Consider the following 115,343-nt stretch of genomic DNA (forward strand, 5'->3'; position numbering starts at 1 on the left):
CCACCCGGCGACGGTGGCGAGGGTCGAACGCCTGCTCAACCGTAGACCTAGAAAATCACTCGGATTTAAAACGCCCAACGAGGTCTTTCAGGCTCTGGTCAGACGCGGCTGAATGTTATGCACTGGGGAGTTGAATCTGCGATACGAATACCGCATCTCCAACCGACCACAAATAGTTCCTATCCAAACTAAGTGGAGTTTGGACAGAATGATAGCTAGCGGCCAAAGCTCATCAGTAGGAACATAGAACGCTTTGTTGGTTGGAACTACACTGTCACCCACAAGCCCAGCGGGAAAATACTCGCGGCTCTCGGAGCTAACTATTGGCACAAAGATTTTCCGAGCCTCGTCGCCCTTGAACTCACGAAATTGATGAGGCCTCGCCGCAAGTTTCTGAACAGCCTTATCTTCCGTTGCGAGGCGATCACGCTCGACGGCTTTAATTCTTGAGGAAATCTGTGGATACGAAATTGCGTCCGTCAAATTATCATCAGATATCCAAAGGCAATAACGAACTTCTCCGTTGATGAATTCATGAGAGCCAATGAACTCTCGTAGATACTTGTCCGGAACGCTGGCTGATCGGAGATCTCTTGCCTCGATGGCTGAGACCAGCAAGCCAGCCGATTTCGAGTAATAGACACCATACTCTAGGGCAACCTGAGAGAATGCAGGACTCCTAAGTGCCTTGATGATGTCCACCCGATGTGCGGTGAGGTATGGATTAATGTGTTCCACGACTGCCTTTGCGTCATCGTAATAAATAATGCGTGTTCCACTCTTGCGACCATCAACGCCCACGATAACTACCGTGACACCAGCTTTGTTGTTGGCAAGATTGCTCCACTTAAATGGAGTGACCGCGAATCTGATCCCAAATCCCATCGACAGGAGCAGGGCCCACGTGATGGGAACCTGCTGTCCCTGGCACATGCTATTCGTTGCCACGAATGCAAACGGTGCATCGCTATGAGAGTTGTATTGAGCAGCCTTAAGGAACCATGCTCCAACGTAATCTACGTTTTTCCACTGCTTAGTCAGGCCGGAAAACACATCCTTTAGATCATTCTTTTGTGCGACAGTTTGCTTTCGTGTTCCCGTGAAAGGAGGGTTGCCGCATATGTACGTCTCTCCGCCTTCGTTCTCGAAATCGATCTGTGCTTGATCGAGTGGTGTGCTGAATAAGTCGTCACCGAGTAGCTTCACTCCCGTGCCTGTGGGCGGGCAGATGCTCAGCCAATTCAATCGCAAAGCGTTGCCGCACGTAATCCAGTTTTCTTTTTCCAGCGGCAGAAACTCAGCGAGAGCGAGCTTTTTACCACGATAGAGTACGTCGCATTGATACTCGGCAATGATGAGGGCGAGACGCGCGATTTCGGCGGGAAAGTCACGCAACTCGATTCCACGGAAGTTTGTAAGCGGGATTTCGGAGCGGCTGTCGCCCTCGCCGCGACGCTTGTTAATCTCGGCCTCAATCGCCCGCATTTCCTTGTAGGCGATGACGAGGAAGTTGCCGCTGCCGCAAGCCGGGTCGAAGACCCTGATCCGCGACATGCGCTTGCGAAGGTTGAGCAACGTGCGCGGATTGTCCCCGGCTTCTTCGAGCCGCGCCCGGAGGTCGTTCAAGAAAAGCGGATTGAGCACCTTCAGGATGTTCGGGACACTGGTGTAATGCATTCCGAGCGCGCCGCGTTCCTTGTCCTCGGCGACGGCCTGAATCATCGAGCCGAAGATGTCCGGGTTGATCCTTGTCCAGTCGAGATTGCCGATGTGCAGGAGGTAGGAACGCGCAATCTTGCTGAATCGCGGCACGTTCAAACTGCCCGAGAACAAGCCGCCATTCACGTAAGGAAAGTCATCGGCCCACCGTGGGACGGAAGAACCCTTGCGGTCCTCCTGTTTGAGGTTCAGAGCCAGGAAGATCGTCTGGATCACCTCATGCGTGTTAGACGAGTCCCGAGCGCTCATGTGTTCGATGGTCGATGTAAACAGGCGGCCGCCGGCGAAGATGTCCGTGTCCTCGGCGAAGAAACAGAAGATCAGCCGCGCCATGAAGTGGTTCATATCCGGCCGACGCTTTTCCGTGCCCCATTCCGGGTTATCCTTTAGCAGCTCGACATAGAGCCGGTTCATGCGGCTGGTCGCGCGGATGTCGAACGAGCTTTCACGCACCTGCTGGACGGTTGTGATACCGGCCAGCGGGAGAAAGAAGCCAAAATGATCAGGGAAGTCGCGGTAGGCGCAGGCGACTGTCTCGCCGCTCGACAGGTCTTCGGCCTCGAAGGTCTCCCCATCCGTTGCCAACACGAATTTAGCCTTGGCGCGCGCGGTCGCCGTACTTTCCTTCAACGCGGCTAAGGTCTTTGTGATCTCGCCCGGCGGAGCGACAGCAATATGGATATTGTTGCTCTGAAGGACTCCGCCAAGGTCAGATTTATTGGACTCGCCCTTACGGAGGCGCTTGAGGGTCGTTTCCTTGTTGCCGAAGGCTTGCAGGAAGGCGAACGGGAACTCCTGGGGGTCGAATGTCTGCTCGGCCAGGGCCGAAATTGCTTCTTCAATCTCAACAGCGTTCATTCTTCCCCATCCCGTTACGCACGATAAGAAATGCCTGCTTTCCGTTCACGGATCAACGGACAATTATTGATGGGACAACTAGGGCTAGGCTGAGATTCTCCCAGTGAGGTGATTAGAATAACAAATACGGGAACAGAATAGGTGTCAGGAACATCTCTCCAACTCACGAAATCGCCGCCGAAGGATACGCTTTCCTCCTCAATAAATCACGCCCCCCAAAGGGATGCCTCATCGGAAGTGCTGAGTGAAGAAGGCGAGATGAGCGGGAAAGGCGCGAAATGCGCGACGGGGGGCTGGTCTATCTGGTTGGCCGGATCGGGAAGCCTCACCAGAGACCGGATAGACCAGACGAACAGGGAGCCCAGGCGTAGGCTTATCGTGATCGCGACTTCCAGTATCCTGGCTCTCGCCGCAAGTGCATGATCGCGAGGATCTCAATCGCGTCTAACTTGGTCCGATAGATAATCCCATAGGGGAAGCGGGGGAGCTTGCACTTACGAACCTCGTCCACAACCTTCGGATATAGCTGGGGGCGACGACGAATTCTGTGGAGGGCATCGTCGAGAATGTCGAGGAACCGCTGCTCAAGACCTGGCTGTCTTTCCCTCTAAAATCTTGCCGCGTCGGCTGCCTCCAATCGAGCTTCCGGATGCCACCGGATGTGCATCAGGCCTGTTTCTTCCGTAGCTCGGCCATGACAGTATCGGAATCAATCAGTGTGGCATTTCCACGATCGATGTCATCGCAGCGGCGCTGAATCTCTGCCCGCCATGATTGGGAGACGTCGAAGTCTTGCTCAAAGTCGAGTCCTTCCAGGAGCGCCGCGGCGATAAACGCTCGGGTTGCGGGCTCCAACAGCATGGCCTCGTCCAGGATCTTCTTCGCGTCAGCTTTCATGGCTGCCCTCCTTCAGGCCAGACATCGGCACGGCATTCCAGACCTCGTCGTCCTCGTTGTCCCATACGTGGCGCATGACCGGTTCCTGCGCCTGCTTTAGTTCTTCAGTGAGACGATCTCTCAGTCCATGTTTGATTTCAATGTATTCGATGAAATCCAACACTTCCTGCGCGAGTGTGTCCGGGAGCTTTTGCGCTTCCTTGAAGATTCGTTCGGCTGTCGACATATCGCCCATCCTCTCTTTGGCCGCCAAGGCCATGCTCATCTTTTTATTATGGTCCGAGGGCCCTTCGGAAACAACCGATGCCCGTTGCCTCGCTCACGCTCTCGCGCAAACGGCGCATACTCGACGGACGATCCTAAGCCGAGATTCGTGAGGGATATGAGGCTCTCTGGCCGTTTGAGTATGAGTACATCTGCGATACCCATTCCACACTCCCCTCAACAGCCACTCGCCTTTGAAGGATACCGATTTGCCCACATCCTGACAAGCTGTACTCGCGAAGTGCTGAGCAAGGAGGGCGGGACGAGGGCGGGTTCATCTGGTTTGTCTGGTCTATCTGGTTGGTCGGACAGGGGGATGGTCGGTCTGGTCTATCGCGCCTGCGGGACGGGCACGACTAGCGGGAAAGACGAGACGTGAGGCGTGAAAGGTGAAACGCAAGGGGTGTCCGGAAGTGCTGCGTGCTGAGCGCGAAGCGCGGCATGGGAAGAGCCGTGCTGGTTGGCCGGATCGGAAATTCAACCAGAAGAACCAGATAGACCAGAGGAACAAGAAAGACCGGACAGCCTGCTAGGCGGCCGCATAGGTCCTGACGTCGACTTGGACTCCCGCGCGGACGGCTTCTTCGGCAGTCTTAAGCAGGTGAGCGGTGACGCTTTCTTCCACGTACTCTTCTCCGCAATTCGTACAGACCCGCGCCGGAACTCCTTTGATGACGACCGTTGCGCCCTCGCGCTCGAGCGTGACCGTCGCTGTGCCCTGGTGAGTTTCCCCGGTTTTGCAAATGACGCACATCATCGACGCTTCCTCCTCTTGAATCCCGACTCCCACTCTTCGATATCCGGCTGATAGACGGTCACGATGATCGTTTCCTGGGCCGACCCATTATCGGCTGCCACCACATGGAGGGGACGCAAGCCACTCCACCCCAGTATCAGCCGACTTGGAAAGGGCTTATCCGTCGGATAGGTTTCGATGGTCTCCCCCGTTGCGACGACCAGCCTGACGTCCTCTTTGCTGACTCTCCGTTGGAACATCCGCTGGATAGCATGAACCCGAAAGACCAGGAGAAATTGGCTCATTCTGTCGTGATCCCCACCCCACTTCTTACCCAGCGTCGTTGAAAGGAAGTCTAGCGCAGTCTCACTCGAAAGTCATCCGACCGACGACGATGCGCGGACTGGTGTACCCTAGGCTGCGGGGCGGTCCTTCCTCGAATGGCGTTGGCAAGATCGATGAAACTGGCCCCAAGGAGCAAAAGGGCACTGACCAAGAGGTCCATCGACACTGACGGATCGCCGGCGAGGCAGGGCTGAATCAGGTGAGTTTGTACTGGCCTGATTTCTGAGTGCCGCTTCGCTGGACCAGCCCTGCTTCCAGGAGCGGATTCAACAGATCCATAGCTCCCTGTTTAGAGACCCGCAGGCTCTCGCGAATCTCTTTGGGCGTCATCGACCGGCGGTCCTTGAGCAGCCGCAGTCACTGCGTAACTAATAGGTCAAGTATGAGTCAAGTTATGAGTCAACCACACACCAGTCCAAACATCTTTGTTCATGAAGGTGACCGATTGCCCCACGTCCGGACAAGCTGTGCGCGCAATGCTGGAGGCTCGGTGCTGAGTCCTGGGTGCTGAGCGAGGCGCGGGGATGGTCTATCTGGTCTATAGAGCCTGCGAGATGCGCGGGACTGGTGCGCCTGGCTGAGGCGTATGGCCGATAGCGGCGGAACAACTCGCCGCCCCCTAGCCTAGACCCATTCGGTTCTTCTCTCTCGTTGAATTAGCCATCAATCGCCGCTGTCATGGCCTGACGACAAGATGGCCTCGCCGGTTCTGCTGATAACAGGTCTCGGAGCGGTCTCGACAAAACGGGCGTTCTTTGCCGTAGGACACGACGATGAAGCGCTCAGGCTTAATCCCGAGTTCCATCAAATAATTGCGGACTGACTTGGCCCGCTTCTCCGCCAGCACGAAATTATAGGTGGTGCTGCCCCGGTCATCGCAGTGCCCTTCCACTTTCAGCTGGACGGCCGGATGCGTGCGCAGCCACTCGGCATCCCGGCTGAGCGCCTGTCGCCCCTCATCATCGATGTTCCAGCTATCGTAGCCAAAAAAGACATCACGCAGGCCGGCTGTCGCCGTCGCGGTTTGTTCTGCTCGCATTTGGTCCATCTGCCGTTTCGCGGTAGCCGGGTCCACCTTGGTGATGGCCATGCCAGGGCCGGGCCGTTCTGTGCCGGGAAGATCGGTCATGGACGTGCTGGGCATACTGTCGATCGGTGCGGGATAGGCGGTGCTCCCGTCCGATCGGCCAGCTTTGCTTGAGCAGCCCGCGCTCCACAGCACCAGACAACTGATGGCCAGTAGGCTGATCATCCGAACATCACGATTCATGCGAACCTCCTTGGTGAATACACAATAAGGTTCCGCTCTTCTGCTCGTCGGAATTTTGCTTCTCCTGGCAGGTAGTGTAACTGGGTGACCGGACCAGGGCAATACGCAAGGGTGAGGAGGGCTATGCTGTCGTGCTATCGAACGAGAAGCGCGCGACGAGGGGGAATGGCTGGAATGGCGAGACGTGGGGGGGCGAAGACGGTTTATCTGGTCTATCTAGCCTGTCTCGTTTGTCTGGTTGGCCGGATCGAGAAATCAACCAGAAGAACCCAAAAGACCAAACAAACCTAAGAGGTCGAACCGCTAGCGGCGACTCCTCTATGCGGCGCGAGGGCCTGCTTTCTTTTCTCCGCCCTTAATGGCGTTGGCAAGATCGGTGGAACTGGCCCCAAGGAGTAAGAGGGCACTGACCAAGAGATCCATCGACACTGACGGATCGCCGGCTTCCATTTTCGCCACTCGGGATTGACTGGATTGGAGGCGCTCAGCGAGCTGGACTTGCGAGAGGCCCTGTTTATTCCGTCGCTCCCGAAGACTCCGACTGAGCGCCAGCTTCACTTCGATGAGCACCGCCTCCGCTTCTGACAGCCCGAGAAACTCCTTCACGGACCCGACCACCCATCCGGCAGCTTCCAGTTTTGCGCGTTTCGTTTTCTTCATGGTCATGCTCCTCTTAAGCATTCAGTTGGTCATACTCTCGGAGTCGGCGTCTGCAGGTCTGAATAATCGATTGAGGCGTCTGTTGAGTCTTCTTCTTCAACACGTCGAGAATGACCACTGCGTCAGTATCTGCCCGGTATATGATGCGAAACGTGCAGGACTCATCATTGATCCGCAACTCATGGCATCGAGGCCCAATGGCTGGCATGGGCCGTGAGTGCGGCAGTCCAAGCGATTCGCCCTGCTGCAACAACCTGAGCGCATATCCCGCTTCGAGGCGCGCAGCCTGAGAGAACGGCGGTGTCTTGACCCCGCCACGAAGCCAGACAAGTGGTTTGTCTATCTCGCCCATCGTCACACAAGGATCCGTTGACTACACAAGATCATATGTCATATCGGACATACCGTCAATCCCCCAATCCCCGCCTCTCTCCTTTTTCCTCCGACGAATCACCCTCTACAGGGAGGCCTTTGGCTTTCGCGGACGTGACCGGAGGAGCGAGGTATCCGCTGGGTTGAGACGGGAGGAAAAGCTGGAACTGACCGACGCTTCACGGTGGGCACCACCGTGACGGAGGGAATTCCAGAAGGCTTCCACCCGGCGATGCCCGAGCGGATCGCTCCGGGAGGTGCGGGAGCGAAGCCCGAAGGCATCACTCCCCCTATACTTTTGGAATACGCAGCGTTTTACTGATCATCAAGGTCCCGGAGAGGACAAACAGGAGGGATAGGGGGTGGAGGTCGCAGGGCCCGAAGGTCCAGGATCCCCAATAGAGGTGTGCGCCCAACCGGTCCTGCCAGGCGGCCCAGACGAGGACGCCGATCAATAGTACCGTGGTGGGAATGGGAGTGCCTTCGAAGTAGGCGACCTTGTCCGCTCCCTCGGAGAGGCGCTCGGCGGTGACGTTGTACCGGGCCAGGCGGCTGACCCCGCAGCAGACGAAATAGGTGAGCATGACCCAGTCCCACCCTCCCCGCAGGCCCGCGGCGAATCCGATGGCCGCCGGCGCGACCCCGAACGAGATGATGTCCGCTAGTGAGTCCAACTCGCGTCCCAGCGCCGAATGCATGTGCCGCCAGCGGGCGACCCGGCCATCGAGCCAGTCGAAGAGGAGGGCTGCCGGCGCCATGGCCACGGCGGCGAAGAAGTCGGTCAGGGCCTGGCTGCCCATGTAGCGCATGCTGAAGAACACCGCGGCGAGTCCACAAGCGGCGTTAGCCAGGGTGAGAAAGTCGGCTAAGTGAAACTCGCGGATCATCGAGAAATGTTTGGAAGGAGCCATTGCCACGGCGGAAATCTACGCTGGATCCCTACGAATGTCCAGACGGCGCGTCTCGGTGCGTGGTCTGCCGTGAAATGTGAGGGCGGAGATGGTTGGTCTGGTTGGTGGGGCGCCGCGCGAGACGAATGTGCGATTGGATGTCAGCCCGTTGCGTAGCCGCTGGGAAAGGAGTATTTTTTTCGTACATTGGCAATCAGAAAGGAGGCTCCCATGACACCGTTGCGGCTCCTCTCCTTGACCTGTGTGCTGCTTCTCTCCACCACGTCTCTGGCGTCGGCGGAAATTCTTGCCCTCCTCAACTATGAGAGTAAGCCGGGCCAGCCGGTGAGACGCGAAGCGATCGCGATCATGGACATCGATCCCGAGTCTGCGGACTTCGGGAAGATCTTGATGGAGGTTCCCCTTCCCTCCGATCTCGTAGCGCACCACATCTTTTTCAACCGTGATCGGACGAAGGCCTACATTACGGCGCTGGGCAAACCCCTGCTGCACGTCGTCGATCTCACCCGCTTCCCCTATCGCCTGCGCGCGATTGCCGTGCCGGACTGCCAGGTCGGCGAGGATCTCGTCGTCTCGGAGGATAACCGAACCTGGTATCTCACCTGTATGGGCTCCAGCAACGTGATCATGGGTGATGCGGTGAGAGATGTGCCCATCAAAACGGTGAGTGCGGCTGAACCGGCAGCCGCCTTTATCCTGTATCCGCACGGGATTGCGATTCACAACGGCATCGATCGGGTTCTCGTCACCAGCTCCGTCAAGCCGGATATGTCCGACGTGGGTGAGTCGGTCACGGTGCTGGAAGCCAGTACCGGGAACGTGCTCTCGACGCACAAAATCTCGATGAAACCTTCTCCTGCCAAATCCGCTCCCGTCGAAATCATGTTCAGCCCCCATGCGAATCCCCCCGTGGTGCACATCACCACTATGATGGAAGGGACGCTGTGGGCCGGAATCTGGGATCCGAAAGCCCAGTCGTTTTCCTTCTATCAGGTCGATGATTTCGGACCACGGCAACAAGGGATGCCATTGGAAATGCTCTACAACAAAAAGGGGGACCGCTTGTACGTCACCACGGCCAAGCCGGGGTTTGTCAATCTGTATGACAATACCGATCCACGGCAGCCGAAGTTCCTCCAGGCCATTCCCGCCGCTCCGGGCGCCCATCATGCGGTCCTGTCGCCCGATGAACGCTACCTGTTCGTCCAAAATAGCCTGCTCAATCTGGAAGGCATCAGCGACGGGTCCGTCACGGTGATCGACTTGTCGAAGGGTGGGAAAGTGCTGGGGAGCATCGACACGTTGAAAGCGCAAGGCTTCAACCCGAACTGCATCATGCTGCTGCCGAATCATTTTCAGCTTCAGCACAGCACCTTGCGTGTGAGCCGATGAGGACGGGACAACGGGACTGAGGGCGACTGAGAAAACCTACGGGGGGCCGGGCTGGGAGCCCGCCCTCTCAGGTCTTGAAGCCGATGCGGCGGGATTTGGGTCCGGCTCCGCCATGAGTTCACGAATGGCTTCGAAAACAATCCGAAACTGGCCATCGTACTTCTTTCCCAGATCGGTAAGGCGTCGGGCAAGGGCTTTGTTCGAACCGATCATTTCTCGAAGCTGAACACACGCTCGCATGATGGCAATGTTCACTTGGATCGCCCTCTTGCTTCGCAACACGCTGGACAACATTGCCACTCCCTGCTCGGAAAAGGCATAGGGCGCATGCCTTCTCCCACCCCACTTCGAACTTGATATCGCAACTTGCGATTTCAAGTCATCAAACTCCAGTACCTCGCTTTAGGGATGGGGGCTGATTGAACTTCCACTGCGCGCGTCCAACGAGGGTCGTCCGCGACCGCGCGTTGCGCGAGCACAGAAGTTCATCAGCCACCATCCCGTCTCCCTCTGTTTGCGGTTCAAAAAGAGACTTGTTATAGTCCGCGCAGGTGGAGGGCCGTATGGGAATGGAACCGAGTTATATCTTGATCGACGGGCAGACGTTCAGCAAGGCGAAGCTGTCGCTCGACAACCATGTCTACAAGAACTGCGCGATCGATGACTGCGACATCTATTTCAGCGGTGGACAATACGAGTTGCTCGATACCCACATCACCAATTCCCGCCTTATCCTCAACCACCCGGCCAAGGGCATGTATAACGCCGTGCAGATCTTTAAGATGAAGTCGCCGGGGTCACAAGTTATTTTCGAGTGACCCGCTGGCCAGAGGCGAGAGGGAAGCACAGGCCTCCGACCTTCGGCCTCTTGCCCCAAGCCTCTCGCCTATTTAATTGAGATATTCTCTGCGAACTTGACGATCTCGATCGCCTGAAAGACGGGGTCTTGCGAGCCTTTTGAGGATTCGGCTTCGACTCGCAGCAGGAATGGGGCAGGGCCTGTGATCGGCGCGTAGTTGAGGATTACTTCAACATCGAACGTCTTGGTGTCTTTCGGCGTGGGGAAGGTAAAGATCTCGACGCGCAGTTCTTCCGGCTTCAAGACGGTATCTTCCAGGACTTTGACCGCCTCGAAATCGAAGCTCGTCTTCTGACCCTTGGCATCCTGATAGACTCGCCCATAGACCCGCTTGTCGGTATAGACGGTCTTGAGATTCTTCCCTTTGATATCCAGATCCAGCACCACCGTCGCCCAGGCCGGATGGGTGGTCGGCAGACTGTGCGGCACGAGACTCTGCACCTTCACCGTGACAATGGTCTTGTCGCCTTCAATCTTGGTCTGCACGTCCAGCTTGGCTGCTTCCTGGCGGAGCTTGCCGATGCGTCCGGGGAAGGTATGGTTCGCCGTTTTGCGCTTCTTCTCCCCGTTCGCCGACTCGCCGACCTGCTCCGGCATGTGACAGGTCTGGCATTCTTTGCCGGACTTCACGGCCTTGCTTTGATCCCAGCTTCCGAGCAGATCGTTGCTCTTCCCTAAGTTGGCCGCCGAGGGGACCGACTGATGGCAATTGAGACAGAGATCTGATTTCTGAAAGAGCCCGAGCTCCATCGACTGGTGCGCGAGGTTCTGGACGAAGTCCTTATAGGGCCCATAGAGCGTTTTGCTGCCGAGTTCGTACTTGGGCTCCGGCGGTTGTTTGGTCCGATCGACCTGCTTGATCAAGTGACATTGTGCGCAAGCCACGCCGTCCAACGAGGGGTCGCCGGACTTGGCTTGATCGACGAAGAGTTGTGCCTGCTCGGGAAATTCGCGCACGTGTGGCGCATGACAGCGGAAACAGAGCCCTTTGTCCTTGCCGGCTGGAGACTGGAGAAAGGCGTCGAGCGAGGCGCGAAATGCCGGCGAATGAATGGACTTCGATAGCGGCGAGGTTTCCCATTCTTCAAACACACGCTCGTGGCAACGCTTACACTTGCTGGAGCTGGGAAAGGCCTTCTCAAGGGTGGGCTTGGAGGCATCCTGCGCATAGAGGCCTTGGTCGAGCCCATGCGAAAGCACGAAGGCCGCTACGAGCACTATGCCGATTCCTAGCTTCGCACCGATCGACTGTCGCACCATCATCATGCCCCTCGATTGGACGACTCAGAGATTTTTCGCCCGGTACGTTAAAAGACGGGGCTGCGTATATTCTTCAAAAATCTTCTTCGCACTCTCCCGCTCTTTGTCGGTCGCCAAGGTAGCCAGATACTTTTCTTTCAGGCTCGGCTCTGGCGTCGGGATCAACGCATAGTTCAGCACCGCTTCAATCGATGCGGCGGTCGTGCCGGTGGGAATCGCCAGGGAGAAGGGGACTTTTCTCGTATGGCCCCCCTTGATGAAGGGATCGGGAATCTGGCCACGAAGAATTTTGTCGTAAGGCAAGCCGAATTGCTTCGTCTCTTCTTGCAGTACCTTGCCCTGCGCATCCTTGGCGGTCAGGACCAGATAGAACTGCTTGAGCACCGGGTCGCCGTCTGGGAAGCTATGCGGGAGGCTGCCGATCTTCACCAGCGCCGTACCCTCCACGGCGGAGGCCGACTTGGTGGCCTCAAGATCCACGCGAGGCATCCATTCGGCCTGTAGATTGCGATTTCTGAGGAGGGTGCCTGGGACAACCACACCACGGAACCAGTGCCGACCGATGGCGCGAGTCATGGAGCCGCGCCGCGAGGTAGAGCTGCCGGTCGAGGGCTCCATGTGACAGTCCTGGCACACCGTGCCCTGCAAGATCTCTCCGGCCAGGTCCTTCTGCGTCTCATCCTTGACCTTGTCGAAATGGCAGGAGGCGCAGTAGTTCGCACCACGGAACAGGTCGGATTGCGTCGCCGGATGGACGAGGTTTTCCTCCGGATTGGGATAGGGGCCGTAGATCATCTTGCCCGGCTCGATCTTGAACGACGGCGGGGAGTTCGGTGTGTGCTCCACGCTCTTGATCAGGTGGCAGGAGGCGCAGCCGATCCCTTCCACTTGCGGCTTGCCGGACAACACTTGCGCCACAATCTTCTCGACATGTTGCGGGAACACCGTCGTCGACGGCGCATGGCAGGCGAGACAGCGGCGGCGCTCGTCGGCCGTTGGATTGGTCTGCAGCCAGACACCCAACACCGTGCGGAACACCGGCGACTCCAGCGACGTGCCATGTAACAGCGCGGCATCGACCCGGCCGAATGTCTTCAGATCCGGCGTCTGTTCGCGCACGCCTTTCCATTCTTCATAATGCCGATCGTGGCATTGCTTGCAGTCTTCCGATCGAATGAAAATCTTTTCAATCTCCGCCACCCAGTCGGCGTGAGCCGGAGCCTCTGCCTTCTGCGCCATAGCACGGCCATGCGACAGCGCGATGAGACCCACGATGATCAGGAGGAATAGTCCGAAGGCGATTCGTTGTGCGTACTTGCGTCGTCCCATGCTCAATCCCGTTTGCATCCGACGAAATGAAAATTCACACCCCACCCGACCGGATCGCCTGGATCGGCCGGCTCATAGGTGCCGACGGTGAAGTTGCATTCCTTCATCCCGCGCTTGATCGCTTTCCCGAAATCGAGCATGTTTCTGATCTCGGTCTTGTCGATCTCTTTGATGACGGACCGGACCTTGATGCCGGCATAGTCGGCGCGCGAGTTCCCGATCACTTCAAACACCGCGACGCCCTGCGCCCGTTCGAGTTTCAATTCTTTTTTGATGTCTTCGTCCACGTCGCCAACGATCACGCCGAATTCTTCACCTAATTTCGCCGCTTCATCCACGGTCATCGGCTCCGGCTCCGCCGCATGTACCGATGGCTGCCCAACGCCGCTAAGGATTGCCAGGCACAGGCCGACACACAAAAAAAAGGCCCTTCCGCTCCGAAGGGCCTTTGTGTGAGCAGTGACGGCACCGATTCGAGCAACCTCCAACGTTCGCGCCTTTCATCCGCACAGGTAGCGTTATCTTAACAAAACACCTGGCAGGCTGCAGAAGACCAATCCCGCAGGCTGCTCAAACAGTTCGTCAGCGAGGCCGCAGGCGAACTATCCTTCACTAAGGGGTGGCTGGGATGATCCCTACTGCGCGCGTCCAACGAGGGCTTTCTCAAGCCGCGCGTTGCGCGAGCACGGGGATCGTCTCAGCTACCCCGTCTCCCTTTTCAGCAGCCTGCTAGAGCTTCACAATAGGGTCGATCACCAACTGAAACCACGGCGCGACGGCCTTTTGCCCGTTCCGCTCTTTGTTCTCCCCGTTCCATACAGCAAACGACACGGTTTGCACTCGTCCAGGAATCAGCTTGGCTTCGTTCTCTTGCTCTTCACTCACCAAAGGCCTGCGCATGACCACGTGCCAGACCCCATCTTTCCAGGCAGCCTTCCCTTGAACCCGCCCCTGCTTTTCTTTGGTCGTCAGCGTGCTAAAGCCTCCGCCGATGAGGTCCTCGACCGAAGAGACCCTGCGCGGAATGACTTCAAAGGTCCGCACGCCGTCTTTGGATTTTTCAGACGTCTTGGCAGCCCGGCGATCGATATCGCTCTGCCAATCGGCCTTCCAATGCCAGATGTTGATGTAGTGATCGAGTTGGCCCATGCAGAAAAATGCGGGCGCATCGCCGAGGGGCAGCCCGATCGCGACACCGTCGCGAAAGGTCCCCGGCGTCAAGCGGTCATTTTTTGTGTTGTCCTGCCATTCCAGCAGAAAGGCGATTTCGGTGCCGTTGTGGAGCGATCGCACCGTGAGGGCCCGTGCGGTCGGTTCAGGCCAGACCGGCCTGGTAATGACCTGACCGCTCAAGGGAAGAGTCATCGGCGCGACCTTGGCCCATGCCGTATCCTCGGGGCCCGTCGGCAGCTCCCCCTCAACGAGGCGCGCACGAATCATCATGCCCTCGGAACTGACGAGGGGCACGTCGAAGCCCACTAAGAGGCCAGCGGTCACCAGGATGAAGAGGAACAGCAGCAGTAACGGGCGGGAAGCCATCTTCGTCGTCGTACGCACCATGCAAGGTCCTCGGGTGACTGGCGCGAGCCACATTCTTACGGGTTCAGAATACCACAACCCCCAGGCGAGGCCAAACCGGCGGCCTCGTGATTTCTACCAGAGTTTCACGCGGCGAATTTTATTTTCGCCCCGTTCGCAAATGTAGAGATAGCCCTGGGAGTCCAGCGACAGTCCGACGGGAGAGTTAACGACGGCCTCGATTCCGAGGAGCCCGTCTCCATGTTTCACGGTCCCGGACGATTCTTTCGCCACGAAACGCGCCGCGCCGCAGCCACCCATATTCTTGTCTTCGTAGCCGCTGTCTCCGTTGCCCGCAACCGTGGTAATCACGCCGGTCGCAACGTCGACCTTCCGCACGCGATGATTCATCGTATCGGAGATGTAGAGATTGTCTTGATGGTCCACCACCACAGCTTCCGGCGCATGGAGCATCGCTCTGACGGCCGGCTTGTCGTCACCGTCGTAGCCATACCGGCAGACACCGGCCACGGTCGAGATAATCCCGGTCTTGTGATCGATGCTGCGGACGCGGTTGCTGCCCTTGTCGACGAAAATGATATCGCCTTTCCCGTTCACCGTCAGCCCAACGACGTCGTAGATGCGGGCCTCGAGCGCGGGCTTGCCGTCGTCGAGGTACATGGACATGTCCAGTCCGTCCGAACAGACCGGCATGAGCCAGCCATGGTCGTCGCTGAAATCGATGCCGATCGCATCGCCGGACAGCACAACAAGATTCCGCGCCACGAGCGGCTGCTCGCGTGCTTCGTCCTCGGCTGTCCAGGCCCCGGCGACGGTCGTGACCATGCCGGTCTTGGAATCATAGCGGCGGATGCGGTGCGCCTGGGTATCGGCGATATACATCACATCGTCGGGATCGAAGGCGATGGCGGCGGGCCAGGTGAGATTGGTCTCAAGGGCCGGACCATCTCCGTTGAACCCATGCTGCCCGGTGCCGATGATCGTGGTGATGATGCCGGTCTCGCGGTCGACTTTGCGAATACGGTTGCTGCCGGAGTCGCAAATATAGAGGTCGTTGTGGGAATCGAATGCGACGTCGAGCGGCAAGTAGAGCCCGGCTTCCCCGCAGAGACCTTCGTCGCCGCTGTAGCAGGTTTCGCCGATCCCGGCAAAATTATGCAGCGTGCCTTCCTTGAGACTGACCCGTCTGATGCGATCGGATCCGGACTCGGCAAAATAGAACCAAGTCTCGTCCTTGTCCAATGCCGCGTGGTGAGGCAATGGAATCCCCGATTTGACCGCCCGCTTCCCATCGCCGGTGCTTCGGGCCTTGCCGTTGCCTGCGAAGGTTTCGATATAACCGGTCGCGAGCTGCAGTTCGGTTTCCATAGACCTGTGACCTTAATCCCGGCTGATTAGCCGCGTGAAACTGATTGAACCGTTTCGGCTTGCTGTACCACTGGCGCTGCGGCTTGCACCGGAGGCGCGGAAATCGCTGGCTGCGGAGCCGCAGCCGTCTGCTGCTGCGCGGCTTGTGCCGCTTGCGCTTCGGCTTCGATGAGGTCCGCCTCATGCACGGACTTCTTGAAACCCTTGATTGCCTTGCCGATCCCTTCTCCCAGCTGCGGCAATTTGCCCGCGCCGAAGATGATCAGCACGATGAAGAGGATCAGGATCAACTCTGTAAAACCAAGACTCCCAAACATGGTGTGTTCCTCCGTACGAATGGGTAAATCAGGATGCGCTGGTCTCTTTGGCCCGCTTGGAAAACCGCTCCTTCAACCGATTCCGCGCCTGTTCGGCCTGCTCGAACATCTTGGCCTTGTCGTAGACGCTGATCAAGTTGTAGTAGGCCAGCGGCTCCTCTGGATTCTGCTCGACGGCATCTTCCATCACCTTGATGGCGAGATCGGTCTTCTTGTGATTCATCGCCAGCTCCATCAGCTTGAAACTGCCCTCCAGGTGCTTCGGGTCCAGTTCGAGCGTACGGATATAACATTGGATAGCCATGTCGATGGTGTTGTAATCCGACACCTGGGGATTATCGAGTTCGACATAGACTCCGGCAAGATTGTACCAAGCCATGGGATCGTCCGGCGTGATTTCGACCAGACGCTCGTAGAAATCCTTGGCTTCCATGAACTTCTTTTTGTCCGCATAGACCCGCCCGAGATTGAAGAGCGCCAGCACATCGTGAGGGAACACGTCGAGCGCATGTTTGAATTCGACTTCGGCTTCGTCCGTCATGGCCTTCGTCGCGTAGATCGTGCCCAAATTCGAATAGTACATCGCGAGCGATCGATTCATTTCGGCGCGGAGACCCTCCGCCATCTCAATCGATTTCTTGACCTCGACGAGCGCATCGTCCATCCGGCCTTTGCTGAAATAGAGCTCGCCCAATCGGCAGCGGGCCTGAAAATCGTCCGGCTCGGTTGCCAAGAGCTTTTCGATCTCGAGAATTTCTTCGTCGGGATTCAATGGCTGATCGCCCGGATCGACAACGGCTTGACTTGGCTCAGAAACAGAAGAGGTTGGTTCGTTCATACGATTCCCTATAGTAAAAAGGTTCGTTAGATATGTCCGCCTGCCAATGAGTCCGGCGTGCTGATCATGGGAGCGTTCGTCGCCGGCGCCGAATCCGTTGCGTCACGCCGATACCGGTCCATCGTCAACAGCATCACACCGAGCACCACCATGAGCGTCAAATTCGAATAGAGGAGCGCATACCCGGCAATAAACATCAGCCCGATCCCGTAGCCGGCGAGTCGCCCCATGGTCAGCAACTTGATGACCGTATAGGACCAGCAGAGCAAGCCGGTCATATAGAGCGCAAAGGGGAGGAAAAACGTGTAGCCCATGCCGAACTGGAAAATCCACCCGATGCCGTCTGCCGCCTTCCGAATGTTGCCGGCCATCGCCGGGTCATATCGATTGAGCAGATAATCCAAGAACAGCATGAGGGTGAAAATGGACACGGCCGTCGCCCAAAACCAGATCGCGCGGCGGCGTTGCCGTTGATTGCGCGTCCGAAAGGAGACGCCCCGCCCATAGGCCCAAAACACAAGGATACTGGAGAGGACCATCAAGGCCTCGCCTGCGCGATGGGCCTCGTACACGAACGGCGGAGCCGCGACGGTCCCGATGAAACTATAGGTCGTGGACACGATCTGGTAATACAGCCAGCCCCCGATTCCTAACAGATAGGTCACGCCCATCGCGCGATGCGACCATTCGGTGTGGGTGGAGAGGTATTCCACCATAAGGCAGATCAAGGCGATCAAGGCGACGGAATTATAGATGGCCGATCCCAGGAAGGCGGGAGGCACCAACAAGAAGCCCACCGTGAGAAGCAGCAGCAGTACCACGCAGGGAATGACGATCCTATTCGATCCGACAAACCCGCGGCCGGCCATTCGATTGATCACCCCTACCGCCAAGGCGAGAAACAGCAGAATGGCCACAACATTGAGCAACCACTGCCCGACCTCCGTCAATGCCGTGAAGGTCGGAATAATCCACTCATGTGTCTGCGCCAACTTGCTGAGATGCATCCCCAACCGGGACACAAGCCGATAGAGGATCAATTCCGAGAAGGACACAATCAGGACAAGCTTGATCGTGTACTGGAATAACAGGGATTGATCGCCGATCTTCCCGGTTATTCGATCGATGGTAGAATTTGTAGCCGTCACGCTGTACACCCTTGAGGAAAGGACAAATTATACCGATCGAGAAAAGCCAGGGTCAACGCCGCACAGAACACGGTTACTCCGACCCTGTCGGCTGTGGCACGCACACTTCCTGGGCCTTGGCCCTGGCGATATACAGCAATCCATCGGCCATCGAGTAGTTGAAGGGCAACTCACAGACCACTTCGCTGACCTTTTCGTAGACATGCTGGTAGAGCCGTTCCGACTCATCCGGCGTCATGCCTTCCGACACTTCATAGAAAAATCCAAGACTGAGGTCTTCTGCCGACGGACGCATGATGCGCCGGATTCCATAACTGCCCGGATCGCTCATGATCGGGGCCTCTTTTTCCAAATCGAAGAGGCAGGGCTGGCAGGAGAATCCGTACGATTCGTTGAGCCGTTTGTTCTCGACGATGAAATTCATCGTCTCACGGGCTTCCTCTTCCTTCTCGGTCGGGAACCCCACGATGATGTAACAATGCACTGCGATCCCCAAGTCGACACAATCGTCGGCGATGCGCCGCACCCATTCCTGTTTGATCCCTTTCTTCATGAAATCCATCACCCGCTGGTTGAAAGACTCCAATCCGAAAACGATCTTTAAACAGCCTGCGTCCCGCATCGACGCCAGGAGCTCACATGTGAGATGCTTTTCGAAACGCATCTCACAGGTCCATTTAATGTCCAGCTTCTTGTCGATGATCTGCTGGCACAGGCGTTTGGTCGGCGAGAGGGCGAAACACTCGTCGGTAAAGAAGAACCGTTGCGCACCATAGCGCTGCTTCAGCCATTCCAATTCCTCAACGGTTCGTCCCGGTTCCTTCTGCCGGAAGTTCTGGTGATCCAGCGTGAGGGCGCAGAACGCACAATCCTTATAGTAGCAGCCCCGTGAAAACTGGACCGGCAACACCGGCTCCGGCGACAGGTACAGTCCCAGAGGAAAGCCGTCATAATTCGGCGCCGGCAACTGGTTGATATTTTCCGAGTAGAACGGCTGGTTGACTGTGATCTTCCCGTTCTGCCGATAAATCAGGTTGGGAACCTTGCTGAAATCTTTCTTCCCGTCCAACTGATTGACGAGTTCAAGCAACGCCGTTTCGCCCTCGAATACGATAATATCGTCGGTCAGATCGAAGAGGCTCGGACAGCGCCGTAAGTTATCGACCAATCTGGTGAAGATGCTGCCGCCAATGGTCAGATGGATATTGGGAGCCGCCTCCTTGATCAAACGACAAAGTGTCAGACCAGGAATAATCTGCGAGGTCGCCGTAATCGAGACACCGATTAAGTCAGGCTGATCACGGATAATCGACTGAAGGAATCGTTCACGGAACAGCTTGATATAGGGATTCTGCGTCTCATCCCTGATGATCTTCATCAGGTCTTTGGACGAATAGATGGAACAGTTACCGAACTGATTATCCACGACTGTCAGCCTGGTCGGGAAGTAGACCGTGGAAATTACTTCCAGCCATTTGTCGATCAGAAAGAGGCTCTCTTTGTAGGATTCAATATCGTAAAAACCTTCCCCGCGAAGGGTCTCTTTGGCCGGTTCAATCCGATCAATGAGATAGGGGAAGCGGTCCAGCGACTCCACGACTCTCGCCAAATGCTCGGCACTTCCCGGTCCAGTTTCACCGGTTCGATTCTGTTCAAGCGCTCGCCGTTTATCGAGCAACTCTTGATACAGCTCCACTCCGTAGGCGTGCGTCACCACTCCGTCTAAGAGTTCAATCCCAAGATCGCGTTGAGAGACGTTCGAGACGCCACCCTGAACGAGAAATCCCGTCAATGAAGGAAGGCTGAGATAGGGCTGTGAGGGATGCCACGTTGGAGGAAAGAGCAGTGAAACCTTCATGCTAAATCACCACCAACTTGAGTGAAAAATAAGACGTTTTCTCAATAAAATCGGACAATGTTTTATACACTCCGGTATCGGCCAAATGCAACCCTCGGAGGTCCTGCTCATCGCATAGAGAGCGGTCGCAACGACTTGCCGCTGGCTCTGTCCAGCCTGCCAGTAAAAAAGAGAAACCCCAGTCCAGCTTCACGCCGGACTGGGGCTTTCTTGTTGGCTCTGACTCCTACCCTAGCGGTAAGAGATGGTCTCTCCAGAGACCGGTTTCCCTACTGAAGCTTCAGGGTAAACCAGGTGGAGAGCGCCTTCATGCCGTTACGCTCGACGTTGTTGCCGTCCCACACCGCGAAGGCGATGGGCACAGACATTCCCGCCTTGAACTGGGTATCGTTGGCGTCACCGGTTTCCAACGAGCGCTTCACCACTACGCGCCAGGTTGGACCAGAGTATCCACCGCCCTTGACGGAACCTGATGGCTCCCACACGCCGTTGCCGATGACATCCTGATGCGCTTGTGTGGTCAGGGTGCTGAAGCCATTGGCGTTCAGATCCTCGACCGAGCTCACGCGCAACGTCGGATCGGACATGATGTTGCCCGACCAGATACCAGGATTGAAGGGCCCGAGGCTGCGACCGATCCGGTCAGGATAGGTCACGCCGCCAGCCGGCTCTTCAAAATAGTAGTCCCAGAAAATGCCCGGGTATTGATCGTCCACGTCCCACATACCCGCGCTATCCTTACCGAGATCCTTCTGCCATTCTGCGTTCCACCGCCAGATGTTGGTGGTGCCGCCCGACTGGCCCATACATTGGAACGGTGGTGCTCCAGCCGTGTTGACCGGGAACATAAGCGCCACCTGGTCCCGAAAGTCCTGGGGACCAATCGTCGTATCGTTCTTGGTCTGGTCATTCCACTCCAAACGCATACCGACTTCTTTACCGTTGGTCATGGCCTTCACAAACACCGACTTCACCGAAATGTTCGGGTGCATCGGTGTGGTGATCAGCTGTCCGCTCAACGGAACGATCACGCCTGGCACACTCTCCCAAACCGGGTTGGCGCCATCCATGGGAATCGCTCCCTTGATGGCCTTCGCCGGAATCGTGACCGGTTGGCTGACAGCCAACGGCACCTGCCCGATCGTCAGCATCACGCCGACGATCAACGCAGAGAGAAGAATGCCAAACACCACACGCTTACTGTGTGTCTGCACTACTCTCATAGGACTACTCCTCCTCTCGATTAAAAGATTAAGAACGGTGGCCCAAGATAACTGCCGACAAACAAAAAATAGAGACCCTCATAAATACAGACAATGGTTAGGCGGTTCCACTTGGCCCCCCCTCCTCCTTGTCTTTGCCCTGATCCTTTTTATCCAAGAACGACTCGGCGCCCACTTCGTTCAGCAACAGGCTCAGCTCGTTTCCCTGATCTTGCGCGCCGCACTCGTACGTCTGGCCTTCCGGCGCATTAAACGTTGCCGGACGATAATCGGTTTCCGAATAGGGCTGCGGAATGACCCCCAGGAACGCTGCTTCAAAATCCATCCACTCCGCCATTAAGTCTGCTACGTGTTTATACAAACCTGAATCCGCCTTCTTCCCCAACATCAGGCAAAACAGCGGGACCCACCGGCCGATATGATTCTTGACGAATTTTTTCTGCGCATCCAGAACGATCTGCGTCTTGTCTGCTCCATCGTGGCAGCGGGAGTAGGATTCTTTGTAGGCGAGAAAATGCATGAACTCAAACTCGACGCTCAAATGATCAAGTCGCTCATGAATATCTTTGGACAGCTCCACCCCGAACGCACGATAGAATCCTGCGATATCCCCCATAACCTGAGATTGCGCAAACACGTGGTCGTTTCCGAAGAGCGTTTCGTAGGGAGGACAATCAAGGGTGATGACATTACTGAAGACTCGACGATGCTCGGCCTGCAGATCGATGAGTTGCCAGTTCGCACATTCTGACGCGACAACTTTCCCGATCTGATCGAACTGCTTGCGCAACAGCACCAGCTTTTGCTTGGCTCGCTCCCCGCCAATACCGTCGAGCGCTGCGTCTAAGGCATCGATCGCCGCGCGACCATCCTCGACAAACTCACCACATTGTACGTAATCAAGAAACTCATCGTCTTCGGGGTAGAGCAAACTCCAGGACACGAGCAGATAGAGTTTGCTGCGATTGAGGGCGCGTTCGACCGCAGGCGAGTCTTTAATGGCCGGCGTAGTCGGAATGACCGCGGCTGCGACTGGAGAATTCATTTGCACCGGCTGTTTACTCGTCATGAGAATCAGCTCCTCGGTTGACCCTGTTGCCCACATCAATTTTCCGGGCACTTGAGGTCAAACCTTTGGCACAGGCTCGCGTATGATAGGTAAAGGCCCAGGGGTTGTCAAGCGCGATCTCACCCTGTGCAAGGGATAATCTAAGCCGATGATTTCTCAAATTATTCTCCCGCGTAATACATTCATTTTTGCTTCAATTTTCCTGCTTGCATTCAGACACATTTCTGTGGACTACGAACTCGCCTGCGCCAACAATCTATACGGCGTGATTCGAATGGCCACATGATCATTCACCGTTCGACAGACTTGCTCACACAATCCACATCCGACGCACCGCTCAGCCGTCACCACAAGCCGCTGCATGTCAAAATCCATTGATAAGGCATCCGTAGGACACTTCGACGCACAGGCATGACAGCCCTGCCCCGCCGTGCAGACTCGATGCGATACCACAGCACGGCCCATTCGTATCTGCTCGCGTCCTTCGACCGGGAGCAGCGCGTCAGTCGCACAGGCCGAAATGCAGGGCACATCCTCGCAAAGATAGCAGGGCACCTGATCCGCAAAAATCACCGGCGTCCCGTTCTGCGGATGGAATGTGATCGATCCGTACGGGCAGATCTTGGCGCAATCGCCGCACTGCGTGCATCGCTCTAGAAACAATGTCTCGTCCACGGCACCGGGAGGGCGCAACCAATCCGTCCGTACCGGTGGTGGAGCTGGCTGCTCCGGCACCGCCGCTTGATGCTTGGCAAACTCCTGTGCCGCCTTGGCGACGGACACGACGGAATCCTTGAGAAAGTCGCGACGTCCGTATGATGAATCGGTAGCCACAGCGGTTCACACCGTTACATGACACCGTCGGCGCGCAGCTTGTAGACCTCGACGCAACGATCGCACGCCCCGAATTCAATGTCCCAGCCCGGGTGATTCTCGCGGATAAAATCGAGCACATAGGGCTCGATCTTGTTGCCCATATCCTCGACCCACGAATAGGTCGGAAACCGGCAGAGGGGGCAGGGAAACCCCGGCATCAACATGACTTTATTTTCGGTTTCCGGAACCTCTCCCCCCTCGACATCCACGGCACGGTCCATCACCCGCAAGGTATCCGAGGCCATTTCGATCAATTCCGAGTGGGTGAAGAAACTGGTCTGCCACAACCCCTCGAATACGGATTTCAATTGTGGTGCGGGAATTTTACGATACCAGGACCGAAACTCTTTGAACCGGTCTTCCTTCCTGAGCATCGGCTCTTTGCCGGCGACCGTCAGTCGGCTGTCCACGGTGAGACTCCACAAGATGCGATAGCGATGGAGGATGAGGGTTTCTTCACCGGGATTTTGCCCAACCTTGGTATCAGGATCGTACCCAAAAACAGGATCCAGCATGTCCGAGATATGCAACAATTCGTGGCGGCAATACCGCGTGAGTGCAGGATCGTAGAATCGGCGCGGAATCAGCTTAATCCCGACGCCCTTCAATCCCTTCTCTTCGAACTCCCGAGCCATCTCATGTTCGACGGATCCCCACTTCCGAAGAATGTCGACACCTTCCTGATCTTCCTTGAGCACCCCTTTGACGAGCACGATCCCGACGCGCTCTTTCAGAAGAGGATACTCGTTGAAGGCATCGCGGATGATGTCGGAGAATCCCCAGGTCCCGAACATATACTGGTAGAGCTTCTTGAACTCACTCTCACGATCATCGAGCGTAAACTTCTCATAGATCGGATCGGCGAGTTCGTGAAACTCCTTATAATAGGTGGGGTCGCCTTCCCGTTCCGTCTTTTCAACGAACGAGTCGATCACCTCTTGCAACAATGCAGGCTGAAAACGAAGTTCCATAGATAGTCCTTGGTCGTCCACATCCGGACTGGGTTCGACGGCACACCCCGTTGAGGGATGCGAGCCGGCTCTCATCACGGCTTGACTTGATAGCGGAGCTTCTCTTACGATCACCTCAAGCCGACGCGAATTATACGGGCCCGAATCGCCGATTTGCAATCAAGCCGGTCGTCGTGGGCCGCTCCATCTTGTTCCGACCGTAAGGATTATGAAACATGGCTGATCAGATTGCGCCCCCACTTGCTCCCTCGCCATCCCCGCTCACCCCATCGTCACGAGCAGGCGCCGCGCCAGTCGACTTCCTCGAGTACTGGAAAACAGGGGCACGGGAGCTCACGACGTATCGCGGCCATTCGCATGGCGTGTGGTCGGTCGCCTTCTCGCCGGACGGATTGACCCTTGCCAGCGGAGGGGTCGACCGGCTCGTCCGCATTTGGGATATTGAAACCGGGCGCCTCCTGCGCTCGCTCAGGGGACATACCGCGGACATCCGATCCGTCGTGTTTACGCCAGACGGCCAGACGTTGGCCACTGCCAGCGAGGACCGGACCATTCGCCTCTGGAACCCGCACACCGGTGAGTCCAAGAAGCTGCTCTTTACGCGCTACGACCATAACGTCGTCAGTCTCTCTCTCTCACCGGACGGTCTCATGCTCGCGCGCGGCAGCCACAATAAAGACATCAAGATCTGGGAAGTCACCACCGGCACCGAGCTCATGACGCTCCTCGGCAAGGACCAGTACGACCACCATTGGTCGGTCTGCGTCGCCTTTTCACCGGATGGGATGCACCTCGCCAGTGGAACGGACATCGGCAAGATCAAACTGTGGGAAGTGCTGCCGAGCGGAGAAGAAAAGATCCTGCATAACGGGCATTGGAAACAGGACGACGACGATACCAGTGAAACGCGCGGATACTTCGTCGAAGACGACGGGGGATTTCAAAAGCCGATGGATTATTGGATCGGCGCCATGACCTTTACCCCCGATGCCAAACTCCTGATTACCGGGAGCCGCGATCAGACGATCAAATTATTCGACATGCCCAAGGTGGCGGAACAGCGGACGCTGAAAGGCCATACCGGCTGGGTACGTGCGCTCGCCGTGACCCCGGACAGCAAAGTACTCATCAGCGCCGGCGATGACGCCACGATTCGCTTCTGGGACCTCTCGAACGGCCGCTGCTTCAGAACGCTCAAGGCCCATACTGCAGGCATCCGCGGGATTACCCTCTCTCCAGATGGCATGACATTGGCCAGTGCGTCATGGGATCGCACGGTGAAAATCTGGGTGGGGGGAACGGAACCGGCAGAGTAACACAGGGCACCAGCAGGGCTGAGCGGAGAGCGGACCCCTGCCGCCTCAGCCCTGACTCCATTCTCAAGAATCCAGCGGCCTGTTCAGCATCGTGCTATACCTCCTCCGGTTCGTCTTTGGCCGAAGGAATGCCGTAGCGCTTGCACTTTTCCCAGAGGGCTTTCCGCGAAAGGCCGAGAATCTTCGCACCGGTCGTGCGGCTGCCCTCCACCCGCGCCAACACCGACACAATATATTCCTTCTCAAACTGTTCACGCGCCGTCGCCAGCGAAGTCAGCGGACGTTCCTCACGCTTCTGCCCCGTCAGCCCTTCGCTACAAAATCCACAGGACTCTTGCGGCACCCCGCCCGTATAGGGGCAGGACTGAAACCCGCACAGATCCGACGGTTGAATCGGTTCACGCTCCCGCCCCAACGCCACCGCACGCTCGACCATGTTCTCCAACTCCCGCACATTCCCGGGAAATGAATACCGCAAGAAGAGCTCACGCGCGGCGGAAGAAAACCCCTTCACCGTCTTATTCATCTTGGCAGAGCAAACCTTCAACACATGCTCCCCGATGACCATGATGTCTTCCTGCCGTTGGCGTAACGGCGGAATCACGATAGGCACGACATTGAGCCGGTAAAACAAGTCTTCTCGAAACCGCCCCTGAGCGACTTCTTTCCGAAGATCCCTCTGGGTCGCGCAAACCAAACGCACGTCGACGTCGATCGTGTCGTTCCCTCCCACACGCTCGAACTGCCTTTCTTGTAGGACCCGCAGCAATTTCACTTGGATGACCGGCGAGATTTCACCGATTTCGTCGAGGAACAACGTGCCTCGATGCGCCAGTTCAAATCGCCCACGCCGCTGCTTCATCGCTCCGGTGAAGGCCCCCTTCTCATGACCGAATAGTTCCGCTTCCAACAGGGTTTCCGGTAACGCCGCACAGCTGACCTTGATCAACGGGTGCTGGCTTCTGGCGCTGTTTTGGTGAATGGCATTGGCGACCAACTCCTTGCCCGTGCCGCTCTCTCCCAGAATCAAGGTCGTCGAATCCGTCCCTGCGACCAGTTTGATTTTCTCAAGTACCGCTCGCATTTGATTGTTGGTGCCGAGGATGCCCCCGAAGCTGAACTTGTGTTCCAATGCCTCCTTGAGATCCTGATTCTCTCGCCGCAACGCCACCACACGGCCTGCACGCTCGACGATCAACAGCAATTCGTCCATCTGAAACGGTTTGGTGATGTAGTCGAACGCACCGAGTTTCATGGCGCCGACCGCTGTCTCCACCGATCCATGGGCCGTAATCACCACGACCTCCGTCTGGGCCGATTGCTCTTTCGTCGCAGCCAGCACCGTCAATCCATCTGCGCCGGGCAGCCGGAGATCGGTGATCACCAGATCGAAAGGCCGCTGACGAACGGCGTCGATCCCCTCCGTCCCGGATGCCGCCGCCAAGACGTCATGGCCAACCGCTTCCAACGCATCGACCATCGAAAGCCGCATCAGCGGCTCATCATCAACGAGCAGAATCTTCAGCCCCTTCATGACACCCTCTCCAACAACGAACGTTCTCTCGAAACAGGAAGATAGAGGGTAAAGGTCGTCCCCTTCCCGACCTCACTATCCACCACGATCTTTCCTCCGTGGCGCTCGACGATGCCGAGGCTGACCGACAGGCCGAGACCGGTCCCTTCGCCTTCGCTCTTTGTCGTAAAGAAGGGATCGAAAATCCTCGGCAGAACCGCCGGCGGAATGCCCGACCCCGTATCGCGCACTTCGACCAGACAGACTCCTTCGACCACAGAGGTTCGAATCGTCAGCGTCCCACCATCCTTCATCGCATGCACCGCATTCAAGACCAAGTTCATCAGCACCTGCTCGATCATGTGCTGGTCGATCATCACATTCGGCAGCCCCTGTCCGAGTACCGTATCCAACCGGATTCGATTCGGAGCAAAGAGGTGCGTCGTCAAGACCAACACCCGATCGACGACGTGATTGATATCCGTCAGCGCAAACTCCGGCTCATGCTGCTGGGAAAAATCGAGGAGCTGCCGAACAATCTTTTGCACACGCCGCACGCCATCCTCCATCGACACCCGATATTCTTCTTGCCGGCCTGGCGACAGCGTCCCTTTTCTCAAGTTGTAGAGACAGTTGAGGATGCCGCCAAGGGGATTGTTGATTTCGTGGGCCACCCCTGCGGCGAGCCTGCCGACCGAGGCCAGTTTCTCGGAATTCCTGATCTGTTGCTCCAGCTTCTTGGTCTCGGTCATATCTCGCGCAATGCCCAATACACCAAGTATTGCACCCTCGACATCGTGCAGGGGGGAGACACTCACCATGACCGCCCTCGGCTCCCCCGTGCGCGTCACCACTTCAACTTCATACACCTGCTTCGCACCGATATCCAGGGTGCTCTTGAGGCGCTTCCCTCGATGTCGCTTGGAGAGCAACGCAAGGTACGGGCGTCCGAGCAGATCGTCTTTCCGATAGCCCCAGGCTTCGATCTTGCTGTTCACGTAGGTAAACCGTTGCTCGGTATCGAGGGTATAGATGACATCGTTCGCGTTCTCGAGCAGATTCTCAAGATACTGCTTGGTCTCTTCAATCTCCCGCGTGCGTTCTCGGACCTTATCTTCCAACTCCTCTCGGTACGTCTCCAACTGCCGTTCGAGCGCCTTCCGATCGGTGATGTCCCGTAACTGCACCATCACCAACAGTTTGTCCGCCACTCCGACTCGAATCAAATCCATTTCAGCCGGAGTTTCCAGCCCGTCGGCATGGCGCACCATGATCTCCTGGGTCGGCACTTTCCGCTGCCCCGTAATGATGTCGCTCAACCATCCGCGTAACGAATCGTGATAACCAGCGAGCACCACTTCGAGCAGACTGCGGCCGACCACGTTCGCCTCTGCATACCCCAGCGCTTGCTCCTCACGTTTATTGACAGCCACGATCATTCCGCTCGGATCCACCATAAAGACCGAGTCGGCCACCAAGTCGAACAGCGCCTTATAGCGCGCCTGCGAGGCCACGAGCTGCTGGGTCCGCTCCGACACCGCCGTCTCCAGCTTCGTCGTATATTCCTGCAACTGCTGCTCAAGCCGGCGCCGTTCGGTCACGTCGCGCACAAAAGCGCGTGAGTGCACCAGCCCGCCTCGTTCTTGATCGATCAATGCTGTGGCATGAATTTCCACATCGATCGGGTGACCGTCTTTTGCCACAAACACCGTCTCGATCGAACTGCGGCCCTGGGCAACCAACCGTTCCAGATATTGCAGGACGAGTGGCTCCTGACCTCGCGGCACCAAATCCCACAGCCGCATCGACAGCATTTCCTCGAGGGTATATTTCAACTTCTCGAGCCCCGTCTTGTTCACATGGACGAAGCGGCCACTCCGATTCAATTGATAGATCATCTCCGGAGAATGTTCGATCAAATCGCGGTACTTTTCCTCCAGGCGATGCACATCCACCACCCGCTGCTCGATCTGCGCAAACGATCGTTGGAGATTCGTCGCCATCTGGTTGAATGCATCGGCGAGCCCTTCAATTTCATCTCCGGTCTTCAGCTCCAGTCGCCGGTCCAACCGTCCACTTCCGATTTCACGCACCCCGTCGTGTAACAACTGAATGGGGCGGGCAATCCGCCGGGCAACTACCACGCCAGTTCCCCAGAGCACAGCCAGGACAAGCAACCCGTACAGCAGCACTTTGGCCACGAGTTCAGCAAGCGGCGCATAGGTCTCCTGGGGATCCTGCCGCACCACGGTGATCCATTGTTTTCCGCCGAGGCTCCCAGGGACCAAGCTCTCGCCGAATCGGACCGGCGCGAACCCGATCAAAGCGTTCCGGCTTCCATGCGAATCGTCCGCCACAACGGACCAGCCGGCTTTCAGCCCTCGAAGGGCACCAACGAACTCGGGCTTGATCGAATGCTCTTCCGGAGCCAGAACCGGACAAATCACAGGAGCCCCATCGGAACTGAATAACATCGCGTGACCGGTCGTCCCGATGGTGACTTCGGCAATGGCACGGAAAATAGTGTCGCGACGCAACAAAATCGTGACGGTTCCGAGCACAGCCCCCTTCGTATCGTCCAGAATGGGGACTGCAACCACGACCACATGAGTTCCGAAACTTGGGTCAAACGCGATCTCGCCCACATATCCACTGGGACCGGGGCTTTTCATCACCGCTTGCCACCAAGGCGTCTTCCCGTAGAAATACTCTACTTGCGGGATCGAACTGACCACCAGCGCCCCCTGCTGGTCGGTGACCAAAATCCCGACATAGTCCGATTTACGGATGTCGTGCCACCGGATGAGGTAGTTGGTGACAATACGATTGATGAAGAGCGGAAACTCGCTACGCTTATCCCGCTGGCGCCATCGCTGCTGCCAATCCTTGATCATGCCCTGGATGTTTTGGGCATCCTTTCCTTCGTACGTACGGTTGGCTTCGGTGACGGCGGTGCGAAGAAAAGGGGTGGCGGCAAGCTGCTGGGCCTCGTTCATCCCACGGCTGACCTGCATTTCGATGCGGCGAGCGGCTTCCACGGCGACTTCTTTGAAGTTGGCGCCGGTCATTTCGCGAAGTGCGCGACGCTCCTCAATGTAGGTGAGCGCCAGCAGAAGAGTCAGTGGCAAGAGTCCGACCATCACGATGGCCGTGATGATCTTATGCTGGAGACTATGAGAGCGACTCCAGAACGTCATGGATGTGCCCAGAGGAGAATGCGACAATCCGCGCGAAGCTCGCGAGGCAGGCTGAAGGCTGAAGCTGGGAAGGCCGAAGGTTGAGGTTCAAAGTTTTGAACACTTTAGCCTTCGGCCTTCTCCTCGGCCTTCGGACTGCGATCGACGAGCGCTTATGTCACCTTCCGGCTAACTCCGTTTCAACAGCCGCCCGGAGGCTCCCGGCCAGAGCAACAGCAACGGACTGGCGACGAAGATCGACGAATAGGTCCCGAATATCACGCCCCAGAGCAAGGCGAGCGAGAAGTCGTGCAAGACCTCTCCGCCGGCCAACGTCAGAGGAATCAGTACCAATACGACGGTCAAACTGGTGACGATCGTGCGGCTCAACACTTGATTGACCGCATTGTTGATAATCGTCTCCTCGCTGTCCCGCCGCCGCATCCTGAGGTTTTCTCTGATCCGATCGAAGACGACGACCGTATCCGTCATGGAATAGCCGGCCAACGTCAGCAACGCCGTCACCACCAACAGGGTGATTTCCTTATCCAGAATGTAAAATGCGCCCAGGACCGCCAAGACGTCATGGAACGTCGCCATGGCCGCCGCGATGCCGAATCGAAGCTCAAATCGCCCCGCCACATAGAGGATGATCCCGGCAAAGGAGATGAGGACCGCGATGAGAGCGTCCTCTTGCAGCTTATGCCCGATAGCCGGCCCGATTTCCGTACTGGAATCGACCACGAAATGGTTCGACGGGAATTCCTTCGTGAACACCGCCACGACCCGTTCGGCAACCTTCTCCTCAAGAGTCGTCGATGTTTTCAGGCGGATCAGGAGTTTGTTCTCCTGACCGAACTCTTGCAGTTCGGCATTGGCCAAGCCGTTCTCCTCCAATATTTTTCGGGCTTCGTCGATCCGGATCGCTTGGTCGAACTTCAGCTGGACCGCGGTGCCGCCCACGAAATCGATGCCGAGGTTGGCTGCCCCTCGGCTAATCTGAATGACCGCCACAAGCCCCAGCACCACCATGATGCCGGAAAACAGAAAGGAAAAGCGGCGCTTTCCCATGAAATCAAAATTGGTTTTTCCAAGAATCTCTAACATGCCGGCTCCTTCGAACTAGATGCTTAACTGTTCGACTTTGTGTCGTTGATTCATAAGGTCGAAGATGACCTTCGTGCCCACCAGGGCGGTAAACAGATTGATCCCGATGCCGAGACAGAGGGTCACGGCGAACCCTTTGATCGGTCCCGTACCGAAGAGAAACAGCGCTACTCCCGTGATCAGCGTGGTCACGTGAGAGTCGATGATCGTCAACATCGCCTTGTCATATCCACCATCCACCGCGAGCCTGACCGCTTTTCCGAGTCGCAGTTCTTCGCGGATACGCTCGAAAATCAGGACATTCGAGTCGACGCCCATCCCGATCGTGAGCACAATTCCGGCAATTCCCGGCAAGGTCAAGGTGGCGTTTAGCGCAGAAAGGGCCCCCATTAAACAGAGCAAATTCAGCGCCAGCGCAAAGTCCGCAATCACCCCGGACGTCCGGTAATAGACCATCATGAACAAGACCACCAGAGCACCGGCAAACAGCGTGGCCTGCACGCCTTTCTCGATCGAGTCCTTCCCTAGCGACGGTCCGACGGTGAGATCTTGAATAATCTTGAGCGGAGCCGGCAGGGCGCCGGCCCGGAGGACAATGGCCAGGTCGCTCGCCTCTTGCATCGAGAACGTCCCGGTAATTTGCGCGCGCCCCCCGGTAATACGTTCTTGAATCACCGGAGCCGAGTAGATTGTGTTGTCGAGTACTACGGCCATGCGCTTCTTGACGTTGTCACCCGTAATCCGCTCGAACTCCCGACCACCCTTGGCGTCAAAACTGATCGAGACGTAGGGATCGTTGAATTGACCGATCGACACCCGCGCATCGCTCAACACATCGCCGGTCAACATAACCCGTTTTTTCACGAGATAGGGAATCCGGTACTCGCGGCCGGTGTCTTTGTCGACCGCCCGTTCGAAAAGAATTTGATCGCCGACAGGCAACTTCGCCTCGGCCTGTTTCAGGACCTCCGCCTCTTTTTCTTTGGGAATGCGAGCCGGCAGATCGAGCTTCAGCTGATTGTCCTCGTCGAGCATTTTAAACTCGAGCAAGGCCGTCTCTTTGATCAAATCCTTAGCGCGCTTGGGTTCTTTCACGCCGGGCAACTGCACGACGATCTGCTTCAACCCCTGCCGCTGCACCATCGGTTCGGCCACGCCGAACTGGTCGATGCGGTTCCGAATCGTTTCCAAGGCCTGGTTGATCGCGGAATCCTTAATCCGCTTAACCTCTATTTCTCGCAACTCCCACACCAGCTTATTCGCCGACCCCGCAGACTCCGTCTCGGTGAAGGTCGGATACTCATCGAGCATCTTCTGAATCTGCGCCTTGAGTTCGGCGTTTTGGAATTGGATCGTGACCTGAGTCGGTCCCGTCCTGTTCACAGACTCGACGGGAATTTTCTTATCGACCAACAGGTCTTGTAGCGACACGACCGATCGATCGACGGCAATTTCGACCGCGCGATCTTCGTCCACTTCCATGACGAGATGAATCCCGCCTTGAAGATCCAGCCCCAAGGTAATCCCTTTGTTCGGCATCACGTTCTTCAGCCAGCCAGGCAGGGCTTGATAGAACGGCTGATAGGACGGGATGAAAAAGATCACCGATACGACGACCACCAACGCCAGCAATGTTAACCGCCCACTCACTTTTTTCATATGATCTGTAACCCCTTTGTCGCTCGCGGTCTACGAGTCCTTATCCTTGTCTTCATCGTCGGCGCGCAATCGAGCGATGTGCTCCCGTTGTATCCGGACCTTGGCACTATCGGCGATCTGCAACGTCACCGTCTCTTTCCCGAGATTCGTCACGGTCCCCCAGATGCCCGACCCCGTGATCACCTTGTCGCCCTTCTTCAGGGCCTCCAGCAATGCCTTCTGCTGTTTCGCGCGTTTTTGCTGCGGCAAAATGAGCAGGAAGTAAAAAATCACGAAGATCAGCGCAAACGGAATGAGAGACAAGAGCGTCCCGGAACTCGAACTCGCCCCTCCACCACCGATTCCTTGAGCCCATGCGACCGATTGCATTACCATGCGAACAGAGTCCTCCTCGACAGGGTTAGTCCAACCTGGCATGCCGGTGAATATCAGCCTCAGCCACGTCGATCGCGGAAACGTCCGATGCCGCCCTGGATCGATAAAAATCATCCCGGAACGACCGCAACGTCCCCTGTGCGATCGCTGACCGTACCTGGCCCATCAGCTCGGCAAAATACCAGAGATTGTGGATCGTATTCAGTCTCGACGACAACATTTCTTTCACCTGGAAAAGGTGATGCAGATAGGCCCGCGAATAGCGCGCGCAGACCGGACAGCCACAAGCCGGATCGATCGGCTGTTCATCACGGATATACCGCGCTTGCTTGATCACCACTCGCCCAAAACTGGTAAACAGCGAGCCGGTCCGCCCATGGCGCGACGGCACGACACAATCGAAGAGATCGATCCCCCGAGCGACGCCTTCGATCAAGTCCTCCGGCATCCCGACACCCATCAAATAGCGAGGTTTCGAAGTCGGCAACTCCGGCACCGTCACATCCAACATGGCATGCATCTCAGCCTTCGACTCTCCCACCGAGAGTCCTCCGACAGCATAACCCTCGAAGCCAAGCCCGACGAGATCGCGCGCGGAAGTGACGCGGAGCTCTGCGTCCAACCCGCCTTGTACAATTCCGAAGAGGGCTTGATCCGTGCGACGCCGGCTGTCCTGACAGCGTTTCGCCCAGAGGGTGGTCCGTCGCACCGCATCCCGCACCACCTCTTTTTCAGCCGGCAAGGCCACGCAATGATCGAACGCCATCATGATATCGGCCCCCAGCGCTTCCTCGATCTCGATGGCCGTCTCCGGTGTGATGAAATGCGTGGACCCATCGAGATGCGACTGAAAACTCACGCCTTCATCCGTGACCTTGCACAATTTGGCAAGACTGAAAATCTGGAATCCACCGCTATCCGTCAAGATCGCTCCGGGCCACCCGGTGAAACGATGCAATCCACCCATCTCAGCCACGACCTTATGCCCAGGCCGCAGATAGAGGTGGTAGGCGTTGTTCAGCATCAGACCAAAGCCGAGCTGCTCGAGATCGGCGGGATCGATCCCTTTCACCGGCCCCAACGTGCCAACCGGCATGAAGGCCGGCGTGTCGATAGCACCATGGGCGGTGCTGAGTCTCCCCAACCGCGCACTGGTCTCACGATCTTCCTGCAGCACTGAAAAATTCATAGTCCCTTTTGCACGCTACATCTGATCCGGTGCGGAAACCCCGAGTACGCCGAGTCCATTTTTCAAGACTTGCTGGATGCCTCGCATCAGCGCCAATCTTGCCGCAGTCCGTTCAGGGACTAGCACTTCTTTCGGCACTCCCTCGACAGGGACCAATCCCTCCGGCGTAACCGCCAGCAGATCTCGATCCGCAGCGGGAGGCAGAATCCGGTGCTTGTTGTAAAACGTATGGAGCAACCCGGCTAACTGCTGAAGATAATAGGTCATCCGGTGAGGCTCATAGGCCAGGGCACTGCCCTGTAGGACTGACGGATACGCCGAGAGCTTGCGAAGCAACCCCAATTCATCCGGATCCGTCAATACCGATAGATCCGCCTCGCTTGGCAGAGGACAGGCGATGCCGCGCGCAGCCGCGACGCGCCAGAGGCTGGCGATCCTGGCATGGGCATACTGCACATAATAGACGGGATTATCGGATGACCGCTGCTTCGCCAACTCCAAATCGAAGTCGAGATGTGAATTCGAATCGCGCATCAAGAAAAAGAACTTGGCCGCGTCGGCCCCGACTTCATCGATGACCTCCCGCATCGTAATGAACTCGCCGGCCCGCTTCGACATTTCAACTTTTTTCCCGCCGCGCAACAGATTCACCATCTGAACCAGCACGACCTGAAGGCGATCTTTCGGATGCCCATAGGCCTGCACGACCGCTTGCATGCGGGGAATGTAGCCATGGTGATCCGCGCCCCAGACGTCGATCAAGAGATCGTATCCGCGCCGCAACTTATCCTGATGGTAGGCGATATCGGACGCCAGGTAGGTGTACTCACCGTCCTGCTTCCGGACAACACGGTCTTTCTCATCACCGAATGCGGAGGATCGGAACCACCAGGCCCCTTCCTCCTCAAACAGGAACTGCTGCGCTTTCAATTCATCCAACACCCGCTGCACCGCACCAGAATCTACAAGGGAGGCCTCGCTGAACCAGGACTCGAACTCGATCCCGAAATACTTCAGATCCTCGCGAATCAGCCCCAGCAACTCCTCATAGGCAAACGTGCGACAGCGCTCCTCTACCTCTGCAGCCGTTCGTCCGGTCAGCTCAGATTCGAGCTGTTGCTTCACATGCTCGGCCACAGCCGTGATGTAAGCCCCGTGATAACCTTCTGTCGGAAACTCTACCGGTCGATTGGACAATGCTTCGTACCTGGCATAGACAGAGGTTCCCAGCAGTTTCATCTGCCGGCCGGCATCGTTGATATAGTACTCACTCACGACGTCATACCCGACAGCCTTGAGCATATTCGCAACCGCCTGCCCGACCGCCGCGCCGCGCCCATGGCCCACATGCAATGGGCCAGTCGGATTGGCACTCACATATTCCACCAACACGCGGCGACTCTCACCCAATTCAGCTCGCCCGTAGGTTGATCCTTGCGTCTCGATTTCCCTGAGCACTTCCTGCCAGATGGAAGGCTTGAGCGTGAGGTTCAGGAACCCGGGTCTGGCAATTTCGACACGGTCAAAGAGTTGTTCGCGCTGAGAGAGGTTGTCGATGATAATTTGGGCAATGTCATGGGGCGCTCGTTGCTCGGAGGCCGCGAGAGACATCGCAACCGTTGAGGCTAAGTCTCCCCATTCAGGCCGTTTGGGAGCATCCAGACTCAGTTCAGGCCAGGCTTCCGTCTTCAGTTGGCCCTTCTGTTTGGCTCCATTGAGCGCTCCGAGGAGTGCACTGGTGACCTTTTCCTGAACGACCCCGCTGGACAAGATAAACTCCTAAGTCATTAGCAATGAAAGGAAAAACGAACTGGCCACTGTAGCATACGGGATGGTTAGTGACAAGGCAGCCGGATGGGATTCTCTGTCAGACTACAGCTTCTTTGAGCTGTGCCAGACAGAGTGACACAAGATCATCCTGCGATATCTTGAGGCAGGGTTGCTCCTCGCAGCGGCTAACATCGTCCCACGACCGGCAGAGACAAGGCTGCCCCTGCACGATGGTGACATGGGCGCCACGGGGAGCCCACCGCAACGGCTCAGTCGGCCCAAACAACGCCACCGTACGCACCCCTATTAACCCCGCCATATGTGTCACGCCTGAATCCTGCCCGAGATAGAGCCGAGCTTGAGCCAGCACCCCGGCAACGGTGAGAACATCCAGGCCCTTCAAGACAACCGGCGGTTGTAGACATGCCTGAAAAATCCGTTCGACTGGCTCCCGGTCTGCTGGCCCCTCGAGAATCACTGGGATCGTTCCGGAATGCTGAAGCGCGGCAACGACGGATGCGAGTATCTCTGGGCCCACACACTTATGGGCACTCCCACTCCCAGGGTGAATGACGGCAAAAGGCTGGCCGTTCGAAAGACCCGCCGTTTCAAGACAGGCTTGTCCGAGAGAGAAGAGCGGTTCCGTCACCGCCAACTCTGCATGCCCCTCACCGGCATACGGTGCCTCATTGATCGCCTCAAGAAATCGATCGCGTTGGTGTGTCGCATGGATCGTGAGTGAGAATGGAGACCTCACGATCACCTCGCGGACGCCAGCTGCCTTGAGTGCCCCGCTCAACCTGCCATCGGCATCCTCCATCCAGCCAATGGCAAGATCACAATCCTTCAGCCATGTCTGTAGCTGACCCGTAACCGAACCGGCGAACAAGTCCGCACAAGCACGTCCCTGCAGAGAGGTCCAGTCATCGATATTTCTGCATGCAAGCAGCAGCGTTGCGACTTGGCCTCCGGCACAGAGCAGGAGCCGATGGCTGGTAAAGCGGTTGCGCAATCGTGTCATAGCAGGCACAGCCAAGAATACATCGCCAAGGCCACCCGGATGGATCATGACGATCGTTCTTGCCACGATGTACCTTACTGTCCAGAGGGAGGTAACTGTGCCAGCAGGGATCGCGCGACTTCAAGATCTGCCGGTGTATTCACATTTTGGAAAGAACGGCAGGAGGGGTCGATCCCAACCAGATCCCCCTCAGTCACATATTGAACCCGGAGGGACTCGCACGACACAATCTCTTGAATCTTGAGCTGTCGTGCCAAAACCATCTGTTCAATGACAGGCAGGCACCGGTTGCTATACAAGGCGTGCATTGGATGTAACCGGCCCGCGAGTTTCGCCATAACAATGTCTGCAGACCTTCTTCGACTTGTGAACTGGGAAATAACCGCCTGATCAAGAAACGGCATATCGCAGGCAACTACGAATATGTAGGGTGTCGTGGCCTCTGTAAGCCCGGTATACAACCCTCCAAGACTGCCGCAATCCGGCACCAGGTCTCGAACAGTTCTCGCGTCGACATCGAGTGCCGGACTGTCCTGCGCAATGACGATCAACACCTCCTGAAAGATTGAGCGAAGCACGGCGAGTCCTCGTTCAAGGAGGGTCTGTTCCCCCACAACGAGATACCGTTTATCTTCGCCCATTCTCCGGCTTTTTCCCCCGGCAAGCAGGACGCCGGTTACGTCACTCTCCATCATGTCCTCAAAGTCGACGGCCAAAAAGAAAGAGGGGGTGGGTTACCCCCACCCCCTCATACTTTTCCAGACTCTCTCGCGCAGATGAACGTTAGAGGGTCTTTCCCTTCCGCTTGTTCGATCGTCTCGTGAGGACCCACCCTTCCAGGAGGACCACACCAAAGGCAATCACAACCGGATAGATATAGGCTTCGCGAGGCGTCGGCGGCTCCAGGAAGGTGTAGTAGAAGGCCGAAACGGCCATCTTCCGTCCTGCGTCGCCGTTGTGGCCGTCCCAAGCAAAGAACACCGTGGGAATGTATTGTCCCATTTCGAAGAAGGTATCTTCGTCGTAATCCTGATCCTTCTTGTTTCCCAAAGGACGCTGAATGATGACCGTCCAACGTCCATTCTTCCACTCTGAGTGAAGAATCTTGATATTCTCCTCGTAGGTATCGCGCTGTGTGAAGTCCTTGTCCCATCCGGTACCTTCAAAGGCACGGAGTGAGCCATCAGCTTCCCACTTCACAATATCAACAGGGAACTGCTCATTGCTGCCGAACAGATACCGTGGCTTAATCGGCGCCGGAAGTTCTTTCCACTTCACGGCCGTTTGCATCGCGACCGCATCGTTGTACACCGTGTAGTTATTCTGATGCGAGGCAATCGAACCCTCTTCGCCAGTCTTCGGATCTTGTTCCTTGACATCGACATTCACTGACGTCGGCGCCCAAGGCAACTTCCCTTCGGCCACACTCTTCGTCCGGTCGTCCCACTGGAACATGAATACGACATGCTTGTCGTTATAGAGGGACTTCACCCAAATATCGTCGATCCGATTCACGAAGTTTCTTGGCTTGTGAGTGATCTGACCACCCATCGCGATATACCGTCTAGCCCGATTCTTCCACAACTCATGCTCTGGATCTGCCGGGATTTCCCCTTCGACCACCCCTGAGGACACCACAAAGTTGATCTTCGGCTTGTCCGCCTGCGGATCGATCGCTAGGGGTTTCCCGTCAGCCTCTCGCTCACACAGCGAGTTCACGAAGTTGGCAATGTGCCACCGTTCTTCAACCGTGCTGTTGTCAGCGAACGAGGGCATCGGCGTACCGTTGACTCCGGTCGAAAACGTCCGGAAAATGTTTTTGACATTATAGGGATCTTGGCGGCTGCCCCTGAAGTTCCAGCACTTGTGCCAGTCGGCCGGCTGAATTGAAAAACCCCAGTCATCTTTCAGATTGAACGCATTGCCGTCGCCACGGCCTTCAGCGCCGTGACATTCCACACACTTCTTCTCGACGATGAGCTCTGCGCCCTTCTTTAAACTCTCTTCTGACGCGGCAATCGGCTTCAGCTCATCAAGCTGTAGAACGGTCTGACTTTCAGATGCCTTATCGGTGAACTTTCTATCCTTCACCAGCTGTGTCGTGACAAAAGACAAGACTTGGAGCCGCTGCTCTTCAGTCAGAATACCTTCCCAGGATGGCATGGCTGAACCTGGCAGACCATGTGTGACGGTCTCAAACAGATCGTTCTGACCAGGAATGGGCTTCTTGGCATCGAACAACGGCAACTCACCGCTCGCCGTGCGACGAATCTTGAACGTGCCCTGGTTGAAGTTACGGGGGCGAGGCCAGAGACGATCTGCGCCAGGTCCATCACCCGCACCATCGACGCCGTGGCACCAGACACACTTGGTAAAGTACACGCGCTTGCCTGCCTCAATCATGTCGGCAGCAGGTTCAGGCGACAATTCAGCCTTCTTGAAACCCTCAGGAAGGGCATCTGCGGCAAAAGCTACGCCCCCGGTGCTCCCGGAGACCAGGATAATTCCGAAGGCAGTCGCGAGGAGCGCCCCCGCCTTCAGACTAAACGAATTCTTCATGGTTTCCCTCATGTCGTAAATCCAGGTTGGCTAGAAATTCCCGTGAACGATTAGTCCCAGGTTCGGGGGTAATACCCCGTGTGCCAATATTCGAACAAGATGACTTTCCAGATTTCGTCCACAGTCAGATGCTGCTCCCACGGTGGCATCACAGAGGCCCAGGGGAACCCTTCGTTCGGCAACCCGATTCCACCCTTGGCCACACGCCAGAAAATGAACGTTTCCTGTAATTGTGCAATCGTTCCCGGATCAGTAAAGTTCGCAGGAATTGGATTGAAAGCAAATGCATGGAGGCCGCGACCGTTCAGGTTATCGCCGTGGCAGAAGTGGCAGTTTTGGAAGAAGATCTCTCCCCCCTCACGCACATACTTCAGGTAGCCCTGAGCATCTTTATCCCAGGGATTGGCATTCGGCTTCATCAACCGACCCATACCCTGCTCCACAATATTCGCGTTGCTATATTCCTGATCGAACTTCCCTTCGAGGTTGACACGATAGGGGTTCTGCGATGTTTGAAGTGTATACGTCTTTCCATGCACCTTGGTGCTGGCCGGTGGCGCCGGATGCACCGTGCGCAACTCGATGGGCTCCTCTGACTTCGGCACCATCGCGTTATAGGAGAACCCGCCGATCAAAATCGGCAACAGGACCAGATAGGCGTACCGCAACAATTTGTTTGCCCCGGTTTGGGCATCCAAAATGTTCATGATCGGCTGCTTGAACTTCTTCCAATCTTCCTCGTTCGCTGAGACCCACATAAACACAGCTATGAGCGAGACGGTCCCGTACATAGCGCGAACGCTGAACGGAATCGGCGGATACACACGATACTTCAAATACAGAAGAATGAACGACCAAAAGAAAATCCCCTGCCAGAAGCGAGGGAGCGCCATTCCCATGGAAGCCGACATATAGCTTAGCCCTGTAAAACCCGCGACAAATAGCGCGAGCTCAAAGAGCACTTGCATAGGCATGTAACCTTCGACCAGGCGCACGGTATTTGACGGAATGATATCCACAATCATTCCGGCAAGCAGGAGTATCCCAACAGCTCCTATGAGTGCCGCGACTGACATTAATGCTTTCATCGGCAAACTCCCTTTACTCAACAAAAGAGGTAGACAGACAAGACTATGAAATCTTCGGTGGCGGCGATCCCGCCTTCACCTGCGACAAATAATCGACGATCTTCTTCAGCGCCCCGGCGCTGAGCTTCTGTCCGAACACTTTCGGCATCGTATTGTCCGGGAATGGCTTCACCACATAGGCACTTGGTGAGACAATCGACTCCATAATGTAATCCGGAACAGTTTTTGCCGTCCCTTTGTAGTCCTTATCCTTTATGCGAAGAGGAGCATTTGTGCCTTCTTCGAGCTTAGGACCAATCGTACCAACTGCCCCAGGAATGCCAGGGATAGTGTGGCAGGACACGCACTGAGCCTTTGCTAAAATCTGATCCACCGGCTCCGTTCCATCTGCCAGCAAGGCGCTGGGCGGTCCGGCTGCCTTGTCATCTTGCTGCTTTGGACGATCGGCTTCCGGAATAAACTTCTCATAGGACTTGACGATCTCGTCATATGTCGGAGCGTCTCGCCCTTCGCGGATATAGAGCCACGTATCAACAGCCGCCAACTCTGCGAGACTCAGCGAGATCGGTGGCTTGTGGATGGCAGGCATTGGGCTTTCTTTATCGTTCGTACCCTTCACACCAAAGCCGGCAACAACGTAACAGCTCGGGCAGGAGTGGGACTCAGCGATATACTCTTGGCCATTTTCTGCAGTGCCCGCTCCAGGAAATGCTTCCTTCTGAGCATAGTCTCTACCTGCAGGCTTTCCCTTGCTGTACTTAGGATCTTCCAGCCGCTCTTTACCTGCACGCTCAGGAATACCGTCAAGGTTTGGTGCACGCTCTCCCAGCATTCCTTTGTGGAACGCATGACAAAGTGGACATTGCCCTTTCCCAATCGCGCCCTGAACCTTATTTTGCCCGATGCCCCCGAAAATGATCTTTTCGCCTTCATCGGCCAACTGCTGCGCGGTCATCGCCTCATACTGAAGCTTCTCTTCTTTCGGAGGAAATCCACCTTCGACCTGCGGCAACCAATTGCCATAGCCTGATAAGCCAGCAGCAACAAGGAACATGAAGCCGCCGATCTTGAGCAATGCGGCTTGATTGGGAAAGTAGATCCCCATCATAAAACACATTGCAGTGATGAGAACTAAGGAGACAGGCAACATCCGGTTCGCACCATAGAAACTGGTCTCATAGTGCGCAATTGCCAGCAACAGCATGAACGCAGCGATCGTGCCAATAAAGAGCTTGAACGTTGCGCGCTTCTTTGCAGTTGGATCACTAATCGATATCAGAGAGTACACGAGAAGCCCCGCGAGAAGCGCGAGCAGTGGCCACCCTATTGAAATAGCTTCGTTTATCAGATCGCCCACGATTGTAACCTCCTGAGGTTTTGGTAAGAGCGGAGGCACGTACCACGCGCCTCCACTCCCCCAAGCAAGATCCTAAAGATGATCAGTGGCTCCCAGCTGGCTGCGCAGCGCCGCCTGGAACCCCTGCCTTTACTTCAACTGGCGCCTTCTTTATCCCGAGGCTACCAAGCCAGAAGACAAAGAGAATGCTGATCCAGAAGAACAACACATTGAATGAAATCATATTTGCGGCAAATCCCACTGTATGGGTATAGGCCCAAGGTGAGTTATCCCGCATGATCTCATTCACGTGCCAGAACAATCGGACTGAGGAGCGAATGTACCCCATCAACCCCATCATCCAAGTAAAGGCTGTCGCAAGCATGATCAAAGCATACTGCGACCGAGCTGAGATCTTTCCCCACTCGATAGGCCCCATCTGCTTGGCGCCCTTCATCATGAAGCTATTGAGTGCAAACATGAAAAAGAGGCAGGACAGCGTCGTAGCGACTTGAGGCACCGACAGACCGACTCGCACGTTTGCCGGGATATAATATCCCAGGACCGCGAGCCCAATAATATTGACGTAGGCACAACCAAAGAACATACCCATGAAGATATTGCCGAACTTCGACCAGGACACCGTCGAGACCTTGTTGCCTCGCATGTACCAGACGAAACTAAGAATGGTGGTGGTAATGATGACGTTGATTCCACCGTTCTTGGCCGACATGACGCCATAGTTCCCCAACACCGGGTGCTGCTGACCACCCATCGCCTTGAGCTCAGCGGGAGTCATGACAATCGTGTGAGGAGTAATGAACACCAGGTAGCCGCAACAGAGGACGAACACGAGATACTTGATGTAGCGTTGATATTTCTCGGCACCACGCATCCGGCCTAGAGCCTGCCAGAGATAGTAGTTAGTGCTGAGAAAGAGAATGCCGATCATCGTAGCTTGAATGATGAAGAGCCAAGCCAGAAGACCGCCCATGAGGGTAATGCCCATCTGCTGACGGTAGGCATACACTTCGCGCATCAGCCAATAACCGGCGAATGGCAAGGGGATCAAGAACGCCACGCCGAGCGCCATGGCGATATAGCCCATCCAATCATAATGCGCACGATCTTCGTCGGTCTTGGAGGCCAAAAACTTGTACGCCGCGTAGGCCGCCACGACACCACCACCGAACGCCATGTTACCCAAAATGCGATGCAGGTTCAGCGGATTCCAAAGTGCGGTATGGATGACGTGCCAGATGTTCCCAAGATAGCGCCCCTGCTCATCGACTCCGGCCGGCGACATCATGAACCCGATCCAGGAATTCGCCAAGAACATGAGCAACGTTCCGATCACGTTCAAAATGACGGACAGGCTCAAGTGAATCCACTTCAGAAACCCTTCCCTCATCTTGTCCCAGCCGTAGTAATAGATGTAGAGGGTTCCGCTCTCCGCCACAAACATCAATGCATAAATATGCATGACCGGACGGAAGATACTGGATAAGTAACCGAAGAACGCCGGATACAGAGTCAGGAAGGTGAAGATCAAGATACCACCGAGAATGGCGGTCAACGAATAGGCCGTCAGACTGATCTTGATGAAGTCGTAGGCGAGCTGATCATACCGCTTCGCCATCGCTTTATCCTTCGTCACCACTCCCATGAACTCGATGACCATGCAGAAAATCGGAACCGCGAGCACAAAACTTCCGTAATAGAGGTGCTGCTGATTTGCGAACCAGAGCAACACGCGACTCTCGAAGTTGTATCGCGGATAATCCCGAGGACCATCGACGGTCTTCGGAGCAGGGGCACCGACAACGATACCCTCCGTCTTATAATAGACGTCTCTCCCCTTCTCGACCTTCGCCTCACCATCCTTCTTCACCGCATCAGGCGCATCCGCGCCCAAAGCTAGCGTTGGAAGCGATACGGCGATGGGGAGCAGGAGAAGGCCAATCATCGCGCAAAGCGCCATGATTGAGAACAACTTCTTCCCAGCCACTAAACCCATGGGATACCTCCTTAATGCATTCCGAAAAAGACTCACCATAATTCCCTGCAAACTCAACTCAGCACAGAATAGACCCAGGACCTACTTCCTGAACAAATACCAGAAGTCCAGTCCCTGCGAATCCATCAAAAAGTGATCGACTCCCACGAAATAGGCAACACAAATTACTAGCGACACAAGCACATAAACGATTGTCTGACCCATTAGACTCCCTCCCTCACAGCTTGCAGACATTCAAAAACCCCAGAAATAGAGCGGCCCTCACTTAGCAGGGGCACTGAATTCCTGCGAACCAATAAAAAAACCAGATTCCAGCCGCACAGGTGATGTAGAAAATCATCTTGCCGATGTTAACCTTCATCTCGCTATCTGCTACCACTGTTGCCATTGTGTCTCCTTCTTCTGATGGAAATAATACGCGCCTAGTTCAGCTCAGCGAATTTCTTGACACACAGATTTTCATATGTTATTCAAAATTCTTTGCCGCACACGAAATATCAGGGGAAAATCGATGATTGCAAACTCAAAAGTGTTCGACATTATAGTTTTGGCCGGTATGGTTGTCAATATAATTTTGGCCGTGTTCCTCATTCTCTACCACTTTGATTTGTTGTAGATTTTTCATGGTTTCAGGCTCAAGTTCTACTCTTATTTCATGCCTGAAACCGCACAGCGAAATCCGATCGTTTCATCGCGAAAGTCGGAAACCATTTTACTCCGACTGGTGATACGAATATCAGCCCCCGTGGTCGCGTATCCTCCCCCTCGAAGCACCCGAAAGGTGCCAAACTCAGGGCCTTGAGGGTTTCGTTCGGGAGTCTCCTTAAAATAGCTTTCCGCGTACCAGTCGGCCACCCACTCCATCACATTTCCTGCTCCATCCATGACACCGTACGGGCTCTTATCGGTCAGAACGGCACCGACAGGCGCGGCGACATCATGACCATCCTGCACCCTGGCCCAATTCGCTCCGTTGGGCTGCTCCACATTACCCCAGGGCCAGAGACGGCCATCCGTTCCTCTCATCGCCTTCTCCCACTCCGCCTCAGTGGGAAGCCGCTTCCCCTTCCAATGACAATAGGCTTCCGCATCCTCCCATGACACGTACACCACGGGCTGATTGATGCCACGCATCCTGCTCATGTTCTTGGCGTAGCGGGAAGGAGGACCAGACTTGCGGTGGCCGGTCGCATCGACAAATTGCTGGTAATAAAAGTTGGCCACTTCGTACCGATCAATGGCAAAGGCATCCAGCACCAGCGTGCGCTGCGGCCGTTCGTCAAATCCGTCATGATCGGTCCCGCGGATGAAGGGCCCTGCCGGAATTGAGACCATCTCTTCCCGGACCGGCTCTTCACGAGTAACCTGAGAGGAATCGAGCGGCTCTGACGGGGTTGCATCCGTGGAATTGCTTGGAGGATCCTCAAATGGAGTCAGCGTGGTGCCACGGATGATTGCCAGGATGGGAAGCGCAGCAAACACGAGGACGGTAAGAAGAAACGCGATCTTAAATTTACTTTCAAGCATGTCTGTTATGACGCCGAGGGGCTGTCGCCAATCTCCATATCGCTCGCACATCGAAACCCGATCGTAATATCCGTCCGCCAATGCTTCGCCGCAAATCGTTTGGATAGCCGGGCGTTATGCTCAGTCTCTCGCCACGACCCCCCACGCACCACCTTCAAATCGACATCGTCCGGCCCTTTCGGGTCACGGTAGGGCGCTTTCTGGTAGTAATGCTCATCGTACGAATCCGCGACCCATTCCGCGACGTTCCCCGTCATGTCATAGATTCCATAGGGACTTCTCCCGGACTCGAACGACCCGGGAGGCGCGAGATACCGATAGCCATCTTCACTCCCATCCACATTGGCATTGGCGCGGCCATTCATGAAGGTGTCGCCCCACGCGTACTTCCGCTTCCCCTCGCCACGGCCGGCCTTTTCCCATTCCGCTTCCGTGGGAAGCCGCTTGCCTGCCCATTTGCAATAGGCCCCCGCCTCGTCCCACGACATGCTCATCGCCGCAAACTCCGGCTTCAGCAGCTTGGATTGATCGTCTTCAAACACCTCGATCTTCGGCAAGGGCCGCTTGGTCATTTTAGCGAACCGGGCATATTCCTCTTGCGACACCTCTTTCTTGTCGAGAAAGAACCCCTTGAGAAACACTTGACGCTCCGGCACTTCGTCTGGATCACCATCTTTGCTGCCCATGATGAACGGACCTTCGGGGATCTGCACCATTTCGCGGCCCTCATCGCCCATCTTTGTTTTATACATGGAGTAATCCAGCGAAGGGGCACTGCTCGGCGCAGGACGAGACTCAGTCTTGATCGACAGAACCAGCTCTTTCATCTTCTTCGCCTTGTACGATTCATAGACCAGCAAGCTGATGATCAGGAAGAACGACGCAAAGACAAAAATGATCGAACCGATGAGTACTCCCCTATTTTCCATCGCGTCTCATGCTCCTTCGATTGTGCGTGACACGGAGGGATCGACCGGCTCAGATGCGGCTTTCTTGGCCGCATACATATCCAGCAACATCGAGATCTGCACACCCAGAAATCCACCCATGGCGGCGCCGGCCCCCGCGCCAACGGATATTCTCTCCGGCCCGGCAATGAACCAGGCCAACGCCCCGCCCAACAGCGTTCCTACCAAAATACTCACCAGGAAGCGCCGTCCCCCCATAAACCCGATGACTCCGCCAAGTACCAGCCCCGCCCCACTCGCAAGCGGCAATATACCGCCACCCATAATGACCCCGATGAGCGTTCCGACTGTTCCCATGACGGCCACGCCAAACAGGATATCGAGCATCGCACGGGGTGCAACTTGTTCCGTACCAGACTCGGTCATGCTAATGACAACTCATTTCTTTAACGGCCTGCGCTCGCAACCATCGATCCAAAGTCGATTTCCACCCCAGGCCCGGCAATGATCGAAATACCCCAGGCTTTCGCCGCCGGCTCATGCTGGTGAATCCGCTTGAAATCTTCGTAGACGTTCACGCGCTCTTCAAACCACTGACCGACATCCTTGGTGCCGCTTTGCACCACGATCTCCGAGCCGCTGAACATGCCCCCTTCGGTCACCGTCCCCTCAGGCTTCGAGGCACTCCAGATATACTTCGTGAACACCGGGATGAACATGAGATCCGTATCCAGGGAGGCGTAAATCGCTGCAATCGGTTCCGTTCCTGCCGTAGCGGATTTATGCAGGCGCCAGCGCCAGGTCAAGACCGGAAACGCCTTCGGGTCCCAATCGATCTTCTTCTTCTTGATTCTCTGTCCTGCATCCTTCGCCGCCAGAAAACTCACACCGTTCTCAGTCTGAACCTTATAGGCATCCCGCCCCTTGGACTGACTTCGCTGATTTTCATGATCCCAATTCGATGGGAACCCGTCCGTTTCCTTTGCCTGAAAATCCTCCAGAACCAAAGATGGGTTTTGGGCCGAGATCGCACCCTGCATCACGAAGCTTCCACAGATAACCAGCCCGACTGCGAGATATCGTCGAATTATCGCCCCTCGCCTCATACGCGCAACCCTTTCGCTGTTCATGCCTCTTGCGACGACGACGGCGCCAGAACCGTCGCATTTCCTTCGACCAAGTCTTCTCCCATCACGGGCAACTGATCACGCTGGCACATCCAGAAGAGCGCGAACACCGCTCCCCAGAACACCACCATGTTGAGCGTCACCATCTTCGCCGCAAACGCCAGATCCGGTGTAAAGGCCCAGGGAGAAACATCGGCCATCACCTCACTCACATGCCAAGCCAACCGCCCGGACGAACGAATATACCCCATGAGACCCATGACCCATGAGAAGGCAGCCGCCAATCCGAATAGGCCCACCATGCCTCTGACCGATATCTTCCCCCATTGGACCGGCCCACGAATAAGCGCCCCCTTGAGCATCATGCGATTGATCACCAGCGCGCCCACCAGAACCGTGAACGTCGTCACCGCCTGCGGCGACGACAACCCGACGCGAAGCTTCGCCGGCAGATAGAACCCATAGACCGAGAGGCAGATAATGTTGAGTGCACCGACCAGAAACAGCGCGCCGATCAGAAAGTTTCCTTTCTTCACCCAGGAGACAACCATCGTTCGATTTGCGCGCCGATAGTAGATGAAGCTCAGTGTGGTCACGAGAATCAAGATATTGACTGCGCCGTTCTTCGCCGACATCACGCCATAGTTGCCGACTACGGGATGCGACGAACCGCCCATCGCCTTCACCTCACTGCCCGACATCATGACGGTATGCGGCGTCAGCCAAATAAACAGGGCTAAGATCAAGACCCCGAGCAGCGACTGGTAATACGGCTGATACCGTTCACCGCCACGAAGGCGCGCCATGCTCTGCCATAGGTAATAATTCACGCCAAGAAACAACGCGCCGATCAAGAGCGCCTGCACCACGAAGAGCCAGGTGAGTAAGCCGCCCATCATCGTGACGCCCATGCTCTGACTAAACGCATAGACCGACCGCATCAACCAATAGCCGGCAAAGGGCATGGGTAACAACGCGCAGACCGTGACGAACAGAAACACATACCCCACCCAGTCGAAATAGGCGCGCTCTTCATCGGTCTTGCTGGTAAAGAAGCGATAGCAGGCATAGGCCAACACCACCGCACCGCCGGACATAATGTCTGCCAGGAAACGATGGACGTTTAATGGATTCCACAGCGCCGAATGGAGCAAATGCCATCCGTTGCCCAGAAACCGCCCTTTGGCATCGACACCGGCCGGCGCCATCATGAAGGCCGACCAGGAGTTCGCCAAGAACAGCAGCGCGGCCCCGAACAGGTTCGTCAAGACACCGATCGAGGCATGCCCCCACTTCAGCGCCGGCGCAGCCATCCGGCTCCAACTGTAGTAATAGAGAATGAGCAGCAGCGATTCCCCGACGAACACGATCGCATAGAACGGCATGAAGGCCTTGAACGTCCCGCCCATATACTTCATGAAACTGGGATAGAAGAAGATGAACATCCCGAGCATGAGGCTCCCGACCACAGCCGTCACCGACAGAGCCAGGAGAGAGACTTTTGCCAAATCTCGCGCGAGGCCATCATAACGAAGGGCCAGCGCAGGCTTTTTACTGCTGAGCCCCAGGAACTCCAGCAAGACACAAAAGATCGGCAGTGCGAGGACAAACCCTCCGAAATACGTGTGCTGTTGCGTGACAAACCACACGAGCAATCGGCTGTCGAACGAACCGATCCTCGAATAAACCGTCTCTTGAGGAGAAGGAGCCGGCGGCCCCTGGGGAACGCCAGGTGTCTTGAAGTAGAGGTCGGTGGCATCCTCGGCAAAGGACTGGCTCTGACCACCCCAGCCGATCCAGGAAACAGCCAGCACAATCGCGATCAGGGCAACAAACCAGAACGCCCCGTGAGTTCTTTTTTTCATGGCCATAGGCTTAACCCTTTGAACCAGCCGTCATGGAGATGCCTGCACCGGTCGACTTGCCAAGAATTCCCATCACAAAGGGACAGCGAAGCAAGGCACTCGAGATCGTCAGTCCCTGTTGTTCTTCGACCTGCCGGCGAAACCCGAGATAATAACAATACAGCGCCATCATGCCCGTCACACACCCGCCACCGACCATGGCGTAGGCAGTGGGAATGCCAGGCTGTCGCAAGAGAAAAATGACCGATCCTGCCGCCACGAGATAGTACGTCGCGGCAAAGGCCAGTCCAGGCCACCACCAGTACTTCAGCAATTCACTGGCCTTCGTCTGGAACAATCCTTGAGTCCATGACGCGTCTGGACGAAGCCCGCCGAAATAGGCACAGAGCGCGACTCCGCCTCCCAACGACGCCACAGCAGACAACTGGACCAGCGCCGCTCCCTGACTTCCCTCGACGAACTGTCCTAATGAAGCGCCCACAGCACCGACGATGAGGCCAACTCCAACCCAGGGGGCCAGTTCCATCCCATGACTCTGCACCAGCGTGCGAAGGGCTGCTCCATCTGGGAACGTGGGAAACGGACGGCCCATGAGAGCAATTTTCCGCACATGGCCAATCTCAAACGCGTCGCGCGCGACGGCGGTGCAGGAAATGATAATGGCCATCATGGCCGGCCCATCCGGATGTTGGAGATAGTCATATCCCACGAGCCACAACAGCGCCAAGACCAACAGGGACAACTGGACCCCGTAGACAAATCCAATCCAGCCGCCGAGCCAGAGCAACAGACGACGCCCATCCTCTTGGAGGATCTTCCCCCATGCCGTAGCCCGACCGACGCGATAGGCAGACAGCGCCGTCACCACCGCAACAAGACCGCTGACCAGCAACAACACGACCGGCTCTGATAGTGGCACCAGCAGCTTAGCCAACCGATAGACCACGAACGCCACCAAGCCAGGCACAAACATGACGATCCGCTTCTGCTTGCGCACCACATCTTCCGTGACGACAAGACTCAGGCTTGGCAATACTCGCAATGCCATTCGATGCAGCATGTAAAATTCAACGATAAACGTGGAGCGATGAGCCATGAGCGAGAAAGAGAACTCTTGACGATTCTCTTCTGTCGTTCATCATTCAGCGTTCAACGTTCTGCGCTGCCTTTGGAGCCCATTCCGAAATAACGCGCTTTCACTTCTTCCATCAACGCGACGGTAATTCGTGTCTCGCCGCGGTCGGCCACAGTCCGCTCCAATTCAATACGGGCCATCGCACGAACCGGTGCCGGCACTCTATCCAATCGACGTTCCGCCTCAGGTTCCCACTCGATCCGTTCGCCGGTCCGAGGCCGAAGCAACGTGTCGTATGTGACCACCCGTTCTCCTCTGACCCGCACATCCTGTTCCACCTCACCGCGCACGAGCGGGGCAAGGTAGGGCGGCATACGGTCCAGCCGATGCAGCGCATCATCGGTCCACATCGTCCGATCGACAAACCCGCCCGGTTGGCCGGCAGGAACATCGACACCGACCTTCAGCCCACAGCCGAGACATTCCGACCGAATGAACCATTGGGGCGTTCCATCATCGTAGGAACGTTCCTCAACCCCCTCGGTATGCATCCAGCGGCCACAGCCACAGGTCAGCATAACGGGGCCTCAGTGCTGAGTGCTGAGTGCTGAGTGCTGAGTAAAGAGGCCGTCCTTAGGTCATCGCTCATCGCTCACCATTCATCGTTGGCCCCACTACCCGATCTTTCCCGGATAGAGAAGATACAGCATGGTGTAGGTGGTGGTACCGGTCACAAAGAGGACGCAATACACGATCATCGTAAACAGCCCAAGTGCCCGATGCCGCCGCGCGCCGTTCGGCCAGATCCGCTGAATCGTCATCTCGACCGAAAATACGATGGCGATCAGCAGCAACAGGCTGAGATAGACTTCGAATTTGCGCATGGAGAATCCGGCGGTGGCCACGCGCGAGAAGAACAAGAACATTACCAGGGCCGTGACGCTCCCAAAGATCACCCCGACCTTCCTCCAGGTCGTCAGGAGCAGCGTCTCCTTGAGCGAACGAGCGCCATCGATGACTTGCTGGGAACGGAAACCCAGCACGATCATGTAGATCGCCATAATCAATCCGAGAATGACCAGAATGATGTGCACGGTCAGAACAGGGATGAAGACATAATCGTAGAGCGCTTGCGACCCGCCAAAACCTTCTTTCCCCTCAAAGGCCAACACGCCTAATTGACGAAACAAATAGTAGCTCATGAAGAAGGCCACCATGGCGATCATCCCGCCCAGCATCATCCAATGATGGGCATCTGCCCGCCGTCTCCGCGCCTGGATCCAGCCGATCACGAAGAGCCCCGTGAAGAACGTCGCCATGAGCTGGCTCATGTCCGCCCCGACCGTGGCATGGGTGCCAAAAAAACCAGGCTGTTTTAGCCATTCAAGCATAATATTCCTTGCCGCGTACTCGGCTCTCAGGCCTGACTGGACTTCGTACCCAGCACAACCGCTGTCGGTTCCAGCTCTGTCACAGTTGGAAAGCCGGCTTCGCTCATCCACTGCATCGCATCTGCCGTCTTATAGCAACCGCCCCGCTGCGTATTGACCAGAATATGCACCGCGAAGGCGGTGGTCCAGGCCGGACCGGTGCCTGTCTCATTGAGGAATCGATCCTTGATGATTAAACGGCCGCCTGGCGCCAAATGGGTCCAGACCCTCTTGACCAATGCCGCGTTCGTCGGAAAATCCTGGTAATGCAGGATATCGGACATCAGAGCGACATCGTAGGGTCCACCAAGTCCATCCTTGTTAAAATCGCCTGACTGCAACGAAATCCTCGATTCCAAGCCAGCCTCTTTCACCGTTCGTTCCGTGAGCCGAAGCGTCGCAGGTAAATCGAACACCGTCGCCGTCAATTCCGGGTAGACCTGGCAGAAGGCAATCGCATTCGTCCCGGCTCCGCCTCCCAAATCCAGCAGCCGAACCGGCCCGCTCAGCTGCAGCCGCTTGGCGAAATCCGGCCCGCTCTGCTGCCCGATTCGATGAAGTACCGCCAGCACGTTGAGGCCTAACTCAGGATCGGTCTCAAAGACATGCCGATCGACAGACCGCTGTCCCGTGCGAATCGTCTGCTCCAGCTTGCCCCAGTTGTCCCATTCAGCATCGTGAAGCAGGAGAAGATGCCCGATATATTGAGCAGAATTGCGAACCAGATGCGTGGCTGCAGCCGTCGAGTTTCCGTAGGAATCCCCGTCCTTTTCCAACAGCCGCATCGCAACAAGGGCATTCAACAAGAGTCCCAATGTCGGCTCATGGGCGCCAAGACGACCGGCCACGTCATGAAGGGTTTTCCGTTTCCCATCCAAGGCGGAAAACACATCCAGCCTAATGGCCGTCAATAGAATCTTCGTCTCCCAGTAGTACCCCAGCTGGAAAATTTCTGCGAGCGAGAGTTCTCGTGACACACCACTCCTATCAGGAAAATTGCCTTGAAAGTCGGCATCTTACCTAGATCGGAAACTGAAAGGCAAGGCAGCTGACCGGACGCAGCACTCTGTACAAACACAAAGGGCAGCGGATTGCTCCGCTGCCCTTTGATTGCGGGTGACCCCGCGAAGACACAACGCTGGCTTACTTGATTTCAGCCTTGACTGTGGCAGTTCCGCCCTCGGTCACGTCCACGTCAAATTCAACCTTCTTGCCCTTGGCTGCAAACGGATGCCAGGCCACAATCTTGTGCTTGCCAGCCGGCACATCCTTGAGCTCGAACGATCCATCTTCCTTCACCACGGCAAAATGCGCATTCGACACCGGGAGAAAGAAGCCCTGCATGAACTCATGCTGGTCGCACTGTAAACGATAGAAGCCGTCCTTCTCTGCACCGCCACGGAACACCACTGGCTTATCGAGCTTGTCGCCCTTCTTGGCCAATGCGATGTTGAAGCCGGTGGCCGAGCTGGAGCCCTTCACCACGAAGCTATGAGGATTGTGCAACACACCCTGGACCGACTTTGGGTCATCGGCATCGGCGTCGTGATTTTCAACTTTGAAAGACTTATTGTTCACCACCACACCGGTAAACGGAAGGAACTCGCAGAACTCCGCTACGGCTTCGGTGCCGGCATAGGCATCCATGAAGGCCTTGTCTTCGATATCGACAACGGCTACGACGGCGCCCTTGAGACCGCCATCCTTGCCCACTTCAATCTTCTTGAAGAAGCGCTTGTCCCCATCGATCAACGCCTTGTTGGGATTCTTCACGCAAAACTTGGGGTTGGGGAACTTCGCGAAAGAAAATTCGCCTTGCTCAGACTTGCCTGCAAAGGTCACTTTGCCGGCAATGGTTCCGCCTGCAAACGAGGTGAGAGGCGCCGCGACAAACGCGACGGCTGCCACGCCTAATATAACTGATAACGCACTCTTCATATGACTGCCTCCTTGTGATGGACAAATAACTGCTGCGTTGATGCTCTCGTTCCCTTAACTCCTAACCACCGGCCATGAGGGGAAACGGGAACGCATTCCGCCCTGGTGACTCGAACATAATTGAGATTCGCATTGGCGAGGCTAGTCTCAAGCCGAGTCTGTATACAAAACTCTACCCTACCCTGTCAATCTGAAACAAGGGGGTCGCCCTATCCGTTGGATAAATCTACTTCTTCTGTTGAAGCAAGTGCAACAGCGCTCCTGCCGCAGTGGCTCGCACGGCATCGTTGGTGTCATGAAGTAGTTCCTTCATGAGGGGAACCAGCTCACGGTCCCCCACATGCCCAAGCGATCGGAGTGCCACGATCTTCGGACCGGGAAGCGGATCAGCCGTCAAACTGGTTAACAGGGCGATCGCCCCCGGAGCATTGGCCTTGGTTGCCTTCCCAAGGGCATAGGCCACAGAAGCACGCATAGCCGTATCGTTCTGTTGGGCCAGCGATTGTACGGTAGGCGCCACGGTCGAGTAGGGCTGGCCGAGTTGGAGCAACCCGGCAATTGCTGAGGCACGGACGGTAAAGCTGCCGTCACCGAGCGCCTGCGTGAGTGCCGGCACTGATTCAGTCCCTCCCAGATCCGCCAAGCTCCCCACCGCCGATTCCCGCACGCCCGGGATAGGGTCCTTCAGAAGCTGCTCAATCTGCCCCCGAACCTCTTTTCGTCCGAGATGCCCAAGCCCCCTGGCCGCCGCACCGCGAACGGAGGGTTGTTTATACGTCAACGACTCGATCATGATGGGGACGCCTCGCTGGTCGTTCAAGTCGGCGATCGTGCGAATCGCGTCAGCTCGATCCTCAGGATTCAGCGACTCTGCGGCCTGATGCAATTGAGTCCAAGCCTCCTTCTTGCCGAGCCTGATCAAGGCCGCATAGGCCGCGATACGAACCGTGCTCAGTTCGTCCTTGGTCGCTGATTCGACTAACGACATGACGCCTGGATCTCCCGTTCGACCGAGCGTTTTCACCACGCGCGCCTTCACCAATCCTGCTTGATCCTCGATCGCCGCGCGCAATTTCGTCGATTTCCGACCGGCCTCGGATCGCCCGAGCCCCTCGACGGCAAGAACCCGAACCGGGCCTGAACCATCGCTGAGCCCATCCTCAAAATAGGGGACGACCTCGTCCGAATCCACCTCTTTGAGTGCAGTGTACGCAGCCCCGCGCATTTGATCGCGCATGTCCTTCACCATCACAACGATGAACCCCAGCGCCACCTCTCGGAGGAGGGGGATCTCATCGTGCTTGAGCGCAAGCTCCAACTTGTCGTACTCACCGAGCGCGTCCTTGGGATTCGCCAGTTTAAGAAAGGAGTGAATCCTCAGCCGTCGGACGTCCGGGCTGAGATTCTGCTCCTTCTCCAACTTGGCCAACAGATCAATCACCTGTCCATACTGTTTCTTCTCGTACGCCTCTTGCGCTTCCTTGGGCACCGATGACGTTCCGGCAGCCAACACCGGTTGATCGACGCCACTCCACACCGTCAACCAGGCAACCGCCATCGCGGTGAACAGATACCAATGACGACCCGACCGCCTGCTCCAATTCCATTCACCCATCGTCTCGCTACCCCCGTCCTTGCGGCACAGTGGCCGCCATGCGCTTTTTATATCCCTGCGGCTCTTCAAAGTAATAGGCCGGCTGAGGGGACAGTCTAAACCGTTCATACTCAAACGACCACTCCCGATCCCGACTGACGAGCTTCAAGACCACGCCTGTTTCCACGTCGACCCATTCGTAAAACCGCTCGACCCGGCCATGGTGGTCGGTTTGAACTTCGAACAGCTTCGCGGTGCGACCGGCGGCCGTCGCGTCACCGACCAGGATTCGCTCCTGCTCACCCGGTAAGGCCTGACTAACCGGGAGCAGATCGTCAGGGTCCAGCCCTGTCACCAGAAATTCCTTCTGTTGGGCCAGCAGATACCAGGTCTCGGATTTATCCAGCCGGATGATTTCGATCGCCGCATACCCGCGTTCGGTTCGAATCGCATACTTGTACTCCAGCCGCAACCGGTCGCCCTTCGCAAACACTTGCGCCTGGTATTGCTTCCCCTTGATCTTCTTGACCAATAAGCCGGAGAACTCCACTAATGGAGTAGCCGCATCGTCAGCCAGGACATGCCAAGGCATGCTCGCCTGCCCCAGGTACAGGGCCAGCAAGAGGCAGAGCCCCCACCTCCAGGACTTATTCCATAGCCTAACTCTCACAGGATGCTCAAAATGTCTGTCCAGCAAGGCCGCAGGCGAATCGAAACAGGAGGCGTACCCTCGGGGGCGCACGGTGCGACGAATAAGGAGCACCACGTTTGTGCGCGCCGCCGAGTGGTGAGGCGGCCGGGTCCCCGTTGAGGATTTCGATGAGCCGAGAACGATGCTGGCCGACCTTTTCAGCATCCTGTTAGTGCTGATGCTCGACGAGTGGCTGGATATCGACGGAGTAACCCAGCGTGTCCGGGCCGAAACGGGGATTATCCATCACCTTAAAGGCGGAACGATTCCCCTTTGGAGCGAGGAGAGAAAGACGTTCGACCAATGCACCGTCCGGCTGGATTGTGACCGTCTTGGTGACACCAGGACCGGTCTGCGGATGCCACACGACCAACTGATAGGTGCCAGGAGGAATGTTCTCGATCGAAAACTTTCCGGACGAGTCAGTCAGCGCATAGTAGGGGTTGTTGACCGCCATCGCCCAACTTTCCATGTAGGCATGGAAGCCGCACTGCATGTAGAACGTCCGACGCCCTTTATTTAGATACACCGGGCCAACCAGAGACTTTCCCGGTGCATGATTGTGGGTCGCATGGATGTCGCCACGGTGGTGCTGCTGGTTCATCACCAGCGGCGTATTGAACAACGTACGCGCACCGGATTCGAGCGACGTTTCGTAGCCTTGAATGTCGTGCATCACGGGATCCATGTTGATCACTTCGACGGCATGCCCGTTTCGCACGATCGTCATGAAGGGTTGGAACTTGCAATCACGCGCCTCGATCAAGGGTACGGACGTTTCAAACGGCTTGCCGGATTGAACCCCTTCGAGTAACACGATGGCGTCTTGCAGGCCCCCTTGAGGGCTCACGACAAAGTCGTGGAGCAGGCGCCAGCCCCGACCGTTGGAAATCCGGCCACAATATACCGGATCCGGAAACGTGATCAGGTTGAAGCCTTTCGGCTCGGGAAGCGCCCCCTTCAACTCAACGGTACCTGCAATCGTCCCGCCATGAGGGACCTCGATTACATCGTAGGACCAGACGAATGTACCTGAGAAGATCAGACAGAATACAATGACTGCGACATTCACCGCAGCATGAAAGGCGGTGCACATACGATATCTCTGCATGAGACGATTTCCTTCCAGTTGGAACGATTCTCGGCATCGTACCAAAGGGAGCTCTAAAGAAAAAGGGGGGAGGCCTTAGGCCTCCCCCCTCTCTTGATTCGTCACCTCCTGCGATCGGCAGGAGGGACGGTCTTACTTCGCTGCGACCGGAATGGCCTGCACCGGTTGCTCAACCGATGCGCTCTTCATTCCTGCACCAGCTCCGTGCAAGGGCAGCAAGCGAGTATCGCCGGACGGCAACACACGCACATAGCCCCATTGTCCGGACTGGGAGTACGGCAACCGCTGGTTGCTGTACACATAGTCACCGGGCAGGCGGTACGGACCGCCGGCAGATGGCAGGAACGCATCGAGGATCTCCGATCCGGAGAACTCGACCACGCTGATCACATCCGCGCCGCGCATGAAGGGCTCAATCGGCCACTCATGCTTCTCGACGCTGAACATGCCGTTCTGCTCATTGTTCGCCCCGATCACATGGATGCGCACTGGATCGCCCGCATGCGCTTCGATGAGCGGAGTGGCTGGATCTTCAGGCTTGTCCGCCTTGCAAGGCTGGAACATCTTGCCCAGCGAGCAACCCTGCTCCTCACGATACTTATACGGCTCAGACCGGTAGTTGACGCCGGTCAGACCAGCGACGTTCTGCACATACGGCATGAAGCTGGTGCCGATGATGTTATCTTCGTCTTGGAAGAACAACGCCACGTCACGATAGTTCGGACGCATTTCATTCCCCGGCACCGAGCGATCGATGATCACGTCGGCAGCCCAGGAATTCTTGTTGCTGAGATCGGCACCGGTCCTCGGATCCCGATACTTGGATCCCTTCGGGCCGACCACGACCGCTCCGAACAACCCGTTGCGCGGGTTGACCATCACGTTACCCCAATCCCACACCAACGACGTCGTTTCACCGTTGAACGGATCCGCGTAGTAGGTATAGGACCGCTCGGCACCAGGAGCGATCGTCTGATCGCCCGGGTTGTTGCCGACGTTCAGGCCCATTGAGTCCTTCGGATCAAAGGCCAATCCGATGGCAGAGAAGGACGCCTTGCTGTCCTTCATCTTGTTCTTCAGATTGACTTTGACGCAATCGCCGACGTTCACACGGAGCGTGAGCGGCATCGGGTGCATGCCACCCGCCACCTTCGCGGCATCTTCCTCCAAGGCATAAATCTTGGCCTCAGGGTTGCTGATTTGAATCTTCCGTTCGAAGTCCACTTCGATAGACTCAGGCGCCTTCGCATTGAACTTCATCGCAGGATAATCCAACGCCAGCACATTGAAGCTCTTCACCGGCGCATCCGCCGGACAGACCGGCACTGCCTTGGGAATCTCTCCCTTGGTGGAGAACCCTGACGGCAACTTCTTCAAGTCTGCCTGCTCTTTGTCGTAGACACGGATGATGCCCCAACCGCCTTCGGAGAACTTCGACGACCGTCCGTTGAAGTGGATGTAGTCACCCGCTTGCAAGCGGGGTCCGCCGGCCTGCGGCACCACGAGGTCGTAGCGCTCGGCAATTCCGACGTGCATCGAATTCTTCCGGTTCGCATCGCCCGCATACCGTTCACTCAAGAAGGTATGGCCGGAGATGGTCCAGGTCATCGTCTCGTTCATCAGCGTATGCAACAACCGGAACACCATCGTATCTCCGACGTACGCCCGCAGGAGCGGCGTGTACGGATCGCCATGGATCTGGCTGTTGAATGCCTGCGACACATCCGGGTTCGTAGCCAACCGCTGAGCGATTGGAGCTGCCCGGAAGTTCAAACCGCTTCCCGTGGTGTGCGTCCCACCGTTCAGGAAGGGCATCGGCGTCATATAGATTTTCTCAGGCATCATGAAGGACACGGTCTTCCCCGCTTCGAGCGCCACTTCAATCGGCTGCCCAGGAGGATTGCCCGCAGTCACGATGTTGACGGTATGCGGCACGGTATCGTGCAACTGCACCATCAACTCACGGAAGCTGTTGTTCACCCCGTGCCCCACTGGCTCGACGGTGCGAATGTCCGCGATCGGACCGCTCCGGATCATCTTGCCGGTCTTCGCATCATGATAGGTCGATCCAACCGGTTCAGCGATGAAGGTTCCGAATCCACCGTGCGGCCAGGTGGTCGCGCCGAATGCATGGTCGTGCCAGAACACGGTTCCCACGTCTGCATCGACCCAGAACCGCTGACGGACGAACTCCACCGTGATGATGTCGTTCGCCGGGTGATCGTTCTTCAATCCCTTCGCCAAGGTGATTGTGTTGCCGCTGATCGCCTTGATACGGGAGATTTCGTTACCCTTCACGTTATCGGCGCCGACAAGAATCAGCGTGCCGACATGGTATTGACCTGCGTTCTTCACTGAGAGCGAGGCGGCCCCCTTCTTCGCCGGCGCAGTCAGCACCGTGTTCATCGGAGCAGGCAACCCCTTTTTATTGTCCTTCTTCAACATCGTGAACGGGCGGACCGACTGCTCATAGGAGAAGCCGGTGATCACACCGTCGGACGCTTGATTATCGAACTGGAGGAAATGCCAATGGGTATTGATCTTCGATGACTGGAAATTCGTGTAGTCATCGTCGTCCCACTCGCTGGTCAGCGTCCAATCCACGCAATCGTAGATGTTGCCGCGAACGACCAACGGATACTTCAGATCGTCGTTGGCCCGGATTGCGGCCTCTTCTTCATGGAGGACATAGATCAATCCGTTCGGATCGACCACTGCCGGCTCCTTGCCCTGCGCCTTGGCGATCTTGATCGGCAACTTAATGAAGTGAACGTTGAAATCCTTCCGGCCGGCATTCTCCGGACAGAGGCTCCAGATGCCGTTCTCTCCCGGCTTCGCCTGATCGGTGCTCTCCTCGCCGTTCGCATCCCGACGGATCATCTCCAACCAGGGCGCGCCGGAATGGTTCGGGGAGAACATGACCCGACGACCGAAATGCGGCGTCAGGTGTGGCCAGGCCACTTTGCCCGTCATCGACTCGAACATAATCGGATGCCGCTTGCCCGGATGCGTGGACTTGTATTTGGGATTGTCGATCGTGCTCTCTCGTTCGCTCATCGCACGATTGCCGTCCCAGGCCCAATCCAACACCGTCGCGTCGTAGGAAACCGTCTGGCCCTTTTCATCGTCCTTGTGGCCAGGCTTGCCCATGGTGGGCATCTGCATCGCGACCCAATCCTTCACCGTGACGGTGGCAGGGTTGGTGGTCCAGTTGCTCTTACCTTTGTCGGTGATCGTGAACTGCTTTCCGAACCAATCGACCGTCTGACCGACCAACTTGTCCGACGAGATCGGAGTCTTGATCCGGCCCTTGCGATCCGGCAATTCTTGAAGGTCCGGCATCACGTCGTTCCGGAGGTCCCCCTGCTGGATCGTGTTGTACACGCGCCAGTAGCCCCACATACCAGCCACATAATGGTGCGCCACGTGGCAATGGAAGAGGAAGTCACCGGCCAACTGTTGGCAGAGACCCGATCCACACTCCGTCTCGAGGTCGAGGGCTTCTGAAGGCCCGATGACTTCGACGTCGACCCGGTCCGTCTTCGCACGAATCACCGGATACTTAACCGGGCCGTTCACGGCGGTGGCCCAGAGGTTCATGTCGTCGATCGCCCGCGGGCTGCGCGGCCAGCGAATGGTTCCACCATGGGGGTGGTGCGAGTGGAACACTTCCGATCCACCGTGGACCAAGCGGAACTTGGCAGGATCGCCGATGTACGAACGGGGAATCGTCGGCGAGGGATCGCCGAACGTATAGGAGCTATAACCCATCGACTCGTCTTCGAATCCGAAGTACTCGTGCTGCACATGCATGTTATTGATGCCGAACGGCTCGCTGCGATAGTTGATCGCACGGCCACCAGGACGGTAGGCATCGGTCAGAGGATCGCGCTGCGGGAGGAAATCCCCCTTCTTGTTCAAGGGACGGAATGCTTCGTCGCCGACTTCGTGGTAATAGAGCACGAACTCACGGAAGTCAGGACCGGTTCCATTCTTGATCATGACCTGCCAGCCGCTGGAGGCCGGAGTCACGGCACCGCTGCCGAGCGCTTCCCAATAGGACGAACCGCGGGGCTCGACCACGAAAGACCCGAACATGCCCATCACCGTCAGCTCACGGTCTTGGCTGTAGGTATGGAACTGGCGGACACCCTCTTGGGTGTTCGGGTGGATGTACCACTCGAACTCGCCGCTCTTCTTTTCCTCGACGACCGAATCAGAATTGGTCGTCGTCGCCGCCGCGCCGGTGGCGCTCACGACCATGCTCGATCCATGGATATGCAAACTGACCGACCCGCCGCCCTCTTCCAGCTTGTTCGAAAGCTTGAGCTTGACGCAATCGCCCTGGTTGGCACGGATCGTCAAAGGCTGAATCCACTGAGCCTGTACACCTGGAATGATCGCGCCAGGATCGAACCCTTCCTTCTCGCGCGCTTCCTTATTCTTGGTTTCTTCCGCACGCACCTTCTCGATATTCTCGTCCAGCACGTACATGTAGCCGGGATAGAAATCCAGCCACTGGTTCAGCGTGATCTCGACGTTGATCGCGGAGACGTTGTACTGCTTCACCGGGGCCGTGGCCGGGCACTTCCCGCCGCCCGTCAGCGCGACCGGTTCCACCCGAGGATCGGACACCAGGAGCATGTCCTGCCCACCCGCTCCATATTGGTGCATCATGGAGGAGGTGTTGTACATGCCCGTATTGATGCCCTGCAGCTGAGGATCGCTGGCCATATGGTCCATGATCCGCTGATGCTGCTGTTCAACCATCGCGGAACGCTCGGGCTTGCCGCCCATCGTATCCTCGACGATCGTCTGACCTTTGAGTTTTTCTGCCCAACCGGGCAGCTGGTGATTCATCGCAACGTGCTGCGATGGGCTCTCAGCGGATGCGAGCGGGACCCCGAGAAGGGCCACCGCCGCCATCGCGCTAAGCATGCGGGTAGGGACACAGACCCGTAGCGTACGGAAAAACATGGACCGGCCTCCTTGTTTTGGTGAGAAAAACAGCTACAAACTAGAATGACGTATGTATGGACCGAATAATGGACCGGCCTCCTTCAGATGAGGAGTGAAACAGCTAGCAAAAATAAACAACTCGTACGCATGACACATTCCTCTACCGACTCACGAAGAAATGTTCATCTTCATAATGAGGGGCGAACGATACTGAAATTCCACATAGCATGTCAACCCCTGTGGGTTCAGGCACTCCAGGCAAACTGCCGTATACCGCATCGCATGCGGAACCACACACACCACCCTGTCAAAATCATCCATATCTGGCGGGTGTTTCGCGCTCCGATAATTAGGCCTTCTTCTTCGGTGCGCCAGCCTCTACTTCTGTGCGATAATTATTCCCATGCTACTTAAACGTTGGCTCGTTGGAAATCCACTGAAGACCGCGCAAGCCGCTCACCAGCGGCTCTCGAAGCGCTTAGCCTTGGCCGTGTTTTCCTCCGACGCCCTCTCTTCAGTCGCGTACGCCACAGAAGAAATTCTCCTGGTCCTCGTTCCATCCAGCCTGGCCTTTGCGCATTTCTCGATTCCGATCAGCCTCATGATCATCCTGCTACTGGGAATTTTGACTCTTTCTTACTCCCAGATCATTTTCGAATATCCCGGCGGCGGCGGCGCCTACATCGTCTCAAAATCGAACCTGGGTGAATGGCCGGGACTAACTGCAGCAGCCTCATTGATGATCGATTATGTCCTAACCGTCGCAGTCAGCGTGGCGGCCGGTATTGCCGCCATCACCTCCGCAGTTCCCGCGCTCTATCCGTATCGCACAGTGCTCGGCGTGGTCGCCATTCTGCTCGTGCTCCTGGTCAACCTGCGCGGCGTTCGGGAGTCGGGAAAAGTATTTGCCGTCCCGACCTACATGTTCATCGGGACCATGCTCCTCATGTTGGCTGCAGGAACGTATCAAATCCTGTTCGGGCAACTCACCCCCGTCGTCGCCCAGAGCATGGCCACCCAAACGGCGGTTGAGTCGGTGTCGCTGTTTCTCCTGCTCCGTGCTTTCTCATCAGGCTGTACGGCACTCACCGGCGTCGAAGTCATCTCGAACGGCGTGCCGGCCTTTCGTCCCCCGGAGCCGAAGAACGCTGCTATCACGATGATCGCGATGGCGGGCATCCTGGGCGTACTTTTCCTCGGCATCAGTACGATGGCCTATCACTTGGGTGTCCTGCCGAAAGACGATGAAACCGTTGTCTCACAAGTGGCGCGCGCCATCTTCGGCGAAGGATTCCTCTACTACTTGATACAGATTTCCACGATGTCGATCCTGGTCCTCGCAGCGAACAGCGCCTTCGCAGGGTTTCCACGTCTCGCATCGCTGTTGGCCCGCGACAGCTACATGCCCCACCAGATGGAACTCATGGGCGACCGCCTGGTGTTCTCCAATGGCATTCTCATCCTGGGAGTCTTCTCGTGCTTCCTCATTGTCATATTCAGCGGTGACACCCACGCACTGATTCCGCTCTATGCCGTCGGCGTGTTTCTCTCGTTCACCCTCTCGCAAGCAGGCATGGTCCGTCGCTGGCTGGGCAAACGTGGACCCCATTGGCGGAAGAAAATCGTTATTAACGGCATCGGCGCGGTCGCCACTGCCATTGCGACCGCGATCATCGCCAGTACCAAGTTTATGCACGGAGCCTGGATCGTCATCGTACTGATCCCGGTCCTGATCATGATGTTCCGGGGCATCCACGCGCACTATAAGGCGGTCTCTGAGCAAATCACGCTCGATCGGCGAGGCAGCCGGCCCCCAATGCCTCGCCGTAATATCGTGATCATTCCGATCAGCGGAGTGAACCGTGCCGTTATCCGCGCCGTCGACTATGCCAGAAGCCGGCCAGGGGAAGTTCGAGCAGTCATGGTCGACGTAGACTCGGAAAAGACGGCCAAATTCGAGATGCAGTGGGCCCAGTGGGGCTGCGGCGTCACCCTCATCGTCTTGCCCTCGCCCTATCGATCCATCCTGAATTCCCTCCTCACCTACATTGAGGAGATCCTGGAAAAAGAGCCTGACACCTGGGTCACCGTTGTGATTCCGGAGATTCTCCCGGCTCGCTGGTGGCAGAACATCCTGCACAATCAGCGGGCTCTCTTGCTGAAGGGGGCCCTCCTCTTCAAAGACCGCGTCATCCTGACCGACGTCCCCTTCCACCTGACGAGGTGACCGTGAAGCGTGAAACGAAGTATCGGAACCTTGGGTTGTTCCTGTTAGCAACTTGCCTCCTCCTCACAGCCCAACCAGCCCAAGCCTTCAAGATCCTCGAGCCAGCAGAAGGGGCCAAACTGACATCGGGCAGCACCGTCACTGCCCGCGTAGACCTCGGCAAAGATTCCGGCATCGTCCAGGTTCGCTACTATTGGTATGGCGAACAGGATGACACGCTGGTGGGGCAGGAAGACGCGACGGCTACGGGATCGATCGTTGCGCCGGTGGCGCTGATCGGATTGTCCGACCATGACCCGGCCTTCGGAGGCCCGTTACGGGTCCCGAAAGACGGCATCGGGCCAATGCGGTTGCTGGCGGTCGCCGACATTTCACGGGGACGATTGGGCACGAGGTCTGTCTTCGATGAAATCCTGGTTAACGTAGAGCCAGCAGCGTCCCTTGCCATCATCGATTTCGAAACGGACAAGCCCTTGCACCTCGGACGGACAGGACAATCCTCCGCATTCGGTCACGTCGATTCACTGGGCAAGGTCTTCGAATTGCCCGTGGTCGGTGAGTTCGCCGATGGCGTCACCCGCCGAATCAGTACCCTGGGCAGCGGCACGAAATACCAGTCCTCGAACCCCAAGATCATTCAAGTCCTGTCCAATGGCCTCCTGCAGATTGTCGGTAACGGAAAGATGATCCTCACCGTCACCAATCGCGGCAAACAGGCCATGCTCGATGTCACCGTCGAAGTGAACGAGGAGCCAAACGAGCCTCCAGTCGCGGATGCAGGCCCCAACCAATCGGTCAAAGCCGGGACGAAAGTGAAGCTGAGCGGGCTCAAGAGCCGGGATGCGGAAGGCGAAGCCCTCTACTATTCATGGAGCCAAGTCCGCGGCAGTAAGATCGCACTGCTGGACGTGGATAACGCCGAAGCCTCCTTCCTCGCGCCGACCATGTCGGAAAAACGGACTTATCGGTTCAAGCTGAGGGTGACGGATAAGAAGGGGGCGGACTCTGTGCCGGCGTTCGTCGATGTGACCGTCGAGCCTTGACGGCTGCTGAAAAAGTCCCCCAGCATCGTTCTCAGTCCTGTGTCTCCCTGCGACGTACCCTCCGGGTACGCCTCAGTCGCCCCACTCCTTGCGGCCTTGCTGGATGGCCTTTTTGAGCAGCCTAAACAGAAGATTGAGACACCTGACGACTTCTTATGGAACCGGACAAAGAACTTGAATCCCTCGCTCATCAGATTGCAAGCCTAGAAAAAAGATTTGTTCAATCTTCAAGTCTCGGCATGTACTTGCAAAGTGAAGACGAAGCACAATTTTCCCAGCTTGTAGCAGAGTCAATTTCCCTAATCGACTCCCTACTGGGTGAAGACAATAACTTTTCACGCAATATTGCTAGAGCCGTGAACAACGGAAACGGAGGTTACATCGAGGGCCCCTCATATGCCTGCGTTCAGAAGACTCGGGGTCTAATCACTGCAGCCGCTAATCACTTGATGCGAGTAAAGAGCCTAAGTCCTAAAGCAACTACCACCAATCCTTCTTCTTACGTTGCCCCTGAAAGGCTTACCGAACTCAAATCGGCTACATCTTTAGAGTTCGACCTCACTCGGCTAGTTCGGTTATGCGAAGAGCTCAACGTTGCTTACACAAATAACTGCATGATGACAATCGCAATGCTTGTTCGTGCAATCGTGGACCATGTTCCTCCAATTTTTAAGCAACTAACCTTTACGCAAGTCGTGAACAACTATGCCGGCTCAAAGGCCTTCAAAGGCTCGATGCAACAGCTCGACGGCTCACTAAGAAACATTGCAAATGCTCACCTACACACCCATGTTCGGTCCCATGAGGTGCTTCCGACCTTCACTCAGGTAGACTTTCGGTCTGATCTTGATGTGTTGTTATCGGAGGTTATAAGAGTGCTGAAGACTTAGTAAGTAGGCATCTTCTGAAATCTTGTTTCATTTCAAAATCACGCCTTGCTCAGCCGCACTGGCCCGTAGGTTTGGCGGGCTTGTTGGAGTTCTTTCACATGCTTGCGGAGGGCTGGGCCGAATTTGGAGACGAGGACGGCTTTTCTGTGGGGCTCGATGCTTTGCTCGACCTGTTCGATAGTCTCTGCCAACTGCTTGACCAGCCTTTGACCTGAGCCGGTAAGCCACTTGAGATGCCAGCTGGCATATTCCAAATCCTGGATCGAATACCGAACCGACTCCACTTCTTCGAGACAGCGAAACCTGGCTCGTTGCAGATCGTTCGGTGTGAGGCCTGCCCTCTTCCATCTTGTCGATCCACCCACCCCCGATGCCCAGGTTGAGAGCCGCTCGAAGAGCATCGCGCCCATCGTAAACGTAAAGGCCGCATGGAGAATGCCCCTGAGCGGACGCAGGCTGCAGCGCCAAGGGGAATAGAATACTTGTTGGTTGCGATCGCCACGATACATGACGTATTTGCGCAACAAGAGATTTAGGTGGTGATGGCTGTTCTCATGGATCAGGTCGTCGATCAGATCGAGGTTATCCCGGTCGAAACAGTTAATAAACGACAAACCAGGCCTATGCCGATAGCTGAAACTCACGACGCCTTTGGCCTTGAGCGGCACGATCCGATCGGTTAACAGCGCAAGGACCTCATGCCCTTCCGGCCAGGCTCCGTGAATGGCGGTCCAGGCTTGGTTGATGCGTTTCACTTGAGCCGCTGAGGTGGCTGCCACCGCCTTCGGCTGGCGGTCCTTCCCATAAACCAGCGTCGGCCCGACTGTGATGGCCCCGGCCGGAGTCTCCATGGCCACGACCGGCGGACGGTACGTCCAACTCCATTCCAGGCGATGGCCTTTCATCGTGCAGAGAGGCGTCACCGTTCGGTCGATCTTGATGAACAGCTCCTGCGCTCGAATCAACAGCGTGGCGTGACCAGATGTTTTTTTGAGGGCTCGCTTCACCGAAGGAGGCGCTTCATAGGTCGTACCATCCATCCCGATAGCCATCGTGCCCAACCGTTCCGCCCGTTCGACGTTGTCGCCGAGCTGAACCTCTACGGCCCAGGACGGAATCTTATGAGAGGCGCACCACAACATCGGAAGACCCGGCACGAGACAGAGCGATTCCTGTGTCAGCTCCTGTGTGAGGCGAGCGCACAATTTGGTGAGTCGCCGCTCAAGGCCTGAGGACTGGGAGAGCCCACGGGGAAAGAGCTCGTGCAGATAACTGTTCTCAAAAAACTTTTCTTGGCACTCGGTAAATAATTGCGCCGCAAACTCACGCGGGTGGGACTCCCCTCGAATTTGTTGCAACAGGTCGATGAAGTACACCAAGTCGTTTAATGATTCGATCCAGCCGACGACTTTCCCCTGAGCATAGGCATCCCGCTCAAGCGCTCGACCAAGGAACCGAAAGTAGGCCACTGGCAAGGCCAACGATTTCGCCACGTCCGCATATTGATTTTCCAAGTCCAGGCAGAGGTCGCTCAGGAGGCGTTTCATCGACAGGCGAAATTCTGCTTGCAGGCGAACCAGCAAAGACACATCAAGTAACGGCATGGGGGCACAGGCTCCAGGGTAAAGGAGTCAGACTGTACCGGAGGAGCGGGCGCGCTGCAAGAATGGGTGGATTTTTTTCGGCAGATATGGAGGAAGGAACAGACTCGATGAAATACCGGCGGAGTCAGAACGAATAAACCGACATGCCGAAACAATGGTAGCGCTGATTGCTGTCGCCGGACTGCGAGACGAATCCCGTCGTTAGCCCGTAGCTTTCAGCCCGTGACGGAGCCGCGGCATGACCACTTCCGCTCCGAGCAAACGTGAGGCGCCCGCCTGCTGAATCATCCGATGCCGCAGAATGAGCGGATCGACGATGTTCCCACAGGACACACAGCGCCATCCTTTCATCCACATCGGAATACTGCTTTCTTGCATGTCGATCAGGCTATCGGCCACCATGAGACCATCACATCTGGTGCACTGCATGAGACCCTCCTTGTCCAACTCACGCTCACCGCCACAATGCCCCTCGTACTCCTCTTTCAAGTTTAGCAGGCCTGCACCCACCCGCTTGCATCCTAACAGAAGCAATCGCAATGCCAAGACTGACGCGCCTGAGGCTTGCGAGTTTTCGCGCTGAATCGTAGAGTGCGGACGAACAGCATTCAGCCGCAACCGCTACAAGTGTGGCCACTGTGGTCTCATGCGGCAAAAAAGACCTGCTTCAATCATCGCGACCGGCCGGAGACGAATCGTGGCATTGACGGCGACAGAAATTGCTAAGGTGGTGAGTGAGCTGGCTCCGGCATTGGCTGGAGGCTGGATTCAAAAAATTTACCAGCCGACGGACCGTACCCTCGTGCTGGAAATTCGTGCGCCGGGTCGGACACATCGACTCCTCATTTCTTGCCACCCGGACAGCGCCCGTCTCCACTTCACCACGGAAGCCTTTCAGAATCCACAGACGCCTCCCCCCTTCTGTCAATTTCTCCGCGCTCATCTCCAAGGCGCACGCATCGGCCGAATCGAGCAGGTCCCCGGTGACCGGATCGTTCAACTGACATTGAGCGCCAAGGAAGGTCCCTGCACCCTGGTCGCCGAATTGACAGGAAAGACGTCGAATCTCCTCGTACTCGATGATGCAGGCCTCATCCGGCGAGACCTGAACGGGGTGAAGGACCTTGTGGGACAGACCTATGCTCCACCTGCTCTCCCTCAGGGGGATCGGCATGCAGCCGACCTCGATCGATTCAGCCAGCATATCCAAGAATCACCATTTCCCCTGTCGACTGCCATCGACGCCCATTACCACAAAGCCGAAGCAACCTCCGTTGTCGAGACCGTACGACATGCCCGGGCAGGGATACTTAAAAAATCCATCAAGAAGCTCCGCCGCCGCATTGAGGCCTGGCACGAAGACCTCGCAAAAGCCGAGAAGTACAAGACGTACGATCGCTACGGCGAACTCATCAAAGCGAACCTGGGTACCATCCGCAGAGGCCAGACCGACGTGTCCGTGGTAGATTATTTCGATGAGGCGCTCCCCAACCTGACGATCCCGCTCGACCAGACCAAAACTCCCCAGGGCAATATGGACGACTACTTCCGCAAACATCGAAAGCACCTAGCTGCACAGCGAGAGCTTCACCCACGGATCACGGGGGGAGAAAAAGAGCTGGCGGCTCTACAAGAGGAATTAACCGCCATCGAACAGGGAACCTGGCAGCCACCCGAGACCGCGCGTCCCAATATGCGAACCAGAACCCCTTCGCGGACAAGAGGGGCCAAAGGCAAGCAGGAGCCACGCCAGGGTCCGTTCCGGCGCTTTACCTCATCAGACGGATTGGCGATCTATGTCGGAAAAAACGCCAGAGAGAACGACGAGCTGACGTTCGGCCTCGCCAAGAGCGACGACCTCTGGCTCCATGCTCGCGGCACCCCCGGCTCTCACGTCGTAGTGCGCTTGGAAAAAGGGAGCGATCCACCGCCCGAAACGATACGCGACGCCGCCACGCTGGCCCTGCTCTATAGCGATCTCAAGAAAAGCGGCAAAGGCGATGTGATCTATACCAGGCGCAAGTGGGTCAAGAAAGCCAAGGGCCAGGCGCCGGGGGCCGTGATCGTCACGCAGGAGAAATCCCTGCATGTGAGTCTGGAAAAGAAGCGGCTCGATGCGCTCAAGGCCCGATCTGGCCAAGAGTAGCCGCACCACGAGAAACCCTGACAGCCCTCGCCACTCCAGCGTTGCACAAACCGAATATTCTCTCGCCATGGGTTCTGACCGGTACTATGCTGCTGATAAGGTCAACCCACTATGTCAGAGCTGCCACCCATCGAGACGCCCTCCGCATCCCCAACCATCCTGGTGGTCGATGACGAGTTGGCCCTCACGAAACTCTGCACGAGGATTCTGGAAGAGGCCGGCTTCACAGTCCTCCATGCCGACGGCAGTTCGGACGCGCTCAAACTCTGCACGCAGCACGAAGGGCCTATCGACCTGTTGCTCACAGACCTGGTTCTGCCTCCTCCGGGCTTTCAATTGGCTTCAAGCACCAATCAATTCCCCCACGTGCATGGCCACGAGCTGGCCGTCCGCGCAGTCCGCATACGGAAAGATCTGCGAGTCATCCTCATGTCCGGCAATGTCGAACAGGAACTGGCAGGCTATGGAATACGCCGGGGAACCCTCCCGTTTATTCCCAAGCCGTTTGAGCCGAACGCTCTGGTCTCACTTGTGAAGCAAACGCTTCACGCACCGGCGCCTTCGCTCGAAAGTCTGACGGAGAAACCTCCCGGACTTGTGCGGCCCTCTGACGAGTGGGTCGGCTAACCGGCGTCTCGCCGCAATAGACAGATCCTCTCTCACATCACGAATGAAAATGGGGGCTGCCATTGGAATATGGCAGCCCCCATTGATTTTCATACGTGGCGAAACCTACGGATGTTCCGTCATAAACCATCCGGCGATTGAAAGCCGCCGCTGATCGCCCGCGACTTGATCCACCCGGCATACTCGGTGGAAACGGGGAACCGTAAACATCACGAGGGAACCTGGACGAGGCTCGATACAATGAGCCACCTCGAGCTCCGGCTGATCGGAATCATGCGCCTTCCGCTTCGCATAGATAATGAGCTCCCCGCCCCAATCCGACTTCCATTCGTCATGAAAATAGCTCACCAGGGCGATACGGCGCTTGGGTGCCGTATCGCCCTGCATCTCATACCCTTGATCGGTATCGTCATGAGTCAGCAGGCAATCGCCGGCCGCGTAGGAGTAATAGCTGAATCCCACGTGCCGGCCGGTGATATTCGGGAAAGACTCCATGTAGTCCTGAATGCAGGGCAACTGTAACCGCGAAAGCAAACGCTGCCCCTGGGTCCTGGCGATTTCCGCCTTCGCCCAATTTCCCGAATTCGGGAAATCTTCTCTGACCTTCGGCAGATCCGCCAAACTCTTCCAGGCCGCCTCATGCATGCCCTCACGGAAGAACTTCCGTTCGTCCGACGACCAAAAGTTTTCCACGACGAGAACGGGACTCTTGTGAAATGAAAATGACGATAAATCAGTTAACGATATGGATCTTGGTATTGTTGCTCCTTGAAAAGGCACCACATTCCTCCTAAACAACGTGGTCGGACAGCTTCCAGAGTCGCCATCTCATCGCACCCTGTCATTCGGTTGATTCGTCAGCCCGGCCGCAAAAAAAGGGGCTGCTATCTCGACGATAACAGCCCCCTTCACATTCGTGAGTTAGGATTAGTAGCGATCGCGCTTGCCGCCGCCGGCACCGCCTCGGCCACCGCCGCCACCAAATCCGCCGCCACCACCGCCCGTACGAGGCTCCTGGGGACGCGCTTCATTGACGGTTAAGGTCCGGCCACCCATTTCCGCACCATTGAGCGCGGCAACAGCTGCCTGTGCTTCCGCATCCGAAGACATCTCGACGAAGCCGAAGCCCCGTGACTGTCCCGTGAACTTGTCCGTAATGATCCGCGCTGAAGCGACGGCACCATGCCGCCCGAACAGGTCACTCAACTCCTGCTCGGTCGCTGAATAGGGCAACCCACCGACATAGATCTTTGAACCCATCTGGGGTTCCTCCTTTGAGTATGATGATATTGTCTTGGGCTCGAGGGACGGGGGAAGGAGCGGGCCAAAGACGCAAAGGACGTGGCGACTTAGGTCTGACTTCCGACGAGATTCTCGGGCAAGGCAACATCGATGCTGCAGGCCTGTTTATTTCGCGCCACCTCACCGCCAGGCCCCTGCGGAAAGGTAGATCTAGGCTAGCACAGCCCTTATAAAAATGGCAATCCGCCACAAACCAGGATGCCGAAAAAGTCCGCCAGCCGGGAAACGATGAACGGTGAGCGATGAATGATGAGTAGTGACATGCTTACACTTCCCCATTCTGCATTCATCGTTCATCACTCATAGTTTAGTTGTCCGCTCGCTGCGGCCTTGCTGGACGAACTTTTTGAGCATCCAGCTAAACCCCATTGCCTTCTCACTCCCCAATACGCACCAGCAGGCCCCGCTCACGGCACAGCTCGAACATCCAATGAAACCCCGCAACGACCAGACCGAGAAGCACCAGATTCAAGCCGGTTGCCCATGCGAGATGAGCGATCGGTGAGACGGATGCATTCAGTACCGCGCGCATACCTTCAAAGACATGGGCAGCCGGGTTCATCCAGGCAATGGCCTGCAGCCAACCTGGAAGCACCTCTATCGGATAGAACACGCAGGAGATGGGCTGGAACAGGAACACCATACTCCAGGCTAAGACTTCTGCTTCCTGGCCGAACCGCATAATAAGAGCCGTGGTCAGCACCCCAATAATCCATCCTGTCATCACAAGATTCAAGACGAACGGAACGAGCCACATCCCGATCACAAAGATATTGTAGGAGTAGAACAGCCCCGCACAGACGACCATGACCACAGACACTGCGATCACCTTTAAAATACTCATCACCATCGTCGCGGCCAGAAACTCGCTCGGCTTGAGTGGACTGGCAAACAAGTTCATGAGATTTCTCGACCAAATTTCTTCCAGAAACGAAATCGTAATCCCCTGCTGCGCTCGGAACAGCACATCCCAGAGGATCAAGGCTCCCAAAAAGAACGTGACGGCCCCTGGAATCTGCCCCTGGAACTTCATGAGATAGACCGTAATGAACCCCCAGATAACGAGGTCCAGAAACGGCCAATAGAAAATTTCCATCATGCGCGGCAAGCTGCGCCGATACAGATACAAATGCCTCGCCACCAGCGCATGAATTCGATGGATTTTCATTTCATCTTCTTTCCGATCACCACGCTAAAATACCTGGCGCACTACGTGAGCTGGCAGGGAGGTTCACCACTGCGCGCGTCCAACGAGGCCTCCCCGATTTCTTATGCCTCTTTTAAAGGGAGTGGCCGAGGCTGCCCTTTACTTCGCGCATCGAACGAGCACATTTTTATCGTGCGCGTTCTGCGAGCAAGAAGGGCACCTGGCCGCTCCCTCTCATCCTTCCGAGGCCGCGCGTTGCGCGAGCACAGGGAACGTCCCTGCCAGCTCATTCCCCTACGTCTCTCGCGCCAACTTCACAAACACTTCTTCCAGATCCGCTTGTCCAAACCGCGCCACGATCTCCTGCGCCGTCCCCGCCGCCACAATTTTCCCCTTCTGGAGAAAGATGATCCGATCCGTCATCTCTTCCATCTCATGCATGTTGTGCGACGTATAGAGCACACTCAGGCCGGACGATCGCCGCTCTTCCTTGAGAAAACTCCGAATCTTTTGTGCGATATCGGGATCGAGACTGGCAGTCGGTTCATCGAGAAACAGAATCTTCGGTTCGGTCAAAAAAGCTTTGGCGAGTCCAAGGCGAGTACTTTGACCGGAGGACAGCTTGCGCGTGACTTTATGACGAAAATCTTCCATCTCAAACCGCTTCACGATGCCATCGACCCGCTGTTGGATCTGAGACAGACCGTATAGCCGCGCAATCACCCAGAGGTTTTCTTCAACTGTCAGCGCCTGCGGCATGGAGACATAGGTCGAAGAAAAATTCACTTGCTGCAGGACGGCCTCCCGGTCGGCCGCCAGGTCGAGTCCGAACATCTGAATGGAGCCGGCCGTCGGCGTCACCAACCCAAGCAGCATCTGAATCGTGGTGGTTTTCCCCGCCCCATTCGGGCCTAACAACCCGAGAATCTCTCCCGGCTTGATGTCGAAGGAAATATCGTTGACGGCAACGAACTCGCCGAACTGTTTCACCAGATGTTCGACTTGCAAGACAGGTGTGGGCATGAATGTTCGGCGATTTAATTAAAGAGCAGTGCGTTGGCGATCTTTTCGGGAAGATGGCAGGTTTCACATTTCCGGCTCACGACCTTCCCCTCATGCTCCGTCTTTCCATCGTGACATCGGAAACAATCCGAGAGAGCCCTGGTTCGCAAATACGAACCTTCCGGATGGTCCGGAAACCAGGGTTTGGCATCGGCCGAGAGATGCCCGCGTGGCATGACAATCGGATACCCTTTGATCGGCTTTTCATGCACGATCGAAGAATGGCACGTCGTACAGCCCTCTCCTTGGCCGCGCGTAGCAAAAGCATCGATATGTTTGCGATGGTTCATGATCAGACCGACCTCATTGACCGGCGGCGGCAAATCGCGCGGGGCCACCTCGGATACCCGCAAAATGTTTCGATGACAGCTCAAGCACACCGCAGACTCGACTTTCGCCTGCAGATTGTGCGGATCGGTCGGACTGCCGAACAAATAGATCGCGACATCCTTCGTCCCGGCCCAGGCCTTATCGCGAAGCCAGCCTTCGAGACCCGGTCGCACGTGGCAGGCGACACAGGTCACCTCTCGATGCGAGGATTTCGCCCAGCTCTCATAGGATGGCGCGATGGTATGGCAACTGGCACAGAAGGTCGGGTGGTTGGTGACAGGAATGGCCACAGTGCCGAGCGCGATAGCGCCGGCCACAAGAACCAGCACGATGGATGCTTTAGGCTTCCAGTTCATGCTCCAGAGGAGATTGCGATTTAGGAAATTGTTTCATGATCAACGCGGCCACGCCGACGACATCGTCCAGGCCAAATAACGGGACGGAAAGATCGATCTGCTGATCCGAAACCACTGCAAGGAGCCCTTCCGTGGACACAGGAATTTCGCCGACTTGCTCACGGACGATGACAATCTTCGGATAGCCTTCGTGTTTCCATCCCTCAGCGATAATCAGGTCATAGGTACGGTCGAGAAACCGATCCCGCACTTCCTCGACCGTCATCTGATCGGACACATCCGCAAACATCGCCATACTGCCCTTGGAGAGCACCATCACGCTGCTGGCACCGGCTCGCTTATGGCGCCAGCTGTCTTTGCCTTCTGTATCGAGATCGAAGCCATGTCCGGCATGTTTCACCGTCGCGACTTTGTAACCGGCCCGAACCAATTCAGGAATCACGCGCTCGATCAGCGTGGTCTTCCCGCTGTTCGACCGACCGACAAATGAGACAATAGGTACGGCCATGGATGTATCTTACGGGTCAATCGTCATGATCATGGGTCAACGGCGCGCTCACATACGTCGGCCATCGGCTCGCGAGTGGTGACGATTGGCCTCCTTTCTTTCTTAGCAACAGGACAGCTTGTGAGAGTCGGTCCGGGCATGCCCTGCATGGCTGGGCCAGGCTTCTCCGCCCAACAGTTGAACCGACACCAGATCGCCAGGACTGACCCGCTCTACCTCGACAGGAATGTCGATCAAACAATTAGCCTTCACCATCGAGGTCAAAATTCCTGACCCCTGAGCGCCGGTCGTTCGAACCTTAAATACACCCTCTTCTTGCGTAAGCACTCCGCGCAGGAAATGGCGGCGATCCGTCCGCTTGGAAAACTTTTCCTGGAAGACTGCCTGAAGAACAGGCCGACCATAGGTCAGGTGCCCGCTCATCTTCAGCATCGCGGGCCGCACCAACTGCTCGAACGTCACCATAGACGACACGGGATTCCCCGGCAGGCCGAACGCCAGCTTGCCCTGAATTTTACCGAACGCGAGCGGCTGCCCTGGCCTGATCGCCAGCTTCCAAAAATTCATTTCCGCACCCAGTTCGTGAAAGACCGTCTTCGTGAAATCATAATCGCCCATCGACACACCACCGGACAGCACCAGAATATCCGCTGTCAGTCCATGTGAAATTTTTTCTTTGAGCGCGGCAGGCGTGTCCCTCGCGATCCCCAGCAAGAATGGAATACCGCCCGCCTCCTGGACCGCAGCTGCAATCCCATAACTATTCGAGTTGATGATTTTTTCTTCGCTGAACCGCTCGTCCAAATCCGCCAACTCATCGCCAGTCGACAAAATCGCCACCCGGGGTCGTTGGTAGACAAAGACGAACGACTTGGCCAGGATCGCCAGCATCCCTGCTTCACCGGGCCTAATCTGAGTCCCCTTGGCAATGATGCATTCACCCTTCTTCACGTCTTCGCCTTGCGGGCGGATGTTCGCGCCTTGGGCTTCCGGTTTGAATACGCGAACGGAGCTCGGCGTATGCTCCGTATCTTCGACCTTCAAGACGGTATCCGCTCCCTTCGGGATTGGGGCCCCGGTCATGATGCGAATCGCCTGCCCTGCACCGACAGTTTTTGACGGCATCTTACCGGCAGGCACGTCCTCGATCACCGTAAGCGTTACCGGCTTCTGAATCGCATGCTCCTGTTTGATATCCTCCCACCGCACCGCGAACCCGTCCATCGCGCTGTTGTTCCAGGGTGGATTATCCCGCTCCGCCACGATATCCTCGCCGAGGACACGACCGAGGGCATCCAGGATCGAAATCTTCTCCAGGCCCAGAGTCGGCGTGGATGCCAGCACGATCCGTTGCGCCTCTTGCAGCTGCGTAAGCCCCTCTGTCGCGTCGGTAGCCTTCACGATCTCTCCTTCATCAATGCGCCTGCCGAGGGGCGATCTTCATCAGCGACCCGCTCTTCTTGCAGAACGCTTCGACCTTGTTGGCAATGTCGTGATAACACTCGGCCGTCGGGGAGTCAGAATTGAACATCGCAAATGGCTCACCGGCATCGGACTGGAGCACGACATCGGGGTCGAGCGGAATGCGTCCGAGAAACGGCACGCCCATATCATGCGCCGCAGCTTCCCCGCCGCCCTTGCGGAACACATCGATGTGGTTGTGACAATGGGGGCACTCCAACCCGCTCATGTTCTCGACAATCCCGATGATCGGCACTTCGCTGTCCTTGCAGAAGGTCACCGACTTGCGGGAATCCAGCAAGGCCACTTCCTGCGGTGTCGTAATGATCACCGCCCCGCTGACATTGCCGAGCAAATCGATCGTCGTCACCGATTCATTGCCCGTCCCTGGGGGCAGGTCGACAAATAAAAAATTCAGATCCTGCCACTCGACGCCGCCTAAGAGCTGGTTGATGAACTCGTATTTGTACGCATCGCGCCAGATGATCGGATCGTCCGAATTCTGCAGCAAGAACGACATCGATGCGATTTTCAGATTATAGGCCTGGAAGGGGATGATTCCGCCCGAGCTGCTGATCTTGAGCTTCTGCCCTTCGGCCCCCACCATCTTCGGGATGTTCGGTCCATGAATGTCCATGTCGCAGATCCCGACATGCCATCCCTTGAGCGCAAGACTCACGGCGAGGTTGGTCGTGCAAGTGCTCTTCCCGACGCCACCCTTGTTGCTCATGACCAGAACTTTATATTCGATCCGCTCCATCCGCTTGGCCACCAGCCAGCGGCTGTGCCCTTCCTTGTCCTTCTGGCAAGTTTCATTTTCGTCGCAGATCGCACAGGCCCACATATAGATGCAGGCATCGCTGTCGCCGGAACTAGGAGGTTGAATGACGTTCAATTCACGAGCCATGTATCTTCCTTCTGTAAAACGTTACGCCCGATCTGCGTTTTCCGTTATCGCTGGCGCCCTGTCGGCACACCGACGTAGTCACCCTCTCCCACGCTGGAGAGTCCGGTCGCTTTTCCATTTCCCGCCGCTGCGGTCACCACAACCGGCACCGACGACTCTTCCGGCTTCTTCTTGTTGAAGAATCCTGCACTCACAATGCCGACTTCGTAGAAGACATACATCGGCAAGGCCATGAGACATTGATTGAACGGATCGGGTGTCGGGGTGAGAATTGCGGCGAAAATGAATGACCCCAGAAACGCCCACTTTCGATATCGCTTCAGAAATGGCGCATCGACCCACCCGAGTTTTGCCATGAGGGTAATCGCGAGCGGCACCTCGAAAATCAGCCCGAATACCATCAAAAACCATAGGGCAAATCCGACATATTGCGCGATGGAAATTTGGGGAATAAACCCGGCGTTGACGCCGTAAGACAGCAAAAAATTCAGGGCGAACGGCAGGACGAAGAAAAATGAAAAACCCACCCCCACATAAAACGCCAGGGCACTCAACAGCACAAATGGCGCGACAAACCGCCGCTCCTGGGCATGGAGGCCCGGCACGACGAATTGCCAGACTTCCAAAAGAATGTACGGGGTCGCCGCAACGAGCGCAAAGAGCCCGGCCACCTTCACGTTTTGCCACAGGGCTTCAGCCGGCGCGAGAAAGACGAATGGAACGGTCGGCAGATCGGTCGGCACCCACGAGAGGGATCCGGGCACAAACATGTTCTGAAGGGGGATGCGAAGCCACTGCACCAACGTATCGGCGTAAAAAAATGTGCCGACAAACACCAGCGCGGTGATGATCACCGCGCGCGTCAGCCGAACCTGGAGCTCCACGAGGTGCTCCATCACCGGCATTTTCTTATCTTCCAGCGGCTTAAAGATCGTGTCTTGCAGCCACTGGTTGAGCGAATTCAAACCGTCGGACATACGAACCGTTCATCCGATGTCTGGCCGTAACCGCTCGGATACCGAGCGATCACGGCCAGCGTCAGGCCTGTTACTTGGGATTGACTGCGACAAACAAGCTATTGCCCTGCCGACTCAACAGCAGGACAGCCAACTCGTCTTTCTTCAATTTGCTCGAAGCTTTCTGGTAGTCATCAAGAGTCTTCACGACTTCGTGGTTCACTTCCTGAATCACGTCGCCGCGCTGCAAGCCTGCCGCTTCCGCAGAACCGCCAGTTTCGACCGACGTCACGACGACACCGGTCATCTTCGCCGGGATATTCAATTGACTCATCGTGGCTGCATCTAATGCCTGGACCCGGATAGAAGCCAGGACATTATCCGGCAGCTTCGCCGTCTCGACCGGTTCCTTGGGAGCCGTGGGCTCCTTCTTCGCCAACATTTCATCCGTCGGCCGCTCCGCCACCTTCACGGAGATGGTCTGCTCCTTGCCATCTCGCAATACTTTTACCTGCGCATCCTTGCCGACCATCGTTCGTGCGACGAGATTTCGCAACTGACTCACGTTTTGCACTTCTTTCCCGTTGAACGCGATCACCACATCGCCGCGCTTCATACCCGCAGCATGGGACGGGCCGTTCTCATTCACATCGCTGATCAGGACCCCTTTGCGCTGCTCAGGCAACTTGAACGACTTGGCCAACGCCGGCGTGATTTCTTGAATGGCGACGCCCATCCAACCGCGCACGACTTTTCCGGTCTTCTGCAGGCTATCGACGATGTCCAAGGCAATACTGCTGGGAATGGCAAACCCGATCCCCTCCGATCCGCCGGTCCTTGAAAAAATAGCCGTATTAATCCCCATGAGTTCGCCGTTCATATTGACCAAGGCCCCGCCGGAGTTGCCCGGATTAATCGCGGCGTCGGTCTGGATGAAGTCTTCGTAATCGGCAATACCGACATTGCCGCGGCCTAACGCGCTAATGATGCCCAGGGTCACGGTGGAACTCAGTCCGAACGGACTGCCTACGGCTAACACAATATCGCCGACCTGCAACTTGTCATAGTCCGCCCACTTTAATGCTGGAAGATCTTTCGCATCGATTTTGACCACAGCCAAGTCCGTCTTCGGGTCAGTCCCCACCACCTTGGCGGTGAATTCACGCCGATCGCTGAGCGTAACGGTAATCTGCGTGGCGCCTTCGACAACGTGATTGTTGGTGACGATAAATCCGTTCGAGTCAAAAATGACGCCGGATCCTGCGCTTTGATCGGGACGTCCATGCCCTCCACCCGGAGGCATCGGTGGAGGAGTTGGAAGTTCGCCCTCTGGCCCTTCTTCACCAGGAGGTCCGCCAAATGGGCCTGGCGGCAACGGCGATTTCCGACCTCGTCCCTTGCCTTCTCCACCCCCAGTCACCGCGATATTCACCACGGCCGGGGTTACCTTCTTGACGATCTCTGAAAATCCCTGTGTCAGCCCGGCTGGAGCCCCGGCGGCAAAGGCTGTCGGTTCATTCGGCAGGACAGCAAACGCGAAGGTGCTTGTAACCAAACCAAGACCTGCGACAAGACCCAGAACATCCCTTCCCTTACTCCGCGTGACCATAACAGCGTTCCTCCAGAGGGTTAACCGACGCGACCGCATCAACTGAACGGTGCATTGTACACTATCCGTTCCGGGGGCTTCAAAGACTAATAGTCCCCTTCGGACTCTCCAAAACAGAGCCCGAAGGGGACTAGAGTACTACCCGCAAGACGATCGACGCGCGCTACGAACTGGCTCTCCGAGCCGCCGACTCGGCTTCCAATACCCCAAGCCACGAGTTCTGGAGCCTCAACACCAGCCGCTTCGCGGCCTGCTCGAAGGACACGACACGGAGGGTATTGGGAGCGCCCTCATACGTCGGAGGCCAGATACGCCGTTGATCCTGAGGGCGTAGATAGATGGCCGGATACCATTGGTCGATCCCCGGTGCGCTCGGACGGTCCAGCGTGGCCCAGCCCCGGCCTTCGGCCTGCATCAGCGTCTGGCTGTGCTTCAAGTCCAGCAGGACGAACTCCAATAACGACCAGTTATCTCGACGATATCCAGGCTGTGCATGGGTCGTCCATCCAAGGAACAAGGTAACGGGATATTCCTGCTCGGTGCTCGACACCACCACAACTGCCAGATAGTCGAGTCCACGTTGCCGGCCCAGCTCTGCGAACTGGGCCCAATCGCCATGAGATTGCGGCTTGATATGGTGACCGGGAATAACCTCTTTAATGACGATAGGAATTGCGTGACCAAGATCTTGCTGCAGGCTCTCTGTCAGGCGAGTCAGCGCTTCTTCCGGCAGATTCGGAGCCGCACCAGGATCTGCGGTATCCGATACGACGACCAGCCCGGCCTGCAACGGCCGCTGATCGATCTTTGCGAGAGCATCGGCGCCGGACGGCTGCTCTGCCGACACATAGTCGCCAATCCGCGCCGGCGGAACGGCGGAGGCACATGATACGACGAATAGGGCACTGACGATGAGACTGAATGGTTTGAGCAGTTCGCGCATCACCCACCTCCTGGCTATGAGAGGCTCGCCCGTCGATTCACTCTACTTATATACGTTCGCTCCCCGGTAGTAGATCTGTCAAGTCCGGGCCATCCACTTGCAATCCTGCCCGTGGCTCGGCTACCGTATTTCCTCATGCCTCTGCCTCTCGTCCGGGGACGCCGCAGCTCACCCAACAAGGCTGGTTCCTGTGTCATTACGAAACGACTTCGGCTCCATCGAGTGGTCGATCATCATCCCTGCCCATAACGAAGCGGCTCGCATCCTTCCCTATCTCCAAAGCATCACGTCATACATGGAAGAGCGAGAAAAGCCCTACGAAGTCCTCGTGGTTGACGACGGCAGTACCGATGCCACCGCCACTCTGGTTGAGACCGCGGCCTCTTCCCTCCCGCACATTCAGTTAATCCGGACCCCAGAACGGCAAGGGAAAGGGGCCGCCGTGCGACGGGGCATGCAAGCCGCGACCGGACAGCTCCAACTGTTTGCCGATGCCGATGGGGCCACGCCGATTCAGGAACTCGCCCGGCTCGAACAGGCCCTGGCAAGCGGTGCCGATCTGGCTATCGGATCGCGTGCGCTGGCTTCCCGATTGCCAGACTATGCAGTCCAGGCCCGCTTCGTTCGAACTATTTCTGGCAACCTGTTCAATTTCATCGTACGACAATGCGGCCTCAGAGGAATCACCGATACGCAATGCGGATTCAAGCTGTTCCGTCGACCGGTGGCCATCGACCTCTTTGGCGTCTCCTCCATCGATGGTTATGGCTTCGATCTCGAACTGCTCTACGTGGCGCAACAACGAGGATACAGCATCGCAGAGATTCCGGTGAATTGGTCGGATCAGCCAGGTTCGAAAGTCCGCGTCCTCAGAGACGGCCTCGCCATGCTACGCGAATTGGCTGTAATCAGACGGAATTGGGCCAAGGGCTCCTATTCCTCTCAGGCGCAGAATTTCCAGCCAGCTACAGTCGGCCACCTCGAACTCCCTCCTCAATAAGAAGAATGGCTCTCCCACACATCACTTGAAGGTCTGCACATAAATCGAGACTTTCCTATCTTCATATTCCCGTAGCCATGTCGGCTCGCCTGCAAGTGCCTCGTCCAACAGACTCTTTCTCCTCACGATCGCCCAATCCACCGAGTAGGCAGCCAGGACAGAGAGCCTTGGAGGGTCGGTCAGGCTCAGTGCCACGTAATCTTGGAAAATCAGGCGATCCCCGCTTCGCCAGGCCGGCATACGCCCATCGATAAAGATTTTCTCTTCCGGCAACCACCAGAGCAGAAACCCTCCGTAGGCATAGTCGTTATAGAGCCGCTGCCCCACCCGGTCCCGATGTTCCCGAATCCACTGCACCGCCTCAATCGGGTAGGAGGTGCCCTTGAAATACTCGGCAGGCTCTAGACCGGACTGCACCACCCGCTGAAGATGGTCCGGCCCTAACCAGACCATGAACAGCCCTCCGGCCAGCGTCCCAGCCAACACCCATCGCCTGGCAGAAACGGAGTCCGAACTGAGCCAGCCGGTACATTTGCCACACCCTTCAGCCAACAACTCGGCACAAAGCGGGAGACTGACCAAGAGAAAAAACGGAATGTTTCGCATATGACGCAGAGAGAGAAACAAAAACACCATCCAGACGGCCCATCGTACCGGCTCAATACGCCGATACCAGGCCGCCACAGCCAGCCCCAATCCAGCCAGATACAACGCGTAGCTGCGGCCAGCCAACGTGCTCAAGGACAGTGGCTGCCATTCCTGCAAGTTATCGAGCATGAATTGATTCGACAGGGAATCGATAATCTCTCCGTACAACCTCCATCCATAGGGATTCACCAAGGTCACCAAGGCCGCGACCCCAGCCGCCGCTAGTAGCCGCCCGATCGCAGGCCAGACGAGAGGCGCTTCATCGAGACGACAGGCCAAACCCGGCGCCCAGAACAATATCCCCTGCACCACCGCCGAACAGGCGACCACGAGCCCCAGCAGAAACAGCCCGGCCGTAAACCCTCCATGCAGATTGGCCCAGAGCAGAAACAACGGCGGAATCAGCCATAGTAAACGGGTTCCTCCATTCCGACTTCGCTGAAGAATCACCAGCAATACCGCGAGGCCCAGCAAGGTGACCATTTGGGTTCTCGCCCCGAGATATGGCAAGGCCACCCACAAAGACAGTGCACAGGCGAGCAGTCTAAAGATCCTGTTGCAAGGGACGGAACAACTCGCAACCAGCCAAGCTCCTGCCGTCACAGCGCCAAAGAAGAGAATCACCCCCAAAGCGCCGAACATCTGATAGAAGGCTCCGACGATCAGATCGGTCAGCCAGGCATGTTCAACCCATGGCCAGTCCGGCATCGTGTGGGAATAGGGATCGAGAGCCGGCAAGATTCCGCCTTGCCAGAGGAGATCGAGGCCCGTTCTCAGATGCCATCCGAAATCGGGCTCTGTCAGAGGCTGCAGCGTAAAATTCAGGATGATCAGCAGGAGGAAGGCATCGAAGACTGAGAATAGGCTGTCACCCTTCACGCTTCACCCTTCACGGCTGTGGGGCGGCCGACCAATAGATTGCCTAACACCAGCCACTCCACGTCCGTGCGGAGGAAGCAATCGACCGCCTCCTCCGGAGTGCAGACGATGGGTTCATTGACGTTGAACGAGGTATTCAGAAGTACGGGGATTCCCGTCCGACGACCAAACGCTTCCAGGAGCAAACGATATCGCGGATTGGATATCGCATCCACCGTTTGAACCCGCGCCGAACCATCGACATGGACGACGGCAGGGATCAGGCCTTTCGCCGATGGGAGGACCGGAACCGTCAACAACATGAAGGGTGAGGGCGACGGCAGATCGAAATACTCCGAGGCCTTCTCCTCAAGGACCGACGGAGCAAAGGGTCGAAAGGGCTCCCGAAGCTTCACCTTGGCATTGATCAACTCCCGCATATCCTCGCGGCGGGGATCGGCCAGCAGACTGCGATTGCCCAACCCGCGCGGCCCCCATTCCATTCGACCTTGAAACCAACAGACGAGCCGACCATTCGCCAGCTCACCCGCCACCTTCTCACAGAGTTGATCGTCGGGAAGATGTTCGGCTGACAGCCCGGCCTGTTCGAGCGCAGCCAGGCACTCCTGCTCGGTGAACTCCGGTCCCCAGGAAGCAGATCGCATGACCATGCGCTCGGTCAACGCTCCGCGCCGGTGAGTCAGCCACAGAGCCGCCCCCATGGCAGCCCCGGAATCCCCCGCCGCCGAAGGGATATAGATCTCGTTGAATCCAGCCTCCCGCCACAGGCGACTGTTGGCGACACAATTATAGGCCACGCCTCCAGCGAGGCAGAGCCGATCGAGACCGGTCAGGCGCTGCAGATGGCGGGCGAGATGGAGCACCGTCTCTTCCAGAACCATCTGTGCGCTGGCTGCTACATCTCGATGCCGCTGCGTGACCTCGTCGTCTGGCTGCCTATTGGGCCCTAACAGTCGAAGGATGGCGGGAGAAAACATCCGCTGCCGGGCCAGGTGAAAATCGAAGATCTTCGTGTTCAACTCAAACCCGCCATCGGGGAGAAGACGGAGGACCTGTTCCCGGAGAACCGCTGCGAATCGGGGCTCGCCGTACGCCGCCAACCCCATCACAATGTATTCATCGTGATCCGGCTTGAATCCCAGATACGCGGTCATGGCCGCGTAGAACTGTCCTGCCGAATGGGGAAGGGATACCCGTTGTAGCACTCGAATATCCGGGCCGTCGGCCCGCGCCAGCATGGTGGTATGGGCTTCCGACGCCCCATCCACGATGAGCACGGCCGCGCGGTCAAACGGGGAAACAAGAACTGAGCTGGCAGCGTGACAGAGATGATGGTCCAGAAAGACAGGCTCGGGACAGGTGGTTCCGTCAATCAGCCTGGTGAGGTAGCGACGAAGGAAGAAAAGCTCCTGCCACTCCTGAGTCAGCCGTTCTGTGCTCCGCTTGCCCTTCACCCAACAGAGTTGCGGCGACCGGATCATCGCCCCAAAGGCCAGAGCTCCCCGCCGACCGACTTGCCAATACTTCCACGGTACTGCCACCGCATCGACATCACACAACCGCACACCAGCCGTACGGAGACAATAACGAATGGCCTGCACTGGCAGTGCCGTGACATGTTTCACCCGGACGAACCGTTCTTCTTCTGCCGCGGCAATGACTCGGCCATTCTCGACCAGCGCCGCAGCAGCATCCCGCATGTTCGAGAGCCCGAGTATCAGCATTGATGCATCGCCCTTCCCCTAATTCAGAAGGGCAGAATAACTGAGCGTTCACAGCCTCGCAAGACCACCTGCGCCCTGTTGCATTCAGTCTGACATTTCGGTACGGTGCAGAGCTTGAATTCCTCTAGCCAAACCGGTCACGACAGGCACCACTCCCAAGCTATGGTCATCGAACAATACTCACCGGCTCCATCTCGACGACTCACGAGGCAATGGGCCGTTCTCTTGTGTCTCCTCATTTCCGTGGGTGGACTATGGGGATGTGAGAAGCTGACCTCAGGGTTTCGCCGAACCCCGTTACCGGACATGGGCCCGCGTCTGGCAAACTCTGTGAAGCTGACCTTCGATCCCTCCCTCACCAACCTCAAGATGCAGTACACGGATGGATGCAATAGCCCGCATGAGCTCAACGTGGGTGAGGAAACGGAATCCATCCTCATCGACGCAGCGGCCCAAAACTTTACGGCCGTGACCGTCACCGGGGGAGTGGCCGCGCCGGTGACGCCAGACACGGAGATCCTGGTCACCCTCCAACGTTCAGGCCTCAAACTTTGGGCGGACAGTGTCTATGACCGCGTGCCGGCCGACATGGTTCTCGAAGCACTCTTGACCTTTAAAAATGCCGCGGGAAAAGAGCTGAGCCAGCAGACCATTTCGATCACGCACAATCAGCGCCTCATTCTGGAACCAACCCAACGCCGTTGCGACTACGGCAACATGGGGGAATTCGTGCACGACGCCGGAGTTGCCCTGGCGACGCAATTCATTCGAGCAGCCAGGACCCAATTGACTGGGGCTGGTGGCCAGGCGCCCGCCACAGTGGCAGTCTTACCAACCAAACCAGCTCCATCACCGGCGACTCTACCAACCAAAGGCATCCCTTCGGCACTTTCGTTTAAAGCCACCGTGCTGGACGAGAACAGTAATTTAGTTTTTGAGGGAGGCGAACGGATTCGAGTCCGCATCGATCTCGTAAACGGAGGAGAGCCTGAGCTTCAGGGTGTCACGGCGACCTTAACGGGAACCGCCTCGTTGCTCGCCCAATTTCCGGTCACCACGCTGGCGGTCGGACGACTGCAACCAGGCCAATCCCGCTCGATCGAATTTGTGGCGACGTTGCCGCAAGCCGTCCAACAGCAGAAGGCCGAGGTCCAGGTGGCAGTGTCTGAATCAGGAGCCAGGACTCAACCGCCGATTCAAACCCTGACCCTCTCGATCCAACCCACTGGCATCAAAACAGACGACGTGGATCAGATCCCTGCTGTGACCGCGGGATTTCATCAGCCCCACACCTATTTGCTCTCAATCGGGATCGGATCCTATCGAGACCAGCAAGTCCCCTCTCGCAAATTTGCCTCCTTGGATGCCGAAATGGTCTCAACCTATTTTCAATCTCTCGGCGGCTTACCGGCCTCCAATATTCGGCTGTTACAAGATTGGAAGGCGCTCCGTCCTGATATTGACGAAGCCCTGTTAGATTGGTTGCCGCCTCATATGAGCAAGGATGCGGTTGTCATTGTCTATTTCGCCGGTCTGGCCTCGGTCTCTGCGACGGGAGACACATTCCTGGTGCCATACGATGGGACCGCCACAAGCACCTCACGAGCCTACCCGTTCAAGGATTTGGAGGCAGCGCTCTCCCGCCTCAAAGCGAAACAGACGATATTTCTGTTCGATGGCATTGTGTCCAGAATGGGGGCTGAGGGCAAAACCAAGGCCGCCCCCCCGCAGTGGAATCCTCCGGGGAGTTCGACGCTCCATGTCATCGGAACCAGCGGGATCGGACGTGGGTTAGAAGACGACGAACATCGGCATGGGCTGTTCACCTACTATCTGCTGCGGGCACTGCGCGGCGAAGCCGATACGAATCGGGATGGCGACGTGACCGTCGGCGAAACGGTGGCCTATCTCAGCCAGAAAGTATTGTGGGCCTCAAAGACTCACATGGGCCAGGAACAACGCCCTATAATTGCGCCGCCTATCCGCTCAGCCGATCCTTCCGCAGCCTTGATATTGACCAAGCCAGCCTCGATCCAGGGAACGGTCGCTCGCTAGAAGCAATCGCACGCCTTACCGGCAATCAGATCCCGGCAGACCTCGACATACTGTTCATGAGCGTCATGCTCACAGCCTATGCATGGCCGTCATACGTGAGATGCGGCGTTGCCTTCCGCACGGGCTCGACGAAATAGGATGGCACGATCAGCGGACAAAAAAAGAGGGTGGAGGATTCGCTCCTCCACCCTCTTACACTCACGCTCAGGCGAAATTACTCGCCTTTGCAGAAGCTCCGCTCGTAGTTGATGATCATCCAGGCTTCTTCCTCGTTGATCGCGGCCGGGATCAGGGAGACCATCCCTGTTCCTGCGCTGCCGTTCTTGATCACCCAGAAGAGCTCTCCGTCTTTCCGCTTCTTGTGGAACTTGCAGTTCGTGAAATCGCGGGGGCTCGGGTTCAAAATCGCACCGGCCGGGCCCTGGCCATTTCCTTCTTTGCCATGACAATTGAAGCAGGTGCCCTTCCCCTCGAACAATGCCTTCCCTTTGGCGATATTCTCAGGAGTCGCGGCAACTGGATTCTTCATCGCCTTTGCATCGCTCATCTGATCCGCCGGAACGCGGGGCTTCAGCGGCTCGCGCTCCTCGGCTCCGACCACTGAGACCGACAACATCATCAGCGCTGCGCTGATTCCCAGGAACTTAGAGAAATACCCCATCAGACGTCCTCCTTTGTGTTTAACCACCGCACGTGAACTCGGCCTCTGGCTCAAAGATCCATGTAAAGTCGACAAAACGCCGGCGAATATAACAACTGCCTTCCACCCATGTCAAGCATTCCAACTCGAGACCGACCCCTTCCCGCTCCGCGAATTTCTCACGGCCTCGCGCCTCACTTCATACTCACTTTGGTTCCACTGGCAATCGTCCGTTCTACCAGAGACTACTCAAAGCCCGTGCCAGAGTGCACATTCTGTGATGCATGATATTCCAGCTAGTTATGATAGGTACGATCTCAGAGATCTTGGACGCCTTAAAATGGTGACACCATTGCGCCTCAGTCCCTACTGCGATGCCCCATCAATCGATCGAGTATGCCGAAGCCTCGTAGCTTCTCGTCAGCTACGTCCGTCTCTCACGGAACCGAGGTGTGAATGGGGTGAACCAATAAAAAAGACAACAACTTGAGGGCCGTTAGCGCTTGACCACGATATCGCGAGCGACTTTACCACTCGGGCCGAATGGTTTTTGTGGCTTGCCATTGAGCTCGGCTTTCACCCCTCCGGCGTTACCCAACGTCAGGATAAACTGATCCTGCCCCTTCCATCTGCCCTTTTCACCTGGTCGGAGCAAGGCCTCTTGAGGACTACCACCATCGATTTGGACCACGACCCAACTTAGTTCTGTTGCCTCAAGATCTAACACCAACTGTCCGTCCGTGGTCCCGGTCCCTTCGAGCGAAATCCCTCCCAATGGCCCATCGCTCCCCAACGAGGAGGGGGCAGGGGCGGTCGACTCGGGCATCGATGAAGTCAGCGGCACGGCTCCAGCCACTGGCCCAACAGTACTTCCCGTGCCTGTCTTGGCTGGCACGAGAGGGGACTCCCCCGATTTAGCCTTAGCGGCTGATGGAGAAACCGCTTCTGCCTGCGGGCTTGGCGGTGGCAGGGCCTGAGTTTCCTGAGCCGGTTGAATCGTCCGCTTGGAGGAAGAAGCCGGAAGATCTGAGCTCGAACGGCGCACCAGAAGCGACGACTGCTCACGGCTCAAGAGAAAAATGAGCGTGAAAATCGCAATGCCGATAGCAACCGCGACGGCCTTTCGATTCGATTGCCGCTTCCGCTCTTCTTCCGCCTGCCGGACTTTCAACCGCTCTCGTTCGATTTGCTTGTCGTAAAAAGCGCCAGCCGATTGCACAAATCGGTGGATCGCATCCTCTTCATCGAGGCCGAGAGATCTGGCATAGGACCGGACAAAACCTCGCGCAAACACCTGATCGGGCAGCTTGGCAAAATTCCCATCTTCCAACGCCTTCACAAAATCGGTTCGAATTCGCGTTTTGGCCGCGACCTCGTCGATTGTGAGCCCCTTGGTCTCTCGCACCTGTTTGAAAAATTCGCCGATCGATTCCATAGGTATCTCTCTACGGCTTGAGCCGTGTCAGCAGTTCTTTCGCGGCTGCGGCATACTCGCCGCCCTTATCGAGCGTCGTCACCTTGATCAGCGTGTCCTTCGAACGCTGCTCGAATCCAAGTTTGTGATAGGCCCGTCCCAGCTCCAAATTTAACAAGGCGGGGGGAACATTCGGCGGACTGACCACTAAAGCATCTTCGAACGCTTCCATCGCGCCTTGATAGTCGCCCTCGTGAGCCAGCGACCGACCGAGATGGAATCGGGCCAGATCCGGGGTCGTATAGACGGGATTGGCTAATGCCTGATGAAACGATGCAATCGCGTCCTTCCATCGCCCCTGCTTCTGCAGGACCTGACCGAGATAGGTGTAGGCCTCTGAGTAATTCTCATCAAGCGCTGTCGCAGCCCTGAGCTCTTCTTCCGCTTGAGGCAATTTCCCCTGCACCGCCAAAATATGGCCGAGCCCATATCGCGCTTCCTTGTTACCAGGGTCCAGCTTCAACGCCTTCTGAAACGATACATAGGCCTTCTGCTGATCATATTCCAGGCTCGCGATACCTTCCTGGTAATAGCCTTTTGATTTCTGCATCGACTCTTCAGAAGTTGCACAGCCTGGCAGCCATCCGATCACCAGACCCAAGGCGACCAGTGAACATATCCGTACTCGAACAATAGGAACGACGGAAGCCATATTCGTCACGAAATGTCCTCGAAATGGGTCAACTGCTTAAAGGCTCGAAAACGGTCTTGCACCTCTTTGTAGTCCAGGATTCGCAAACGGTCAAGACTAAAGGCTTCTACGGTAAATGACGCCATCACGCTTCCGAAGATAATAGCCTGTTTGAACGCCTCGACCGAGCGATTGCCGGTCGCCGTCAGATAGCCCAAAAATCCGCCGGCAAAGGTATCCCCTGCACCGGTTGGATCGCGCACATCTTCAAGCGGAAAGGCCGGAGCTCCAAACACCTGCTTCTGATTGAACATCAAGACCCCATATTCCCCACGCTTGATGATGAGATGCTTGGGCCCGCGTGCCAGTATTTTCTGTGCAACCTTCACAAGATTCGTATGTTCGCCGAGTGCCCGAGCCTCCCCATCGTTAATGATGAGGATATCGACCTTCTCCAAGACCCGCCACAGCGCCTCCCGCTTGCCGTTGATCCAGAAATTCATCGTATCGCACGCGACGAGGGGCGGACGCGGAAGTTTCTGCAAGACATCCAACTGGAGCTCGGGATCGATGTTGCCCAAGAATAAAAGATCCGGGGATCGGTAGGCCTCAGGGATCTTGGGGCGAAACGTTTCGAAGACGTTGAGCTTCGTGTCGAGCGTATGCGCTTCGTTCAGCTGATGTGTGTATTCCCCCTTCCAGCGAAAGGTCTCTCCCGGCCGCCGCTCCAACCCCGTCACATCGATACCACGGCTCTTGAGGAACGCCAGATGCTGCGGAGGAAAGTCTTCCCCCACAACAGCGATAAGATCCACGCTGGTAAAGTAACTGGCCGCCGTCGAAAAATAGGTGGCCGACCCTCCCAGAACCTCACTGACTTCTCCGAAGGGTGTCTTCACCGTATCAAGCGCGACCGACCCGACCACAAGCAACTTCCCCATAGTTCACCGAGTTCCTTTCTTCACTGGAACAGCCCGATCTATCAATAAAGCCAGCTTCCTCCTGAGCGCGACCGGCATCCGATCTGGCGCCGTAATAATGGCATCCTGCAACGCGCGTTGACAGCGGCACGATGTGACGGCTGCCACCGCAGGCATCACCGTCCGCAACAGTTGCTTGGCCAGCATGACATTCTGGCGGAGCGTCGCCAGGATGCCTTCGACGGTGACGGCCTCTTCCGTCTCATGCCAACAATCGTAATCGGTCGCCAAGGCCACTGTGGCATAACAGAGCTCTGCCTCGCGTGCCAGCTTGGCCTCAGGAAGATTCGTCATGCCGATGACGCTCGCACCCCACTGACGATACAGCCTGGACTCCCCTTTCGTCGAGAATTGCGGCCCTTCGATGCACAGGTAGACACCTCCCTGATGCACCGTGGCGCCAACCGCGCGGGTCGCCTCCAGCAATGCCGCACCAAGCGAGGCACAGACTGGATCGCCAAACGCCACATGCGCGACAATTCCTCCCTCAAAGAAGGTCGACACCCGCCGCTTGGTAAGATCGATGAATTGATCGGGCAGCACCACGTCTCCCGGCTTGATCGACTCCTTCATACTCCCAACGGCACTCACAGAAATCACCCGACTCACCCCGAGCGACTTCAAGGCATAGATATTCGCGCGGTAGTTGATTTCGGACGGATTGATCCGATGGCCTCGTCCATGCCGTGAGAGAAACGCAATACGAATTCCGTCCAGCTCGCCGAGGATCAACTTGTCGGAGGGAGCCCCGAAGGGGGTTTTGACTGCGAGCTCCTTCACCTTCCGAAGCCCTTCGATATCGTAGAGCCCGCTACCGCCAATGATCCCGATGTCTGCGCGCGTACCCGGTCCCTGTCGTCTCATGCCTGGCCCTCAAGTGTCAGAAGAAATCGTTCGACCTGCCCAATCACCAACTCAGCCGTATGCGCGACAGATTCCGAATGCTCGATCGTCAGCCACTGCACTCCCGGCTCCTTTCGAAACCAGGTCATTTGTCGCTTGGAAAAATGTCTCGTGTCCCGTTTGAAGCGACGAACCATCTCCGCCGTATCGTACTCGCCGGCCAAGTGCTCGGCCACCTGTCGATACCCCAAGCCCTTCATGGCCGAGCTGTCACGCTGATACCCCAGGGAGAGAAGGTGTGTCGTCTCTTCTATCAAACCATGAGCCAGTTGCCAATCGATTCGCTCCTCGATACGCCGATACAACGCATCGCGGTCACGATTCAGGCCGATGATCAACGAGCAAAATGGCCGCTCGGCAAACGCATGCTCCTGCTGAAACTCCGACATGCGCCGTCCAGACAGCTGGTACACCTCCAGTGCACGGATGACTTTCGATTCATCGCGTGGATGCAGCCGAGCCGCAGCCACAGGGTCAACGCCTATGAGTCGCGCGTAGAGGCGATCGAGCCCCTGCTCCTTTGCCTCCTGCCTCAAGGCCGCCCGCAGAATTGGATCGGCCAGTGGGGCATCGCACAAGCCCTTGAGAAGGGTCCGCACGTAGAGCCCTGTGCCACCCACCACCAGGGGAAGGCGGTGATCCCGATAGAGACGATCGATCTCATCGACCGCCTGACCGCGATACAATCCTGCATTAAACGGTTCATCGGGATTGACGAGATCGATCAGACGGTGAGGAACCGCCTGGCGCTCCTCCTGGGCCGGCTTGTCCGTCCCGATATCCATCCCGCGATAGACTTGCCGGGAATCTGCTGTGAGCACTTCGGTTTCGAACGCCTTCGCGACCTCGACCGCAACACGGCTCTTCCCAACAGCAGTCGGTCCAAGAATCACGACCACAGGCTTACAACGGACATGTCTGTCGGACAGACGATGTATCACCCGAGTCGGAATAGCCATCATGTCCATCCAACCCGGCCGAACAGCTTGGCGAGTTCATCGGTCGAAAGGCGAAACGCGGTGCGGCGCCCATGCGGGCACGTCGTGATCAAGCCCTCCTCCACCCAATCCTGAATCAGCTGTTGAATTTCAGGAAGCGCCATGGTTCGTCCGGCTCGCACCGCCCCATGGCAGGCAAGAGACGCCAGCACGGGCTGTACCCGCAAGTCCAGCGACGGAACCTTGTCCCATTCGGTCACATCGTCAAGCAGATCCTCCACCAACGCCGACATATCCACCTTGCCAAGGCCAACCGGCACGCCGCGAATCGCCACAGCCGTGGCACCAAACGGCTCAATCAAGAGGCCGAGCTTCTCCAGGTCATCACCACGCTTCAGTAACAACGTGCTCTGGGTGGCTGACAGCTCGATCAGCTCCGGAATCAAGAGCGGCTGCGACGGGATGTTCCGGCTTTGCCAGCCCCGCCACAGCCGTTGGAAGAGGACACGCTCGTGCGCCGTATGCTGATCGATCACTTGGAGTTCTTCACCCACCTGCGCCACGAGATAGGTCCGACGAATTTGTCCAAACGGCACGATGAGGGGTTTCTCTGTCCGCTGATAGTCGGCAACTGCCTCATGAGCAAAGGCCAACTGACTTCCCTCAATGCTGCCGGATCGGAGGATAGCGTCATTCGAAGGAATTCTGGAATCCCGCGTAGAACCTGATATCGGTGCGGCCTGACGAGAGCTCTGAAAGGAGGAAGCCTCTCGCCCGACCGTGGGAACGAACTCCGGGGCCTTCTCCGACAGCCCTGTCGGCGCGAGACCCACCGTGGCCGTCCGTTCGGAACCGCCGAGTGCATGACGGACGGACTGGCGCACCAACTGATGGAGCGATTCTGTGTCAGCGAAACGGACTTCCTTCTTCGTGGGATGCACGTTGACATCCAGTCGATCCGGCTCGATATCCAAAAAGAGGACGAACGTCGGGTGTGATCCCTTGGGAAGAAACGATCCATACCCATCCATGACCGCATGAAATACGGTTGCGTTACGGACCGGACGCCGGTTCACAAACAATTCCTGCGGCATCTTCGAGGATCGTGCATGAACAGGATCGACCATGACGCCGCGAATCGAGAGGCCTCCTGCCCGGCCCCTCACCTCAATGGTTCGGTCGAGAAACGCCGGACGATAGACTTGGAGGATTCGATCCCGATCCGATGCCACAGCGGGGTAATTGAGGATCTCTTGGCCGTTATGGGTAAGACGAAAATGCACCGACGGCCAGGCCAGACCTGCAAGCTGCACGGCATGATTGATATGGGAAAACTCGGTTGTGGTCGTCTTGAGGAACTTCTTTCTCGCCGGTTGATTGAAAAACAGGTTGGAGACTTCGATCCTGGTGCCGGGCACGGCAGGCGCATCGAGAATTGCGCTGCCCGCTCCTGCGATCAGGGTGAGCTGTGCGCCCACCGTATCCTGCCTGGTCGACGTCGTCACCAGCACGTGAGACACGGACGCGATGCTCGGAAGGGCCTCGCCGCGAAAACCCATCGTCGTCACCGAGGCCAGATCCCGATCTGACCGGAGCTTGCTGGTGGCATGCCGCTCGAAGGCACGGGGAAGGTCCGCACGGCTGATGCCCTCTCCATCATCCGTCACACGAATGAGGGCCAGCCCGCCATCTTTCACATCGATCGTGATATGCAGGCCGCCGGCATCGAGACTATTCTCCAGCAACTCTTTGACGACGGCGGCAGGGCGCTCGACGACCTCGCCGGCCGCGATGCGGCTGATCACATCGTCTGGAAGAACCTGGATTTTGGCGGTGCAACTGGCCGCGGGCATGGGGCTAGGCTCCAGGGGACGCCGGCAACAAGGGCGCGCCGGCGAACGGTTTCGAGAACCGTCCGGTCATCGAATTTCGGCGAGCTTGCTCTTGGCCAACTTCGCCTCGTCCGACGTAGGAAACTCTTCGATGACGCGTTTGAGATGCTTCTTCGATTTCACGAGATCTCCGGTCTCTCCCGCCGCAAGCCCTGACTTGAAGAGCGCTGCAGGCACCTTCTCATTTCCCGGAAACTCTGTCGTAAGATACTCGAACGCTTGGATCGCGCGCACATAGTCTTTCTGCTGATAGGACGACTCCCCCAGCCAGTAATAGCCGTTCGGCGTCAGCGACGTGCCAGGGAAGTCTTTCACAAATCGCTGAAAGCCCGCCACGGCAAGATCGTATTTCCCATTGAGATAATCGTTGTACGCCAGATTGAACGCCGACGTCGGGGTAATCGTCGGAACACCGGGCATCATCGTCGGCACATCCGATGCCGACGCGGGCTTCTGCGGTTTGGAGGGACGGGCCGGCTCTCCCGGAACCGGGTCCATCTTGGGCGCAGCCGGAACACTCGGTATCTCCTCTGATTTGGCCGCCATCCGGTTTTCCATTTTCTGGATCCGGGCAGACAACTCATCGATTTTCGGATCAACCTTCGGCTTGGCCGATTCGCTATCCTTCACCCGTTCCAGCGACTCCAAACGTCGTTGCAGGGCATCTAACCGTTTTTGATCCTGATCTTGCGACTTCGACACCGTTGCCAAATTGTCACGCAGCTCGACAAAGTCCGCATGTTTGGCACATCCGGCGAGCAACAGGCCTGCCAAGGCCATCATCACACCCGATCGCACAAATCCGGTTTTCTTGTACATCACGGTTATCGCGACTCCTTCAACTGGGATAGTTTATCGGACGCTTTACCTGCCTCAGGACTCCGTGGATACAACGTTACCACCTGTTTGAAGGCCGAAGAGGCGCGCTTCTTATCTTTCATCGCCAAGTAGGCATAGCCCTTCTTTAAGATCGCGGCCGGGACTTTCTCGCTCTGGGGAAAATCCAGTTCGACACGATCGTACGAATCGATCGCCTGCCGGTAATCCTTCTTGCCGTAGTGCGACTCACCGAGCCAATACCGCGCGTTGGGGGACAGATCCGAGCTTGGATAGTCCCGCAAAAATGCGGCAAACCCCTGTCGGGCTCCATCGAGATCCCCATCACGAAAGAGGGCCAGTAGCCGTTCGTACTCAAGTTTGTCGGAATGCTCCCCACTCTGGCTGACTTGTGGACGCGGCGACTCCTCAGATTCGCTTGTCGATGCCGCCGCCTCAGCCTGCACAGGAAGTGCTGCCGACGGCGTAACCGGCTCAACTTTTGTGGTATCAGACGAAGGCATCGGCGCCGATCGAGGGGCCGGCTTCGACGCTGATTGACGGGCCCCGGCCTTGTTCCCCCCACGCACATGTGTGTTCTGGGCGGCCTGATCGACGGCTGTGGAGAGTGCATCCAGACGACGGTCCTGCTCATCGAAACGAGCCGCGAACTTCTGCGCAACAGACGCGACGCTCTTATTGACCTCGCCTAAGTGACTGGTCACGGATTTATTCATCTCGTTGATATGGGTCGTCGAGGCTTTATTCGTCTGCTCTTCTTGACTGACTCGCTCGCTCAATCCCGTCAGCGAATCCTTGAACCCCGTCAAGGACTGACTGAACTGCGCGAACTTGGCGGCCAGTTGGTCCTGGCGGTTTTGACTGTCCGCCGCAGCCTTACGCTGCTCCTCAAGACGGGCATCCACATTCTTCATGAGTGCGCTGTTGGTCTTCTGCACGGCCTCGATCAGTTCTTTTCGCAGAATCTCCATCTGCTTATTGACGTCGTCGAGACGGCTGTTCATCTCGGTTCTGAACTGGTCACGGTCCGCTTTGGTCTTCACATCCTGGGCATTCAAACTTTCACGAACCTGCGCATAACGATTGGCGTTGTCTGTATCCAGTTTGCCCGCCAGCTGTTCCAACTTCTTGGTTTGCTGTTCAAGTACCCCCGAACGTTGCTTCAGGTCCTCCTGCTTACCCTGGAGCTCCTGGGCCTGATGTAATGCCCGCTCCAATTCACCCCGCAACTGCGGCAGCTCCTGCTCCCGAAGCACCGAAATCTCCTGACTCTGTCGCGCACGGGTCTGCGCCGACTCATCGCTCGTCTGCTTGATGCGCTGCTGAAGATTCTTTTCCGTCCGTTTAAGATCAGCTTCTTGCGCAACGCAGCCAGGCGACAGCAACGCACAGATCAGACTGATCGTCGTCCAGGCTCCCCTTGTATCCGAATGGTTCCACATTGTTTCACCCACTATGATAAAGGAATTCCCTGCACTCGCGTCATGGACAACGAAGTCTCACCCATCGCAACAACGAATACGACGCTTACTTCCCGGTCTTTAACGAAAGATGTCCGCGCCGGTTCTGCTGATAGCAGGCCTCCGTATGTTCATTGCAGGAGGGTCGCTCTTTCCCGTACGACACCACGGACAAACGATTGGCGCCGACCCCGAGTTCGACCAGATAGTTCCGCGCCGCTTTCGCTCGCTTCTCTCCGAGGACCAGGTTGTAGGCGGAGGTCCCGCGTTCGTCACAATGTCCCTCGACCTTGATCTGCGCGCTTGAGTTGGACTTCATCCATTCGGCATCGCGGCTCAGCGCTTGGCGCCCATCCTCGGAAATGGTCCAGCTATCGTAGGCGAAAAATACATCTCGCAAGCCTGCTGCAGCCGAAGCCGCCTGCTCGGCACGGATTTCATCCATTTGCCGCCCGGCGCTGCCGGAAGGATCGACTTTAGCCAACAACGTACCGCCACCGACTCGCTCTTCCGAAGGATTCTTGTTGATCCCTTGAAGTCCGCCGCCACCGGACTGAAGGCTCGTGTCTGGGAAGCTCCCCACCCCAGACTTAGAACTATCTGAACTTCCTACGCTCCCCCCCTTCGCCATACCTTGCGTGGCCTGGGAGTCGCCGCCCGATTGCACAGACTTCTTGGAACAGCCAGGCATCCCGATGAATGCCATACTCGCCACCAACGTGATACCGTAGATACCTAATGTCTTCGTCATAGATCGCTCTCCTCTTTCTAAGTTAATCATCTCAATAGTTGGCCTGTATTCATTCTCGCGAGTACGGTCACCTCACGATGCCGGAGACCAGGAGGGCGCGCTATTGTGCGTCCCTTCAAATGTCAGCCGCTCGATATCCTTCCCATCGGCATTGATCATATAAATGTGGCTCTTGCCATCGGCCGTCGAACTGAACACCAGATGCCGGCCATCCGGAGACCAGGAGGGGGAATCGTCGACGCCCGGTCCTGTCGTCAATTGCATCCGCTTCTGTCCGTCGGGCGAAATGAGGCAGAGCTTATACTCCCGGCGAGCCCGGCAGACATAGGCAATCCAGTTGCCGCGCGGCGACCAGACCGGTGCCGCATTATAGTCGCCTTCAAACGTCAGGCGACGCACGTTCGATCCGTCTGCCCCCATCAGGAACAGCTGTGGCCCGCCCCCTCGATCCGACACAAACACCAGCTCTCTCCCGTTCGGAGACCAGGAGGGCGACAAGTCACCGGAGGGATTTGATGTCAGGCGTTGAATCGCTTTCGTCCTGGTATCCAACCGATAGAGATCGGAATTGCCTTCGTGGCTGGAGGCAAACGCCAGGAAGTTTCCATCAGGAGACAACGCCGGAGTAATATTCAGCCCCCCCAGGGAAATCACGGTCCATCGCTTGCCCGTCGCCAACTCGATCATATCGATGTCCTGCGTATTCCGGTTGCGATAGGCCGTAAACACGAGAAAACGGCGATCCGGAGACCATCGCGGCATGAGATTCAGAAACCCGTCGGCCGTCAACTGGCGCGTATCATACCCATCATAATCCATCACGAACAACTCTCGGGCAGACCCATGTTCGGCCACGTAGGCAATCTTCGTCCGCGCAATACCAGGCTCACCCGTGTAACGAAACACGAGTTCGTCGGCAAAGCGATGCGCCATCAGTCGCACCACTGAGGGGGATCCTGCATACCGCTTCCCCCCCACGACTTCGTCGCTGCCGCTGTCATAGACGAAGCCTTCCATGTTCACGTCGGCGTCTTTATCTGCCTCCTTCAGGCCCGCTTTTCCCCAAACCAACACCGAGACACCCTTCTCGGCTGCCTGTTTAAATACGGCCTTAGAACCGGCTTCCGTCCCGTTGCCGATATCAAACGTCTTAATCCCAAGACTGGGCAGATCCAATAAATCAAAGACCAAGGAGCGTTTCACATCTTTCTTGAGGACTTCTTCGATCCGTCCCCCCAACCAATCGGGGCCTCCGGCATTGTGTATCCCCGCAACAGCCAGCGATATTTTCTGAAAGTCCGGGCGCGTGGCCTCCAGGAAGACATCTGCCGCGCCGGACTCCAGAATACCGATCGCACCGGCCATCAGCAGAAGCCCGCCGACCAACGCACTGATCAATTTCACCTGTGTCATCCGGCCGATTCTCCCACTCGAAAGACCATCTCGATATCCTTATAGCTGTCTGTCATATCGGCGGGAAAGGCCGGGACCATTCGTGGCTTCAACACGGCGCGCTGGCCTGCCAGATCATAGTAGGCATTCCCTGACGACTGTTGCACGACCACGTCTTTGATCGTTCCATCCCGTTGCAGCCGAAACTTCACGACCATGGTATAGGTCTGTCCTGCCATATCGATCGGCGGCGGCTCCCAATGACTGCTGATGACAGCCTGCACGCGAGCCCAATAGGGATTCGACCCGGTCGTACCGGAAATCTTCAGCGCCGTATCCGGGGTCTTCACCGACGAGACTTTTGCCTCTTGCTGAGGAGCCGGTTTCACCGGCGCCTCGCTCGGCTTCACGTCTTTCGGGATATCCAGCTTCGCTGCGGGCTGAAACTGTTTAATCTTTTTCAGCTCTTCTTCTAATTCACGATTCAAATCGTCGCTGACTGAAGACCGCTGCGAAATCTTGGCGGCCGGGTCTGGCGCCACATCGGGGACACGAGGGATATCGAGGGCCTTCACTTTCGCCGCCTGTTGGGATTGCGCTGCTATTTTTTTTGCAGGGCTCAAATCGCCGAACTTCGGTGCATCCGGCGGGAGCTGAAGATCCCGGAGCAGATCCCTCCTCACCTCGCCCTTCGGAGGCGCAACGGAAGGGGCTGCCCGTGCGGTCATCGTCTTAACCAATGGCGCAGGGACCGGTTTCTGATCTGCAGTTTTCGCTGACTCAACCGGCTTCGACGGCTCAGCCGGCCTCACAGGTGCCGGCAAACTGACCAACGAGACTTCCACCGACGTCAATGGGCGTTCACCGTGCTGTGGAAGTCTGAGCCCCGTGATCACAAGCAATAGCGCAACATGCAGGCCAAGCGACAACGCCAGCGTTCGCTTGAGGCGAGCGCTCATACTGGATTCGTCCCGCTCGAACCACGAACTCGACTGGACCGACGTCTGGAACGTCATAATAACCAGCCCCCTTACGCACGGTGCATCAATTCTTTCGCGGCGGAAGACGCGGGACTTGCGGCGCAGACACATGCTCGGGGCCGGCCGGTTCCGTCACCATCCCGATCTTCTCGATTCCGGCTTTTTTCACGCCGTCCATGACTTGAACGACGATACCATAGGGCACATCGCGATCCGCCCTCAGATACAGCGACACATCGGGGTGGTCCCGCTTCAACAACTTCAATTTCTGTTCCAGCTGGGCCACGCCGACCGGATCTTTGTCGAGATAGAGCCGCTGGTCTTTTTCGATTGTGAGCACCGTGCGCATTTCCGGCTTGATCGTATTCGTGGCAGAGGTCGGCAGCTTGATGTCCATCCCTCGATACAACATCGGCGCCGTGACCATAAAAATCACCAGCAGGACGAGGACCACGTCGACGAGAGGGATCACATTGATTTCGGCCAGAAACCGGCGGTGCCGAGACTCAAGGGTCATCCTTGAGCTCCGACGGGAGCAGGTTTCGGTTTAGATGCAGCAGTCGCGAGGGAGGCCAGAAGCTCGATGGTTACCGAATCCAACCGGAATGCCGTATTGCGAATCCGAATGAGAAAGTAGTTATAGGCGATGACGGCGGGAATGGCGGTGAACAGGCCGGCTGCCGTCGCGACGAGAGCCTCCGCCACACCGGGAGCGACAGCAGAAATACTGGCGGTCCCTTGCGTGCCGATCTCACGAAACGCGTCGATGATTCCCATCACGGTCCCGAGGAGTCCGACAAAGGGCGTAATATTTCCCGTCGTGGCAAGAAAGGGGAGATAGGTCTCAAGCCGCGAGAGCTGGCTTTGCCCGAGATGGGCTGCTGTCCGTTCAATCACATGTTGATCGACCGGTCCCGCGCTGAAGCCGTTCCGGCCCTCGGTTCGCCCGGACCCCACACGCTCCATCACGCCTTCGAACACGGCGGCACTGGGACTCCCCTCGATTCGCCGGACTTGCCGATACAACTCGTCGAGGTCGTGTGTTTTGGCTAAGAGCGCAAGAAACCGTCGATCCTCTCGATCGGCCACGCGGAAGGCTCGCCATTTGGAGAAAATTACGGCCCAGGAGATGACGGAGAATACGAACAGGAGTAAGAGAACGATTTTCGACACCGAACCAAGCGAGCCGACCAGTCCGGATAGACCTGTCTGAAACATGCAGCGATAACCTTTCCCGACTCTAGGAAGTACTCACCCTCCTGCCTACGAAGCCCACACACTCACCGGGGAAAATTGGCGGGGCCGACGGGATTTGAACCCGCGACCTCCAGATTGACAATCTGGCGTCCTAACCAGCTGAACGACGGCCCCTCGAAACTCAACGTATAGCGGAAGATGTAAATGACAAGACGATATCTAGCGGTTGGTCCCGTCTGAAGTTCTTAATTCTTCGTATCGTATCTATCCTGTCCCCTTAACCCAGCAATTCCCTGGTAGGCGGAACAGGGATCGAACCTGCGACATCCACCGTGTAAAGGTGGCGCTCTGCCAACTGAGCTATCCGCCCGATTTTCTTAACAAGCTGGGCGGGATGCTACCAAGTCCACCTCCCCATGTCAACCGAATCTCGCACTCTTCTTGCATTTTTTAGCCATCACCTGCTCCGCACACATGAATCGGGGCTTCTTCGGTTATTTTTTCTGTCCAGGCCGCCGGCCCGTCCTGGGAAAATAGGTGTCATGCACCCGCTTCAGACGTCCCCGCTCGACATGGGTATAAATCTGCGTGGTCACAATATTGGCATGGCCGAGCATGACCTGCACAGAGCGAAGGTCGGCCCCGCCTTCGAGCAGATGCGTGGCAAACGAATGCCGCAACATGTGCGGTGAAATCACCTGTGTGATCCCAGCTCGCTGCGCACGCCCTCGCAATAATTTCCAAAAGGCTTGCCGCGTCAGCGGACCGCCACGCCTTGAGACAAACAGATACCGCGATGTCCGTTGTTTGAGAAGCTCCGACCGCACGGTACCCACATACTCCTGCAGCAGTTGCCTGGCCCCTTCGCCCATCGGCACCAAGCGCTGCTTCGCCCCCTTGCCCGTGACCCGGAGATAGCCGACATCAAGATTCACCTGTGCGACTTCAGCCATCACCAATTCAGACACGCGCAGCCCCGTCGCATAGAGCAACTCCACCATCGCACGATCACGTCGGTCTTCAAGAGTAGGGATTGCTACCAGATCCAATAACGCCGTGACATCCTGCTGCGACAATGTTTTGGGCAGTCGAATGCCGCGAGTGATCGCAGGCAGACTGATGGCAGGGCTTTCCTCAATCATTCGTTCCTGCATCAGGAACCGGAACCATCCGCGGATTGCCGACAGACAGCGGACGGAGGAGGCGCGAGACAACCGGGCCTCCTGCAACGAATGAAGAAACCCCGTCAGCATCGCCGGCGTGAGCGGTTGAAGCAATACGGCGCCGGTGCGATGCACATAGGCATGGAACTTACTCAGATCGCGTCGGTAAGCTTCAATCGTGTTGACGGAGAGACCACCTTCCACTCGAAGATGGCGCAAGTATCGCTCGACCAGCGGGTCCAACATCATCGGTTCGATGATAGCCAATCACTCTCATGAACACAACGAGCCATACGGGACTTTCCTTGACACCCCCACAAGGTTTCCGATAGTAGTCACCTGCGTACCACAAGTCCGTTACCCCTCTAGGAGCCCATGGCCCGCCCGTTGATAGCGACGCCCCCACAGCGCATCTCTCCCCTCTTGGCATGCCGGGGCCTGGCACTCGCCCTTGCCTGCACCCTGTTCTGGCCAATGGGGTTCGCGCTCAGCTCTGCGGTCTATGCCCAAACGGGAACACCTGCCACGGCGAGCCATCCGACCCTGAACCAGGCGAAACGCCTGATCGATACAGAACGGGCGGAGGAAGCCATCACCCTCCTTCGTCGTTTCCTGACGACCTCGCCGAAACCCGACCTGCTCGACGATACCTATCTCCTGCTCGGCGCAGCCCTCTATGGGTCACAACAGTATGGTGAGGCCCTCAAATACTTGCAGCAACTGCAGACGGAGTTTCCTGAGTCCGAGGTCTCAGACCGCGGCAAGATCATGCAGGCCCGTACCCATGCGGCGATGGGCAACCTCGACCTGGCGCTCCCCATTCTGACCAGTCTCCGCACCCTCTCGAAAGATGACGTCACCAGACGCGAAGCCCTGCGCCTAAGTGGGGATTTCTACGCGCAAAAAAAAGACACCATCCATGCCATCCAGGCCTGGCTCGATGAAATGGCGTTGGGCACCGAGGACCAAGCGGAAGACGCGAGGACCCGTATCCGCGAGTTCGTCAACGAGACATCGGACCGCAAACCTCTCGAACGAATCCGGGAAACCTTTCCTCGCAGCTTTCCCGGCGATCTCGCCTCGCTCCGCCTCATCGACGTCTATGTCGGCCGGGGCGAAGAACACCAGGCCGTCCGGCAAATCCAGCAATTTCTCTCAAGCTTCCCGACACACCCGCAGGCGGCCGGCACCTCGGAGCTGCTCACGACACTCCAAGCCAAACTCATGTCCCATCAGTTTTTCATCGCCTCGGTGTTGCCGCTCTCCGGAAAACTCGCTCCCTTTGCCACCGAAACCCTCAACGGCATCCAGTTGGCCATGGAAGCACATAAAGACAAGGCCGGCGTCCCCTCGATTGGTCTCATTGTCAAGGATTCCGAATCCGATCGAGCGTCGTTTTTAGACGATTTCTCCGGACTTCTGAGCAACAATCGCCTCCTCGCCGTCATCGGCCCGCTCTTGTCCAAACATTTGCCAGTGATGGCTGAACTAGCCGGGCGAGCCCACACCCCCTTGATCACGCCGACCGCGACCGTCCCCAACGTCAGGAGGCTCGGCTCCTATGTATTCAGCACCTCGCTCACGTATCAGCTCCAAGCCAAACGCATCGCGGCCTATGCCATCGGGGAACAGGGCTTCCGGCGGTTCTGCATCCTGCATCCCGATACGGCCTACGGCCGCGAATTAGCCAGACTGTTCGCCCAAGAGGTCCGCCAGCACGAAGGGGAAGTGATCGCCATCGAGTCCTACAAAGAGGGCGAGGCCGACGTGAGTGCGCAGCTCAAGCACATGAAAGCCGAAGATCTCAAACGGTATGGTTTATCCGTGCCGGTCGATCAGACCAAGCTGACAGGAAAACCGACCAAGATGGACAGGAAGATTCTCTACACGCCAGGCTTCGATGCGGTCTTTATTCCAGGCCGCGCAGCCGACGCCGGACTCATCGCCGCCCAGCTCAATTTTCACGACATGAAAGTGCCCTTCTTAGGCACCAATGGGTGGAACTCGCCGGACTTCGCCCGCACGGCCGATTCGTCGATCGACGGAGCCGTGTTCGTCGACGGCTTCTTTGTGGACAGCCCCAACTCCGGGGTGCAGGATTTTGTCGAACGATACAAAAAACGATTTCAAACCAACCCGACCCTCTTCGCCGTACAGGGCTACGATGCTGCAAAACTCGTGATCGACGCCATCCGAAAAGGCGCGACCTCCGGCGAAGCCATCCGCGACCAGTTGTTGACCCAACCGGACCTCGCCTCCCTCACGGGGCCGGCGGCCTTTGGACCGGACGGAACCTTGAATCGGCCGCTCTTCCTCATGCAAATCAAACGAGGTCGATTCCACCAGGTAAACTGAGAAAGCGACCCCATGAACTCCCTACCCCACATCCTGCATACGATCTCCTACATGGCGCTCCCACTCCTCTTCGCCATGGTCTTGCACGAATATGCCCATGGGTGGGTCGCCTATCGATGCGGGGATTCCACCGCCAAACTCCAAGGCCGGCTCACAATGAACCCGCTGGCACATATCGACCCATTCGGCACCATCATCCTGCCGCTGATCTGCCTGGCCATACCGGGAGGCTTCTTCCTCGGGTGGGCCAAACCGGTCCCCGTCGACCCCCGCTGTATGCATCAACCACGTCGTGACATGGCACTCGTCGCAGCCGCAGGCCCGGCCATGAATCTCGCGCTGGCCATCGTGAGCGCCCTGCTCTTCGCCATCCTCCTGTCGATCGAGCCCACGGTTGGAGACTACTGGTCCAAGTCGGGAGAGACCGGCTCGCCGGACACCTGGCGCAGTAAACTGCTGCTGCCTATCGCCGTAATGGCAGTCTACTCCGTCTTGATCAACGTGCTCTTGATGCTCTTCAACTTGCTGCCGCTGCCGCCCCTGGATGGCGGAAGGATTCTCACGAGCCTGCTCCCGCCCACTGCAGCGATGGCCCTCATGCGCGTGGAGCCCTATGGCATGTTCGTCCTGATGGGATTGATCATCTTGGATCCACAAATCCACCTCATCCATACCGTCACCGGCACCTTGACCCACAGTCTGTCAAACACGATCCTCTCCACCGCCATCGGTCTCGGCACAGGAAATACACCATGACGTCACCCAAGAAACGAGTTCTCAGCGGCATGCAGCCGAGCGGGCTGCTCCATCTCGGCAACTATCTCGGCGCGTTGGAGAACTGGAAAGGCCTTCAGAACGACTACCAATGCTATTTCTTCGTCGCGGACTGGCATGCACTCTCGTCGAACTATGCCGACACCAGCCGCATCCGTGAATTCGTCCGGGAGTTATTGATCGACTGGCTGGCCGCAGGCATCGACCCCGCGAAAGCGACGGTCTTCGTGCAATCGCGGATCCCCGAGCATGCAGTCTTACATCTCTTGCTCTCGATGATGACGCCTGTCTCCTGGCTGGAGCGGAACCCGACCTACAAGGAAAAGCAGGAAGAGATTACAGATCGCGACATGACCACCTACGGGTTTCTCGGCTATCCGGTCCTTCAAGCCGCGGATATTCTCCTCTACAAACCCGATTTCGTGCCGGTAGGGAAAGACCAACTCCCGCATTTGGAGCTCACCAGAGAACTGGCCCGCCGGTTCAATAGCCTCTACAAGCCGGTGTTCCCAGAGCCCATGGAACAACTGACCAAGTATCCGAAAGTGCTCGGCACGGACGGCCGGAAGATGAGCAAGAGCTACGGCAACACGATCAACCTCTCCGACGCCGAACCGGTCGTGCGCCAAAAACTCAAAACGATGGTCACCGATCCCGCTCGCGTCCGTCGCCATGACCCCGGGAACCCGGACCTCTGCCCTGTGTACGATTTTCACAAAATATTTTCATTGCCGATGATTCAGGAGCAGATTAATACGGAATGCCGGACCGCTGCCATCGGCTGCATCGACTGCAAGAAGCTTGTAGCCGATCGAGTCGTGGAACGCATGACGCCGATGTGGGACGCGCGGGCGGTCCTGAGCAAAGATCCCGCATACCTGAACGACATCGTGACAGAGGGCAGCCGCCGGGCCGGCGAAGTCGCCAAAGCAACCCTCCACGACGTGAACGAAGCGATGAACATTTCAATGGGGTGAACGATGCGGCACGGCAAACGGTGGCAAGGTGGGCTCGTCCTCTGCGCCCTCGTCGGAGGGCTCTCAGGCTGCGGAAGCTGGATGCATTCCGACAAGCAGTCCGTCACCATTTTTACCAACCCGCCTGAAAGCACGGTCGTCATCGACGACTATCTGCACCTCACAGCCCCGGGCACCGTCACGCTCAGCCGCAAAGGCAACCACCTCGCGCAGGTCGTCAAAGACGGCTATGAACCGACCTCCTTCAAAATCGATCGCACCTGGTCCTGGTGGGTCGTCGGAGACATTTTCGGCTGCTTCATTTTCTTTTCCCCCATTTGCATCATGAACGACATCGACCAGGGCGGCTACTATACCTTCGACGACAAGATCTACCTGACGCTTGAACGCCGCATAGAATCTGCCCCATCCACATCGAAATAGCCGACCGAGCTAGCCTAGTTTCTGCGCAAGGAGATTCAGCCACCGTCCCTTACGCTCGCAGTTCGTTATTATTTTTAGTTCAAGGATTTCCCATCCGGCGCGCCGAACCGCACGAGCGAGTTCGTCCTTTCTCCAGCGAGCGAAGTAGCGCCCGGGAACCCACCCGTCCGTCACGATGCCGCTCTTCATGCCATAGGTCACCGTCGCGGCCAAGAAGCCGCCTGGACGAACAAGACGGCACAGGTCGATCAGGACCCGCCGTGCAACCGGTTTCGGGAGATGCATCAGCGAAGCGGCGGCCCAGAGGCCGTCGAACGACATCGCTTGAAATGGGAGCTGGCGGAGATCGGCCAGGACTAACGGCAACGAAGGATCCCGGCATCGTCCCTCCGCGAGCAACGCCTTGGTACGATCCAAACCGACAACACGATAGCCGCGCCGGCGAAGATTGCTCGCGTCCTGCCCTCCCCCGCAACCGAGATCCAGCAGCCTCGCATCGACGGGGAGATGCCTGAGCCATTCAGTCAGTAACGGAGGGCGGCGAAGCCTTCGCTTGCTCCAACGAGCCAGACAATCCCCAGCGGACCGTTCATAGGCGGCGATCGTCTGCAAGACCACTTGAGTTGTGCTATCGTGAGGTGAGCTGCGAAGCGCCATTTATATCGCGAGGAAACAAACGATGACCGCACTGCTGTTGGCCGTGATGCTTCTGGGAGTGAGTTGGGGCAGCGCATGGGCTGTCGACCCGCCCTGCGACAAGTATCCCGCAACCAAGCAGACCACATGTGCAGCGGTCTGGAAAGAGCTAAACAAGGAAGACGGCCCCTCGATCTCACAGTTTGGACTGGCCCAACTGAAGCGGCGCGAGGAAGGCAAAATCAACGCCCAGCAACACCTCGCGGAGAACATGGCCTTCATCAAACAGTCCACCGAGAAACGCCTCGAACGGCTCCGCGTCAGAATGGAAAAAGAATAACCCTGTGCCTGCCACGAACTAAATCCTGAAGAACTGATTCGACTCCTTCTCCACTCCGATTTCAGTCTCAGGGCCATGCCCCGTCACCACCGTCGTCGCATCATGAAGTGAGTAGAGCCGCTCGCGAATCGACCGCTCAATCGTATCGAAGTCCCCGCCCCAGAGATCGGTCCGCCCGATGCTGCCGCGGAAGAGCGTGTCGCCAGCGACAACCATGTTGTCGTTCGGGAAATGAAAGCTCATGGAGCCGGGAGTGTGGCCTGGCGTATGGATGGCGACCGCAGACATCTGGCCGACCAACAGCTTCTCCTCATCCTTGATCCAGTAATCCGGCAGCGGAACCGGCACGTAGGCCACGCCGAACATCTGACATTGCATTTCAAGATTCTTCCAGAGCTCAAGATCGTCCTGATGCAGGCAGATCGCCGCCCCGGTCGCCTTCTTCATTTCTCCGGACGCGAGAAAATGGTCGAAATGGGCATGGGTATGGAGAATATGCGTGACCGTCAAGCCAAGCTGCTGCACCTCGCGCAAGATTCGTTCATGCGCGCCGCCGGGATCGACGACGATCGCCTGCTTCGTCACCGGATCGCCGATGATCGAGCAATTGCAGCCGAGGGGCGGGACAGAAAATGTTTTTCGAATCAGGGTCGGAGTCATATTCGCATGCTATCGTTCTCGCCCCTCAGGGCGCAAGGTTCGGTTCGCCTTCCGGCTCTTGCTCTTGCTCTTCCTCAACCTGGATGGTCCAAGCGACGGCGGTATCGAACTGCCTCCAGGTTTGTCCTTGACGACGAAACCACACGAGAAATCCCGCTCCGCTGCCATCGGGACGTAGGACCTCGACATACTGCAAGGCCTGATCGTTGCGGACGTTTCGAGCCACGCGAGAAAAGGCCAGGCGCTCCAACAGCGGTGAGGCCTGAACCTGTCTGGCATGGGCCACTGTCACGGGACGGGCCAGAGACACTTCAGGCTCTTCAATCTGATCCCCCGTGGCAAACCGATAGCCGACCCCAAAGTGAAATCGCCCTTCGAGCCGGCTGGATGCCCGATTGACCGAGATGAATGCCCGGATCAGATCCAACGGCAGTTCGCCCTCGAAATACTCCTGCTCCTGAAAGACTCCGATCGTCGTCGGCTCCTCCTGATCCGGAGACAGACGAAGCCGCGTCAGCCGTTCGATCACGACCAACTGTGTGGCTGACGTGAGAAACGTGCTCGTCACCACCTGATCGTAGAGCGGGTAATCTTCAGCTGGAATGCGGTCCGATTCCGTGACCGCTCCCGACAGACCGAGCAGCACATCCGCACAGAGCAGCGCCATCACGAACAGGACCAGGCGAGTCATCATGAATCGAGCATACCGTCCTGCAGGACGCAGGGTCAATTCATGGATTCCAGCGTGGACAAGTCGACGTGAAGCGTGGATAATCGCGCGGATTAGCCGGAGGAACCTGACGTGCAACATAAGACGCAATCGAACCAGTCGCTTCTCTGGATCGGAGCCATCGCGCTCTGTCTCTCAACCAGCAGTTGCAAGCCGGACGACTCGCCGTTCAAAGCCGACAATGAGTCGCTCCGCAAGCAATTGGCCAAGCAGGAGTCGGTGGTTACCTCGCTGCAGGACGGCAACAAAGTCATGCAGCAACAGATCGATCTGCTGAACCAGGAGTTACGCGACGCGAAAAAATCGACTGAGAGCGCCAAGGCCGAAGCCAAAGCCGCCGCCGACAATCTGACGGTACAAGTCGCCCAGACCAAAAAACTGAGCGCGGATGTTCAGAAGACCGCCGCCGCGCACATCGCGCAGAATATCCACGTCGAGGAAAAAGGAACCCAGATTGACGACATTCCCCGCCCCTTAAGCGCCGTCGCCAAAATGGTGGAAGAGGCCCTCAGCCGCAATGGATACCACATCAAGGTGAGCATCAAGACCGATCAGAAAGCAGTCTACGTCACGGAGAGGAAAGTCTCCCCTCCGGCCTCGTTGGAAGTCGCGGGCTTCCGGAATCAATATGTGGTGTCGCTCCATACATTGCCCTCGAACGTCACCCGGCTCAGCGTCAAGGCCGACTTCGAAAAGCTGGCTCAGGGTGGACGCATCCTCAGCGTGAGCGCGGAAGAGGCCGCAGAAATCGAGCGGAGCCTCATCGGGGAAATCAACAAGGCTTTAGCCGCCGCCAACAAGACCTGATGCGCTACTCACGTCCAGGGCTCGCAGCCGCATTCGCCCTCCTCCTCATCGTGGGAAACCCGCAGGCCGCGGGAGCCGGAGCGAAATCGTCACCGGAACTGGCTCGCCATTTGACCGGGATCGCGGCACTAGCCCAGCCGTCACCGCTGATCACCATCCCAGCCGGACCGTTCTTGCTCGGCAGCAAACGAGTCGACGACGATCCCTATGGCCATTGGACGCAGTTCGACGATACGGAACTGCCTCAACATCGAGTCTGGATGGATGCCTACGCGATCGATCGCGATGAGGTGAGCCTCGGCGAATATCTCGTATTTCTCCACCAGCGAAAACTTCACCCCTCGGACGAGCTGCAAAAGCTCATCTGGCACGTGATCACGATTCACTCCGTGACAGACGAGACCCTCAGCCGGTGGCCGGCGCTCTATGTCACCTGGGCCGAGGCCAAAGAATTGTGCGGCGCAACAGGCAAACGGCTCCCGACGGAGGCGGAATGGGAAAAAGCGGCGCGAGGACCGGACGGCAATCTCTTCCCCTGGGGCCAAGCCGACCCCGACCAAACCCGCGCCATGTTCGGCCAGCACCACGTCCATGAAATCCCCATTCTCGCAGCCGTGGATTCAAACGAAGCCGGGAAAAGCCCCTTTGGGCTCCATCATATGGCGGGGAACGTCGCCGAATGGGTGCAGGACTGGTTCGGATTCGATTACTACGCCTATATGCCGGAGCGTAATCCACCAGGCCCCACCAGCGGCCGGTACAAGAGCCTGCGCGGCGGATCATGGAGAAGCAATCCGATCATGCTCCGCACCGCCACACGCAGCGGGGCGCCTATGGATCAACGTTCCCCGGCAATCGGCTTCCGCTGCGCACAATCGCCCGGCAACAAGGCGCCTTAACCCCACGCAGCAATGCGCCCTTTTCTTGGTGAGGCGCGAGCCTCGTGTTAGCATTTCTCTCCTATGGCTCTATCAACCAGTGTCCACGATCTCCGCACCCTGATCCGCTCGTACCATCCCCTGATCGTCATCGAGACGGTGGAAGAAGAGCGGGTGCTCACCTTGCTGCAATCCGTGGCCGCGCAAGAACGCATGCCCCTCTTCGAATGGTCCGTCACCAGAGGGCTCACCCGCACCGACGACAGCCCCAGCCTGAGCAAGATGACCGCCACCCCGCTGGCCCTCCTGCAGCACCTCAACGGGTTGACCGTGGAAGGAATCTTTTGGCTCAAAGACCTTGCGCCCCACTTGCAAGAGGCGGCTGTTGCGCGGCAGTTACGGGAAGTCAGTCAACACTTTGGCCGGTCACGTGCGACCTCTGTGTTGACCGGCCATCCGATCGCCCTGCCGCTCGACCTCGAACAGATCGCCGTGCGGCTCGACTTGCAACTGCCGGATCGAGACGAACTCCAATCCATGCTCCAGAGCGCACTGCAGTCGCTCGGTCCCAGAACCTCGCCCCATCGCCCGCGATCGACCACCGTCGTACAAAGTATTCTCCGCTCCATCAGCGACTCCAAGCCGGCGGACCAGGGCGCCTCGGCGGACGAGCGTGACGCCATCCTTCGCGCGTTACAGGGGCTGACGCTCCATCAGGCGCGCCAGGTCATCACGCAATGCGTCGTCGAAGACGGCACCCTCTCCGCCGACGACGTACAAAAGATTCTGAAGCGCAAGGTACAGGCAATCAAGGACGGCGGACTGCTTGAATATTATCCGCTTGAGGACAACCGGTTCGAACTGGGCGGGTTCGTCAATCTGAAATCCTGGCTGGAACGAGCGAAGGTCGGTTTTACCTCGGAAGCCAAGGCGCTCAATCTCGCGCCCCCTCGCGGCATCATGCTGGTGGGCGTGCCGGGCTGCGGCAAATCGCTTGCGGCGAAGGCGATCGCGCGGGAATGGCAGCTTCCGCTCCTCAAGCTGGACGCAGGCCGGTTGTTCGATAAATTCGTCGGCGAGTCGGAAAAGAACTTCCGCAAGGCGATCGAAACGGCTGAGTCGCTCTCGCCCATCGTCCTCTGGATCGATGAAATCGAGAAGGCGATGGCCTCAGGGGGCGGAAGCGGCGAAGCCGATGCCGGCTTGAGCCGCCGGCTCTTCGGCGCATTTCTCACCTGGCTTCAGGAAAAGAAGCAAGAAGTCTTCGTCGTGGCGACGGCCAACAATCTTTCGTTGCTCCCGCCCGAACTCCTTCGCAAGGGCCGGTTCGATGAAATTTTCTTCGTGGACCTGCCGGATGATGGCGAACGAGAGGCCATCTGGAACATACACCTCGCCCTCCGCAAACAAAACAGCACGGCATTCGATGTGGGAAAAATCGTCAGCGCCAGCGACGGATTCAGCGGCTCGGAAATAGAACAGGCTGTGGTCGCGGCTCTCTACCGCGCCCTCCATCGAAGAACACCGTTAACCACCGACCTGTTGATTGAAGAGTTGACCCATACTGTGCCACTCTCCGTGACCAGGCGCGAAGATATCGATCAGCTTCGGGAGATGGCGCAAGGCCGGTTCGTCAACGTACGGTGAGACCCATGCGATTCCTCTTCATCCTCACAACTCTCGCGATCGTGACGCTCGTCGGCTGTGCCGGCGTTGCCAGAGATCGCACACAAGGGATCGCGCTGGACAGCCAGGAATGCTGCAGGACGGTGGACGCGACGCCCCGTCAAACGGCCGTCGTCCGCACCGCAACGCAGCTCATCGGCGCCCGCACCATCGACGTGAATGGCCGCCGCATCGCCTACGACTGCGCCGGAGTCACTCGCGCCATTTATCTCAAGCACGGAATCGATCTCTATCAAGGCGGACCCAGCGCCCGTCACGCCAACGGGGTCCGGATCATCCATGCCCATATACGCCAACAAGGCACGTTCCACCAAGGCCCCATGGTCCACCCAGGCGACCTCGTATTTTTCGACAATACCTGGGACTTCAACAGAGATGGCAAGGTGAACGACCCTTTAACGCACGTCGGAATCGTCGAGCGGCAGGACCAGGACGGCACCGTCGTCTTCATCAGCCGCGTAGCCGGCGCCGTTGAACGGTACCATATGAATCTCGCCCTCCCGCATGTGCATAAAACCGCCGATGGCCGAATCCTCAACGACTATCTTCGCCGCAAGGATGCCATCGACCCAGCCGATACCGGCTACCTCGCGGGCGAATTGTTCTCGCAATTCGCCACTCGCATCGAGCCCTAACTAGAAGTTCTCAGTTCGAGTTCGCCGCTCCCAAATCCTCGCACAGCGTGACTCAATGGCCCTCGCCCTCCGAACAACGAAAGATCACCGCGCAGGATGCTCAAAAATACTGTCCAGCAAGGCCGCAGCGAGTGAAGACCGGAGGCGTACCCTCAGGGGTACGTTGAGGATCTGAACGATGCGAGAACGCCGCTGGCAGGATTTTTCAGCATCCTGCTAGCCAAATCCGCAACAGACGCTATACTTCACCAATATGGTCTGTTTCATCGCACTTATTCGCTCCGTATTCCGGGCGGTTCAACGCAGCGCAATACACTGTGCGACAGAGTCCAAGGAGGGACCATGGGACAGACAGCAACCTATTGCAGCGACTGTTACAACAAGGTGGGACGGGCACAGGACCCTCAGATCAAAGCAGCGGAGAGCGACGGCAAGGTCCCGATGACGAAAGAAGGCGCCTGCTGCTCGTGCCAGAAGGCCACCGTCGTGGTCTACTTCGAGGGGTAACCGTCCTGGTCGACCCGGCACCTCTCCCGGCACAAGGAGCCTGCTACACTTACCCTATGGCAACGACCTCACGATCCAGTCGGGCTCCCCACCCCGATCCTCTGCGCCACACGATGCGAGAGGTGCATCAGAAACTGTTGTCGCTCTATAGCGCGTTGATTGTGGCGGAGCGGCTCACCTACGAGCGCATCCATGGCCATATCGACTCGACGGACGAGCTCATCCAGTTGGTGCTCAAAGACCCTTGGTTTACCTGGCTCTGCCCCCTCTTGGATCTGTTGGTCCGGATCGATCAGCTTCTCGAAGACGACGCCTTCGACATCACGAGTGAAAATGTCAAACATCTTGTATCCGAGGTGCGCACGTTGACCCGCCCGTCGATCGAGGGCGACGGATTCGAGCGTGCCTACTACGAGGCGCTCAATCGAGCCCCTGATGTCGTGCTCGCCCATTTCCAGGTCACGCGCGTTCTATTGGCAAAAGCCGCCTAACGTCCTCCCGCGCAATCCACTCGCCTCTTGCCAGCTCACGATCTGTTCATGACACTACAGAATGGAATTGAATCTGCCGATAGGCACATCATGACGGAGATCGGCCTTCGAAAAAAATATTCGACGGCCACCATTTTTATAATAACCTGCTAAAATAATTTCATGTCGTCTGTCTCTCACAAAACCAGAACCAAGCAATCCTGCCCGCTCCGGACGAGACTCCTCGAGGTGCGAGGAGGACTCTTGGGGCTCCATAAGGCCCTCATTCTGGCAGAACAAGTCACCTACGAACGCATCAATGGCCGTGTGGCATCCAGCGGCCAATTGCTGCAACTGGTGTTGAACGATCCTT

General features: G+C 57.0%; 105 protein-coding genes, 2 tRNA genes and 1 pseudogene (1 of these 108 running past the window's edge). 22 read left to right on the forward strand and 86 right to left on the reverse strand.

From position 1 onward, the window contains the following. Nucleotides 1-87: 87 nt before the first annotated feature. The 11 genes and pseudogenes from Q7U76_03080 to Q7U76_03130 all read right to left on the reverse strand — a co-directional run bounded on the left by Q7U76_03080 (nucleotide 88) and on the right by Q7U76_03130 (nucleotide 8,032). Nucleotides 88-2,577: a lactate dehydrogenase gene (locus Q7U76_03080; protein MDO8355357.1), complete on the reverse strand. Its 2,490-nt coding sequence runs from the start codon at nucleotides 2,575-2,577 to the stop codon at nucleotides 88-90. Nucleotides 2,578-2,950: 373 nt separating this feature from the next. After that, nucleotides 2,951-3,154, reverse strand: a pseudogene (locus Q7U76_03085) (type II toxin-antitoxin system RelE/ParE family toxin). An 89-nt stretch (nucleotides 3,155-3,243) separates the two neighbouring features. Then, a complete protein-coding gene (locus tag Q7U76_03090) occupies nucleotides 3,244-3,474 on the reverse strand; it encodes an addiction module protein (GenBank protein MDO8355358.1) in 231 nt (76 codons plus the stop codon). After that, the gene (locus Q7U76_03095) at nucleotides 3,464-3,700 is read right to left on the reverse strand and encodes a DUF2281 domain-containing protein (protein MDO8355359.1); all 237 of its coding nucleotides are present in this window, start codon (nucleotides 3,698-3,700) and stop codon (nucleotides 3,464-3,466) included. The genes Q7U76_03090 and Q7U76_03095 overlap by 11 nt, the downstream gene beginning before the upstream one ends. Nucleotides 3,701-4,267: 567 nt before the next feature. Beyond that, nucleotides 4,268-4,495 (reverse strand): type II toxin-antitoxin system MqsA family antitoxin, encoded by a 228-nt coding sequence (locus Q7U76_03100; protein MDO8355360.1) that lies wholly within the window; start codon nucleotides 4,493-4,495, stop codon nucleotides 4,268-4,270. Next, entirely contained in the window at nucleotides 4,492-4,779 is a 288-nt protein-coding gene (locus tag Q7U76_03105; protein MDO8355361.1) for a DUF4258 domain-containing protein, read from the reverse strand. Before Q7U76_03105 ends, Q7U76_03100 begins: the two co-directional genes overlap by 4 nt. Nucleotides 4,780-5,014: 235 nt before the next feature. Beyond that, nucleotides 5,015-5,170, reverse strand: coding sequence for a helix-turn-helix domain-containing protein (locus tag Q7U76_03110; protein ID MDO8355362.1), 156 nt, complete (start codon nucleotides 5,168-5,170; stop codon nucleotides 5,015-5,017). 325 nt (nucleotides 5,171-5,495) lie between these two features. Then, nucleotides 5,496-6,089, reverse strand: coding sequence for an OmpA family protein (locus tag Q7U76_03115; GenBank protein MDO8355363.1), 594 nt, complete (start codon nucleotides 6,087-6,089; stop codon nucleotides 5,496-5,498). Between the two features lie 318 nt (nucleotides 6,090-6,407). Continuing rightward, entirely contained in the window at nucleotides 6,408-6,749 is a 342-nt protein-coding gene (locus Q7U76_03120) for a helix-turn-helix transcriptional regulator (protein MDO8355364.1), read from the reverse strand. A gap of 13 nt (nucleotides 6,750-6,762) precedes the next feature. Then, a complete protein-coding gene (locus tag Q7U76_03125) occupies nucleotides 6,763-7,101 on the reverse strand; it encodes a type II toxin-antitoxin system RelE/ParE family toxin (GenBank protein ID MDO8355365.1) in 339 nt (112 codons plus the stop codon). 310 nt (nucleotides 7,102-7,411) lie between these two features. Beyond that, nucleotides 7,412-8,032 carry a CDP-alcohol phosphatidyltransferase family protein gene (locus tag Q7U76_03130; GenBank protein MDO8355366.1) on the reverse strand — a complete coding sequence of 207 codons (621 nt, stop codon included), beginning with the start codon at nucleotides 8,030-8,032 and terminating at the stop codon, nucleotides 7,412-7,414. Between the two features lie 210 nt (nucleotides 8,033-8,242). Here Q7U76_03130 and Q7U76_03135 point away from each other — a divergent pair, with 210 nt between their 5' ends. Together Q7U76_03135 and Q7U76_03140 are read left to right on the forward strand one after the other, a co-directional pair. Then, on the forward strand, nucleotides 8,243-9,424 hold the full coding sequence (locus Q7U76_03135) for a YncE family protein (protein ID MDO8355367.1): 1,182 nt from the start codon (nucleotides 8,243-8,245) through the stop codon (nucleotides 9,422-9,424). A gap of 563 nt (nucleotides 9,425-9,987) precedes the next feature. Beyond that, on the forward strand, nucleotides 9,988-10,242 hold the full coding sequence (locus Q7U76_03140) for a hypothetical protein (protein ID MDO8355368.1): 255 nt from the start codon (nucleotides 9,988-9,990) through the stop codon (nucleotides 10,240-10,242). Between the two features lie 68 nt (nucleotides 10,243-10,310). On the opposite strand, the gene Q7U76_03145 is transcribed toward Q7U76_03140, so the two are convergent. The 13 genes from Q7U76_03145 to Q7U76_03205 all read right to left on the reverse strand — a co-directional run bounded on the left by Q7U76_03145 (nucleotide 10,311) and on the right by Q7U76_03205 (nucleotide 24,079). Further along, nucleotides 10,311-11,549 carry a multiheme c-type cytochrome gene (locus tag Q7U76_03145; GenBank protein MDO8355369.1) on the reverse strand — a complete coding sequence of 413 codons (1,239 nt, stop codon included), beginning with the start codon at nucleotides 11,547-11,549 and terminating at the stop codon, nucleotides 10,311-10,313. An 18-nt stretch (nucleotides 11,550-11,567) separates the two neighbouring features. Next, nucleotides 11,568-12,872: a multiheme c-type cytochrome gene (locus tag Q7U76_03150; GenBank protein MDO8355370.1), complete on the reverse strand. Its 1,305-nt coding sequence runs from the start codon at nucleotides 12,870-12,872 to the stop codon at nucleotides 11,568-11,570. 2 nt (nucleotides 12,873-12,874) lie between these two features. After that, on the reverse strand, nucleotides 12,875-13,216 hold the full coding sequence (locus Q7U76_03155; GenBank protein MDO8355371.1) for a PDZ domain-containing protein: 342 nt from the start codon (nucleotides 13,214-13,216) through the stop codon (nucleotides 12,875-12,877). 385 nt (nucleotides 13,217-13,601) lie between these two features. Beyond that, complete coding sequence (locus tag Q7U76_03160) at nucleotides 13,602-14,432, reverse strand: ethylbenzene dehydrogenase-related protein (protein MDO8355372.1); 831 nt, start codon at nucleotides 14,430-14,432, stop codon at nucleotides 13,602-13,604. Nucleotides 14,433-14,525: 93 nt separating this feature from the next. Continuing rightward, nucleotides 14,526-15,779 carry a hypothetical protein gene (locus Q7U76_03165; protein MDO8355373.1) on the reverse strand — a complete coding sequence of 418 codons (1,254 nt, stop codon included), beginning with the start codon at nucleotides 15,777-15,779 and terminating at the stop codon, nucleotides 14,526-14,528. A 26-nt stretch (nucleotides 15,780-15,805) separates the two neighbouring features. After that, on the reverse strand, nucleotides 15,806-16,096 hold the full coding sequence (gene tatA, locus Q7U76_03170) for a twin-arginine translocase TatA/TatE family subunit (GenBank protein MDO8355374.1): 291 nt from the start codon (nucleotides 16,094-16,096) through the stop codon (nucleotides 15,806-15,808). Between the two features lie 28 nt (nucleotides 16,097-16,124). Further along, nucleotides 16,125-16,934: a tetratricopeptide repeat protein gene (locus tag Q7U76_03175; protein ID MDO8355375.1), complete on the reverse strand. Its 810-nt coding sequence runs from the start codon at nucleotides 16,932-16,934 to the stop codon at nucleotides 16,125-16,127. A 26-nt stretch (nucleotides 16,935-16,960) separates the two neighbouring features. Continuing rightward, nucleotides 16,961-18,082, reverse strand: coding sequence for a hypothetical protein (locus tag Q7U76_03180; protein MDO8355376.1), 1,122 nt, complete (start codon nucleotides 18,080-18,082; stop codon nucleotides 16,961-16,963). Nucleotides 18,083-18,155: 73 nt separating this feature from the next. Further along, nucleotides 18,156-19,940 carry a radical SAM protein gene (locus Q7U76_03185; protein MDO8355377.1) on the reverse strand — a complete coding sequence of 595 codons (1,785 nt, stop codon included), beginning with the start codon at nucleotides 19,938-19,940 and terminating at the stop codon, nucleotides 18,156-18,158. Between the two features lie 269 nt (nucleotides 19,941-20,209). Beyond that, nucleotides 20,210-21,163, reverse strand: coding sequence for an ethylbenzene dehydrogenase-related protein (locus Q7U76_03190; GenBank protein ID MDO8355378.1), 954 nt, complete (start codon nucleotides 21,161-21,163; stop codon nucleotides 20,210-20,212). A gap of 97 nt (nucleotides 21,164-21,260) precedes the next feature. Then, complete coding sequence (locus Q7U76_03195) at nucleotides 21,261-22,232, reverse strand: molecular chaperone TorD family protein (protein MDO8355379.1); 972 nt, start codon at nucleotides 22,230-22,232, stop codon at nucleotides 21,261-21,263. A gap of 231 nt (nucleotides 22,233-22,463) precedes the next feature. Continuing rightward, on the reverse strand, nucleotides 22,464-23,066 hold the full coding sequence (locus tag Q7U76_03200) for a 4Fe-4S dicluster domain-containing protein (protein MDO8355380.1): 603 nt from the start codon (nucleotides 23,064-23,066) through the stop codon (nucleotides 22,464-22,466). 14 nt (nucleotides 23,067-23,080) lie between these two features. Then, nucleotides 23,081-24,079: a hypothetical protein gene (locus Q7U76_03205; protein MDO8355381.1), complete on the reverse strand. Its 999-nt coding sequence runs from the start codon at nucleotides 24,077-24,079 to the stop codon at nucleotides 23,081-23,083. Nucleotides 24,080-24,294: 215 nt separating this feature from the next. On the opposite strand from Q7U76_03205, the gene Q7U76_03210 reads away from it, so the two are divergent. After that, a complete protein-coding gene (locus Q7U76_03210) occupies nucleotides 24,295-25,395 on the forward strand; it encodes a WD40 repeat domain-containing protein (protein ID MDO8355382.1) in 1,101 nt (366 codons plus the stop codon). 94 nt (nucleotides 25,396-25,489) lie between these two features. On the opposite strand, the gene Q7U76_03215 is transcribed toward Q7U76_03210, so the two are convergent. From Q7U76_03215 to Q7U76_03345, 27 genes are all read right to left on the reverse strand, one after another. Next, entirely contained in the window at nucleotides 25,490-26,929 is a 1,440-nt protein-coding gene (locus Q7U76_03215; GenBank protein MDO8355383.1) for a sigma-54 dependent transcriptional regulator, read from the reverse strand. After that, complete coding sequence (locus tag Q7U76_03220; GenBank protein MDO8355384.1) at nucleotides 26,926-30,105, reverse strand: PAS domain S-box protein; 3,180 nt, start codon at nucleotides 30,103-30,105, stop codon at nucleotides 26,926-26,928. The genes Q7U76_03215 and Q7U76_03220 overlap by 4 nt, the downstream gene beginning before the upstream one ends. Before the next feature lie 168 nt (nucleotides 30,106-30,273). Further along, a complete protein-coding gene (gene secF, locus Q7U76_03225; protein MDO8355385.1) occupies nucleotides 30,274-31,191 on the reverse strand; it encodes a protein translocase subunit SecF in 918 nt (305 codons plus the stop codon). A gap of 15 nt (nucleotides 31,192-31,206) precedes the next feature. Continuing rightward, on the reverse strand, nucleotides 31,207-32,850 hold the full coding sequence (secD, locus tag Q7U76_03230) for a protein translocase subunit SecD (GenBank protein ID MDO8355386.1): 1,644 nt from the start codon (nucleotides 32,848-32,850) through the stop codon (nucleotides 31,207-31,209). A 30-nt stretch (nucleotides 32,851-32,880) separates the two neighbouring features. Continuing rightward, on the reverse strand, nucleotides 32,881-33,225 hold the full coding sequence (gene yajC, locus Q7U76_03235) for a preprotein translocase subunit YajC (protein ID MDO8355387.1): 345 nt from the start codon (nucleotides 33,223-33,225) through the stop codon (nucleotides 32,881-32,883). Nucleotides 33,226-33,250: 25 nt separating this feature from the next. Continuing rightward, complete coding sequence (tgt, locus tag Q7U76_03240; protein ID MDO8355388.1) at nucleotides 33,251-34,414, reverse strand: tRNA guanosine(34) transglycosylase Tgt; 1,164 nt, start codon at nucleotides 34,412-34,414, stop codon at nucleotides 33,251-33,253. A gap of 15 nt (nucleotides 34,415-34,429) precedes the next feature. Then, a complete protein-coding gene (gene argS, locus Q7U76_03245; protein MDO8355389.1) occupies nucleotides 34,430-36,184 on the reverse strand; it encodes an arginine--tRNA ligase in 1,755 nt (584 codons plus the stop codon). 97 nt (nucleotides 36,185-36,281) lie between these two features. Then, nucleotides 36,282-37,271 (reverse strand): glycosyltransferase family 9 protein, encoded by a 990-nt coding sequence (locus Q7U76_03250; protein ID MDO8355390.1) that lies wholly within the window; start codon nucleotides 37,269-37,271, stop codon nucleotides 36,282-36,284. An 8-nt stretch (nucleotides 37,272-37,279) separates the two neighbouring features. Then, entirely contained in the window at nucleotides 37,280-37,900 is a 621-nt protein-coding gene (locus Q7U76_03255) for a molybdenum cofactor guanylyltransferase (GenBank protein ID MDO8355391.1), read from the reverse strand. An 88-nt stretch (nucleotides 37,901-37,988) separates the two neighbouring features. Next, a complete protein-coding gene (locus tag Q7U76_03260; GenBank protein MDO8355392.1) occupies nucleotides 37,989-39,764 on the reverse strand; it encodes a c-type cytochrome in 1,776 nt (591 codons plus the stop codon). Between the two features lie 50 nt (nucleotides 39,765-39,814). Then, entirely contained in the window at nucleotides 39,815-40,852 is a 1,038-nt protein-coding gene (locus Q7U76_03265) for a cytochrome c (GenBank protein MDO8355393.1), read from the reverse strand. Between the two features lie 43 nt (nucleotides 40,853-40,895). After that, entirely contained in the window at nucleotides 40,896-42,209 is a 1,314-nt protein-coding gene (locus tag Q7U76_03270) for a nitric oxide reductase (GenBank protein MDO8355394.1), read from the reverse strand. 82 nt (nucleotides 42,210-42,291) lie between these two features. Then, complete coding sequence (locus tag Q7U76_03275) at nucleotides 42,292-44,205, reverse strand: cytochrome ubiquinol oxidase subunit I (protein MDO8355395.1); 1,914 nt, start codon at nucleotides 44,203-44,205, stop codon at nucleotides 42,292-42,294. 648 nt (nucleotides 44,206-44,853) lie between these two features. Further along, nucleotides 44,854-45,732, reverse strand: coding sequence for an SUMF1/EgtB/PvdO family nonheme iron enzyme (locus tag Q7U76_03280; GenBank protein MDO8355396.1), 879 nt, complete (start codon nucleotides 45,730-45,732; stop codon nucleotides 44,854-44,856). 5 nt (nucleotides 45,733-45,737) lie between these two features. Beyond that, entirely contained in the window at nucleotides 45,738-46,661 is a 924-nt protein-coding gene (locus tag Q7U76_03285) for an SUMF1/EgtB/PvdO family nonheme iron enzyme (protein MDO8355397.1), read from the reverse strand. A 6-nt stretch (nucleotides 46,662-46,667) separates the two neighbouring features. Then, on the reverse strand, nucleotides 46,668-47,066 hold the full coding sequence (locus Q7U76_03290) for a hypothetical protein (GenBank protein ID MDO8355398.1): 399 nt from the start codon (nucleotides 47,064-47,066) through the stop codon (nucleotides 46,668-46,670). A gap of 20 nt (nucleotides 47,067-47,086) precedes the next feature. Continuing rightward, nucleotides 47,087-47,680, reverse strand: coding sequence for a DUF3047 domain-containing protein (locus tag Q7U76_03295; GenBank protein ID MDO8355399.1), 594 nt, complete (start codon nucleotides 47,678-47,680; stop codon nucleotides 47,087-47,089). A gap of 86 nt (nucleotides 47,681-47,766) precedes the next feature. After that, a complete protein-coding gene (locus tag Q7U76_03300; GenBank protein ID MDO8355400.1) occupies nucleotides 47,767-49,638 on the reverse strand; it encodes a hypothetical protein in 1,872 nt (623 codons plus the stop codon). Nucleotides 49,639-49,642: 4 nt separating this feature from the next. Next, nucleotides 49,643-50,680, reverse strand: coding sequence for a hypothetical protein (locus tag Q7U76_03305; protein ID MDO8355401.1), 1,038 nt, complete (start codon nucleotides 50,678-50,680; stop codon nucleotides 49,643-49,645). Nucleotides 50,681-50,781: 101 nt separating this feature from the next. Further along, nucleotides 50,782-51,285 carry a PCP reductase family protein gene (locus Q7U76_03310; protein MDO8355402.1) on the reverse strand — a complete coding sequence of 168 codons (504 nt, stop codon included), beginning with the start codon at nucleotides 51,283-51,285 and terminating at the stop codon, nucleotides 50,782-50,784. Nucleotides 51,286-51,381: 96 nt separating this feature from the next. Continuing rightward, complete coding sequence (locus Q7U76_03315) at nucleotides 51,382-52,098, reverse strand: DUF420 domain-containing protein (protein MDO8355403.1); 717 nt, start codon at nucleotides 52,096-52,098, stop codon at nucleotides 51,382-51,384. Between the two features lie 26 nt (nucleotides 52,099-52,124). Next, nucleotides 52,125-53,114: a methyltransferase gene (locus Q7U76_03320; protein MDO8355404.1), complete on the reverse strand. Its 990-nt coding sequence runs from the start codon at nucleotides 53,112-53,114 to the stop codon at nucleotides 52,125-52,127. A gap of 166 nt (nucleotides 53,115-53,280) precedes the next feature. Further along, nucleotides 53,281-54,075: a hypothetical protein gene (locus Q7U76_03325; protein MDO8355405.1), complete on the reverse strand. Its 795-nt coding sequence runs from the start codon at nucleotides 54,073-54,075 to the stop codon at nucleotides 53,281-53,283. A gap of 226 nt (nucleotides 54,076-54,301) precedes the next feature. Further along, nucleotides 54,302-55,690 carry a HEAT repeat domain-containing protein gene (locus Q7U76_03330; GenBank protein MDO8355406.1) on the reverse strand — a complete coding sequence of 463 codons (1,389 nt, stop codon included), beginning with the start codon at nucleotides 55,688-55,690 and terminating at the stop codon, nucleotides 54,302-54,304. A 7-nt stretch (nucleotides 55,691-55,697) separates the two neighbouring features. Further along, nucleotides 55,698-56,261 (reverse strand): hypothetical protein, encoded by a 564-nt coding sequence (locus tag Q7U76_03335; protein MDO8355407.1) that lies wholly within the window; start codon nucleotides 56,259-56,261, stop codon nucleotides 55,698-55,700. Nucleotides 56,262-56,529: 268 nt separating this feature from the next. Then, nucleotides 56,530-57,471 (reverse strand): carboxypeptidase regulatory-like domain-containing protein, encoded by a 942-nt coding sequence (locus tag Q7U76_03340; protein ID MDO8355408.1) that lies wholly within the window; start codon nucleotides 57,469-57,471, stop codon nucleotides 56,530-56,532. Nucleotides 57,472-57,603: 132 nt separating this feature from the next. Beyond that, the gene (locus Q7U76_03345) at nucleotides 57,604-62,448 is read right to left on the reverse strand and encodes a multicopper oxidase domain-containing protein (GenBank protein ID MDO8355409.1); all 4,845 of its coding nucleotides are present in this window, start codon (nucleotides 62,446-62,448) and stop codon (nucleotides 57,604-57,606) included. A 385-nt stretch (nucleotides 62,449-62,833) separates the two neighbouring features. Here Q7U76_03345 and Q7U76_03350 point away from each other — a divergent pair, with 385 nt between their 5' ends. From Q7U76_03350 to Q7U76_03360, 3 genes are all read left to right on the forward strand, one after another. After that, a complete protein-coding gene (locus Q7U76_03350; protein MDO8355410.1) occupies nucleotides 62,834-64,657 on the forward strand; it encodes an APC family permease in 1,824 nt (607 codons plus the stop codon). A gap of 2 nt (nucleotides 64,658-64,659) precedes the next feature. Then, nucleotides 64,660-65,700 carry a PKD domain-containing protein gene (locus Q7U76_03355; GenBank protein ID MDO8355411.1) on the forward strand — a complete coding sequence of 347 codons (1,041 nt, stop codon included), beginning with the start codon at nucleotides 64,660-64,662 and terminating at the stop codon, nucleotides 65,698-65,700. 155 nt (nucleotides 65,701-65,855) lie between these two features. Then, a complete protein-coding gene (locus Q7U76_03360; protein ID MDO8355412.1) occupies nucleotides 65,856-66,590 on the forward strand; it encodes a hypothetical protein in 735 nt (244 codons plus the stop codon). 38 nt (nucleotides 66,591-66,628) lie between these two features. Here Q7U76_03360 and Q7U76_03365 read toward each other — a convergent pair whose 3' ends face one another. Continuing rightward, a complete protein-coding gene (locus Q7U76_03365) occupies nucleotides 66,629-68,194 on the reverse strand; it encodes an HEXXH motif-containing putative peptide modification protein (GenBank protein MDO8355413.1) in 1,566 nt (521 codons plus the stop codon). 201 nt (nucleotides 68,195-68,395) lie between these two features. Then, on the reverse strand, nucleotides 68,396-68,623 hold the full coding sequence (locus Q7U76_03370; GenBank protein MDO8355414.1) for a hypothetical protein: 228 nt from the start codon (nucleotides 68,621-68,623) through the stop codon (nucleotides 68,396-68,398). A 268-nt stretch (nucleotides 68,624-68,891) separates the two neighbouring features. Between Q7U76_03370 and Q7U76_03375 the strand changes: the two genes are divergently transcribed. Further along, nucleotides 68,892-70,340 carry an NFACT family protein gene (locus Q7U76_03375; GenBank protein ID MDO8355415.1) on the forward strand — a complete coding sequence of 483 codons (1,449 nt, stop codon included), beginning with the start codon at nucleotides 68,892-68,894 and terminating at the stop codon, nucleotides 70,338-70,340. 111 nt (nucleotides 70,341-70,451) lie between these two features. Continuing rightward, nucleotides 70,452-70,967, forward strand: a complete 516-nt coding sequence (locus Q7U76_03380) for a response regulator (GenBank protein ID MDO8355416.1) — start codon at nucleotides 70,452-70,454, stop codon at nucleotides 70,965-70,967. 105 nt (nucleotides 70,968-71,072) lie between these two features. Here Q7U76_03380 and Q7U76_03385 read toward each other — a convergent pair whose 3' ends face one another. The 11 genes from Q7U76_03385 to Q7U76_03435 all read right to left on the reverse strand — a co-directional run bounded on the left by Q7U76_03385 (nucleotide 71,073) and on the right by Q7U76_03435 (nucleotide 81,548). Then, complete coding sequence (locus tag Q7U76_03385; GenBank protein MDO8355417.1) at nucleotides 71,073-71,660, reverse strand: 2OG-Fe(II) oxygenase family protein; 588 nt, start codon at nucleotides 71,658-71,660, stop codon at nucleotides 71,073-71,075. A 234-nt stretch (nucleotides 71,661-71,894) separates the two neighbouring features. Next, on the reverse strand, nucleotides 71,895-72,227 hold the full coding sequence (locus Q7U76_03390) for an RNA-binding protein (protein MDO8355418.1): 333 nt from the start codon (nucleotides 72,225-72,227) through the stop codon (nucleotides 71,895-71,897). Nucleotides 72,228-72,645: 418 nt separating this feature from the next. Then, nucleotides 72,646-73,437 carry an ABC transporter permease gene (locus Q7U76_03395; GenBank protein ID MDO8355419.1) on the reverse strand — a complete coding sequence of 264 codons (792 nt, stop codon included), beginning with the start codon at nucleotides 73,435-73,437 and terminating at the stop codon, nucleotides 72,646-72,648. A gap of 273 nt (nucleotides 73,438-73,710) precedes the next feature. Then, nucleotides 73,711-74,439, reverse strand: a complete 729-nt coding sequence (locus Q7U76_03400; GenBank protein ID MDO8355420.1) for an ABC transporter ATP-binding protein — start codon at nucleotides 74,437-74,439, stop codon at nucleotides 73,711-73,713. A 14-nt stretch (nucleotides 74,440-74,453) separates the two neighbouring features. Further along, nucleotides 74,454-75,164: a cytochrome c3 family protein gene (locus Q7U76_03405; protein ID MDO8355421.1), complete on the reverse strand. Its 711-nt coding sequence runs from the start codon at nucleotides 75,162-75,164 to the stop codon at nucleotides 74,454-74,456. Further along, on the reverse strand, nucleotides 75,148-75,672 hold the full coding sequence (mobB, locus tag Q7U76_03410) for a molybdopterin-guanine dinucleotide biosynthesis protein B (GenBank protein ID MDO8355422.1): 525 nt from the start codon (nucleotides 75,670-75,672) through the stop codon (nucleotides 75,148-75,150). Before mobB ends, Q7U76_03405 begins: the two co-directional genes overlap by 17 nt. Before the next feature lie 102 nt (nucleotides 75,673-75,774). Next, nucleotides 75,775-77,073, reverse strand: a complete 1,299-nt coding sequence (locus Q7U76_03415; protein ID MDO8355423.1) for a molybdopterin molybdotransferase MoeA — start codon at nucleotides 77,071-77,073, stop codon at nucleotides 75,775-75,777. Nucleotides 77,074-77,086: 13 nt separating this feature from the next. After that, the gene (locus Q7U76_03420) at nucleotides 77,087-78,040 is read right to left on the reverse strand and encodes an Mrp/NBP35 family ATP-binding protein (protein MDO8355424.1); all 954 of its coding nucleotides are present in this window, start codon (nucleotides 78,038-78,040) and stop codon (nucleotides 77,087-77,089) included. 44 nt (nucleotides 78,041-78,084) lie between these two features. Beyond that, on the reverse strand, nucleotides 78,085-79,017 hold the full coding sequence (gene tatC, locus Q7U76_03425; protein ID MDO8355425.1) for a twin-arginine translocase subunit TatC: 933 nt from the start codon (nucleotides 79,015-79,017) through the stop codon (nucleotides 78,085-78,087). Between the two features lie 70 nt (nucleotides 79,018-79,087). Continuing rightward, complete coding sequence (locus tag Q7U76_03430; GenBank protein ID MDO8355426.1) at nucleotides 79,088-80,605, reverse strand: Do family serine endopeptidase; 1,518 nt, start codon at nucleotides 80,603-80,605, stop codon at nucleotides 79,088-79,090. Nucleotides 80,606-80,768: 163 nt separating this feature from the next. After that, a complete protein-coding gene (locus tag Q7U76_03435; protein ID MDO8355427.1) occupies nucleotides 80,769-81,548 on the reverse strand; it encodes a hypothetical protein in 780 nt (259 codons plus the stop codon). A gap of 190 nt (nucleotides 81,549-81,738) precedes the next feature. On the opposite strand from Q7U76_03435, the gene Q7U76_03440 reads away from it, so the two are divergent. Then, on the forward strand, nucleotides 81,739-82,548 hold the full coding sequence (locus tag Q7U76_03440) for a glycosyltransferase family 2 protein (GenBank protein ID MDO8355428.1): 810 nt from the start codon (nucleotides 81,739-81,741) through the stop codon (nucleotides 82,546-82,548). A 21-nt stretch (nucleotides 82,549-82,569) separates the two neighbouring features. Here Q7U76_03440 and Q7U76_03445 read toward each other — a convergent pair whose 3' ends face one another. Both Q7U76_03445 and Q7U76_03450 read right to left on the reverse strand, forming a co-directional pair. Continuing rightward, nucleotides 82,570-84,075, reverse strand: coding sequence for a hypothetical protein (locus Q7U76_03445; GenBank protein MDO8355429.1), 1,506 nt, complete (start codon nucleotides 84,073-84,075; stop codon nucleotides 82,570-82,572). Continuing rightward, the gene (locus Q7U76_03450; GenBank protein MDO8355430.1) at nucleotides 84,072-85,799 is read right to left on the reverse strand and encodes a carbamoyltransferase C-terminal domain-containing protein; all 1,728 of its coding nucleotides are present in this window, start codon (nucleotides 85,797-85,799) and stop codon (nucleotides 84,072-84,074) included. Before Q7U76_03450 ends, Q7U76_03445 begins: the two co-directional genes overlap by 4 nt. A gap of 162 nt (nucleotides 85,800-85,961) precedes the next feature. Here Q7U76_03450 and Q7U76_03455 point away from each other — a divergent pair, with 162 nt between their 5' ends. Beyond that, on the forward strand, nucleotides 85,962-87,854 hold the full coding sequence (locus Q7U76_03455; protein MDO8355431.1) for a hypothetical protein: 1,893 nt from the start codon (nucleotides 85,962-85,964) through the stop codon (nucleotides 87,852-87,854). Nucleotides 87,855-88,068: 214 nt separating this feature from the next. Here the strand turns inward: Q7U76_03455 and Q7U76_03460 are convergent, their stop codons facing one another. The 17 genes from Q7U76_03460 to xerD all read right to left on the reverse strand — a co-directional run bounded on the left by Q7U76_03460 (nucleotide 88,069) and on the right by xerD (nucleotide 103,341). After that, on the reverse strand, nucleotides 88,069-88,515 hold the full coding sequence (locus Q7U76_03460; protein MDO8355432.1) for a c-type cytochrome: 447 nt from the start codon (nucleotides 88,513-88,515) through the stop codon (nucleotides 88,069-88,071). A 475-nt stretch (nucleotides 88,516-88,990) separates the two neighbouring features. Then, nucleotides 88,991-89,929 carry a DUF4115 domain-containing protein gene (locus Q7U76_03465; GenBank protein ID MDO8355433.1) on the reverse strand — a complete coding sequence of 313 codons (939 nt, stop codon included), beginning with the start codon at nucleotides 89,927-89,929 and terminating at the stop codon, nucleotides 88,991-88,993. A 10-nt stretch (nucleotides 89,930-89,939) separates the two neighbouring features. Next, complete coding sequence (locus Q7U76_03470; protein ID MDO8355434.1) at nucleotides 89,940-90,518, reverse strand: tetratricopeptide repeat protein; 579 nt, start codon at nucleotides 90,516-90,518, stop codon at nucleotides 89,940-89,942. Between the two features lie 107 nt (nucleotides 90,519-90,625). Then, on the reverse strand, nucleotides 90,626-91,540 hold the full coding sequence (locus Q7U76_03475) for a PfkB family carbohydrate kinase (GenBank protein ID MDO8355435.1): 915 nt from the start codon (nucleotides 91,538-91,540) through the stop codon (nucleotides 90,626-90,628). A 3-nt stretch (nucleotides 91,541-91,543) separates the two neighbouring features. Beyond that, the gene (mtnP, locus tag Q7U76_03480; protein MDO8355436.1) at nucleotides 91,544-92,443 is read right to left on the reverse strand and encodes an S-methyl-5'-thioadenosine phosphorylase; all 900 of its coding nucleotides are present in this window, start codon (nucleotides 92,441-92,443) and stop codon (nucleotides 91,544-91,546) included. Then, on the reverse strand, nucleotides 92,440-93,441 hold the full coding sequence (miaA, locus tag Q7U76_03485) for a tRNA (adenosine(37)-N6)-dimethylallyltransferase MiaA (GenBank protein MDO8355437.1): 1,002 nt from the start codon (nucleotides 93,439-93,441) through the stop codon (nucleotides 92,440-92,442). Before miaA ends, mtnP begins: the two co-directional genes overlap by 4 nt. Continuing rightward, nucleotides 93,441-95,273 (reverse strand): DNA mismatch repair endonuclease MutL, encoded by a 1,833-nt coding sequence (mutL, locus tag Q7U76_03490; GenBank protein MDO8355438.1) that lies wholly within the window; start codon nucleotides 95,271-95,273, stop codon nucleotides 93,441-93,443. The genes miaA and mutL overlap by 1 nt, the downstream gene beginning before the upstream one ends. 66 nt (nucleotides 95,274-95,339) lie before the next feature. Continuing rightward, nucleotides 95,340-96,131: a tol-pal system protein YbgF gene (gene ybgF / locus Q7U76_03495; GenBank protein MDO8355439.1), complete on the reverse strand. Its 792-nt coding sequence runs from the start codon at nucleotides 96,129-96,131 to the stop codon at nucleotides 95,340-95,342. Between the two features lie 5 nt (nucleotides 96,132-96,136). Beyond that, a complete protein-coding gene (gene ybgF, locus Q7U76_03500) occupies nucleotides 96,137-97,591 on the reverse strand; it encodes a tol-pal system protein YbgF (protein MDO8355440.1) in 1,455 nt (484 codons plus the stop codon). 85 nt (nucleotides 97,592-97,676) lie between these two features. After that, on the reverse strand, nucleotides 97,677-98,360 hold the full coding sequence (gene pal, locus Q7U76_03505; protein MDO8355441.1) for a peptidoglycan-associated lipoprotein Pal: 684 nt from the start codon (nucleotides 98,358-98,360) through the stop codon (nucleotides 97,677-97,679). A gap of 72 nt (nucleotides 98,361-98,432) precedes the next feature. Then, nucleotides 98,433-99,773, reverse strand: coding sequence for a Tol-Pal system beta propeller repeat protein TolB (tolB, locus tag Q7U76_03510; protein MDO8355442.1), 1,341 nt, complete (start codon nucleotides 99,771-99,773; stop codon nucleotides 98,433-98,435). After that, nucleotides 99,770-100,768, reverse strand: coding sequence for a TonB family protein (locus Q7U76_03515; protein ID MDO8355443.1), 999 nt, complete (start codon nucleotides 100,766-100,768; stop codon nucleotides 99,770-99,772). The genes tolB and Q7U76_03515 overlap by 4 nt, the downstream gene beginning before the upstream one ends. Nucleotides 100,769-100,796: 28 nt before the next feature. Continuing rightward, nucleotides 100,797-101,249: a biopolymer transporter ExbD gene (locus Q7U76_03520; protein MDO8355444.1), complete on the reverse strand. Its 453-nt coding sequence runs from the start codon at nucleotides 101,247-101,249 to the stop codon at nucleotides 100,797-100,799. After that, nucleotides 101,246-101,950: a MotA/TolQ/ExbB proton channel family protein gene (locus Q7U76_03525; GenBank protein ID MDO8355445.1), complete on the reverse strand. Its 705-nt coding sequence runs from the start codon at nucleotides 101,948-101,950 to the stop codon at nucleotides 101,246-101,248. The genes Q7U76_03520 and Q7U76_03525 overlap by 4 nt, the downstream gene beginning before the upstream one ends. Nucleotides 101,951-102,026: 76 nt before the next feature. Further along, a tRNA-Asp gene (locus Q7U76_03530) sits at nucleotides 102,027-102,103 on the reverse strand. A 120-nt stretch (nucleotides 102,104-102,223) separates the two neighbouring features. Next, nucleotides 102,224-102,299 (reverse strand) — tRNA-Val (locus Q7U76_03535). A 124-nt stretch (nucleotides 102,300-102,423) separates the two neighbouring features. Continuing rightward, on the reverse strand, nucleotides 102,424-103,341 hold the full coding sequence (gene xerD / locus Q7U76_03540; protein ID MDO8355446.1) for a site-specific tyrosine recombinase XerD: 918 nt from the start codon (nucleotides 103,339-103,341) through the stop codon (nucleotides 102,424-102,426). A gap of 126 nt (nucleotides 103,342-103,467) precedes the next feature. Here xerD and Q7U76_03545 point away from each other — a divergent pair, with 126 nt between their 5' ends. From Q7U76_03545 to Q7U76_03560, 4 genes are read left to right on the forward strand one after another with little or no spacing between them, the layout of a single operon-like run. After that, nucleotides 103,468-105,447: a penicillin-binding protein activator gene (locus Q7U76_03545; GenBank protein MDO8355447.1), complete on the forward strand. Its 1,980-nt coding sequence runs from the start codon at nucleotides 103,468-103,470 to the stop codon at nucleotides 105,445-105,447. A gap of 51 nt (nucleotides 105,448-105,498) precedes the next feature. Beyond that, nucleotides 105,499-106,203 (forward strand): site-2 protease family protein, encoded by a 705-nt coding sequence (locus Q7U76_03550; GenBank protein MDO8355448.1) that lies wholly within the window; start codon nucleotides 105,499-105,501, stop codon nucleotides 106,201-106,203. Next, nucleotides 106,200-107,198, forward strand: coding sequence for a tryptophan--tRNA ligase (gene trpS, locus Q7U76_03555; GenBank protein ID MDO8355449.1), 999 nt, complete (start codon nucleotides 106,200-106,202; stop codon nucleotides 107,196-107,198). The genes Q7U76_03550 and trpS overlap by 4 nt, the downstream gene beginning before the upstream one ends. A gap of 3 nt (nucleotides 107,199-107,201) precedes the next feature. Beyond that, nucleotides 107,202-107,621 carry a PEGA domain-containing protein gene (locus tag Q7U76_03560; GenBank protein ID MDO8355450.1) on the forward strand — a complete coding sequence of 140 codons (420 nt, stop codon included), beginning with the start codon at nucleotides 107,202-107,204 and terminating at the stop codon, nucleotides 107,619-107,621. A gap of 9 nt (nucleotides 107,622-107,630) precedes the next feature. On the opposite strand, the gene Q7U76_03565 is transcribed toward Q7U76_03560, so the two are convergent. Next, nucleotides 107,631-108,278 (reverse strand): class I SAM-dependent methyltransferase, encoded by a 648-nt coding sequence (locus tag Q7U76_03565; GenBank protein MDO8355451.1) that lies wholly within the window; start codon nucleotides 108,276-108,278, stop codon nucleotides 107,631-107,633. Nucleotides 108,279-108,300: 22 nt separating this feature from the next. On the opposite strand from Q7U76_03565, the gene Q7U76_03570 reads away from it, so the two are divergent. Then, on the forward strand, nucleotides 108,301-108,597 hold the full coding sequence (locus tag Q7U76_03570; protein MDO8355452.1) for a hypothetical protein: 297 nt from the start codon (nucleotides 108,301-108,303) through the stop codon (nucleotides 108,595-108,597). Between the two features lie 18 nt (nucleotides 108,598-108,615). On the opposite strand, the gene Q7U76_03575 is transcribed toward Q7U76_03570, so the two are convergent. Next, entirely contained in the window at nucleotides 108,616-109,257 is a 642-nt protein-coding gene (locus Q7U76_03575) for an MBL fold metallo-hydrolase (protein ID MDO8355453.1), read from the reverse strand. Between the two features lie 25 nt (nucleotides 109,258-109,282). Continuing rightward, nucleotides 109,283-109,951 carry a hypothetical protein gene (locus tag Q7U76_03580; GenBank protein ID MDO8355454.1) on the reverse strand — a complete coding sequence of 223 codons (669 nt, stop codon included), beginning with the start codon at nucleotides 109,949-109,951 and terminating at the stop codon, nucleotides 109,283-109,285. A 108-nt stretch (nucleotides 109,952-110,059) separates the two neighbouring features. Here Q7U76_03580 and Q7U76_03585 point away from each other — a divergent pair, with 108 nt between their 5' ends. From Q7U76_03585 to Q7U76_03615, 7 genes are all read left to right on the forward strand, one after another. Next, a complete protein-coding gene (locus Q7U76_03585; protein MDO8355455.1) occupies nucleotides 110,060-110,794 on the forward strand; it encodes a hypothetical protein in 735 nt (244 codons plus the stop codon). Next, nucleotides 110,794-111,693, forward strand: a complete 900-nt coding sequence (locus tag Q7U76_03590) for an SUMF1/EgtB/PvdO family nonheme iron enzyme (GenBank protein MDO8355456.1) — start codon at nucleotides 110,794-110,796, stop codon at nucleotides 111,691-111,693. The genes Q7U76_03585 and Q7U76_03590 overlap by 1 nt, the downstream gene beginning before the upstream one ends. Before the next feature lie 63 nt (nucleotides 111,694-111,756). Continuing rightward, on the forward strand, nucleotides 111,757-113,319 hold the full coding sequence (locus Q7U76_03595) for an AAA family ATPase (protein MDO8355457.1): 1,563 nt from the start codon (nucleotides 111,757-111,759) through the stop codon (nucleotides 113,317-113,319). 5 nt (nucleotides 113,320-113,324) lie between these two features. After that, nucleotides 113,325-113,993 (forward strand): hypothetical protein, encoded by a 669-nt coding sequence (locus tag Q7U76_03600; GenBank protein MDO8355458.1) that lies wholly within the window; start codon nucleotides 113,325-113,327, stop codon nucleotides 113,991-113,993. Nucleotides 113,994-114,335: 342 nt separating this feature from the next. Continuing rightward, nucleotides 114,336-114,500: a hypothetical protein gene (locus Q7U76_03605; protein ID MDO8355459.1), complete on the forward strand. Its 165-nt coding sequence runs from the start codon at nucleotides 114,336-114,338 to the stop codon at nucleotides 114,498-114,500. 56 nt (nucleotides 114,501-114,556) lie between these two features. Next, entirely contained in the window at nucleotides 114,557-114,991 is a 435-nt protein-coding gene (locus Q7U76_03610) for a hypothetical protein (protein MDO8355460.1), read from the forward strand. A 162-nt stretch (nucleotides 114,992-115,153) separates the two neighbouring features. Further along, nucleotides 115,154-115,343, forward strand: the 5' portion of a protein-coding gene (locus Q7U76_03615) for a hypothetical protein (protein MDO8355461.1). Its footprint extends 242 nt past the window's final position; 190 of the gene's 432 nt are visible here — the first part of the coding sequence; its start codon is at nucleotides 115,154-115,156; its stop codon lies off the right edge, out of view.

This window comes from Nitrospirota bacterium (assembly GCA_030645475.1).
Lineage (GTDB): Bacteria > Nitrospirota > Nitrospiria > Nitrospirales > Nitrospiraceae > Palsa-1315.

What these genes read in the sequence shown, in the direction of transcription:
- tgt (MDO8355388.1), bottom strand. Translation starts at nt 34,414, where the DNA reads ATGAATTTTTCAGTGCTGCAGGAAGATCGTGAGACCAGTGCGCGGTTG.
- Q7U76_03550 (MDO8355448.1), top strand. Translation starts at nt 105,499, where the DNA reads ATGGCGCTCCCACTCCTCTTCGCCATGGTCTTGCACGAATATGCCCAT.
- Q7U76_03465 (MDO8355433.1), bottom strand. Translation starts at nt 89,929, where the DNA reads ATGGAATCGATCGGCGAATTTTTCAAACAGGTGCGAGAGACCAAGGGG.
- Q7U76_03405 (MDO8355421.1), bottom strand. Translation starts at nt 75,164, where the DNA reads ATGAACTGGAAGCCTAAAGCATCCATCGTGCTGGTTCTTGTGGCCGGC.
- Q7U76_03150 (MDO8355370.1), bottom strand. Translation starts at nt 12,872, where the DNA reads ATGGGACGACGCAAGTACGCACAACGAATCGCCTTCGGACTATTCCTC.
- Q7U76_03295 (MDO8355399.1), bottom strand. Translation starts at nt 47,680, where the DNA reads ATGCAGGGTGCGATCTCGGCCCAAAACCCATCTTTGGTTCTGGAGGAT.
- Q7U76_03360 (MDO8355412.1), top strand. Translation starts at nt 65,856, where the DNA reads ATGGAACCGGACAAAGAACTTGAATCCCTCGCTCATCAGATTGCAAGC.
- Q7U76_03595 (MDO8355457.1), top strand. Translation starts at nt 111,757, where the DNA reads ATGGCTCTATCAACCAGTGTCCACGATCTCCGCACCCTGATCCGCTCG.
- Q7U76_03165 (MDO8355373.1), bottom strand. Translation starts at nt 15,779, where the DNA reads ATGGAAACCGAACTGCAGCTCGCGACCGGTTATATCGAAACCTTCGCA.
- Q7U76_03545 (MDO8355447.1), top strand. Translation starts at nt 103,468, where the DNA reads ATGGCCCGCCCGTTGATAGCGACGCCCCCACAGCGCATCTCTCCCCTC.
- tatA (MDO8355374.1), bottom strand. Translation starts at nt 16,096, where the DNA reads ATGTTTGGGAGTCTTGGTTTTACAGAGTTGATCCTGATCCTCTTCATC.
- Q7U76_03175 (MDO8355375.1), bottom strand. Translation starts at nt 16,934, where the DNA reads ATGAACGAACCAACCTCTTCTGTTTCTGAGCCAAGTCAAGCCGTTGTC.
- Q7U76_03185 (MDO8355377.1), bottom strand. Translation starts at nt 19,940, where the DNA reads ATGAAGGTTTCACTGCTCTTTCCTCCAACGTGGCATCCCTCACAGCCC.
- Q7U76_03100 (MDO8355360.1), bottom strand. Translation starts at nt 4,495, where the DNA reads ATGATGTGCGTCATTTGCAAAACCGGGGAAACTCACCAGGGCACAGCG.
- ybgF (MDO8355440.1), bottom strand. Translation starts at nt 97,591, where the DNA reads ATGTGGAACCATTCGGATACAAGGGGAGCCTGGACGACGATCAGTCTG.
- Q7U76_03570 (MDO8355452.1), top strand. Translation starts at nt 108,301, where the DNA reads ATGACCGCACTGCTGTTGGCCGTGATGCTTCTGGGAGTGAGTTGGGGC.
- Q7U76_03125 (MDO8355365.1), bottom strand. Translation starts at nt 7,101, where the DNA reads ATGGGCGAGATAGACAAACCACTTGTCTGGCTTCGTGGCGGGGTCAAG.
- Q7U76_03080 (MDO8355357.1), bottom strand. Translation starts at nt 2,577, where the DNA reads ATGAACGCTGTTGAGATTGAAGAAGCAATTTCGGCCCTGGCCGAGCAG.
- Q7U76_03590 (MDO8355456.1), top strand. Translation starts at nt 110,794, where the DNA reads ATGCGCTACTCACGTCCAGGGCTCGCAGCCGCATTCGCCCTCCTCCTC.
- Q7U76_03285 (MDO8355397.1), bottom strand. Translation starts at nt 46,661, where the DNA reads ATGGAAAATAGGGGAGTACTCATCGGTTCGATCATTTTTGTCTTTGCG.
- Q7U76_03380 (MDO8355416.1), top strand. Translation starts at nt 70,452, where the DNA reads ATGTCAGAGCTGCCACCCATCGAGACGCCCTCCGCATCCCCAACCATC.
- Q7U76_03345 (MDO8355409.1), bottom strand. Translation starts at nt 62,448, where the DNA reads ATGTTTTTCCGTACGCTACGGGTCTGTGTCCCTACCCGCATGCTTAGC.
- Q7U76_03560 (MDO8355450.1), top strand. Translation starts at nt 107,202, where the DNA reads ATGCGGCACGGCAAACGGTGGCAAGGTGGGCTCGTCCTCTGCGCCCTC.
- Q7U76_03265 (MDO8355393.1), bottom strand. Translation starts at nt 40,852, where the DNA reads ATGAAAGCATTAATGTCAGTCGCGGCACTCATAGGAGCTGTTGGGATA.
- Q7U76_03450 (MDO8355430.1), bottom strand. Translation starts at nt 85,799, where the DNA reads ATGCTGATACTCGGGCTCTCGAACATGCGGGATGCTGCTGCGGCGCTG.
- Q7U76_03220 (MDO8355384.1), bottom strand. Translation starts at nt 30,105, where the DNA reads ATGACGTTCTGGAGTCGCTCTCATAGTCTCCAGCATAAGATCATCACG.
- Q7U76_03340 (MDO8355408.1), bottom strand. Translation starts at nt 57,471, where the DNA reads ATGCAGAGATATCGTATGTGCACCGCCTTTCATGCTGCGGTGAATGTC.
- Q7U76_03400 (MDO8355420.1), bottom strand. Translation starts at nt 74,439, where the DNA reads ATGCCCACACCTGTCTTGCAAGTCGAACATCTGGTGAAACAGTTCGGC.
- Q7U76_03520 (MDO8355444.1), bottom strand. Translation starts at nt 101,249, where the DNA reads ATGACCCTTGAGTCTCGGCACCGCCGGTTTCTGGCCGAAATCAATGTG.
- xerD (MDO8355446.1), bottom strand. Translation starts at nt 103,341, where the DNA reads ATGATGTTGGACCCGCTGGTCGAGCGATACTTGCGCCATCTTCGAGTG.
- secF (MDO8355385.1), bottom strand. Translation starts at nt 31,191, where the DNA reads ATGTTAGAGATTCTTGGAAAAACCAATTTTGATTTCATGGGAAAGCGC.
- pal (MDO8355441.1), bottom strand. Translation starts at nt 98,360, where the DNA reads ATGACGAAGACATTAGGTATCTACGGTATCACGTTGGTGGCGAGTATG.
- Q7U76_03420 (MDO8355424.1), bottom strand. Translation starts at nt 78,040, where the DNA reads ATGGCTCGTGAATTGAACGTCATTCAACCTCCTAGTTCCGGCGACAGC.
- Q7U76_03565 (MDO8355451.1), bottom strand. Translation starts at nt 108,278, where the DNA reads ATGGCGCTTCGCAGCTCACCTCACGATAGCACAACTCAAGTGGTCTTG.
- ybgF (MDO8355439.1), bottom strand. Translation starts at nt 96,131, where the DNA reads ATGTACAAGAAAACCGGATTTGTGCGATCGGGTGTGATGATGGCCTTG.
- Q7U76_03105 (MDO8355361.1), bottom strand. Translation starts at nt 4,779, where the DNA reads ATGAGCCAATTTCTCCTGGTCTTTCGGGTTCATGCTATCCAGCGGATG.
- Q7U76_03135 (MDO8355367.1), top strand. Translation starts at nt 8,243, where the DNA reads ATGACACCGTTGCGGCTCCTCTCCTTGACCTGTGTGCTGCTTCTCTCC.
- yajC (MDO8355387.1), bottom strand. Translation starts at nt 33,225, where the DNA reads ATGGTAATGCAATCGGTCGCATGGGCTCAAGGAATCGGTGGTGGAGGG.
- miaA (MDO8355437.1), bottom strand. Translation starts at nt 93,441, where the DNA reads ATGGCTATTCCGACTCGGGTGATACATCGTCTGTCCGACAGACATGTC.
- Q7U76_03160 (MDO8355372.1), bottom strand. Translation starts at nt 14,432, where the DNA reads ATGGTGCGTACGACGACGAAGATGGCTTCCCGCCCGTTACTGCTGCTG.
- Q7U76_03155 (MDO8355371.1), bottom strand. Translation starts at nt 13,216, where the DNA reads ATGACCGTGGATGAAGCGGCGAAATTAGGTGAAGAATTCGGCGTGATC.
- tatC (MDO8355425.1), bottom strand. Translation starts at nt 79,017, where the DNA reads ATGTCCGACGGTTTGAATTCGCTCAACCAGTGGCTGCAAGACACGATC.
- Q7U76_03335 (MDO8355407.1), bottom strand. Translation starts at nt 56,261, where the DNA reads ATGCCTTGGCATGTCCTGGCTGACGATGCGGCTACTCCATTAGTGGAG.
- Q7U76_03090 (MDO8355358.1), bottom strand. Translation starts at nt 3,474, where the DNA reads ATGAAAGCTGACGCGAAGAAGATCCTGGACGAGGCCATGCTGTTGGAG.
- Q7U76_03390 (MDO8355418.1), bottom strand. Translation starts at nt 72,227, where the DNA reads ATGGGTTCAAAGATCTATGTCGGTGGGTTGCCCTATTCAGCGACCGAG.
- Q7U76_03130 (MDO8355366.1), bottom strand. Translation starts at nt 8,032, where the DNA reads ATGGCTCCTTCCAAACATTTCTCGATGATCCGCGAGTTTCACTTAGCC.
- Q7U76_03120 (MDO8355364.1), bottom strand. Translation starts at nt 6,749, where the DNA reads ATGAAGAAAACGAAACGCGCAAAACTGGAAGCTGCCGGATGGGTGGTC.
- Q7U76_03255 (MDO8355391.1), bottom strand. Translation starts at nt 37,900, where the DNA reads ATGATGGAGAGTGACGTAACCGGCGTCCTGCTTGCCGGGGGAAAAAGC.
- mutL (MDO8355438.1), bottom strand. Translation starts at nt 95,273, where the DNA reads ATGCCCGCGGCCAGTTGCACCGCCAAAATCCAGGTTCTTCCAGACGAT.
- tolB (MDO8355442.1), bottom strand. Translation starts at nt 99,773, where the DNA reads ATGACACAGGTGAAATTGATCAGTGCGTTGGTCGGCGGGCTTCTGCTG.
- Q7U76_03370 (MDO8355414.1), bottom strand. Translation starts at nt 68,623, where the DNA reads ATGCAGTGCACCAGATGTGATGGTCTCATGGTGGCCGATAGCCTGATC.
- mobB (MDO8355422.1), bottom strand. Translation starts at nt 75,672, where the DNA reads ATGGCCGTACCTATTGTCTCATTTGTCGGTCGGTCGAACAGCGGGAAG.
- Q7U76_03470 (MDO8355434.1), bottom strand. Translation starts at nt 90,518, where the DNA reads ATGCAGAAATCAAAAGGCTATTACCAGGAAGGTATCGCGAGCCTGGAA.
- Q7U76_03300 (MDO8355400.1), bottom strand. Translation starts at nt 49,638, where the DNA reads ATGGCCATGAAAAAAAGAACTCACGGGGCGTTCTGGTTTGTTGCCCTG.
- Q7U76_03145 (MDO8355369.1), bottom strand. Translation starts at nt 11,549, where the DNA reads ATGATGATGGTGCGACAGTCGATCGGTGCGAAGCTAGGAATCGGCATA.
- Q7U76_03195 (MDO8355379.1), bottom strand. Translation starts at nt 22,232, where the DNA reads ATGACGAGTAAACAGCCGGTGCAAATGAATTCTCCAGTCGCAGCCGCG.
- Q7U76_03140 (MDO8355368.1), top strand. Translation starts at nt 9,988, where the DNA reads ATGGGAATGGAACCGAGTTATATCTTGATCGACGGGCAGACGTTCAGC.
- Q7U76_03575 (MDO8355453.1), bottom strand. Translation starts at nt 109,257, where the DNA reads ATGACTCCGACCCTGATTCGAAAAACATTTTCTGTCCCGCCCCTCGGC.
- Q7U76_03365 (MDO8355413.1), bottom strand. Translation starts at nt 68,194, where the DNA reads ATGCCGTTACTTGATGTGTCTTTGCTGGTTCGCCTGCAAGCAGAATTT.
- Q7U76_03460 (MDO8355432.1), bottom strand. Translation starts at nt 88,515, where the DNA reads ATGGGGTATTTCTCTAAGTTCCTGGGAATCAGCGCAGCGCTGATGATG.
- Q7U76_03115 (MDO8355363.1), bottom strand. Translation starts at nt 6,089, where the DNA reads ATGAATCGTGATGTTCGGATGATCAGCCTACTGGCCATCAGTTGTCTG.
- Q7U76_03525 (MDO8355445.1), bottom strand. Translation starts at nt 101,950, where the DNA reads ATGTTTCAGACAGGTCTATCCGGACTGGTCGGCTCGCTTGGTTCGGTG.
- Q7U76_03455 (MDO8355431.1), top strand. Translation starts at nt 85,962, where the DNA reads ATGGTCATCGAACAATACTCACCGGCTCCATCTCGACGACTCACGAGG.
- Q7U76_03190 (MDO8355378.1), bottom strand. Translation starts at nt 21,163, where the DNA reads ATGAGAGTAGTGCAGACACACAGTAAGCGTGTGGTGTTTGGCATTCTT.
- Q7U76_03215 (MDO8355383.1), bottom strand. Translation starts at nt 26,929, where the DNA reads ATGAAGGGGCTGAAGATTCTGCTCGTTGATGATGAGCCGCTGATGCGG.
- Q7U76_03325 (MDO8355405.1), bottom strand. Translation starts at nt 54,075, where the DNA reads ATGAAGAGTGCGTTATCAGTTATATTAGGCGTGGCAGCCGTCGCGTTT.
- Q7U76_03280 (MDO8355396.1), bottom strand. Translation starts at nt 45,732, where the DNA reads ATGCTTGAAAGTAAATTTAAGATCGCGTTTCTTCTTACCGTCCTCGTG.
- Q7U76_03290 (MDO8355398.1), bottom strand. Translation starts at nt 47,066, where the DNA reads ATGACCGAGTCTGGTACGGAACAAGTTGCACCCCGTGCGATGCTCGAT.
- Q7U76_03350 (MDO8355410.1), top strand. Translation starts at nt 62,834, where the DNA reads ATGCTACTTAAACGTTGGCTCGTTGGAAATCCACTGAAGACCGCGCAA.
- Q7U76_03475 (MDO8355435.1), bottom strand. Translation starts at nt 91,540, where the DNA reads ATGGGGAAGTTGCTTGTGGTCGGGTCGGTCGCGCTTGATACGGTGAAG.
- Q7U76_03515 (MDO8355443.1), bottom strand. Translation starts at nt 100,768, where the DNA reads ATGACGTTCCAGACGTCGGTCCAGTCGAGTTCGTGGTTCGAGCGGGAC.
- Q7U76_03210 (MDO8355382.1), top strand. Translation starts at nt 24,295, where the DNA reads ATGGCTGATCAGATTGCGCCCCCACTTGCTCCCTCGCCATCCCCGCTC.
- Q7U76_03430 (MDO8355426.1), bottom strand. Translation starts at nt 80,605, where the DNA reads ATGGTCACGCGGAGTAAGGGAAGGGATGTTCTGGGTCTTGTCGCAGGT.
- secD (MDO8355386.1), bottom strand. Translation starts at nt 32,850, where the DNA reads ATGAAAAAAGTGAGTGGGCGGTTAACATTGCTGGCGTTGGTGGTCGTC.
- Q7U76_03260 (MDO8355392.1), bottom strand. Translation starts at nt 39,764, where the DNA reads ATGAAGAATTCGTTTAGTCTGAAGGCGGGGGCGCTCCTCGCGACTGCC.
- Q7U76_03395 (MDO8355419.1), bottom strand. Translation starts at nt 73,437, where the DNA reads ATGAAAATCCATCGAATTCATGCGCTGGTGGCGAGGCATTTGTATCTG.
- Q7U76_03580 (MDO8355454.1), bottom strand. Translation starts at nt 109,951, where the DNA reads ATGATGACTCGCCTGGTCCTGTTCGTGATGGCGCTGCTCTGTGCGGAT.
- Q7U76_03310 (MDO8355402.1), bottom strand. Translation starts at nt 51,285, where the DNA reads ATGCTGACCTGTGGCTGTGGCCGCTGGATGCATACCGAGGGGGTTGAG.
- Q7U76_03305 (MDO8355401.1), bottom strand. Translation starts at nt 50,680, where the DNA reads ATGGCATTGCGAGTATTGCCAAGCCTGAGTCTTGTCGTCACGGAAGAT.
- Q7U76_03600 (MDO8355458.1), top strand. Translation starts at nt 113,325, where the DNA reads ATGCGATTCCTCTTCATCCTCACAACTCTCGCGATCGTGACGCTCGTC.
- Q7U76_03315 (MDO8355403.1), bottom strand. Translation starts at nt 52,098, where the DNA reads ATGCTTGAATGGCTAAAACAGCCTGGTTTTTTTGGCACCCATGCCACG.
- trpS (MDO8355449.1), top strand. Translation starts at nt 106,200, where the DNA reads ATGACGTCACCCAAGAAACGAGTTCTCAGCGGCATGCAGCCGAGCGGG.
- Q7U76_03605 (MDO8355459.1), top strand. Translation starts at nt 114,336, where the DNA reads ATGGGACAGACAGCAACCTATTGCAGCGACTGTTACAACAAGGTGGGA.
- Q7U76_03205 (MDO8355381.1), bottom strand. Translation starts at nt 24,079, where the DNA reads ATGGAACTTCGTTTTCAGCCTGCATTGTTGCAAGAGGTGATCGACTCG.
- Q7U76_03095 (MDO8355359.1), bottom strand. Translation starts at nt 3,700, where the DNA reads ATGTCGACAGCCGAACGAATCTTCAAGGAAGCGCAAAAGCTCCCGGAC.
- Q7U76_03610 (MDO8355460.1), top strand. Translation starts at nt 114,557, where the DNA reads ATGGCAACGACCTCACGATCCAGTCGGGCTCCCCACCCCGATCCTCTG.
- Q7U76_03330 (MDO8355406.1), bottom strand. Translation starts at nt 55,690, where the DNA reads ATGGGTGAATGGAATTGGAGCAGGCGGTCGGGTCGTCATTGGTATCTG.
- Q7U76_03275 (MDO8355395.1), bottom strand. Translation starts at nt 44,205, where the DNA reads ATGGGTTTAGTGGCTGGGAAGAAGTTGTTCTCAATCATGGCGCTTTGC.
- Q7U76_03435 (MDO8355427.1), bottom strand. Translation starts at nt 81,548, where the DNA reads ATGCGCGAACTGCTCAAACCATTCAGTCTCATCGTCAGTGCCCTATTC.
- mtnP (MDO8355436.1), bottom strand. Translation starts at nt 92,443, where the DNA reads ATGAGACGACAGGGACCGGGTACGCGCGCAGACATCGGGATCATTGGC.